The sequence below is a fragment of the Pseudomonas sp. GL_090 genome, from assembly GCF_057837765.1.
Window position 1 is genome coordinate 3,902,609 of sequence record NZ_CM174452.1, and the last position, 112,484, is coordinate 4,015,092.

At 60.0% G+C, this 112,484-nt stretch carries 105 protein-coding genes, 2 tRNA genes and 3 rRNA genes (2 of these 110 running past the window's edge); 35 read left to right on the forward strand and 75 right to left on the reverse strand.

From position 1 onward, the window contains the following. Window positions 1-559: the beginning of an OprD family porin gene (locus AC3ITA_RS17410; RefSeq protein WP_489278040.1), read on the reverse strand. It extends 767 nt beyond the left edge of the window; the window shows 559 of its 1,326 coding nt (coding positions 1-559); it begins with the start codon at window positions 557-559; the stop codon falls past the left edge of the window. Between the two features lie 355 nt (window positions 560-914). Here AC3ITA_RS17410 and AC3ITA_RS17415 point away from each other — a divergent pair, with 355 nt between their 5' ends. After that, window positions 915-1,535 (forward strand): glutathione S-transferase family protein, encoded by a 621-nt coding sequence (locus AC3ITA_RS17415; RefSeq protein ID WP_150674222.1) that lies wholly within the window; start codon window positions 915-917, stop codon window positions 1,533-1,535. Between the two features lie 210 nt (window positions 1,536-1,745). On the opposite strand, the gene AC3ITA_RS17420 is transcribed toward AC3ITA_RS17415, so the two are convergent. Beyond that, window positions 1,746-3,152 carry a purine-cytosine permease family protein gene (locus AC3ITA_RS17420; RefSeq protein WP_095942898.1) on the reverse strand — a complete coding sequence of 469 codons (1,407 nt, stop codon included), beginning with the start codon at window positions 3,150-3,152 and terminating at the stop codon, window positions 1,746-1,748. Window positions 3,153-3,474: 322 nt separating this feature from the next. Between AC3ITA_RS17420 and AC3ITA_RS17425 the strand changes: the two genes are divergently transcribed. The 4 genes from AC3ITA_RS17425 to AC3ITA_RS17440 all read left to right on the forward strand — a co-directional run bounded on the left by AC3ITA_RS17425 (window position 3,475) and on the right by AC3ITA_RS17440 (window position 7,566). Next, window positions 3,475-3,960: a flavin reductase family protein gene (locus AC3ITA_RS17425; protein WP_095942897.1), complete on the forward strand. Its 486-nt coding sequence runs from the start codon at window positions 3,475-3,477 to the stop codon at window positions 3,958-3,960. Window positions 3,961-4,059: 99 nt separating this feature from the next. Further along, a complete protein-coding gene (locus AC3ITA_RS17430) occupies window positions 4,060-5,103 on the forward strand; it encodes an LLM class flavin-dependent oxidoreductase (RefSeq protein ID WP_095942896.1) in 1,044 nt (347 codons plus the stop codon). Window positions 5,104-5,518: 415 nt separating this feature from the next. After that, window positions 5,519-6,196 carry a cysteine hydrolase family protein gene (locus AC3ITA_RS17435; protein WP_095942895.1) on the forward strand — a complete coding sequence of 226 codons (678 nt, stop codon included), beginning with the start codon at window positions 5,519-5,521 and terminating at the stop codon, window positions 6,194-6,196. Between the two features lie 5 nt (window positions 6,197-6,201). Further along, a complete protein-coding gene (locus tag AC3ITA_RS17440) occupies window positions 6,202-7,566 on the forward strand; it encodes a purine-cytosine permease family protein (RefSeq protein ID WP_489278042.1) in 1,365 nt (454 codons plus the stop codon). A gap of 183 nt (window positions 7,567-7,749) precedes the next feature. Here AC3ITA_RS17440 and AC3ITA_RS17445 read toward each other — a convergent pair whose 3' ends face one another. From AC3ITA_RS17445 to AC3ITA_RS17460, 4 genes are all read right to left on the reverse strand, one after another. Then, window positions 7,750-9,096: a glutamine synthetase family protein gene (locus AC3ITA_RS17445; RefSeq protein WP_095942893.1), complete on the reverse strand. Its 1,347-nt coding sequence runs from the start codon at window positions 9,094-9,096 to the stop codon at window positions 7,750-7,752. A 20-nt stretch (window positions 9,097-9,116) separates the two neighbouring features. Further along, window positions 9,117-9,671: a helix-turn-helix domain-containing protein gene (locus AC3ITA_RS17450; protein WP_095942892.1), complete on the reverse strand. Its 555-nt coding sequence runs from the start codon at window positions 9,669-9,671 to the stop codon at window positions 9,117-9,119. A gap of 25 nt (window positions 9,672-9,696) precedes the next feature. After that, complete coding sequence (locus AC3ITA_RS17455) at window positions 9,697-10,986, reverse strand: NAD(P)/FAD-dependent oxidoreductase (RefSeq protein WP_095942891.1); 1,290 nt, start codon at window positions 10,984-10,986, stop codon at window positions 9,697-9,699. 137 nt (window positions 10,987-11,123) lie between these two features. Beyond that, the gene (locus AC3ITA_RS17460; RefSeq protein ID WP_489278045.1) at window positions 11,124-12,326 is read right to left on the reverse strand and encodes an NAD(P)/FAD-dependent oxidoreductase; all 1,203 of its coding nucleotides are present in this window, start codon (window positions 12,324-12,326) and stop codon (window positions 11,124-11,126) included. 310 nt (window positions 12,327-12,636) lie between these two features. On the opposite strand from AC3ITA_RS17460, the gene AC3ITA_RS17465 reads away from it, so the two are divergent. After that, complete coding sequence (locus tag AC3ITA_RS17465) at window positions 12,637-13,197, forward strand: RrF2 family transcriptional regulator (protein WP_489278047.1); 561 nt, start codon at window positions 12,637-12,639, stop codon at window positions 13,195-13,197. A gap of 93 nt (window positions 13,198-13,290) precedes the next feature. Here AC3ITA_RS17465 and AC3ITA_RS17470 read toward each other — a convergent pair whose 3' ends face one another. Together AC3ITA_RS17470 and AC3ITA_RS17475 are read right to left on the reverse strand one after the other, a co-directional pair. Continuing rightward, on the reverse strand, window positions 13,291-13,626 hold the full coding sequence (locus AC3ITA_RS17470; RefSeq protein ID WP_095942888.1) for a hypothetical protein: 336 nt from the start codon (window positions 13,624-13,626) through the stop codon (window positions 13,291-13,293). Between the two features lie 97 nt (window positions 13,627-13,723). Next, the gene (locus AC3ITA_RS17475; protein WP_095942887.1) at window positions 13,724-13,909 is read right to left on the reverse strand and encodes a hypothetical protein; all 186 of its coding nucleotides are present in this window, start codon (window positions 13,907-13,909) and stop codon (window positions 13,724-13,726) included. A gap of 166 nt (window positions 13,910-14,075) precedes the next feature. Here AC3ITA_RS17475 and AC3ITA_RS17480 point away from each other — a divergent pair, with 166 nt between their 5' ends. Together AC3ITA_RS17480 and osmE are read left to right on the forward strand one after the other, a co-directional pair. Then, entirely contained in the window at window positions 14,076-14,315 is a 240-nt protein-coding gene (locus tag AC3ITA_RS17480; RefSeq protein ID WP_008021270.1) for a hypothetical protein, read from the forward strand. Between the two features lie 13 nt (window positions 14,316-14,328). Beyond that, a complete protein-coding gene (gene osmE, locus AC3ITA_RS17485; RefSeq protein ID WP_008053782.1) occupies window positions 14,329-14,679 on the forward strand; it encodes an osmotically-inducible lipoprotein OsmE in 351 nt (116 codons plus the stop codon). A 133-nt stretch (window positions 14,680-14,812) separates the two neighbouring features. Here the strand turns inward: osmE and AC3ITA_RS17490 are convergent, their stop codons facing one another. From AC3ITA_RS17490 to AC3ITA_RS17535, 10 genes are all read right to left on the reverse strand, one after another. Further along, a complete protein-coding gene (locus tag AC3ITA_RS17490) occupies window positions 14,813-15,013 on the reverse strand; it encodes an SPOR domain-containing protein (RefSeq protein ID WP_414928138.1) in 201 nt (66 codons plus the stop codon). Between the two features lie 117 nt (window positions 15,014-15,130). After that, complete coding sequence (locus tag AC3ITA_RS17495; RefSeq protein WP_414928139.1) at window positions 15,131-15,829, reverse strand: alpha/beta hydrolase; 699 nt, start codon at window positions 15,827-15,829, stop codon at window positions 15,131-15,133. 42 nt (window positions 15,830-15,871) lie between these two features. Next, window positions 15,872-16,645, reverse strand: a complete 774-nt coding sequence (locus AC3ITA_RS17500) for a 1,6-dihydroxycyclohexa-2,4-diene-1-carboxylate dehydrogenase (protein WP_095942884.1) — start codon at window positions 16,643-16,645, stop codon at window positions 15,872-15,874. A gap of 156 nt (window positions 16,646-16,801) precedes the next feature. Further along, window positions 16,802-17,815, reverse strand: a complete 1,014-nt coding sequence (gene benC, locus AC3ITA_RS17505) for a benzoate 1,2-dioxygenase electron transfer component BenC (protein WP_150674212.1) — start codon at window positions 17,813-17,815, stop codon at window positions 16,802-16,804. Between the two features lie 10 nt (window positions 17,816-17,825). Beyond that, window positions 17,826-18,314: a benzoate 1,2-dioxygenase small subunit gene (benB, locus tag AC3ITA_RS17510; RefSeq protein WP_095942882.1), complete on the reverse strand. Its 489-nt coding sequence runs from the start codon at window positions 18,312-18,314 to the stop codon at window positions 17,826-17,828. Continuing rightward, window positions 18,311-19,675 (reverse strand): benzoate 1,2-dioxygenase large subunit, encoded by a 1,365-nt coding sequence (gene benA / locus AC3ITA_RS17515; RefSeq protein WP_150674210.1) that lies wholly within the window; start codon window positions 19,673-19,675, stop codon window positions 18,311-18,313. Before benA ends, benB begins: the two co-directional genes overlap by 4 nt. Window positions 19,676-19,922: 247 nt before the next feature. Then, window positions 19,923-20,882 carry an AraC family transcriptional regulator gene (locus tag AC3ITA_RS17520; protein ID WP_095942880.1) on the reverse strand — a complete coding sequence of 320 codons (960 nt, stop codon included), beginning with the start codon at window positions 20,880-20,882 and terminating at the stop codon, window positions 19,923-19,925. A gap of 168 nt (window positions 20,883-21,050) precedes the next feature. Further along, entirely contained in the window at window positions 21,051-21,980 is a 930-nt protein-coding gene (gene catA, locus AC3ITA_RS17525) for a catechol 1,2-dioxygenase (protein WP_095942879.1), read from the reverse strand. Between the two features lie 55 nt (window positions 21,981-22,035). Continuing rightward, window positions 22,036-22,326 (reverse strand): muconolactone Delta-isomerase, encoded by a 291-nt coding sequence (gene catC, locus AC3ITA_RS17530; protein ID WP_034150962.1) that lies wholly within the window; start codon window positions 22,324-22,326, stop codon window positions 22,036-22,038. A gap of 10 nt (window positions 22,327-22,336) precedes the next feature. After that, window positions 22,337-23,476: a muconate cycloisomerase family protein gene (locus tag AC3ITA_RS17535; RefSeq protein ID WP_489278052.1), complete on the reverse strand. Its 1,140-nt coding sequence runs from the start codon at window positions 23,474-23,476 to the stop codon at window positions 22,337-22,339. 127 nt (window positions 23,477-23,603) lie between these two features. Here AC3ITA_RS17535 and AC3ITA_RS17540 point away from each other — a divergent pair, with 127 nt between their 5' ends. Continuing rightward, window positions 23,604-24,491, forward strand: coding sequence for a LysR family transcriptional regulator (locus AC3ITA_RS17540; protein ID WP_489278054.1), 888 nt, complete (start codon window positions 23,604-23,606; stop codon window positions 24,489-24,491). Between the two features lie 8 nt (window positions 24,492-24,499). On the opposite strand, the gene AC3ITA_RS17545 is transcribed toward AC3ITA_RS17540, so the two are convergent. Beyond that, window positions 24,500-24,739 (reverse strand): DUF1652 domain-containing protein, encoded by a 240-nt coding sequence (locus AC3ITA_RS17545; protein WP_056723537.1) that lies wholly within the window; start codon window positions 24,737-24,739, stop codon window positions 24,500-24,502. Between the two features lie 119 nt (window positions 24,740-24,858). Next, on the reverse strand, window positions 24,859-25,758 hold the full coding sequence (locus AC3ITA_RS17550) for a polysaccharide deacetylase family protein (protein ID WP_489278056.1): 900 nt from the start codon (window positions 25,756-25,758) through the stop codon (window positions 24,859-24,861). Between the two features lie 128 nt (window positions 25,759-25,886). Here AC3ITA_RS17550 and AC3ITA_RS17555 point away from each other — a divergent pair, with 128 nt between their 5' ends. Beyond that, window positions 25,887-26,567, forward strand: a complete 681-nt coding sequence (locus tag AC3ITA_RS17555) for an SOS response-associated peptidase family protein (RefSeq protein ID WP_095942876.1) — start codon at window positions 25,887-25,889, stop codon at window positions 26,565-26,567. Window positions 26,568-26,788: 221 nt separating this feature from the next. Here the strand turns inward: AC3ITA_RS17555 and AC3ITA_RS17560 are convergent, their stop codons facing one another. The 3 genes from AC3ITA_RS17560 to AC3ITA_RS17570 all read right to left on the reverse strand — a co-directional run bounded on the left by AC3ITA_RS17560 (window position 26,789) and on the right by AC3ITA_RS17570 (window position 28,009). Continuing rightward, window positions 26,789-26,935: a hypothetical protein gene (locus AC3ITA_RS17560; RefSeq protein ID WP_191628440.1), complete on the reverse strand. Its 147-nt coding sequence runs from the start codon at window positions 26,933-26,935 to the stop codon at window positions 26,789-26,791. A gap of 64 nt (window positions 26,936-26,999) precedes the next feature. After that, a complete protein-coding gene (locus AC3ITA_RS17565; RefSeq protein ID WP_162130365.1) occupies window positions 27,000-27,311 on the reverse strand; it encodes an AzlD domain-containing protein in 312 nt (103 codons plus the stop codon). Beyond that, the gene (locus tag AC3ITA_RS17570; RefSeq protein ID WP_095942875.1) at window positions 27,311-28,009 is read right to left on the reverse strand and encodes an AzlC family ABC transporter permease; all 699 of its coding nucleotides are present in this window, start codon (window positions 28,007-28,009) and stop codon (window positions 27,311-27,313) included. The genes AC3ITA_RS17565 and AC3ITA_RS17570 overlap by 1 nt, the downstream gene beginning before the upstream one ends. A gap of 167 nt (window positions 28,010-28,176) precedes the next feature. On the opposite strand from AC3ITA_RS17570, the gene AC3ITA_RS17575 reads away from it, so the two are divergent. The 3 genes from AC3ITA_RS17575 to AC3ITA_RS17585 all read left to right on the forward strand — a co-directional run bounded on the left by AC3ITA_RS17575 (window position 28,177) and on the right by AC3ITA_RS17585 (window position 30,696). Further along, the gene (locus tag AC3ITA_RS17575) at window positions 28,177-29,112 is read left to right on the forward strand and encodes a sensor domain-containing diguanylate cyclase (protein WP_095942874.1); all 936 of its coding nucleotides are present in this window, start codon (window positions 28,177-28,179) and stop codon (window positions 29,110-29,112) included. Between the two features lie 285 nt (window positions 29,113-29,397). Continuing rightward, complete coding sequence (gene dapA / locus AC3ITA_RS17580; RefSeq protein ID WP_095942873.1) at window positions 29,398-30,273, forward strand: 4-hydroxy-tetrahydrodipicolinate synthase; 876 nt, start codon at window positions 29,398-29,400, stop codon at window positions 30,271-30,273. A gap of 60 nt (window positions 30,274-30,333) precedes the next feature. Continuing rightward, window positions 30,334-30,696, forward strand: coding sequence for a DUF2784 domain-containing protein (locus AC3ITA_RS17585; RefSeq protein ID WP_095942872.1), 363 nt, complete (start codon window positions 30,334-30,336; stop codon window positions 30,694-30,696). Window positions 30,697-30,740: 44 nt separating this feature from the next. Here the strand turns inward: AC3ITA_RS17585 and AC3ITA_RS17590 are convergent, their stop codons facing one another. Both AC3ITA_RS17590 and AC3ITA_RS17595 read right to left on the reverse strand, forming a co-directional pair. Then, the gene (locus AC3ITA_RS17590; RefSeq protein WP_095942871.1) at window positions 30,741-32,285 is read right to left on the reverse strand and encodes a sensor domain-containing diguanylate cyclase; all 1,545 of its coding nucleotides are present in this window, start codon (window positions 32,283-32,285) and stop codon (window positions 30,741-30,743) included. Between the two features lie 84 nt (window positions 32,286-32,369). Then, window positions 32,370-32,942 (reverse strand): DUF3087 domain-containing protein, encoded by a 573-nt coding sequence (locus tag AC3ITA_RS17595; protein ID WP_095942870.1) that lies wholly within the window; start codon window positions 32,940-32,942, stop codon window positions 32,370-32,372. A 171-nt stretch (window positions 32,943-33,113) separates the two neighbouring features. Here AC3ITA_RS17595 and ppnN point away from each other — a divergent pair, with 171 nt between their 5' ends. After that, window positions 33,114-34,487, forward strand: a complete 1,374-nt coding sequence (ppnN, locus tag AC3ITA_RS17600) for a nucleotide 5'-monophosphate nucleosidase PpnN (protein ID WP_095942869.1) — start codon at window positions 33,114-33,116, stop codon at window positions 34,485-34,487. A gap of 1,407 nt (window positions 34,488-35,894) precedes the next feature. On the opposite strand, the gene AC3ITA_RS17605 is transcribed toward ppnN, so the two are convergent. The 14 genes from AC3ITA_RS17605 to AC3ITA_RS17670 all read right to left on the reverse strand — a co-directional run bounded on the left by AC3ITA_RS17605 (window position 35,895) and on the right by AC3ITA_RS17670 (window position 47,378). Continuing rightward, on the reverse strand, window positions 35,895-36,434 hold the full coding sequence (locus tag AC3ITA_RS17605; protein WP_095942868.1) for a type II secretion system protein: 540 nt from the start codon (window positions 36,432-36,434) through the stop codon (window positions 35,895-35,897). Continuing rightward, window positions 36,409-36,783, reverse strand: a complete 375-nt coding sequence (locus AC3ITA_RS17610) for a type II secretion system protein (RefSeq protein WP_489278061.1) — start codon at window positions 36,781-36,783, stop codon at window positions 36,409-36,411. The genes AC3ITA_RS17605 and AC3ITA_RS17610 overlap by 26 nt, the downstream gene beginning before the upstream one ends. A 4-nt stretch (window positions 36,784-36,787) precedes the next feature. Continuing rightward, a complete protein-coding gene (locus tag AC3ITA_RS17615) occupies window positions 36,788-37,261 on the reverse strand; it encodes a type II secretion system protein (RefSeq protein WP_095942866.1) in 474 nt (157 codons plus the stop codon). Between the two features lie 2 nt (window positions 37,262-37,263). Continuing rightward, window positions 37,264-39,090, reverse strand: coding sequence for a secretin N-terminal domain-containing protein (locus AC3ITA_RS17620; protein ID WP_095942865.1), 1,827 nt, complete (start codon window positions 39,088-39,090; stop codon window positions 37,264-37,266). Then, window positions 39,087-39,605, reverse strand: coding sequence for a hypothetical protein (locus AC3ITA_RS17625; RefSeq protein WP_489278063.1), 519 nt, complete (start codon window positions 39,603-39,605; stop codon window positions 39,087-39,089). The genes AC3ITA_RS17620 and AC3ITA_RS17625 overlap by 4 nt, the downstream gene beginning before the upstream one ends. Then, window positions 39,605-40,153 carry a type IV pilus inner membrane component PilO gene (locus AC3ITA_RS17630; RefSeq protein WP_095942863.1) on the reverse strand — a complete coding sequence of 183 codons (549 nt, stop codon included), beginning with the start codon at window positions 40,151-40,153 and terminating at the stop codon, window positions 39,605-39,607. The genes AC3ITA_RS17625 and AC3ITA_RS17630 overlap by 1 nt, the downstream gene beginning before the upstream one ends. Next, window positions 40,140-40,685, reverse strand: a complete 546-nt coding sequence (locus AC3ITA_RS17635) for a PilN domain-containing protein (protein ID WP_095942862.1) — start codon at window positions 40,683-40,685, stop codon at window positions 40,140-40,142. Before AC3ITA_RS17635 ends, AC3ITA_RS17630 begins: the two co-directional genes overlap by 14 nt. 1 nt (window position 40,686) lies before the next feature. Continuing rightward, window positions 40,687-41,490: a hypothetical protein gene (locus tag AC3ITA_RS17640; protein WP_095942861.1), complete on the reverse strand. Its 804-nt coding sequence runs from the start codon at window positions 41,488-41,490 to the stop codon at window positions 40,687-40,689. Further along, window positions 41,471-43,177: a GspE/PulE family protein gene (locus tag AC3ITA_RS17645; protein ID WP_095942860.1), complete on the reverse strand. Its 1,707-nt coding sequence runs from the start codon at window positions 43,175-43,177 to the stop codon at window positions 41,471-41,473. Before AC3ITA_RS17645 ends, AC3ITA_RS17640 begins: the two co-directional genes overlap by 20 nt. Before the next feature lie 84 nt (window positions 43,178-43,261). Then, complete coding sequence (locus AC3ITA_RS17650; protein WP_489278067.1) at window positions 43,262-43,795, reverse strand: response regulator; 534 nt, start codon at window positions 43,793-43,795, stop codon at window positions 43,262-43,264. Window positions 43,796-44,159: 364 nt separating this feature from the next. Continuing rightward, window positions 44,160-45,707 carry a cytochrome c/ABC transporter substrate-binding protein gene (locus AC3ITA_RS17655; protein WP_489278068.1) on the reverse strand — a complete coding sequence of 516 codons (1,548 nt, stop codon included), beginning with the start codon at window positions 45,705-45,707 and terminating at the stop codon, window positions 44,160-44,162. Next, the gene (locus AC3ITA_RS17660) at window positions 45,704-45,916 is read right to left on the reverse strand and encodes a thioredoxin domain-containing protein (protein ID WP_224790055.1); all 213 of its coding nucleotides are present in this window, start codon (window positions 45,914-45,916) and stop codon (window positions 45,704-45,706) included. Before AC3ITA_RS17660 ends, AC3ITA_RS17655 begins: the two co-directional genes overlap by 4 nt. After that, window positions 45,913-46,569: an SCO family protein gene (locus tag AC3ITA_RS17665; RefSeq protein ID WP_150674202.1), complete on the reverse strand. Its 657-nt coding sequence runs from the start codon at window positions 46,567-46,569 to the stop codon at window positions 45,913-45,915. The genes AC3ITA_RS17660 and AC3ITA_RS17665 overlap by 4 nt, the downstream gene beginning before the upstream one ends. Window positions 46,570-46,769: 200 nt before the next feature. Next, window positions 46,770-47,378 carry a lytic transglycosylase domain-containing protein gene (locus tag AC3ITA_RS17670; protein WP_095942856.1) on the reverse strand — a complete coding sequence of 203 codons (609 nt, stop codon included), beginning with the start codon at window positions 47,376-47,378 and terminating at the stop codon, window positions 46,770-46,772. Window positions 47,379-47,572: 194 nt separating this feature from the next. Here AC3ITA_RS17670 and gspG point away from each other — a divergent pair, with 194 nt between their 5' ends. The 3 genes from gspG (at window position 47,573) to AC3ITA_RS17685 (ending at window position 49,957) form a co-directional block, all read left to right on the forward strand. After that, complete coding sequence (gspG, locus tag AC3ITA_RS17675; RefSeq protein WP_095942855.1) at window positions 47,573-48,007, forward strand: type II secretion system major pseudopilin GspG; 435 nt, start codon at window positions 47,573-47,575, stop codon at window positions 48,005-48,007. A 14-nt stretch (window positions 48,008-48,021) separates the two neighbouring features. After that, entirely contained in the window at window positions 48,022-49,209 is a 1,188-nt protein-coding gene (locus tag AC3ITA_RS17680) for a type II secretion system F family protein (RefSeq protein WP_095942945.1), read from the forward strand. Window positions 49,210-49,363: 154 nt separating this feature from the next. Next, window positions 49,364-49,957 carry a hypothetical protein gene (locus AC3ITA_RS17685; protein ID WP_489278071.1) on the forward strand — a complete coding sequence of 198 codons (594 nt, stop codon included), beginning with the start codon at window positions 49,364-49,366 and terminating at the stop codon, window positions 49,955-49,957. A 152-nt stretch (window positions 49,958-50,109) separates the two neighbouring features. Here AC3ITA_RS17685 and AC3ITA_RS17690 read toward each other — a convergent pair whose 3' ends face one another. Further along, window positions 50,110-51,006, reverse strand: a complete 897-nt coding sequence (locus AC3ITA_RS17690; protein ID WP_095942853.1) for a LysR family transcriptional regulator — start codon at window positions 51,004-51,006, stop codon at window positions 50,110-50,112. Between the two features lie 159 nt (window positions 51,007-51,165). Here AC3ITA_RS17690 and AC3ITA_RS17695 point away from each other — a divergent pair, with 159 nt between their 5' ends. Next, window positions 51,166-52,185 (forward strand): alpha/beta hydrolase, encoded by a 1,020-nt coding sequence (locus tag AC3ITA_RS17695; protein WP_489278072.1) that lies wholly within the window; start codon window positions 51,166-51,168, stop codon window positions 52,183-52,185. 126 nt (window positions 52,186-52,311) lie between these two features. Next, complete coding sequence (locus tag AC3ITA_RS17700) at window positions 52,312-53,739, forward strand: mechanosensitive ion channel domain-containing protein (protein WP_489278074.1); 1,428 nt, start codon at window positions 52,312-52,314, stop codon at window positions 53,737-53,739. A 123-nt stretch (window positions 53,740-53,862) separates the two neighbouring features. Here the strand turns inward: AC3ITA_RS17700 and ycaC are convergent, their stop codons facing one another. From ycaC to AC3ITA_RS17735, 7 genes are all read right to left on the reverse strand, one after another. Then, window positions 53,863-54,489, reverse strand: coding sequence for an isochorismate family cysteine hydrolase YcaC (gene ycaC, locus AC3ITA_RS17705; protein ID WP_095942850.1), 627 nt, complete (start codon window positions 54,487-54,489; stop codon window positions 53,863-53,865). 70 nt (window positions 54,490-54,559) lie between these two features. Beyond that, window positions 54,560-56,398, reverse strand: a complete 1,839-nt coding sequence (locus AC3ITA_RS17710; RefSeq protein WP_489278076.1) for an amidohydrolase — start codon at window positions 56,396-56,398, stop codon at window positions 54,560-54,562. Further along, entirely contained in the window at window positions 56,398-57,006 is a 609-nt protein-coding gene (locus tag AC3ITA_RS17715; protein WP_489278078.1) for an antibiotic biosynthesis monooxygenase, read from the reverse strand. The genes AC3ITA_RS17710 and AC3ITA_RS17715 overlap by 1 nt, the downstream gene beginning before the upstream one ends. Then, complete coding sequence (locus AC3ITA_RS17720; RefSeq protein ID WP_150674299.1) at window positions 56,999-57,415, reverse strand: DoxX family protein; 417 nt, start codon at window positions 57,413-57,415, stop codon at window positions 56,999-57,001. Before AC3ITA_RS17720 ends, AC3ITA_RS17715 begins: the two co-directional genes overlap by 8 nt. Window positions 57,416-57,664: 249 nt before the next feature. Then, window positions 57,665-58,024, reverse strand: coding sequence for a DUF6124 family protein (locus AC3ITA_RS17725; protein WP_489278080.1), 360 nt, complete (start codon window positions 58,022-58,024; stop codon window positions 57,665-57,667). A gap of 960 nt (window positions 58,025-58,984) precedes the next feature. Further along, a complete protein-coding gene (locus AC3ITA_RS17730; protein WP_414928152.1) occupies window positions 58,985-59,905 on the reverse strand; it encodes a LysR family transcriptional regulator in 921 nt (306 codons plus the stop codon). 47 nt (window positions 59,906-59,952) lie between these two features. Next, window positions 59,953-60,942: an MBL fold metallo-hydrolase gene (locus AC3ITA_RS17735; protein ID WP_489278082.1), complete on the reverse strand. Its 990-nt coding sequence runs from the start codon at window positions 60,940-60,942 to the stop codon at window positions 59,953-59,955. Between the two features lie 263 nt (window positions 60,943-61,205). On the opposite strand from AC3ITA_RS17735, the gene AC3ITA_RS17740 reads away from it, so the two are divergent. After that, window positions 61,206-61,649 (forward strand): helix-turn-helix domain-containing protein, encoded by a 444-nt coding sequence (locus tag AC3ITA_RS17740; protein ID WP_150674297.1) that lies wholly within the window; start codon window positions 61,206-61,208, stop codon window positions 61,647-61,649. Between the two features lie 34 nt (window positions 61,650-61,683). On the opposite strand, the gene AC3ITA_RS17745 is transcribed toward AC3ITA_RS17740, so the two are convergent. Both AC3ITA_RS17745 and AC3ITA_RS17750 read right to left on the reverse strand, forming a co-directional pair. Continuing rightward, window positions 61,684-62,508 carry an alpha/beta fold hydrolase gene (locus AC3ITA_RS17745; protein ID WP_095942841.1) on the reverse strand — a complete coding sequence of 275 codons (825 nt, stop codon included), beginning with the start codon at window positions 62,506-62,508 and terminating at the stop codon, window positions 61,684-61,686. Window positions 62,509-62,543: 35 nt separating this feature from the next. After that, window positions 62,544-63,119 (reverse strand): flavodoxin family protein, encoded by a 576-nt coding sequence (locus tag AC3ITA_RS17750; protein ID WP_095942840.1) that lies wholly within the window; start codon window positions 63,117-63,119, stop codon window positions 62,544-62,546. A gap of 365 nt (window positions 63,120-63,484) precedes the next feature. Between AC3ITA_RS17750 and AC3ITA_RS17755 the strand changes: the two genes are divergently transcribed. Beyond that, window positions 63,485-66,289, forward strand: coding sequence for an ATP-binding protein (locus AC3ITA_RS17755; RefSeq protein ID WP_489278085.1), 2,805 nt, complete (start codon window positions 63,485-63,487; stop codon window positions 66,287-66,289). Here AC3ITA_RS17755 and AC3ITA_RS17760 read toward each other — a convergent pair. Further along, window positions 66,254-67,738, reverse strand: a complete 1,485-nt coding sequence (locus AC3ITA_RS17760) for an ATP-binding protein (RefSeq protein WP_489278087.1) — start codon at window positions 67,736-67,738, stop codon at window positions 66,254-66,256. The two genes, AC3ITA_RS17755 and AC3ITA_RS17760, sit on opposite strands and share 36 nt — an antisense overlap. Before the next feature lie 162 nt (window positions 67,739-67,900). Then, on the reverse strand, window positions 67,901-68,851 hold the full coding sequence (locus AC3ITA_RS17765; protein WP_489278088.1) for a GlxA family transcriptional regulator: 951 nt from the start codon (window positions 68,849-68,851) through the stop codon (window positions 67,901-67,903). A gap of 345 nt (window positions 68,852-69,196) precedes the next feature. On the opposite strand from AC3ITA_RS17765, the gene AC3ITA_RS17770 reads away from it, so the two are divergent. After that, a complete protein-coding gene (locus AC3ITA_RS17770; protein WP_414874467.1) occupies window positions 69,197-69,919 on the forward strand; it encodes a pirin family protein in 723 nt (240 codons plus the stop codon). Between the two features lie 99 nt (window positions 69,920-70,018). On the opposite strand, the gene AC3ITA_RS17775 is transcribed toward AC3ITA_RS17770, so the two are convergent. Further along, a complete protein-coding gene (locus tag AC3ITA_RS17775) occupies window positions 70,019-70,894 on the reverse strand; it encodes a LysR family transcriptional regulator (RefSeq protein ID WP_056723452.1) in 876 nt (291 codons plus the stop codon). A 112-nt stretch (window positions 70,895-71,006) separates the two neighbouring features. Here AC3ITA_RS17775 and AC3ITA_RS17780 point away from each other — a divergent pair, with 112 nt between their 5' ends. Then, window positions 71,007-72,233, forward strand: coding sequence for a YbfB/YjiJ family MFS transporter (locus tag AC3ITA_RS17780; RefSeq protein ID WP_095942834.1), 1,227 nt, complete (start codon window positions 71,007-71,009; stop codon window positions 72,231-72,233). 11 nt (window positions 72,234-72,244) lie between these two features. On the opposite strand, the gene AC3ITA_RS17785 is transcribed toward AC3ITA_RS17780, so the two are convergent. Further along, window positions 72,245-73,288 (reverse strand): AraC family transcriptional regulator, encoded by a 1,044-nt coding sequence (locus tag AC3ITA_RS17785; RefSeq protein ID WP_414928155.1) that lies wholly within the window; start codon window positions 73,286-73,288, stop codon window positions 72,245-72,247. A 163-nt stretch (window positions 73,289-73,451) separates the two neighbouring features. Here AC3ITA_RS17785 and AC3ITA_RS17790 point away from each other — a divergent pair, with 163 nt between their 5' ends. The 5 genes from AC3ITA_RS17790 (at window position 73,452) to AC3ITA_RS17810 (ending at window position 76,822) form a co-directional block, all read left to right on the forward strand. Next, entirely contained in the window at window positions 73,452-74,303 is an 852-nt protein-coding gene (locus AC3ITA_RS17790) for a 3-hydroxybutyryl-CoA dehydrogenase (RefSeq protein WP_489278091.1), read from the forward strand. Further along, entirely contained in the window at window positions 74,290-74,949 is a 660-nt protein-coding gene (locus tag AC3ITA_RS17795; RefSeq protein WP_095942831.1) for a TetR/AcrR family transcriptional regulator, read from the forward strand. Before AC3ITA_RS17790 ends, AC3ITA_RS17795 begins: the two co-directional genes overlap by 14 nt. Before the next feature lie 89 nt (window positions 74,950-75,038). Then, a complete protein-coding gene (locus AC3ITA_RS17800) occupies window positions 75,039-75,452 on the forward strand; it encodes a VOC family protein (protein ID WP_150674293.1) in 414 nt (137 codons plus the stop codon). 138 nt (window positions 75,453-75,590) lie between these two features. Then, a complete protein-coding gene (locus AC3ITA_RS17805) occupies window positions 75,591-76,019 on the forward strand; it encodes a hypothetical protein (RefSeq protein ID WP_095942829.1) in 429 nt (142 codons plus the stop codon). A gap of 50 nt (window positions 76,020-76,069) precedes the next feature. Next, window positions 76,070-76,822: a bestrophin-like domain gene (locus tag AC3ITA_RS17810; protein WP_224790058.1), complete on the forward strand. Its 753-nt coding sequence runs from the start codon at window positions 76,070-76,072 to the stop codon at window positions 76,820-76,822. 67 nt (window positions 76,823-76,889) lie between these two features. Here the strand turns inward: AC3ITA_RS17810 and rrf are convergent. The 7 genes from rrf to ptrR all read right to left on the reverse strand — a co-directional run bounded on the left by rrf (window position 76,890) and on the right by ptrR (window position 85,948). Next, window positions 76,890-77,005 (reverse strand): 5S ribosomal RNA (gene rrf, locus AC3ITA_RS17815). Between the two features lie 170 nt (window positions 77,006-77,175). Beyond that, window positions 77,176-80,069: ribosomal RNA gene (locus AC3ITA_RS17820) — 23S ribosomal RNA — on the reverse strand. 241 nt (window positions 80,070-80,310) lie between these two features. Further along, window positions 80,311-80,386, reverse strand: a tRNA-Ala gene (locus AC3ITA_RS17825). A gap of 9 nt (window positions 80,387-80,395) precedes the next feature. Further along, a tRNA-Ile gene (locus AC3ITA_RS17830) sits at window positions 80,396-80,472 on the reverse strand. Window positions 80,473-80,594: 122 nt separating this feature from the next. Continuing rightward, a 16S ribosomal RNA gene (locus tag AC3ITA_RS17835) occupies window positions 80,595-82,131 on the reverse strand. Together the 16S, 23S and 5S rRNA genes with 2 tRNA genes alongside form the textbook arrangement of a ribosomal RNA operon. 656 nt (window positions 82,132-82,787) lie before the next feature. Further along, the gene (locus tag AC3ITA_RS17840; protein WP_150674236.1) at window positions 82,788-84,992 is read right to left on the reverse strand and encodes an OsmC domain/YcaO domain-containing protein; all 2,205 of its coding nucleotides are present in this window, start codon (window positions 84,990-84,992) and stop codon (window positions 82,788-82,790) included. A 77-nt stretch (window positions 84,993-85,069) separates the two neighbouring features. After that, window positions 85,070-85,948, reverse strand: a complete 879-nt coding sequence (ptrR, locus tag AC3ITA_RS17845; RefSeq protein WP_008047600.1) for a putrescine utilization regulator PtrR — start codon at window positions 85,946-85,948, stop codon at window positions 85,070-85,072. A gap of 100 nt (window positions 85,949-86,048) precedes the next feature. Between ptrR and AC3ITA_RS17850 the strand changes: the two genes are divergently transcribed. The 3 genes from AC3ITA_RS17850 to AC3ITA_RS17860 all read left to right on the forward strand — a co-directional run bounded on the left by AC3ITA_RS17850 (window position 86,049) and on the right by AC3ITA_RS17860 (window position 89,912). After that, window positions 86,049-87,440 carry an aldehyde dehydrogenase family protein gene (locus AC3ITA_RS17850; RefSeq protein WP_489278092.1) on the forward strand — a complete coding sequence of 464 codons (1,392 nt, stop codon included), beginning with the start codon at window positions 86,049-86,051 and terminating at the stop codon, window positions 87,438-87,440. Between the two features lie 832 nt (window positions 87,441-88,272). Next, a complete protein-coding gene (locus tag AC3ITA_RS17855; RefSeq protein WP_489278094.1) occupies window positions 88,273-89,412 on the forward strand; it encodes an acyltransferase family protein in 1,140 nt (379 codons plus the stop codon). Window positions 89,413-89,705: 293 nt separating this feature from the next. Further along, window positions 89,706-89,912 carry a hypothetical protein gene (locus AC3ITA_RS17860; RefSeq protein WP_414928703.1) on the forward strand — a complete coding sequence of 69 codons (207 nt, stop codon included), beginning with the start codon at window positions 89,706-89,708 and terminating at the stop codon, window positions 89,910-89,912. Here AC3ITA_RS17860 and AC3ITA_RS17865 read toward each other — a convergent pair. Continuing rightward, window positions 89,899-90,189, reverse strand: coding sequence for a hypothetical protein (locus AC3ITA_RS17865; protein ID WP_224790056.1), 291 nt, complete (start codon window positions 90,187-90,189; stop codon window positions 89,899-89,901). The genes AC3ITA_RS17860 and AC3ITA_RS17865 overlap by 14 nt on opposite strands. A gap of 122 nt (window positions 90,190-90,311) precedes the next feature. Between AC3ITA_RS17865 and AC3ITA_RS17870 the strand changes: the two genes are divergently transcribed. Continuing rightward, the gene (locus tag AC3ITA_RS17870; protein ID WP_095945788.1) at window positions 90,312-90,653 is read left to right on the forward strand and encodes a hypothetical protein; all 342 of its coding nucleotides are present in this window, start codon (window positions 90,312-90,314) and stop codon (window positions 90,651-90,653) included. A 67-nt stretch (window positions 90,654-90,720) separates the two neighbouring features. On the opposite strand, the gene AC3ITA_RS17875 is transcribed toward AC3ITA_RS17870, so the two are convergent. The 10 genes from AC3ITA_RS17875 to AC3ITA_RS17920 form a co-directional block, all read right to left on the reverse strand. Then, on the reverse strand, window positions 90,721-91,002 hold the full coding sequence (locus tag AC3ITA_RS17875) for an excalibur calcium-binding domain-containing protein (RefSeq protein WP_095945789.1): 282 nt from the start codon (window positions 91,000-91,002) through the stop codon (window positions 90,721-90,723). A gap of 279 nt (window positions 91,003-91,281) precedes the next feature. After that, window positions 91,282-93,135: a polyurethane esterase gene (locus AC3ITA_RS17880; protein ID WP_489278098.1), complete on the reverse strand. Its 1,854-nt coding sequence runs from the start codon at window positions 93,133-93,135 to the stop codon at window positions 91,282-91,284. Between the two features lie 105 nt (window positions 93,136-93,240). Further along, complete coding sequence (locus AC3ITA_RS17885) at window positions 93,241-94,938, reverse strand: polyurethane esterase (RefSeq protein ID WP_489278100.1); 1,698 nt, start codon at window positions 94,936-94,938, stop codon at window positions 93,241-93,243. Window positions 94,939-94,961: 23 nt separating this feature from the next. Beyond that, a complete protein-coding gene (gene eprS, locus AC3ITA_RS17890; protein WP_489278102.1) occupies window positions 94,962-97,943 on the reverse strand; it encodes an autotransporter serine peptidase EprS in 2,982 nt (993 codons plus the stop codon). 41 nt (window positions 97,944-97,984) lie between these two features. After that, a complete protein-coding gene (locus AC3ITA_RS17895; protein WP_489278104.1) occupies window positions 97,985-99,352 on the reverse strand; it encodes a TolC family outer membrane protein in 1,368 nt (455 codons plus the stop codon). A gap of 2 nt (window positions 99,353-99,354) precedes the next feature. After that, window positions 99,355-100,689: an HlyD family type I secretion periplasmic adaptor subunit gene (locus tag AC3ITA_RS17900; RefSeq protein ID WP_371918296.1), complete on the reverse strand. Its 1,335-nt coding sequence runs from the start codon at window positions 100,687-100,689 to the stop codon at window positions 99,355-99,357. A gap of 11 nt (window positions 100,690-100,700) precedes the next feature. Further along, window positions 100,701-102,476 carry a type I secretion system permease/ATPase gene (locus AC3ITA_RS17905; RefSeq protein ID WP_489278105.1) on the reverse strand — a complete coding sequence of 592 codons (1,776 nt, stop codon included), beginning with the start codon at window positions 102,474-102,476 and terminating at the stop codon, window positions 100,701-100,703. Window positions 102,477-102,587: 111 nt separating this feature from the next. Continuing rightward, complete coding sequence (locus AC3ITA_RS17910; RefSeq protein ID WP_489278107.1) at window positions 102,588-102,992, reverse strand: AprI/Inh family metalloprotease inhibitor; 405 nt, start codon at window positions 102,990-102,992, stop codon at window positions 102,588-102,590. Between the two features lie 86 nt (window positions 102,993-103,078). Further along, window positions 103,079-104,536 (reverse strand): serralysin family metalloprotease, encoded by a 1,458-nt coding sequence (locus AC3ITA_RS17915; protein WP_095945797.1) that lies wholly within the window; start codon window positions 104,534-104,536, stop codon window positions 103,079-103,081. Window positions 104,537-105,164: 628 nt separating this feature from the next. Then, complete coding sequence (locus tag AC3ITA_RS17920; RefSeq protein ID WP_489278110.1) at window positions 105,165-106,055, reverse strand: LysR family transcriptional regulator; 891 nt, start codon at window positions 106,053-106,055, stop codon at window positions 105,165-105,167. Window positions 106,056-106,172: 117 nt separating this feature from the next. Between AC3ITA_RS17920 and AC3ITA_RS17925 the strand changes: the two genes are divergently transcribed. The 3 genes from AC3ITA_RS17925 (at window position 106,173) to AC3ITA_RS17935 (ending at window position 108,261) form a co-directional block, all read left to right on the forward strand. Beyond that, the gene (locus tag AC3ITA_RS17925) at window positions 106,173-106,592 is read left to right on the forward strand and encodes a nuclear transport factor 2 family protein (RefSeq protein ID WP_095945799.1); all 420 of its coding nucleotides are present in this window, start codon (window positions 106,173-106,175) and stop codon (window positions 106,590-106,592) included. A gap of 3 nt (window positions 106,593-106,595) precedes the next feature. Next, window positions 106,596-107,639 carry an SDR family oxidoreductase gene (locus AC3ITA_RS17930; protein ID WP_489278112.1) on the forward strand — a complete coding sequence of 348 codons (1,044 nt, stop codon included), beginning with the start codon at window positions 106,596-106,598 and terminating at the stop codon, window positions 107,637-107,639. Between the two features lie 79 nt (window positions 107,640-107,718). Continuing rightward, a complete protein-coding gene (locus tag AC3ITA_RS17935; RefSeq protein ID WP_489278113.1) occupies window positions 107,719-108,261 on the forward strand; it encodes a histidine phosphatase family protein in 543 nt (180 codons plus the stop codon). Between the two features lie 102 nt (window positions 108,262-108,363). On the opposite strand, the gene AC3ITA_RS17940 is transcribed toward AC3ITA_RS17935, so the two are convergent. The 4 genes from AC3ITA_RS17940 to thrC all read right to left on the reverse strand — a co-directional run. Beyond that, a complete protein-coding gene (locus AC3ITA_RS17940) occupies window positions 108,364-109,776 on the reverse strand; it encodes an aldehyde dehydrogenase family protein (RefSeq protein ID WP_095945806.1) in 1,413 nt (470 codons plus the stop codon). Between the two features lie 5 nt (window positions 109,777-109,781). Next, a complete protein-coding gene (locus AC3ITA_RS17945; protein ID WP_489278114.1) occupies window positions 109,782-110,831 on the reverse strand; it encodes a homoserine dehydrogenase in 1,050 nt (349 codons plus the stop codon). Between the two features lie 449 nt (window positions 110,832-111,280). Next, window positions 111,281-111,718 carry an Lrp/AsnC family transcriptional regulator gene (locus AC3ITA_RS17950; protein WP_008003746.1) on the reverse strand — a complete coding sequence of 146 codons (438 nt, stop codon included), beginning with the start codon at window positions 111,716-111,718 and terminating at the stop codon, window positions 111,281-111,283. 22 nt (window positions 111,719-111,740) lie between these two features. Continuing rightward, on the reverse strand, window positions 111,741-112,484 hold the 3' portion of the coding sequence (gene thrC / locus AC3ITA_RS17955) for a threonine synthase (protein ID WP_095945809.1). 636 nt of this gene lie beyond the right edge of the window; the window shows 744 of its 1,380 coding nt (coding positions 637-1,380); its start codon lies off the right edge, out of view; the stop codon is at window positions 111,741-111,743.

The window sequence follows — 112,484 nt, forward strand, 5'->3', positions numbered from 1 at the left end:
GGTCCGTCGAGGCCCGCCCTACCGCGTGCTCGAGCACACCACCGGTCAACGTCAGGCCATCGATGTCGTTCGAGGTGACCTGCGCGCCGGTAAACGATTGCGGCAACACACGGGCATCGTTCGCCAGAAGGATCGGCAATTTCGGCAGCAAGGTGCCGTAGCGAAATTCCGTCCTGGCCAGGCGCATCTTCGCCGTAGGGCCGAAGCTGCTCCAGGCGGGGATCGCGCCGTCGCCGTCGGAAGGAATCATGCCGCTACCGACGTGGCGCCCCGCGCCGCTGTCCAGCGTGATGCCGAGCAGCGCCTGGGCATCGAGCCCGAACCCCACCGCGCCCTGGGTAAATCCGGATTCATAGCGCAACACGAAACCCTGGGCCGCCTCTTCGGTTTTCGAAGGGGCCGCGCCTCCATCGCGATTGTCGCTGTTGAAGTACAGGGTGCGCATCGAGAGACTGGCCTTGCTGTCTTCGAGAAAACCATGGGCTGCGGTGTCAGCCGCCTGTGCGCACACCGAACCGGCGGCCAGCAGGACTGCGGTGGGAATCGCTCGTTTGAACATAGGGTGCTCCTGGGTGTTTCTTATCGTTATTTGAAGGTTTCACCGCCAGCCAGGACCCGATTGCCGCCCACGCAGCAACGCTCAACACGGGCGCGAAAACAGGCGCGCTCGATGAGTGGCATGAGCATCGGACGTTCGAGGTGAAGGTTGGCTGACTGGCTTGTGAAACTCTTAAAACATTTCGAGAGGCTATTATCAAACGCGGTGAAAGTAGTTTTCGTGCAGGGATAAGGCTTGTCGCGCAGGGGTATGGACGATCACTGTTTTTGCATATCGGTGCGGCGGATTTTCATCATACTGAGATCATCGGCAGCGTTCGTCGGCTGCCTGTTTGTCCCGACAAGAGCAATGGCCCATGAACAATCAAATCGAACTGTACGGCGCCAACACCGGCAACAGCCTGCGGGCAGCGATTGCCCTGGAAGAGTCAGGCATCGCCTACACCGCACGCAGGCTCGACCTGTATGCACAGGAGCATCGTGGGCCGGCCTTCCTGGAGCTTAACCCGGCCGGGAAAGTCCCGACCCTGATCGATCACGGTACGACACCGGCGCTGGTCATCAACCAGTCCAATGCCATCATCCAGTACGCCGACTCCATTGCCCCCGGAAAGCTTGCACCGGCGCAGCCAGGACCTGCACGCACCCGGGTGATCGACCGCTATTTCTTTTTCGTGACCGATGTCATCGCCCCCAGCCATGCCGCGTTTTTTCTGCACCAGGCGGGGCAGGACAAGGCGGCGGCGATCATCGATCTGCGGGTGATCGAGCAACTGACCTACGCGGAAAGTTTTTTGACGGGCGAATTCATGGCCGGTGCGCAGTTCTCCATGGCCGACATTTCGGCGTTCACCATCGTCACTGCGTTTCGTGACCGGCTGGACTGGAAGCAACTTCCACAGCTATCGCGCTGGTTCGACACCATCGAAGCCAGGCCGGCGGTACAACGCGGCCTGAATGCGTTCAAGCAATCCTGAGCGGTCAGCGAAAACAAAAATGCCCGGCACATCGCCTTCACTGTAGGAGCGAGCTCGCTCGCGATGGTCGTTAACGATTACGCGTATTTACTGGCTAAACGCGGCGCTCTTGAGTCCATCGCGAGCAAGCTCGCTCCTACAGAATCCTTAACCGAACAGCATTATGGCAACGCGCCGGGCATTTTCAGACGAACATGAAAGGTTTTTGCCTCAGTCGGTGTAGCCGAGCGCTGCCGAACGACTTTCCTGCGACTGATTGCGTGTAGCCAGGCAGTAATACAACGGGCACGTCACCACCAGCCCTACCAGCCACGACAGGTCCGCGCCCTCCACCAGATTGGCGTACGGCCCGACGTACAACGACGTGTTGGCAAATGGCAGCTGCATGATGATGCCGATGAAGTAGGCAACGATCGCGTGCAGGTTGAAACGACCGTAGATACCGCCGTCAGCACGGAAGATCGAGGCGATGTCATAGCGTCGACGCTTGATCAGGTAGAAGTCGATCAGGTTGATCGAGGCCCACGGCACCAACACCAGCAACAGCGCCAGGATCAGGCCGATGAACTGCGAAATGAAGTTCGCCGAGGCACCCAGCGCCACCACGCAGCAGCCCGCCAGCACGATGCTCGACAACACCATGCGCACCTTGATGCTCGGCGTCCACTGGCTGGCGAAGGTCTGGATCGAGGTGATGATCGACAGCACCGCGCCATACAGATTCAAGGCGTTGTGGCTGATGATGTTGAGCAGGAACAACACCATCAGGATCGGCCCCAGCCAGCCGGTGGACTGTTTGACCGCCGCCATCGCCTCGGTGCCTTCCGGGGTTGCCAGTACCGCCACGGCACCGAAGGTGAACGACAGGATCGTGCCCAGGGTCGCCCCCAGGTAGGTGGCGAAGAATGGCCGGGTGATACCGATATCCGCTGGCAGGTAGCGCGAGTAGTCCGACACGTACGGCGAGAAGCTGATCTGCCAGATGATGCCCAGCGACACCGTGGCCAACCAGCCGGACAGGTTGAATCCGCCGCGCGTGAAGAAGTCCGCCGGCAGGTCATGGGCGAAGATATAGAGGAAACCGGCGAGCAAGGCACTGCCCATCACCCAGGTGCCGATGCGGTTCAGGGTATGGATGAAGCGATAACCGATCACCCCGATGGCCGTGGCGCTGAGGGCACCGATGAGGATGCTGGCCGGCACCGGGACCGACGGCGCAATGCCGACAATCGACTTACCCGCCAACACGATGTTGGAGATGAAGAAGCCGATATAGATCAACGCCGCGAAGAACACGATCAGCAGCGCGCCGTAGCGGCCGAACTGACCACGACTCTGCACCATCTGCGGGATGCCCATGCACGGCCCCTGAGCCGATGCCAACGCAATCACCAGACCGCCGACCATATGCCCGAGGGCAATCGCCAGCAAGCCCCAGAACAGATTGAGGTGGAACACCTGGACCACCATGGCGCCGGTGACGATGGGCAGTGGCGCGATGTTGGTGCTGAACCACAGGGTGAAAAGATCGCGGGCCTTCCCGTGGCGCTCTGCGAGTGGAACGTAGTCGACCGTATGGTTCTCGATCAACGGATCTTGCCGGGACATCTGGGACATGTGCATGAACTCGAGTTTGTCTGTTCTTATCTTTGTATGAAGTCAAACCGGGGGGACTCTCTGGCCGCCCTCAGATGCCGACCATATTATGGTATTCCAAACTTTAAACAAGACTGATCCGGTCTTTGAACAAGCATCTGAGCCGGCATCCTGCCCGATTCACGCCAGCACTTTCCAGCTGAAAGCCTCGTAATCATTGAGTTTCCGACGAAAACCATACGTTTATCGGTTCACCTAAAAAGACCTTGCAATAGATGTATTACGGTATACCATCAGACCTACAAACACATAAAAATGCGTCACACCATCCGAGGACCGTCCAATGATCGATGCCGCCATCTACAAACAAGTCATGGGTTCGTTCCCTTCCGGAGTGACCGTGATCACCACCCTCGATGACGACGGGCAAATCGTCGGCCTGACTGCCAGCGCCTTCAGCTCGCTGTCGATGGACCCGGCCCTGGTGCTGTTCTGCCCCAACTACAGCTCCGATTCCTACCCGGTGTTGATCAAGAACAAACGTTTTGCCATCCACGTGCTGTCTGGCGGCCAGCAAAACGAAGCCTATGCCTTCGCGCGCAAAGGCAAGGACAAGGCCCTGGGGATCGAGTGGACGCTCAGCGAATTGGGCAACCCAATTCTGGCCAACGCCACGGCGGTCATCGAATGTGAGTTGTGGCGCGAGTATGAAGGCGGTGACCACGCGATCATGGTAGGTGCGGTGAAGAACCTGATCGTGCCCAACCAGAATGCCGGCCCGCTGGTGTATTGCCACGGCAAGATGGGCGCCCTGCCCGTTCTGGCCTGATTTGACATTTCAGTTGCAGCTATCCAGTATTATGGTATACCAACAATCATCAATGCCCTGCGCCGACGGGCCAATAACAAAAGATCCGAGGTAAGCGTCATGAAGTTTTCCCTGTTCGTACACATGGAGCGTTGGGACGAAAGCGTCAGCCACCGCCAGTTGTTCGAAGACCTGACCGAACTGACCCTGATGGCCGAGGCCGGTGGTTTCAGCACCGTGTGGATCGGCGAGCACCACGCCATGGAGTACACCATCTCGCCAAGCCCGATGCCGCTGCTGGCTTATCTGGCGGGCAAGACCACCACCATTCACCTCGGCGCCGGCACCATCATCGCGCCGTTCTGGCATCCGCTGCGGGTGGCCGGTGAATGCGCGTTGCTCGACGTGATCAGCAATGGACGCATGGAGGTCGGCCTGGCCCGTGGCGCCTACCAGATCGAGTTCGACCGCATGGCCGGCGGCATGCCTGCCTCCTCCGGCGGCCAGGCGTTGCGGGAAATGGTTCCGGTGGTGCGGGCATTGTGGAACGGCGACTACGCCCATGACGGCGACATCTGGAAATTCCCCACCTCCACCAGCGTGCCCAAGCCGATCCAGCAGCCCAACCCACCGATGTGGATCGCCGCCCGTGACCCTGACTCGCATAACTTCGCCGTGGCCAATGGCTGCAACGTCATGGTCACGCCGCTGATGAAAGGCGACGAAGAAGTCCTCGACCTGAAGAACAAATTCCAGGCCGCGCTCGACAACAACCCTGGCGTACCGCGCCCGCAATTGATGGTGCTGCGTCACACCCACGTGCACACCGCCGACGATCCGCAGGGCTGGGAAGTCGGGGCCAAGGCGATCTCGAAGTTCTACCGCACCTTCGATGCCTGGTTCGGCAACAAGACCACTCCGGTTAACGGTTTCCTCGCGCCGAGCCCGGAAGAGAAGTTCGCCGGTCGCCCTGAGTTCGAACTGGAAAGCCTGCACACGACCGCCATGATCGGCACCCCGGAAGAAATCATTCCGCGCATCAAGTACTACCAGGAACTGGGGGTCGACGAATTCAGCTTCTGGTGCGATAACAGCCTGCCCCACGCGGAGAAGAAAAAATCCCTGGATCTGTTCATCAAGCACGTGGTGCCAGCGTTCCGCTGATTGCGGCGCCCTGCGACATCAACTGTAGGAGCGAGCCTGCTCGCGATGGACGCCAACGATAACGCGCGCCATCTGAATGACTGCGTTGCCCCGAAGTTTTTCGCGAGCAAGCTCGCTCCTACAGGCATCATTTGTCCTGTGGGAGCAGGCGTTCCCACAAGGGTCGATTTCAATGATGACTGGTCGTCTCCCACCACTCGCCCTTCCCTGCTGCGCCGCGCGGGCTTACCTGCGCGGCGGATGGACCGCTTCGCACCTGCATTTCAAGCGCCTGCGCGCCAGCGTTGCGGCCAAGCAGAACGGCTTCTGGCAAATAGTTCACTGAGCCCACCCGAACAGCCAATCACGCACCTCGCGTCTCGCCATTGCATGGCGCGTACGGTGCATCGTGTTTCGCCTTGATCAGGTTTGCCCAATGAACAATAACAACGCGCTGTTGATCATCGACATGCAGCAGGAGGACGCCTTCGTCCTGGAAAACCTCGACAGAGTGGTCGCCCATACCGCCGCCCTGCTCGATACCGTCCGCCGTCAGCGGATGCCTGTCTTCTATACCCGCCACATCAATCAGGCCGACGGCAGCGACCTGCCCTACGGCGAACCCCTGGCCGCCGACGGTGGCCCCGGCACTTACCGCGCCGGCACCCGACAAGTGGAAATCATCGAGTCGCTGACGCCGCAGCCCGGTGAATTGATCATCGACAAGGGCCGTTACAGTGCCTTTCACCGCACCGACCTCGATGCACGACTCAAGGCAATGGAGGTCGACACGCTGATCGTCTGCGGTGTGCTGACCGACGTCTGCGTGCTGACCAGTGTGTTCGATGCCTTCGCCCTCGGTTATCGCGTGCGCCTGGTCAGCGATGCCTGCACCACGACCACCGAGGCCGGGCATTACTCGGCCCTGCTGATCATGGCCAACTGGGTCTACGCGCTGGAAATCCTCACCACGACCGAGTGCCAGCGCGCCCTGCAACAACAAGATCACATCAGCCTGATTCCCGAGCGCCCAGACCTGTTCGCCCACCAGCCCCATGAGCTGCAAAGCACCATCGCCCGTCTGCAATCCCGTCTCGTCCGGACTCAGGAGTGATCGCCATGCAAGTCGAAAAAAGAAGCATCGATTTCATCCCCGAGCCTGAACGCCACGGCAAGCCGGGTTCGCTGTTCTATATCTGGTTCGGCGCCAACATGAACATCACCACCATTGCCTCCGGCGTGTTGCCGGTGGTGATGGGGCTCAACCTGTTCTGGAGTGCGCTGGCGATCATCATCGGCTCGTTGCTGGGGGCGATCTTCATGGCCTCCCACTCGGCCCAGGGACCGAAGCTGGGCATTCCGCAAATGATCCAGAGCCGGGCGCAATTCGGCGTGTTGGGGGCGGTGCTGCCGCTGCTGTTCGTGATGCTGATCTACCTGGGCTTCTTCGTCAGCAACACCTTGCTCGCGGCCCAGGCGCTGGAGTCGGTCAGCCCGCTGTCGATGTCCGGCAATATCTACCTGATCGGCGCGCTGTGCTTCGTCGTCGCGCTCTATGGCTATCGGTTGATCCACCGCTTGCAGAAGCTGCTGTCGATTCTGTCGCTGGTGGTGTTCGTGGCGGCCACGGTGCTCGCCTTGCAGTTGCCGATCCCGGCCGAACAATGGCTGCCAACCGGCTTCTCGCTGTCGAAGTTCCTGGTGGCGGTGAGCATTGCCGTGACCTGGCAACTGTCCTACGCGCCTTACGTCGCCGACTACTCACGCTACCTGCCGAGCAGCACGCCGACTGCCCAGGTGTTCTGGTACAGCTACGCCGGCACGGTCAGCGGCGGCGCGTGGATGATGATTCTCGGGGCGATCCTGAGCGTCGGCATCGGCGACTTTTCCAGCAACGTCGGTGGGCATGTCGCCGGTCTGTTCGGCGCTGGCGCGGTGCTGCTGTTCGCCTTCATCGTCTACGGTCAGGTGTCGATCAACGTGTTCAACCTGTACGGCGCGTTCATGTCGACCATCACCGTGATCGAGCCTTTCGCCCGACTCAAGGTGACCCCGCGAGTACGCGGTGTGTTCATGCTGCTGATCAGCCTGGTGGCCACGGCCCTGTGCACCATCAGTCAGGACGATTTCATCAACTTCTTCCTCAACTTCATCTTCTTCATGAGCTATTTCCTGATCCCGTGGACGGCGATCAATCTGGTGGACTACTACTGCCTGCGCAAAGGCCAGTACCGGATTGACGACATCTTCGACCTGAACGGGATCTACGGACGCATCAACTGGATCGCCTGCGGCAGTTTCCTGCTGGCGATTGCCCTGGAAATTCCGTTCATGAACACCACGCTGTACGTCGGCCCGGTGGCCACGGCGCTGGACGGAGTGGATCTGGCGTGGGTCGTCGGGTTGCTGGTGCCGGCGTTGAGTTATTACTGGCTGATGAAGCTCGGCAAGCGAGCGCCGATGATGGAGTCAGCGGCCGACTAAATTTCAGACAAAAAAAATCCCAGGCAGCTGATGGACGCCTGGGATTTAAAAATGCATAAACCGTGGTGGTGAACGCGGCGCGGATATTACGGAATATTTCGGCCTGTAACAAGATATTTTTATTCACTATCCAGTTACTAATCCTTCTAACCCCTTCAATATCCACATATTTTCTAAGGAAGACTAGAGAAACCAGCGATACTCCCGCGCGCTGATGTCATGCAGAAATGCCAGATGATCCTGACGTTTGTTTTCGCAGTAGACGTCCACAAACTCCGCCCCCAAGCCTTCGCGCAGCGATGCATGATTTTGCATGGACTGCACCGCTTCGAGCATTTCCAGCGGAAAATCGATGCCACTGCCGCGGTCTTCGTTGAGCGGTGCAATCGGCTCGCGCTCCCCTTCAAGACCCTGTTCCAGCCCTACCAGAATCGCCGCCAACGCCAAATAAGGGTTGGCATCGGCGCCCGCCAGGCGATGTTCGATGCGCAGGTTCTTGATGTCCGACTCTGGAATACGCAAGCAGGCATCGCGATCCTCGAAGCCCCAACTGGCGCGGGACGCGACGTTCACCGTGCCGCTCAAACGGCGCATGGCGTTGTGGTTCGGGGCAAAGATCGGCATGCAGTGCGGCAATACATCCAGGCAACCGGCCACGGCATGACGCAACGCCCGCTGCCCGTTCGCCGCCAACAGGTTGTTGCCGGCCTGGTCATACAGGCTGACGTGCACGTGCATACCGCTGCCCGGGTGCTGCAGGTAGGGTTTGGCCATGAAGCTGGCGCGGTAGTTGTGCTTGAGCGCCACGCCTCGGGTGCTGCGACAGAACAGGGCCGCCCAGTCGGCGGCGCGCAGGCCGTCATCGCAATGGCCGAAGTTAATTTCGAACTGGCCCGGGCCGAGCTCGGCGGTGATCACCGTGGCATCGACGCCTTGCTCACGCGCGGTCTCGACCATTTCATCGAGCACCGGGGCGAATCGCGACAAGCGTTCGATGTGCATGTTCGGCTGATCATCCGCATCGCCGCTCAGCTCGTCACGGGGAAATTGCGGCAAGCCGTCCTTCAGGCGGCTGTCGAACAGGTAGAACTCCAACTCGAAGGCCACCACCGGGAAAATGCCCTTGTGCTTGAGCCGGTCCAGCACCCGCGCCAGCACTTCGCGGGGTTCGAATTCGATGGGTTTTTGTGTGCCGTCGGAGGTAATCAGCATCTGGCCCAAGGGCTGCTTTTCCCAGGTCACGAGCTTCAAGGTGCCAGGCACCAAACGGCGCAGCGCATCCGGGTCACCATCGTTGAAGCAGTAATCGCCGATCTTGAACAGCCCGCCCTGGGTGCCGAGCAGCACGCAGTTCTGCGGCAACTTCAGTGCACTGCCGGCAGCGACTTTTTCCAGCATCTCGATCGGGTAGCGCTTGCCGTAGAAATGCCCCGGAATGTCCAGGGAGATCAGGTCGACGTATCGCACTTCGGGGTTGCAGTGGCGGAAGTTGCGAACCTCGGCCAGCAGTTCAGAGCACACAGCATCCATCGTTTTGTTCCTTGTTGTTATCAGGTGTAAACCCAAAGCACGCGGGTCAGTTGGTCGGACAGGTTGCCGTAGCGGCAGTGCGCATGGCTGGCCAGTTGAAAGCTGTCGCCGGGATGCAGGGTCACCGGTTCCTTATCGTCGAGCCACAGGGTCAGCTCCCCTTCCAGGACATAACCGCCCTGCTCGGAACTGTCCTTCATGTGCCGGTCGCCACTGCTGGCACCGGGCTCCAGCTGGCTTTCGAGCATCGAGAACGATGCGCGCATCTTTGGCGAAACGAGGATGTCGGTGATGCCGTCGGCGTAGTACAGCGTGCGGCGCTCGTCGGGGCGGGTGACCCAGGACAAGGCCATGGGTTTGGGCAGGCTGTAGAAATAGGTGGTCGGCACCCCCAGGGTTTCGCTGATGGCAGTCAAGTCCGCCACCGTCGGGCGCGACAGGCCGCGCTCGACCTGGGACAGAAAACCCACGGAGCGCCCGATTTTGTCCGCCAGTTCCTTCAGGGTGTACTTCTTGTGCTTGCGCAGGTCCTGGATCAGGATCGCCAGCGCCGAGATTTCTTCTTGCATGTCCATCTAGAGGCTTCCAGAAAGTGTCGCTTCAAATGCTGTCGCGCAGTCGATACCAGGCCTTGCCGATGGCTTCCAGCGGCGCGGCCAGGTATTTGCCGCCGGGAAAACTGCCGTTGTTCAGTCCCTGGTACAGGGACAACTCGTCGGGCTGACCGAGTACCGCGTCGGACACCGCCCGCGCCGCGGCCAGTGTCGGCAGCACACCATGCCCGGAATACCCCTGCATCCAGTACAGATCGCCACGGCGGCCGATATCCGGCGTGCGCTTGAGGGTCAGGTCGATGTGGCCGCCCCAGGCGAACTCCAGATCGACGCCGGTGAGTTGCGGGAACACCCGTTCCAGGAACGGCCGGGTCGCGGCGGCGATATCCTTCGGCATCCCGCCCAGGTAAGTGCAACCGCCGCCGAACAGCAGGCGGTTGTCCGGGGTGCGGCGGAAATAGTCGAGCACGAACTGGTTGTCGGTCACGCACACGTTACTCGGCAGCAACGCGGTGGCTTGCTCCTTCGTCAGCGGTGCAGTCGCGACCTGATAGGTCCCGACCGGCAATACGCAACTGGCCAGTTGCGGGTCGAGTCGGTCGAGGTAAGCGTTGCACGCCAGCACCAGCACGTCGGCGCGAATACGACCGCCCTCGGTGGTCACCACAAACCCGTCGCCCTCCTCGCCATAGCTCAGCGCCTTGCTTAGCTCATGGATGCGGCCACCGGCACGCTCGATCGCATCGGCCAGGCCCAGGGCCAGTTTCAGCGGATTCAGATGCCCGCCCTCGGGATCGAACAGGCCGGCCTGATAGCGCTCGCTGGCAACCCACCGCGGCAAATCACTGCGCTCGATAAATTGCAGTTTGTCATGGCCCCACTTGTGGCTGGCCTCGTGTTGCCATTCGGTCAGCAGGCCTACCCGACGGGGCATCACCGAGGTCCAGAGATGGCCGGCGCGGTAGTCGCAATCGAACTCATGCCGGCCGGGCAAGTCACGCAGCTCGCGCGCGGCCCAGCGCATGCCGTCCCACAGGCGCCGAGCCCGCTCGTAACCCAGCGCCGCTTCCAGCGGTGGCATGTCGCACGACCAGCCGAGAATCGCCTGCCCGCCATTACGCCCGGACGCGGCCCAGGCCACCCGGCTGGCTTCGAGCAAGGTCACGCGCTTGCCGGCCAGCGCCAGGCGTAAAGCCGTGTGCAATCCACTGAAACCGGCCCCGATGATCAGCACTTCGGTGTCTTGCTCACCTTCCAGTGCGGCTCGATCGACCAGACGATCGGCGCAGGTATGGGCGTAGTAACTGGCGACATGCCGGGTGGATTGCTGAAACATACGGCCTCGTGAAATTTTGTATTTTTAATTTCATGAAAAAATACACGGTAAATTTCACACAAGCAATCAACGCGTAAAAAATCCCGCTCAGGCCAACCCGAGCGGGATTTTTTATTCAGACGTGATGTTCGAATCAATCAGGCCACAGGAATCATCGGATCCGCCGAAGCCAGCGCCGAGGCGCGATCAGCCGCCGGTGGGTAGATCCACTGGGTGTTGATCTGGGTCTTCAATACCTTGGCTTCGTGCTTGACCAACTTGACCTGACGGTCCCAACCCTCGGTGTACACCGCGCCCCAGGCACCCAGATCGAGGCAGGTCACGTACTTCGGCTGGCTGTAGGGCGTCGGGTTCACACCGAGAAGCTGCGCGGCGACGTTGTTGCCGGCATGGCGGCCGAGCGAAATAGCGTGCTGACAGGTCATCAAGGCGTAGTTGCCGATCTCGTCACTGGCCGCATAGGCAACGTCGCCGGTGGCGAAGATGTCGTCCTGACCAATGACTTTCAGGTGTGCATCGACATGCAGACGGCCCAGGTGATCGCGTTCGGCCGGAATCTGCTCGGTCAGGGAGCTGGCGCGGACGCCGGTGGTCCAGACCACGGTATTTGCGTCGATGCGAGCACCATCGGACAGGGTCACGCCGCTGGCATCGACCGACACCACCGAGGCTTTCAAGTGCCATTGCACGCCGGTTGCCAGGCTGGCCTCGACGATTGATTCGGCAATTTCCTCACCCATCGAGCCACCAACTTTATCGCCGCGGTCGACGATGAGCACATTGATGTCGGCACGGTCGCCGAGGATGGCCCGCAGGCGGCTCGGCATTTCAGTCGCCGTTTCGATCCCGGTGAAACCGCCACCGGCCACCACCACCGTGTTGCGCGCCTTGCTTTCGGGCTGATTGGCCAGTGCCTTGAGGTGGTTTTCCAGACGCACGGCCTGTTCGATCTGATCGACGTCGAACGCATGCTCAGCCACGCCCGGCGTGTTCGGCGAAGCCAGGCGGCTGCCGGTGGCCAGAACGAGTTTGTCGTAGCTGCAAACTTGTTGGGCACCCGCCGCATCGACATAGCCGACCCGTTTCTGTTCGACGTTGATGGTCTGTGCCGCGCCCTTGATGAACCTGACCCCTACGGCATCGAACAGCTCGCCAATCGGCGCGGCCAGTTGGTGGGCGTTCGGCTCATAGAAGCGTGGGCGCACACGCAGCTCGGCCTGGGGAGCCAGCACGGTCACTTCAACGTCGTTGTGGCCGTGAATGTCGAACAGGCGCGTGGCACTCAAAGCGGTCCACATGCCACCGAAACCTGCGCCGATTACCAGAATGTGCTGCTTCATCTTTAACTCCAGGGGGATAGCCAAGTGTTGAAAATCGTTGAGGGGTTCAAGGACCGACGCCGGGTTGTACCTGGATAAGCGCCTGCCACTGCGACCGAGAAACTACGACTGTATTGATCCAAGTTAAATCCTGCAACAGGTTTTTATCGAGGGCGGCCATCGAAAACCGTGACCCATGAGCCGAATACCCTGTATTCAGCGAGTCACAGGAGCGTTTTCGGTCATGAAAAAAAGATTGGGCGAGGAGGGATTCGTTGCCTTGCTTGCTTTCTGCTGCTAGAATTTGCGACTAATTCAGTCGGAGATTTGCATGTCTCTTTACAGCGCGGGTGTCGAATACGGCATTCACTGCCTGCTTTTTCTGGTGGGTAACGGCGGCGACTCACGCGAAGCGAGCGTGCGCGACCTTGCCGATCTGCAAGGCGTCCCCCAGGACTATCTGGCGAAAATCTTCACCAAGCTGGCCAAGGCCAATCTGGTGGTCGCCACTGAAGGCATGCGCGGTGGCTTCAAGCTGGCCCGGCCGGCTGACGAAATCACCTTGCTGGATATCGTCAACGCCATCGACGGTCGCAAGTCGATTTTCGACTGTCGGGAGATCCGTGGTCGTTGCGCAGTGTTTGACGGCGCCCCGCCTGAATGGGCATTGGAGGGGCTGTGCGCCATCCATGGCGCGATGATGGTTGCGCAAAAACGCATGGAAGAGGCCCTCGCCCAACAAACCATCCTCGACATCGCCAGGAAATTCGGACGCAAGGCCCCGCCAGAGTTCGGCGTCAAAGTGGAAAGCTGGATGACCGAGCGCCGAGAACGCAAAAGTGCCGTCCAGACCGGTGAGCAAATCATCCCGACGACCAACCTTTCGGACTGATCTACACAAAAAAAACCGGATGCACGCCAGGCATCCGGCTTTTTCTCAATGGAGTCGAAAAACGGTCGGTGACCGATTTTCACCCTCTCGCGCTTACAAACAGTCGCGCACGATTTTGCGCAGGTCGCCGGACTTGGCCCAGGGCGGCCCCTGATACAGCGAAACCCGGCTGCCGTCCTTGTACTTCACGATATCCACCACTTCGTCGGCCGTGATTACGCTGGGCGCGGTGATGCGGTATCCGTTGGATATCGAAATCTGGGTCGTATTCGATACTTCCTTTTGCCAGGCAGGCAACACGCACGCCGCATACTCTTTTGGCGCCTTCTCGCTGTGCTTACTGACATTCGGCTCGCCCGGTACCAGCGACGCCGGCAACGAACACCCGCCCAGCAATGCCAACACGACTCCCCCCATCAACATCCGCATGCTGTTTCCTTAAGTTAGAAAAAAGAGAATGTAGCTCGCCGTCGTCCCTACAGCCATCCCCAACGATTCGGCGTGTCATTGATATCGCTTGTCAGGGTTAGTTCCTTGAATTCAGATAATCCATCCATCTTTCGTAGGCTTCATGCTGGCGTTGTGTGACTTGCTCCCATTGCGGCCCGCTGAGTTGACGGGCCGATACCAGTTGCATCATCTCGTTGGTCGCCGCCTCCAGGTCAGCGATCAACTCGTGGGCCCGAGCCCTGAAATCATCGGTTGCGGTCATTTGACGTCGCCCCCCGTAGGAAAAACCGGCTCTAGAGTAGGACAGCTTATTTCCTCGTTCGCTGTAGTTTTCCCGACCAAAGGAAACCCCACCGATTCAGACGAACACAACATCCTGTGCGGTAAAGAGGTCTAAAATTTCGGTGTGCAGAGTTCAGGAGGTCATCATGTGGCTTAACGAATCGGAACAGGAACTTCGGCGTGATCTGCAAGGGCTTGCGTCAGATTTGCGCTGGTCGGCCGTGGAGCTTCTGCGAATAGAGCAGCAATTGCGCCTGCTCGGGAGCGAAGCCGACGCGCAAGCCGTTCAAAGATTGTGTTCTTTGTTTCAGGGCGATGAAGAAAAACTGTCCGGCTACGCCGAGGAAGTGAAAGCCAAGGTCATTAGCCGCAACAAGGCTCAATAGCGGGAGCGCTGCCATGAACAGGCCTCTATTCACGCTGGTCGTCGCACTGACCGCGTTGGCAGGCTGCAGCACCAACTCGATCTACCAGGACCAGCCGCTGGTCGCGAAAGTCGACACCGGCATGACCCAGGAGCAAGTCCGGCAAATCGGCGGCCAGCCCCTGGCGGTCACCGACCGGACTGTCGAACCCGGCACGTGCTTTGACTACAAGCTGAGTCAGTCCGGCCATCAACAGGCGTTCAATGTCAGCTTTGACGACCGCGGCATGGTCGACCACAAAAGCTTCATGACCTGCGCGGAATGGAGCCACACACAACAAAAGGCCCGGGAACCCTCCCGCCCCAGCGGAGGCGGTGGCTACTAGCGCCCTTAAGGACTTTGCAGGAGCGAGCTTGCTCCGGGCGGCGTTCCGACGATGGACTCAAACGCGCCGGGTTTAGCCAGGAAGCACGCGTTATCGTTAGCGACCATCGCGAGCAAGCTCGCTCCTACAGGCTTCATTTTGCTTGATGGCTGCCCGCAGTCCTGCCGACACGTGCCTTGTAGCCGGGCAGCGAAGCGGCAAATGCCAGTGCTTCTTCCCGACTGTCAAACGATCCCAGCCGGTCACCTCGTGTGCACACCCGCCAGGGGCCATTGTTCACGCAGAGTACGTCATAACCGTTCATGTGCATTTTGTTCAGCATCGGAACACTCATAGTCACCTCCTCCTGGGCAGTGATATCAGGTTGACTTGCGTACCTTACACCCACCCTTGTCCAAAATACCGACCAGACGTCGCCATGAAAATTCCCCATTCCGGTTGCACTTGAACCCTAGCCCTTGGCCAACGCCGTCGCTGCCCTGTCGATCAAGGCCGCTACTTCAGCGGGCATCGAGGCCAATGATGCGTGACTGGCATGCAAGGTCAGTATCTCCCGGGCGTTCAGCCGCGCAGCCATCCACTCCTGGTTTTGCGGCGCGATCATTCGGTCGTCAGACGAAATCTGGTACCACGATGGCTTTTTCTTCCAGGCCACCGTGCCAATGGTGTCACCGAAGGTGCTCGCCAGCGGCGCTTTCTGGGTGATGCCCATGACCAACCCTTCGGTCGCCGGCAGATCCTGGCAAAAGCTCTCGTGATAGAGCTCTGGCTTGACCCACAGGTAACCGTCGCTGTCGGGAGCCAGGTTGGCCGCCGCCGCCGGAAAATGCCGCTGCGTGATGCTGTCGGGGCTTTCACCGGCGTCCGGGGCGAACGCGGCGATGTATACCAGCCCAACCACATTCGGCAAATCACCCGCTTCGGTGATCACCGCGCCGCCATAGGAATGCCCCACCAGCAGCACCGGACCGGGCACCTGGGCGACCATCTTGCGCGTGCGCTCGGCATCTTCGGCCAAGGACGTCAGCGGCAACTCGACGGCACGAATGTGCGTGTCACCCCGGCTGAGCAATTTGACGATGACTTTGTTCCAGTGGGCGGCACCGCCCCAGAAACCATGGACCAGCACGATCGTGGGTTTGTCACTCATCACCATGTCTCCGTTTGCCGATGGGGTTGTTCGCCGTTCGCCTCAGCCCTGATCGCCACCGCCCACGGGCATGACCATGCCGGTGATATAGGACGCATCGTCGCTGGCCAGAAACAGAATAGCCCCCGCCTGCTCATCCAGGGTGCCGTAGCGTTTCATCAAACTGCTGTCGAGGGTCTGGTCGACGATCTGCTGGTACCAGAGCTTTTCCTGCTCACTCTGCTCGGCACCGTTGCGGGGTATGCGTCGCGGCGGTGCTTCGGTGCCGCCAGGCGCCGTGGCATTGACCCGCACGCCGCGACCGGCGGTTTCGAATGCCAGACAAGCGGTCAAGGCATTGACCCCCCCCTTGGCCGCACCGTAGGGCACGCGGTTGAGGCTACGGGTGGCGATGGAGGATACGTTGACGATCGCACCACTGCCCTGCTCCAGCATGAACGGCAACGCGGCATGGCAACACCACAAGGTCGGGAACAGCGAACGGCGAACCTCGGCCTCGATCTGTGACGCTTCATAATGTTCGAACGGCTTGGCCCAGATCGTCCCGCCGACGTTATTGACCAGCACATCGAGGCGTCCGAAGCGCTCGACCGCGGTTTGCATCACCCGACTGCACTCCTCGTATTGCTCAAGGTCGGCGGTCAGGGCCAGTACCTGGGTGGTTGGCGCCAGCTGTTGCTGGACTTCGAACACCAGGTCGGAGCGATCCACCAGGATCAGCTTCGCCCCTTCGGCGGCCATCCGCTCGGCCACCCGCCGCCCGATACCTTGGGCAGCGCCGGTGATCAGGGCGACTTTTTCGTGAAATTTGTTCATGTGTACCTCATGAAGAAGGTTGCAGTTCAACTGTGGGAGCGAGCCTGCTCGCGAAGAGGTCCTTCCAGTCGACACAGTGGGTGACTGCCGGACCGCTTTCGCGAGCAGGCTCGCTCCTACATTGGATCTTTGCCAATCAGGGAGTTGGTGCAGGACTCAAGCCGCGCTGGCGGCGAATTTCTCGAAGTAAAAGTTCGCAGGTTTGATGCCTTGTTCGCGAATGAACTGGCTGACCGCCTCGACCATCGGCGGCGGGCCGCACAGGTAGACGTCGACGTCGCCATCGTTCAAATGCTTCGGCTCGATGTGCTGGGTCACATAACCCTTGAGCGGGTGCTGGCTCTCAGGGCTGGCGACGCAAGCGCTGAAGGTGAAGTTAGGGATGCGCGCGGCAAAGGTTTCGAGGCGGTCGATTTCCACCAGGTCGAAATCGTGGGTCACGCCGTAGATCAGATGCAGCGGGTGATCGCTGCCCTGCTCGGCGATCTTCTCCAGCATCGCGGTGAACGGCGCCAACCCCGTGCCACCGGCCAGCAGCAACAGCGGCCGACGGATGTCCCGCAGGTAGAAGCTGCCCAAGGGACCAGCCAGGCTCATGCAGTCGCCGGCCTTGGCCATGCCGGTCAGGAAGCTGCTCATCAGGCCGCCGGGCACGTTGCGGATCAGGAAACTGACCTCACCGTCGCGCTGCAACGAGCTGAACGAATAGGCACGGGTCTGCTCGCTGCCGGGAATCCCCAGGTTCACGTACTGCCCCGGCAGGAACGCCAGCTTGCTCAGGGCTTCGCCCTTGATCGACAGCGCGATGGTGCTGTCGGACAACTGGCGCACGGCGCTGATGGTCGCGTCGTAGCTGGCCTGACGGGTGCGGCAGACCTCGGAGGACGTCGGTACTCGCACCACGCAATCGCTCTGGGCGCGCATCTGGCAGGTCAGGACAAAACCCTGCGCGGCCTCTTCAGGGCTGAGGGCGTCTTCGATGTACTCCTCGCCCAGATCGTAGGTGCCGGCCTCGGCAAAACACTTGCAGGTGCCGCAAGCGCCGTCGCGGCAGTCCAGCGGGATGTTGATGCCCTGGCGGTACGCGGCATCAGCCACGGTTTCGCCCACGTTGGCGTCGATGAACCGGGTGACGCCGTCTTCGAAATTGAACGCGATGGAATGGGTCATGACGGCCGCCTCACAAGTGGTAAACATCGATGACCTGGCGAACGTAGTCGTTCTTCAGGATCACTTTCTTGGCCTTGATCAACGGGTTTTCACCGCGCATGTCGAGGGTGTAGAAGCTACTGCCGAAATAGCTGTCGACGGTCTTGTAGCGAAAACTCAGGGTGTGCCAGTTGAAGCGCACCTTGCACAGTCCGTCGGCCTGTTCGAGCAGCTCGATGTTGCTGATGTTGTGGGAGGTGCGGGTGTCCGGCACGCTGGCGCTGGAGCGCTCGGTCTTGATGCGGAAGATGCGGTCTTCAAGACCCGTGCGGTTGCCGTACCAGATCAGCGAGATTTCCCGCTGCGGGTCCTCGGTCAACTCGTCGTTGTCGTCCCAGGACGGCATCCAGTACGTCGCGTCGGGAGCGTACATTTCCAGCCATTCGTCCCACTGGCGGTCATCGAGGTAGCGCGCTTCGCGATAGAGGAAATCGCGCACCGCTTCATAGGAAATGCTCATAACACGTCCTCCACGGCGATCAGCTTCGACTGCTCGGCCGCCAGGGCCTTGAGCATGGTCTGCTGCCAGTACTTGTGCTGCAGCACGAACAGGCCCTCATCTTCGGTGCGCACACCGCTGAGCAGCGGATGCAGGTCGATCTCTTTGGCGGCGTCGTCGGCACCTTCAATCCAGTGCTCGGCACCACGGGACATGTCGTTCCAGGTGGTGACGCTGCCCTGGTAGCTGGTCTGGCAGGAGCGGAACTCTTCCAGATCGTCGGGCGTTGCCATGCCGCTGACGTTGAAGAAATCCTCGTACTGGCGAATCCGGCTGGAACGGGCATGGTCGCTCTCGCCTTTGGGGGCGATGCAGTAGATGGTGATTTCCGTGCGGTTGACCGAAATCGGCCGGGCGATGCGGATCTGCGAGCTGAACTGGTCCATCAGGTACACGTTCGGGTACAGGCACAGGTTGCGCGAGTTCTCGATCATCCAGTCGGCGCGGGCCTTGCCGAAGTCTTGCGCCAGTTCGTCGCGGCGCTCGTACAGCGGACGGTCCTCGGGGTTGGCCCAACGGGTCCAGAGCAGCATGTGGCCCTTGTCGAAGGAATAGAAACCACCGCCCTGCTTGGCCCAGCTGCCGGCGCTCATGGTCGGATTGGTGTCACCGGCTTCGCGCTGCTTGCGCTGGTTCTGGGTGGCCGCGTAGTTCCAGTGCACGGAGCTGACGTGGTAGCCGTCGGCGCCGTTCTCGGCGGTGAGCTTCCAGTTGCCTTCGTAAATGTAGCTGGAGGAGCCGCGCAGTACTTCCAGGCCATCAGGCGACTGGTCGACGATCATGTCGATGATCTTCGCCGATTCGCCCAGGTGCTCGACCAGTGGCAGTACATCGGCTTTCAGGCTGCCGAACAGGAAGCCGCGATAGGACTCGAAACGCGCAACACGGGTCAGGTCGTGGGAGCCTTCGCAGTTGAAGCTCGCCGGGTAGCCGGCGTTGGCCGGGTCCTTGACCTTGAGCAGCTTGCCGGAGTTGTTGAAAGTCCAGCCGTGGAACGGACAGGTGTAGGAGCTCTTGTTGCCGGACTTGTGCCGGCACAGGGTCGCGCCGCGATGGCTGCAGGCATTGATGAAGGCGTTGAGTACACCGTCCTTGTTGCGCGCGATGAAGACCGACTGGCGCCCCATGGTGGTGGTGTAGAAATCGTTGACGTTGGGGATCTGGCTTTCGTGGGCCAGATACAGCCAGTTGCCCTCGAAGATGTGTTCCATCTCCAGATCGAACAACCGGGGGTCGGTGAACATCTCGCGTTTGCAGCGATAGAGGCCCTGCTCGGGATCATCTTCAAGCAGGGAATGCAGGTATTCGGGTCGCAGGGTCATGGCCGCCGCCTCCATTGTTATTGTTCAGGCAGGGGTCATGCTAGGACGGGGGGGCAGGCTGGAATATCCGCGGGGTGCAAACCTTTATCCGTTTTGTGCAGGGGTTTGGCGTTGTGTCAGGCGCCATCAATGTTGAATGTGCCGACCTCTTCGCGAGCAGGCTCGCTCCCACAGGGGTGAAGCAATCCAATGTGGGAGCGAGCTTGCTCGCGATGGCGCCAGACCAGACAACATCAAACTTGAAGGTTCAGTGCCGACGCTTGAGGGTATCGGACGGCAGTTCGCCGAACTGCTTGCGGTAGCTGTCGGAGAACCGCCCCAGGTGCAGGAAGCCGTAATCCATCGCCACTTCGGTGACGTTGCGCACGTTGCAGGTCGGGTCGCTGAGGCAGGCGTTGATGCGTTCCAGGCGTTTCTGGCGCAGGTAGTTTTTCGGCGTAAGGCCGGCATTGCGCTCGAACAGTCCGTACAACGAACGCAGGCTCATGTGCGCCTGGCGCGCCAGTGCTTCGCTGTCGATGTCCTGCTTGAGGTTATTGGCGATGTAATCGGCAATCGCCTCGAACGTGGCTGTCTGCGAGCCCAGTTCGAGGCGGCAGACGTTGGTTTTCATCAGGCTGAGCATCTTGCTGACGATAATCTGCGTGTAATGCTCCTGCACCCTGGGGATCTGCTCGGTGGATTCGGCTTCCTGGCAGATCATCGCCAGCAGGTTGACGAAACCTTCCAGTTCATTGAGCTGATAACGGTTTTCGAGGAACCGCACGCCCTGCCCCGGATAGCGCCAGCGCTGCTCATCGCAGACCGATTCAAACAAGCGGGTCGGGACTTTGAGGATGAATTTTTCGCAATCGGCGGAGTACGTCAGGTCCACCGGATCGTCGGGGTTGATTAGCAGCAATTCGCCGGGAGCGAAGTAATGTTCCTGGCCGTGGCCGCGCCACAGGCAATTGCCGCGCAGCAGCACTTGCAGGTGATAGATGCTGTCCAGCGCACCGGACGTCACGCGCACACTGGCACCGTAGCTGATGCGGCACAGGTCGAGGCTGGCGAACTTGCGATGATCGAGACTGGCCAGCGGGCTGCCGGCACGGGGCATGAGAATGCAGTGGTTACCGACGTGCTGATTGACGTAGCCCGACACCGCGTAAGGGTCGGCATGGTCGAACACTCTGCTGCGCTGACTCAACAGTTGCGCTGGCATCATCAGGTCACTCTCGTTGTTGTTATAGGTTGCGTCGTTTCATTCTAGATCCGAAACCCTTGTAGGAGCGAGCCTGCTCGCGATGGACTCAAGGACGCCACGGGGCATCAGGTACCCAGCGTCATCGTTGACGTCCATCGCGAGCAGGCTCGCTCCTACAGGGGGCGGTGATCAGTCCTCGAGTGCGCGGACCCGCTCGTGGCGCTGTTGCTCTTGCGGCTGGGCCGACGACTGCAGGGTGAAATCGAACTCGATTTCGGCAAAACGACCGCTGACACCATGGGCCGCCGCGCGCTGTTGATCGTCGCTGAAGGTGATTTTGGCGATCAGCTCGTCACGGGTGGCGTAGGCGAAATCGTCGTGCAGGTACTTTTCGCCATCGAGGTTGATCTGGGTGGTCAGGTGGCGATGATCCGGCGCGGAAATGAAGAAGTGCACGTGCGCCGGGCGCTGGCCATGACGCCCCAGTTGATCAAGCAGTTGCTGGGTCGGACCGTCCGGTGGGCAGCCGTAGCCCGAGGGCACAATGCTACGGAAACGGTAGCGGCCTTCGGCGTCGGTAACGATGCGGCGACGCAGGTTGAATTCCGACTGCGTGGTATCGAAGTACGAGTAAGTGCCGCCGGTGTTGGCGTGCCAGACGTCCACCACAGCGCCGGCCAGGGGCTCGCCAGCGGTGTTGAACACACGGCCTTGCATGAACAGAGTCACACCCGGATCGACGCCATCGTCCAGACGCGCTTCGCCTTCCGACAGCGGCGCACCCGCCACGTACAGCGGGCCTTCGATGGTGCGCGGGGTGCCGCCGGACTTGCCGGCCTGCTCGTCTTCGGCGTCCATCAGCAGGTCGAGGTAATGCTCCAGACCGAGACCGGCCACCACCAGCCCGGCTTCCTGGCGAGCGCCCAGCACGTTGAGGTAGTTGACGGCTTTCCAGAACTCTTCCGGGGTCACGGCCAGGTCTTCGATGATGTTCACCGAATCACGCAGGATGCGGTACACCAGCGCCTTGGTCCGTGGGTCGCCAGCGTCGTTGAGCAGGCCGCTGGCCTCTTCGAGAAATTTCTGGACTTCGGCAGTGTGGGAAATCTTGACGTTCATTTTGAAGGGTTCCTCATCTTGTAATTATTAGCGTAGCGCGCTGAACAGGCTGGGCTCAGCGGTCGTCGTCACGGATGGAAGAAGGATGCCGGCACATCGCGTCGATCTCGATGGCCATGTACGGAAACAGTGGCAATTGCATCAACAGGTCGTGCAGTTCCTGAACGCTGTCGACATCGAACACGCTGTAGTTGGCGTAGTGCCCGGCGATGCGCCACAGGTGGCGCCACTTGCCTTGATCTTGCAGGCGCAGCGCCAGGGCCTTCTCGTCAGCCTTCAATTTGGCCGCCGCTTCGGGATTCATGTCGACCGGCAGGTTCACGGTCATTTTTACGTGGAACAGCATAATGCTCTCCTCAGGCTTGATGAATGGTCTTGTCGCGGCGGAAGAACGCCAGGCGCTCTTCATCCAGGCTCAGGCCCAAGCCCGGTGTTTTCGGCACGTGCAGTTCAAAATCGCGATACACCAGCGGTTCGCTGAGAATGTCTTCGGTCAGCAATAGCGGGCCGAACAGCTCGGTGTCCCACGCCAGTTTGTTCAGGGTGACGAAGGCATGGGCCGAAGCCATGGTGCCCAGGCCACCTTCAAGCATGGTGCCGCCGTACAGGGCGATGCCGGCCGCTTCAGCGATGGAGGCGGTGCGCAATACAGCGCGTGGGCCGCCGTTCTTGGCGATCTTCAGGGCGAACACCGAAGCCGCGCCTTCGCGGGCCAGGTTGAACGCATCTTCCACGCATTCGATGGATTCGTCGGCCATGATCGGCGCCGGGCTCATGGCGTTGAGGCGGGCCATGCCGGCGCGGTTGTTGCGCGAGATCGGCTGTTCGATCAGGTCGATGCCATTGGTGCCGAGAATCCGGCAGGCGCGTAGTGCCACCGCTTCGTCCCAGGCCTGATTGACGTCGACCCGAACGCTGGCGCGGTCACCCAGGGCTTTTTTGATCGCAATCACGTGGGCCAGGTCGCGGTTGACCTCCCCGGCGCCGATCTTCAGTTTGAAGATGCGGTGACGGCGCAGGTCGAGCATTTTTTCCGCTTCGGCGATGTCCTTCTCGGTGTCGCCGCTGGCCAGGGTCCAGGCCACCGGCAGCGCATCGCGAACACGACCGCCGAGCAATTCGCTGACCGGCAGGCCAAGGCGTTTGCCCAAGGCATCGAGCAGTGCGGTTTCGATACCGGATTTGGCGAAGGTGTTGCCGCGAATGCTGCGTTCCAGGCGCAACATGGCAGCGTTGACGTTGTTGCTGTCCTGGCCGATCAACAGTGGTGCGAAGTGCGTGTCGATGTTGGTCTTGATGCTGTCCGGGCTTTCGTTGCCGTAGGCCAGGCCACCGATGGTGGTGGATTCGCCGATGCCTTCGATGCCGTCGGCGCAACGCACGCGGATGATCACCAGGGTCTGGTTCTGCATGGTGTGCATCGCCAGCTTGTGCGGGCGGATGGTCGGCAGATCGACGATGATCGTCTCGATCGACTCAATGGCTGTTGCAAGCATTTCGATACCCGTCAGGTTCTTGAAGTTCTGGAATCGATTCTCGTACGGCTTTTTTCCTGAAGCCAATATAGAATTGGTCTGACTTGATACCTTAAAGGTATGCAACCGATCCGCGTCTGGAGGCTCCATGGAACTGCGTCACCTGCGTTATTTCCAGGTATTGGCTCAAACCCTCAACTTCACCCGCGCCGCCGAGCTGCTGCACATCGCCCAGCCGCCCTTGAGCCGGCAGATCCAGCAACTGGAGGACGAACTGGGGGTGATGCTGCTCGAACGCGGGCGACCGCTGAAGTTGACTGACGCCGGGCGATTTTTCCATGAGCACTCCACCGCCCTGCTCGAACAACTGAACAAGGTCTGCGACAACACCCGGCGTATCGGGTTGGGTGAGAAAACCTGGCTGGGTATCGGCTTTGCGCCTTCAACCTTGTATGGTGTGCTGCCGGAACTGATCCGGCGGTTACGCAGTGGCGAGCCGTTGGAGCTGGAGCTGGGGCTTTCGGAAATGACCACCCTGCAACAGGTGCAGGCGCTCAAGGCCGGGCGCATCGACATCGGTTTCGGCCGAATCCGTATCGACGACCCGGCCATCATCCAGACCGTGCTCACCGAAGACCGCCTGGTCGCCGCCCTGCCCGCCGGGCATCCGTTGCTCGCAGGTCCCATCAGCCTGCGGGATCTGGCCGGGGAACCCTTTGTGCTATACCCCGGCAATCCACGGCCGAGTTACGCCGACCATGTGATTGCCCTGTTCGAGTCTTACGGCGTGAGCATCCACGTCGCGCAATGGACCAACGAACTGCAAACGGCGATCGGGCTGGTGGGGGCAGGCATCGGGATCACGCTGGTACCGGCCTCGGTGCAGTTGCTGCACCGCGACGACATCGGCTTCACCCCGCTGCTGGAAGACAACGCCACCTCGCCGATCATTCTCAGCCGACGGGTGGGCGATGTGTCGCCGGGGTTGAACCATTGTTTGCGGATGATTGATGAGCTGTTGCCGCCGGCAGCGTAAGACGACGATCAGCCGGCAAACGCCCGGCGCCCTGCCTTCATCTCGGTACGCAACTCGCCGACAAAGTCAGAGATGGCGCGCACGCTGGTCAGCTCCGCCGTCGAAACACCGCTGATCAACAGCTCCACTCGCTTGGTGACGGGGTCGCAGACTTCGATGCGCAGCAGTCCGAGATTCTCCGTGCACTCGCACGACAGCGGCTCAAAACCGGACTCCACGATGTTGCAAAGCACTGAAATCGGAAGCATGGCCGGTCCCTCGGGCGACAGTTAGCTGGATTGGATCCGTTTCAGCATAGTTACACTTTGCCGATTTTGCGCCAGTAAATTGCCGTCAATTTTGTTATACCCCTCGCATTTCCGGCCATTCAGTGGGAATTACCACCCCAGATCCAGTTCCAGAACCCCGGTAATTCGACCGGCTGCGAATCGTCGCGCACGGTTCGCGCCATGGCCGCCCGCTGTAGCGCAGCCTGATCGTCGTAAAACGGCTTGTCGGCGGTTTTCACCCCGGTCTGTCGGGCACTGTCGAGCAAAATCTGCAGGTACTCACGGGTATGCCGGGCGGTATAGCGGTTGAGGTCGTGGAAGGTCACCACCACCGGAATCACGCCATCGACCACCGGCAATTCACCACGGGCAATGCGTTCGCGAACTTCGGACATCGAACGCAGCATGTGCGACCGGCGCCGGGGGCTGGCGTTGAAGCCCCAGATCTTGCCGTCATTGGCGCTCAAGTCGGTGAGCAACACGTGCAGGCCATGCTGCCGATAAGCGGCGAAGGTGCGTTTGTCGTAGTTCCAGAATGGCGGGCGCAACAGGGTTGGCGGGGCGCCGGTAATCGCGGCGATGTCGGTGCTGCCATCGGTGAGGGCCTGCTCCAACACTGGCGGGTCGAGGGAGCGATGATTGGTGTGCCAGGGTGTCGCCGTGTGAAAGCCCAGGACATGACCTTCGGCATGTTCACGGCGCATGATGTCCCGGCCCAACTCGCTGCCTCCGGCTCGCGGAGCGCGGGTTTGCACGAAGAACACGGCCTTGATGTCCGGTTGCAGCGGGTTTTGCGCCAGGCTCTCCAGTACCGTCACGGTCGGATTCCACCAGCTCGATGCACTGGGACCGTCATCGAACGTCAGCAGAAAGCGGATGGGGGGTTGTGCCTGCAAACGCTGCTCGGTCCGCGGAGTCATTTCAATCGGTGCGGCGATACAACCCAGCAGCCCCACTGCCAGGGCGCACACCGTCAAACACTTGAACAATGGTTTCATCTTTTGCCTTGGGCCAGACCATCACGGTCGGTTGGATAGAGTACACAGGGTTTGGTTCCGGTGCTTGCCAGGCCCGTTTCGTCGCCACCAACTAAACTGAAAAAAATGCTCAACCAGAGTGTCAGGCCATGTGCGGACGACTGTCGCAATACCGTGGAATCCACGACTTCGTAGCGGTGCTGAGCATCCCCGACGCGCTGATCAATCACGTCGGCAACGAACCCCTGGGGCACTATAACGCCGCCCCCACCACGCAACTCGCCCTGCTGCACCTGGAAAACGAGCGGCTGCACGCCGACGCCGTGCGCTGGGGTTGGCGACCGCACTGGGCGACGGATCGCACGGAGCCGGTCAATGCCCGGGTCGAGAAAGTCGCCCACGGCCCGTACTTCCGGGCGATCTGGCCCCATCGCGCGATCTGCCCGATTGATAACTGGTTCGAATGGGTCGACACCGGTGAGGCCAACAAACAACCGTGGTTGATCCGGCGACGGAACCGGGCACCTATTTACTGCGCGGCCATCGGCCAGTACCCCATCGGCGGAGCGCCTCACAGGGAGCACGACGGTTTCGTCATCCTGACGGCCGACAGCGCAGGCGGCCTGCTTGACGTGCATGACCGCCGGCCGGTGGTGTTTTCGCCCGAACTGGCGCGGGAATGGCTGGACCCGGCCACGCCCAAGGAGCGGGCCGAGGAAATGGCGCTATCCCAGGGCGAGGTCAGTGATGTATTCGAGTGGTACAAGGTCGACAGGGCCGTTGGTAATGTCAGGAACCAGGGCGCCGCGCTGATCAAGGAAGTTCCATGAACCTGTCAATCACGACAAAGCCCCGCGCAATGGCGCAATGCTGATTCTTTTTTGTAGGAGCGAGCTTGCTCGCGATGGACTCAGGAGCGCCGCGTTTAGCCAGTAAACACGCGTTATCGTTAACGACCATCGCGAGCAAGCTCGCTCCTACAGAGGATCTCATTCGCTTAACTGAACAGCATTACGCGCAATGGCGGGGCTCTGTTGTATTCCCGTACGACTCAGAACTTGCGGTCAGGCTCTGACAGTTCCTTACCGTCGTCAGGATGTTTCCAGTCCGGTACCGAACGTTTCTGCTCGTCAATCTCTTCCTCCGTGGGTTCGTCCTCGTCGTCTTCCAGGTCCGGTTGCTTGGGTTCATTGGCCATGTTCACCTCTCTTCCTGAAGGGATCGGTCATCAACTTAAGCTTAGATCAGTTCCCCTGCCCCGCTCAAAGCCACCAGCGCAACAAAAAGAAGAAGCCCATGCTCAACAGCATGCTGAGCAACGTATTGCGCGTGTAGAGCACCAGAGCGACCGCCACCAGCGAGCTGATCAGGTAGGGATTGTCCCAGTGCAGATTCAGCTGTTTTTCCGGCATGAACACAATCGGCCCGCAGATGGCGGTCAACATGCCCGGTACGGCAAACCCCAGGAACTGCCGGGCGTTGCTGCTCAAGCGTAGCGGCAGTCGCGGTTCCAGGAAAACATAGCGATTGAGGAACACCAACACGCCCATTCCGATAATCACTGCCCAGACCATCATGTGCGGCCACCGTAGAATTTATTGCAGACAAAACCGGCGGTCATGCCCGCCAGCCCCGACAGCACCAGCGCCGAACCCCATTGCCAGTAGCTGAACAACACCGAGCAGAACAGCGACACCGCCACGCACACCACGGTCGGCAGGTTGCGCACCACCGGGGTGATCAGGGCAATGAAGGTCGCCGCGATGGAGAAATCCAGGCCCAGGTGCTCAAGGCCGGGAATACTGCTGCCCAGCACAATGCCCGCCAGGGTGAACAGGTTCCAGGCGATGTAGAACGTCAGGCCCACGCCCAGGGCGTACCAGCGGTTGAATTGCTGTTTGTCGTGCTGGCAGGTCAAGGCGAACAGCTCATCGGTGAGCAAGAACCCCAGGCCCGCGCGCCAGCGTCCCGGCAAGGGCGAAATCACCGAGCGCATGCTCATCCCGTAGAGCAAATGCTGGGAGGTCAGCAGCAGCGTGGTCAGCAGGATCGAAAAAATCCCGGCACCGCCCTTGAGCATGCCGATGGCCACCAGTTGCGCCGCGCCGGCAAACACAATGCTCGACAGGCCCTGGCCTTGCAGGGGCGTGAGGTTGGCTTCGATGGCCATGGAACCGGCCAGCAAGCCCCAGGGCGCGGTGGCCAGGGACAACGGCATGATCGCCGCTGCACCGCGCAAAAAGGCACTGCGCGGCATGATTGAATTGGGCATGACGTTCTACAGACAGGGAAAGACCCCAGACTGTGCCAGCAGTCGCGGCCGAAGGCTTGAACAATCTTGCTCACTGATACGCGGCGTACCATTCATCGGCTGCCCGCTTGATTCGCCAAAGTGCTAACAACATGATGGCGCTGCATTTTCATCGAGGCAGGCCCTTCATGAGTTCAGTGGAAACCGACAGCGACGTTTATAAAACCCTGCTTGAGTCGACCCGGGCGATTCCCTGGCGCATCGATTGGAAAACCATGACGTTCAGCTACATCGGACCACAGATCGAAGAACTGCTGGGCTGGAAGCAGGACAGTTGGGCGTCGGTCAACGACTGGATCGAGCGCATGCACCCGGATGACCGCGACTACGTGATGGACTTCTGCGTCTCGCAATCGCGCGCCGGTATCGATCACGAGGCCGACTATCGCGCACTCACCGAAAGCGGAGAGTACGTCTGGATCCGCGATGTGGTGCATGTGGTGCGCAAGGACGGCGAAGTCGAGGCGCTGGTGGGTTTCATGTTCGATATCAGCGAGCGCAAGAAAACCGAAGAGCACCTGATCCGCCTGCAAAAACAGCTTGAAGAGTATTCCTTCCAGGACGGCCTGACCGGCATCGCCAACCGGCGCATGTTCGACACCGTGCTGGAACGGGAGTGGAACAATGCCCAGCGCACCGCCTTGCCGTTGTCGGTGATGGTGCTGGATATCGATTACTTCAAGCAGTACAACGACCATTACGGCCATATCAAGGGTGACGAATGCCTGCGCCGCGTCGCGCAAACCTTGTCCCTGGCGGCGAATCGGCCACGGGATTTCATCGCGCGGATCGGCGGTGAAGAGTTTGTCTGGTTGCTGCCGGAAACCGATGCCGAGTCCGCGCGGCTGGTGGCGCACAAATGCCTGCACCTGATTCGCCAGCAGCAGATTCCCCATGAATTCTCGAACGTGTCGAGGCTGCTGAGTATCAGCCTCGGCGTCGGCACCACCCTGGCATCGATGCATGCCACGGCCCTGGAATTCGTCGAACAGGTCGATCATCTGCTCTACCAGGCCAAGCACAATGGCCGGATGCGCGCCGAGTTCGCTGATTTTCGTGATTGACAAACGGCGCTCCGGCTTTTAAAACTGGGCGCCTCACTCAGGGTATAAGCAAGTATGTCCGCAACTTTCAATCTCGACTCTTCCGTCATTGGCTTGATTGCCAAGGCGCAAGGTTGCGTTGCGCACGCCCTCAAATCGAAGAAACAGTCGCTCATGTGACCGGGGCGCGCTGTCCCGTCAGATGAGCTGACAGGACATTGAGCGCGACGGACCACCCTCCCCTTGCTTACTCTCCTTCCATGCCCCTGACGGTGACGAAATCGGTCAACCATCAGGAGAAAGTGCATGTCAGCGTTTCAAGGTATCTGGGTTCCACTGGTCACACCCTTCCACAACGGCGCCATCGATTTCGTCGGTTTGCGCCGGCTGGTCAGCCATCTGCTGGAAAAAGGTGTCGACGGCCTCATCGTTTGCGGTACCACCGGCGAACCGGCGGCGATGGGCAAACATGAGCAACTGGCGGTGCTCGATACCGTGCTGGAGCTAGTGCCGGCGCAACAGGTGGTCATGGGCCTGGCCGGCAACAACCTGACCGAGTTGTTGCAGTTCCAGAGCGAGATCCTCAAGCGCCCGGTGGCTGGCCTGCTGGTGCCGGCGCCGTATTACATCCGCCCTTCCCAGGCCGGCCTCGAGGCGTTTTTCCGCACGGTCGCCGATGCCTCCAGCGCTCCGCTGATTCTCTACGACATCCCTTATCGCACCGGCGTGACCTTCGAGCAGGCGACCCTGCTCAACATCGTCGCCCACGAGCGGATTGTCGCCATCAAGGATTGCGGCGGTAATTTTTCCAACACCCTCGCTTTGCTCAACAGCGGCCTTGTCGACGTGCTGTGCGGCGAAGACAACCAGATCTTCAATGCCCTGTGCCTGGGCGCCAAAGGCGCGATTGCCGCGTCGGCGCATGTCCATCCCGAACTGTTCGTGCAGTTGCACCGGCAGATCCGCGACAACCGACTGGCTGAGGGCCGCGCCACGTTTTTCCGTTTGCTGCCGCTGATCGACAGCCTGTTCCTGGAACCCAACCCGGCCCCGGTGAAAACCGCGCTGGCCCTGGAAGGTTTGATCGGTGACGAGCTGCGCGCGCCCATGCAACGCAGCAGTGAATCGATGACCGAGCATTTGAAAGACGTGCTCGGTGCATTGGGCCGCGACAATCGATAGAGCGCCTGCCTGCGGCCCGAGTACCATGGAGCGATTCGTTCAGCCTTCAGGGGCACCGACATGCTGTACCGAATCGCCGCCGATGGGCTGATGCTGTTCCACTTGCTGTTCATTGTGTTCGTGTTGTTCGGCGGGTTGCTGGTGCTCAAATGGCGCCACCTGATCTGGTGGCATCCGCCGGCCGCCGTCTGGGGTGTGGCAGTGGAGTTGTTCCACCTGCCCTGCCCGCTGACCGACTGGGAGAACCGCATGCGCCATGGAGCCGGGCAAACCGGCTATGGCGGTGGATTCATCGAGCATTACATTTGGCCGGTAATTTACCCGGCGGGCCTGACGCCCGGCATTCAGTTGGGATTGGGCGTCGTGGTGTTGCTGATCAACGCGCTGATCTATCTTCGATTGATCAAGCAATGGGCCACCTGAATCTTCAACCAGTCTGACGGACCGGTTTGTCTGACTCCGGCCCCTCAGTTGGCAATCACGCTCATGTTCCGCCCACTGGCCTTGGCCACGTACAGCGCCTTGTCTGCCGCACCAATCAGGTCGTCGGGGCGGATCTGGGAAGCGGCGGTGCTGGCACACACACCGACGCTGACGGTCACGGTGCCTTCCGGGCTGTCACTGTGGGCAATGTCGGCCTGCAGTACCGCGCGGCGGATTTTCTCCGCCACCAGAAATGCCCCCACGTAGTCGGTGCCGGGCAGCACCACGGCAAACTCTTCGCCACCATAGCGGGCGGCCAGGTCACCGGGGCGCTTGATGTTGTCGGTGATGATCGCACTGACCTTGCGCAGACACTCATCACCGGCCAGGTGGCCGTAGCGGTCGTTAAAGGGTTTGAAATGATCGACATCAATCATCAGCAGCGCCAACTCGGACTGGCTGCGTCGGGCTCGGCCCATTTCGGCATCGATGAAAGCGTCGAGCTGACGCCGGTTGGCCAGCCCCGTCAGCGCGTCCTTGAGGGCCAGGCCTTCGAGGTTGCGATTGACCTCCAGGAGCTTGTCCTGGGTGTCCAGCAACTCGACCTGCACCAGGTTCTGCTGCTTCATCAGCTTGATAAGCCGAAACCCCAGTACCCCGAGAAAACCCAGCAACAGCATGACGATGCCGGTGCTGAGCAGTGTCTCCTTGCGCCAGCTGTCGAGCACTTCATCCTTGTTCAACGCGGTAAAAACGATCAGCGGATAACCCTCGACCCGGCGATACCCTATCACCCGCTCGACACCGTCGATGATCGACCTGATCGTGGCCGTACCCGCGTCGCCTTTGGGCAACAACTGAGTGAACAACGGGCTCTTGGCGAGGCTGGTGCCGATGTCCGCCTCCTTGAAGGGTCGGCGAATGACAACGGTGGCATTGTCGGCGATCAGGTTGATCACGCCGTTACTGCCCATGTCGATGCTGTCGTAGAGCTGCAGGAAATGACTGAGGTAAATCGACGCCAGCGCCACCCCGGCGAAGCTGCCGTCGGGATGATTGACCCGACGCGAAACCGTCACGATCCATTCGCCGCTCGAACGGCTCTTGATCGACGGCCCAATGTGCGGCCCACGGCTGGGGTTATCGCGATGGAAGATGAAGTATTCGCGGTCGGAATTGTTGACGCCGGTCTGGCCGGCGCCATTGGAATTGGCGATCCACTGCCCTTTTTCGTCGAAAACAAATACACCATGGAGCTGGCTCAGCTCACTGCGCTGGGCGCTGAGCAAAAGCGGCAGCCGGGATTTATCCACGCCGTCGTGCTCCAGACGATCGACCAGGGTGAACAGCAGCGTATCGGCTTGCTTGATCGAGGCCTGCGCTTGCGATGCCAGGGTCTGCGCAAGGTTGGACATCGCCACTTCCTTGTCCCGCAGGTGGTACTGGCGTGAGCTCCAGGCTTCCCAGATCACGATGACCACCATCGACAGGCACACCGCCACCAGCAGGATCACCGCCGAGCGGACCTTGAGCCGGGGCACGGCTGGCCGGAGCATTTCAATATGATCGTGGATCGACGGTTGTCCCATGGTGCTCCCTGATTGTTGGTGACAGGGCGAACTTTCCTGATCGCCGCTTTTGCTCACAATGCCTGATCCAGGCTCGCAATGATGTTAGCCCCTGACCTGCTTTACCGCCTCCAGCCATGCAGGATCCAGCCGCGTCTGTTCGATATCGATGCCCAGCGCTTGCATTCGCTCCTCGTGCCGGTCCATTTCGCGGATCAATTGGCCGTGGTCGCTGGAGTTGCCGTCGAGCTGATGCATCTGGTTCAACCCCAAATGGTAGAAACGCAACAGCTTCATCGCAACCGGATCGCCCTTTGCTTCGGCCGCCGTTACATGATGCATGACATTGGTGACGCTCATCAGGCTGCGCTTGAGTTGCCAACTGTAGACCGCGGGCTTCATCCATTCCTGTTGCCAGAATACCTTGCGCATCAGCACCGCCATCACCAGTACCGCAACGAACACACCACCGACGTTGAAACGCAGGTTGTCGCCCAAAGGCTCGCCGAACAGCGCCACCGCGGCCGTTGAGAAAGCCATCGCCAGCGCCAGAAAGATCAGGGCAATGATGACCGTGCTGCGCCGTGTCTGTTGCCGGTAGGTGTCGGCGTTCATCGGCTGGATTTCGAACATTGCGTCGGGTTTCCTTGGGTCCGGGACAAAAAGACAGCGAGCCATTATCGCCTCTGCGCGGGATTTAGCTATGCTGGGGCTCCATTTCATCTTTTCATCGTCAAGCCGGGGACATGGCAAGACCGCGCAGTTCGTGCCATCTTCTTTCATGAATACACATTATTCGGATGCCATTCGTAGTTGCTGTGTGAATGACATCGTTTTAAGGATCATTGAATGACCCAACGCCAAGTTATCGACGCCTCCGTCAGTCCCAAAGGCAGCCTGGAAACGCTCTCGCAACGGGAAGTCCAGCAATTGAGCGAAGCCGGTTCCGGCAGCACCTACAACATCTTCCGCCAATGCGCCCTGGCCATCCTCAACACCGGCGCCCATGTCGACAACGCCAAGACCATCCTTGAAGCCTACAAGGATTTTGAAATCCGCATTCACCAGCAGGACCGAGGCGTGCGCCTGGAACTGCTGAACGCCCCGGCCGACGCCTTCGTCGACGGCGAAATGATCGCCAGCACCCGGGAAATGCTGTTCAGCGCCCTGCGCGACATCGTCTACACCGAAAACGAACTCGACAGCCAACGCATCGATTTGAGCAGCTCCCAGGGCATCAGCGATTACGTCTTCCACCTGCTGCGCAATGCCCGCACCCTGCGCCCCGGCGTCGAGCCGAAGATCGTGGTGTGCTGGGGCGGACACTCGATCAACACCGAAGAATACAAATACACCAAGAAAGTCGGCCACGAACTGGGCCTGCGCAGCCTGGACATCTGCACCGGTTGCGGCCCCGGCGTGATGAAAGGCCCGATGAAAGGCGCGACCATCGCCCACGCCAAGCAACGCATCCACGGCGGTCGCTACCTGGGCCTGACCGAACCCGGGATCATCGCCGCCGAAGCGCCGAACCCGATCGTCAATGAACTGGTGATCCTGCCGGACATCGAAAAACGCCTGGAAGCCTTCGTCCGCGTCGGCCACGGCATCATCATCTTCCCGGGCGGCGCCGGTACGGCCGAAGAGTTCCTGTACCTGCTGGGCATCCTGATGCACCCGGGCAATAAAGGCCTGCCCTTGCCGGTCATCCTCACCGGGCCGAAACATGCCGCGCCGTACCTGGAACAACTGGACGCATTCGTCGGTGCAACCCTGGGCGACGCCGCCAGGCAGCACTACCAGATCATCATCGATGACCCGGCCGAAGTGGCACGGCAGATGACCCAGGGCCTCAAAGCGGTCAAACAGTTCCGCCGCGAGCGCAACGATGCGTTTCACTTCAACTGGCTGCTGAAAATCGATGAAGGCTTCCAGCGCCCGTTCGACCCGACCCACGAAAACATGGCCAACCTGAAGCTGAGCCTCGACCTGCCCGCCCACGAACTGGCGGCCAACCTGCGCCGCGCGTTCTCCGGCATCGTCGCCGGCAACGTCAAGGACAAGGGCATCCGCCTGATCGAAGAACACGGGCCGTACCAGATCCGTGGCGACGCGGCGATCATGCAACCGCTGGACCTGCTGCTCAAAGCCTTCGTCGCCCAGCACCGCATGAAACTGCCGGGTGGCGCGGCGTATGTGCCGTGTTATCGGGTGGTGGCGTAAGACTGAGCCATGGCTATCGTGAGCAAGCGCTCACACATTGGGTTCCCGGTTTTACTCGGGACTTGTGGCCACTGAAGATCCCTGTGGGAGCTTGCTCGCGATGACTGCTTGGCAGGCGATATGGATTTTTGAGGGTGTACATATCCATTTCTGCGGTAACGGCCGCTATTGGTTCCGCCCTTACGGCGGGTCACTTTCGAAAAGCGCGAAAGTAACCAAAGCGCTCTGCCCCTGACATTCGGTGCCTCGCCGTGGCTCGGCATGCCCTCGCTCCGGTCCTGCTCCGTGGGCCCGCCGCCATCGGCCATCCATGGCCGGCGGCGGCTAACCCGGCATCCATGCCGGGTTGCCCACTGCGCAGAACCTGCGCTCGGCCTCACGAGGGAGCGTACACCGCAACAGCGTCCGAGGCGGCCTACCGGCCGGCCTGTTTGCTGGGTGCGTTCGTCTGTGATGTATCTTATCGACCGGAAGGCCACCATCGCGGGCAAGCCCGCTCCCACAGGTATCGAGTGCATCTGCAAGATTTCGGTCGACTGGCAGGCCGCTATCGCGAGCAGGCTCGCTCCTACAGTTGATCCAGGTATGCCTGCAAGAGATTGGTCGGCTGACAGGCCGTCATCGCGGGCAAGCCCGCTCCCACAGGTATCGAGTGCATCTGCAAGATTTCGGTCGGCTGGCAGGCCGCTATCGCGAGCAGGCTCGCTCCTACAGTTGATCCGGGTATGCCTGCAAGAGATTGGTCGGCTGACAGGCCGTCATCGCGGGCAAGCCCGCTCCCACAGGTATCGAGTGCATCTGCAAGATTTCGGTCGGCTGGCAGGCCGCTATCGCGAGCAGGCTCGCTCCTACAGTTGATCCGGGTATGCCTGCAAGAGATTGGTCGGCTGGCAGGCCGTCATCGCGGGCAAGCCCGCTCCCACAGGTATCGAGTGCATCTGCAAGATTTCGGTCGGCTGGCAGGCCGCTATCGCGAGCAGGCTCGCTCCTACAGTTGATCCGGGTATGCCTGCAAGAGATTGGTCGGCTGGCAGGCCGTCATCGCGGGCAAGCCCGCACAGGTATCGAGTGCATCTGCAAGATTTCGGTCGGCTGGCAGGCCGCTATCGCGAGCAGGCTCGCTCCTACAGTTGATCCGGGTATGCCTGCAAGAGATTGGTCGGCTGACAGGCCGTCATCGCGAGCAAGCCCGCACAGGTATCGAGTGCATCTGCAAGATTTCGGTCGGCTGGCAGGCCGCTATCGCGAGCAGGCTCGCTCCTACAGTTGATCCGGGTATGCCTGCAAGAGATTGGTCGGCTGACAGGCCGTCATCGCGAGCAAGCTCGCTCCCACAGGTATCGAGTGCATCTGCAAGATTTCGGTCGACTGGCAGGCCGCCTTCGAAAGCAAACTCACTCCCAAGGTTCAAGGCTGCAATGCCTGGGGCGCGGTGGACGGGTCTTTCGGCGGCCCGCCGGTATCTTCGAGGGAGACTTTCTCGGCCACGAACTGCCAGTCCTTATAGCTGGCCATGCCCTTGAAGTCCGCCCACTGGCTGGGAAAGTTATCTTGCTTGAGCGGCTTCTGCTCGGACGGGCAGTACACACCGCTGATCCGCCCATCGAAATCGCGCATCAGCTCCCACTCGCCCCCCGTCATCGGCTCCGGGTACAACTGCCGCAGATGGTGCCTGGCCGTCGGGAAACGCTCGTCCTGCAACAGGTCCTTGAGTTCTTTCGGGTACTGGGCCATACCGGGCGAACTGTGGTAATAGCTGCGCAACGCCTGGGCATATTGCGTACCGACCCAGAGCAACTGGTTTTCGCGATCGCGGCGCGAAGCGGTGGCCCACAACTCGCCGGCACTGGCCAAGCCCATGCCTATCACGACGATCAGAAACAGCACACCCAGGTAGGTAAAGCCGTCCTGGCTGGAAGGTTTACCACTCGGAATACAGGCTGCCATCACGCGCCCTCCCGCCGGCCCCACTCTTGATATCGGCCACCCCGCCCGCCACGCCATCCGGTGGCGCGACTATGATCCAGGTATCCTTGCGCTCGGAAATCGGGTCCAGCGGCTGGTTACGCAAGTAGCGCAGTTCGACCAGTTGTTCGATGGAATCGGGATAACGCCCGGTGTCCCCGTAATAGTGATCCAGTGCCTCGCGCATGGACGACAGGCTCTGGTGCAAGGTGGTCTCCCTGGAAGACTCCAGGCTGCTGAAGTAGCGTGGCAAGGCGATTGTCATCAGGGTCGCGATGATCGCCATGACCACCATCAGTTCAATCAGGGTAAAACCCTTGTGCCGACGCATAGGCTCACCACTCTCGGTAGGCGATACCGTTGAGACCCTTGCCCCGGGCCTTGGAGTAAACGTCAAAGACGTCCTGGCCCTCGCGCGGGTTCTCAGCCGAACTGTCATAGGAACGCAGGCCCCAGCCGCCTTCGTCGTCACGCTTGACGGTTGCCAGCGGGTCATGGGGGATGCGTCGCAGGAAGTAGAACTTGGCGCCCTTGGGGCTGCGCACGTCACGCACCCCCTCCACCAGCACTTGCAGGTTCGGCGGGTAGCCGCTGCTGTCGAGCGACTTCTCGATGTAGCCCGCGTCGAAGGCCTGTTTGTAAGCGTCGATGGCATCGCGGATCTGGTACAGCGCAGTCCGCAGGTCCTGCTCTTTGCCCCGGCGCACCACGGTCTCGGTCAGCGGTGCGGCCATGCCGGCCAGCAGGCCGACCAGGGCGAGCGTCACCACGACTTCGACCAGGGTAAAACCGCGTTGCGAGACGTTCATGATCAAGGCTTCCCAACGGTAACGGTGGTGGCGATCGGGGCGTTCATGGGGTTGGTCTGAACCGCCGTGTTCATCGAACGGTCCGGTGCCTGGATGTGCATGCTGGTTTCGGTACCGGTCTGGAATTCCATGTCCGACGGGCTCTGGTACGGCAGGTTGCGCACGATCCGAGGGGTGATCGACAGCACCAGTTCGGATTTGATGACGTCGTCCCTGTTGCTGCCGAACAGGCGACCCAGGCCGGGAATGTCGCCAAGGCCGGGAATCTTGTTGCCGGTAGCGCCGTGGTCGTCGCGCACGAGCCCTGCGAGAATCTGGGTTTCGCCGTCATGCAGACGCAAGGTGGTCTGGGCGTTGCGGGTATCGACCTGGACCGGAATGGTGCCCTGAGCGGTCGGCGTCAGCGGCGTGGCGTTACTGACTTCCAGCGCGATCTTGATCGCCACTTCGTTGTTCAGGTGCACGATGGGCTGCACTTCGAGCTTCAGACCGACGTCGAGGTAGGTCACGCTTTCGGTGATCACCGGGCCCTGGGTCGAAGGCACCGAGGTGGCGCTGATGATCGGCACGCGCTGACCGATGTGGATGCGCGCCTGTTCGCGGTTGCTGACCCGAATCACGGGGCTGGCCAGGGTATTGATGTCCTTGTCCTGGGCATTGATCTTGGCCTGGGGCGATGGCGAGATTGTGATGCGGCCGGAGTTGATGCCCTTGAGCTGATCGAGAAGCGTCACCGCCGACCCGTCGCTATTGACCACGCCGAAGGTGTTGGGCCATTGCAGGCCAAGGTCGAGGATGCGTTGGCGGGCGACTTCCATCACTTCCACTTCCAGCACCACTTCCGGATTGGACTGATCCTGCGATTGCAGGAGTTTTTCCGCCATGCGCACCGCGTCACCGGTATCGCGCATGGTCAGGGTGTTGAGACGTTCATCGACGAACACGTCACGGGTCTTGAGCATGGTCTTGATCATGTTCAGCGCCGTGTTGGCATCGATGCTGGTCAGGTAGAAGGTGCGCATCACCAGCTCCTGGTAATCCTTGATCTTCTGCGGCGAGTCCGGGTAGATCAGCACAGTGTTTTCATTCACCACTTTCTGATGCAGCTGGTTCTGTTGCAGCAGCAGTTCCACGGCGTCTTCGATACGCACGTCACGTACGAAGATCGTGGCTTTCATGTCCGGGCGCAGGTCCTTGTCGAAGATGAAGTTCAGGCCGGCGACCTGGGACAGCACCTCGAAAATGGTCTTGAGGTTGGCATCGCGAAACTCCAGGGTCACCGGCCGGTCAAGGCGCGTACGCAGTTGCGGGTACTGCACCACGTTGCGGCTCTGCACCAGGCGAATGCTGTCTTGCAGTTCCAGGGCGCCGTCGTTCTTCGGGTCCAGTTCGAGAATCTGTTTGACCTGGCGGTCGGCACCGTAGATGTCACCGCGACGCAGGTCGCTACGGGCCAGTTCGAGTTTCTCATCCATGCTGCGCAGGTAGTCCAGCTGGCGCAGGGAATCCTGGGCACGACGGTTGTTCGGTTCGATGTTCAAGACCCGGCTGTAAGTCATGCGGGCCCCGGCGAAATTACGTTGGGCCCGGTCCATGTCGGCCTGGGAGAGCAACGACGTCACGGCGAGGGCCCGTCCGCTGTTGAGAGCCATGTGCAGTTCGGTATCGCGAGGGTTTTCTCGCAATCCCTCTTCGATGCGCGCCAGACCGGCTTCGTACTGGCCCGATTCGATCAGGGCCGAAGCTTCATCTCTGGCAACCTGCGCCGAACTGCATGCGGCCAGCCCTGCGCACAGAAAAAGGCTCATCAGCAAACGGGATTTGTTCATTCCGTACTCCCCACAGACAAGGTCTGCGCCAAACGCAAAGGCAGGTAGACCAGGCTCAGTTCCTTATCGGAAATCCGCTCGATCCGCCAGGTTTCGTCGATGACATCCCCTTTGCGCACGACGTATATTTTTTCGCCGCTCTGCAGGAACACCTGCAGATCGGATCGATCATGCAGCCTGCCGACAAACTGGAAGGGCAACGGTGGCGCAGTGGGGACTTGCACCACCGGCGTAACGACTACCGGTTGTTCAGTGACGGTGCCGGGGGCCGGCTCCGCTTTCCAGCTGCGGGCGGCGAACAGGTCGCCTGCCGGGCTCAGGTCCTTGATCGGCGCCAGCGCAGCGGTGCTCGATGCAGCCGTCGATGCGCCAGGGGTCTTGCCCTTGGCTGGCATCGCCACGGTGGCCACCGCAGGGTCGCTGTCATCGGTCTGACCGAAGAATGCGGGGAGCCAGGCGAACGCTGCCGCTACACCGAAGAACGCCACCCAACCCACCACTCGCTTGGTATTCATCATGACCTCGACAGGTAAAGGGTCATGCGAATCCGCCCGGTCAGGTCGGTTTCGGCGATATTCTTGCGCGAAAGCTCCACATCCTCGAGTACCACCGCCGGCAACTGGCCGAGCAAGGCGTGCAGGAATCGCCGCAGTTGCGGATAGCTGCCACGTACCGGCAGCAGAATCTGATAACGGGCCAGGTGGGTCTTGGGGTCCACGCCCAGGGAATATTCACCCCGGGACAAGGTGATGTGTTCCTGGGCGGCCATGGCGTAGATCTTGTCGATGGCCACGGTGGCCTGGGGCTGGGACGGCAACTTACTGCGGAAATCGTCGAGCTGGCGCTGGGGCACCACCGGCGCGGCCACTGTGCCGTCTTCGACCCTGGCCAGGTACTCGGTGGCTTCGCGGGTCTGCTGGCTGAGGTTTTGCAGCGACTCCCAGTCCGGCAGCAACCCCACCAGGCCATAGCTCAGCGCCAGCACCAGCATGGTCATCCCTGCCAGACCCGGAACGCCCAGGCCTTGCAGGTATTCGTGGACGATCAATTTATGGATTTGCATCGCCGATCTCCCACGTAGCCGACAGGCTGAACTGCACCGGGTGTTCCGGCACGTTGGCGACAATTTCGTGGCTCAGCAGTGATACGTCGGACAGCTCGTCGCTGGCTTCGAGGCGGCGGTGGAAATCGAGCATGGCTTCCAGGTCCAGCGCCTCGGCGCTGATCCGCAGCTGGCCCTTGCGGGCGTCCGGGGTCAGGGTCAGCAGGGCAATGTTGTCTCGCGGCATGGCTTCGAGGGTGGCGAACAGACGCTCCCAAGGGCGGCGCAACTGTTGGGAGACCTTGCGCATTTCCGCCAGGTTCTGCGCCTGCTCGCGGATTTGCGCCGGGGTCAGGCTGAGCTTGCTGCCGGTATCGCCGGTGAGCACCCGCTGAGTAGTCTGCAGGTGGCCTTGCTGTTGTTCGGCCTCGTTGCTCAAGTGCTGTTGCACCAGCAGGCAGGTCAGTGTCAGCACCACGCCAGCGGCCAGCAGGCTCCAGCCCAGAGGGCCTGCACGGCGTCGCGGCTGAAAGTCGAGCATCAGGGGGCGCATGTCAGGCCACCGCCCGAGACATGAGGTACAGGCAATCGCGTACGGCTGTCCGGTCTTCTTCGAGGGTGCGCAACTGCACACCAGGCACGTCGGGTGGCGAATCGATGCGCGCCGGTGCATGCAGGTAGACATTCAACGGCCGTTCGCTGGTGGACGCCTGCAACTGGTGTTCACGACCGATCAGCGCGGTCAGCGCGGCATCGCTGTCGCTGCTGCCCACCGAGCGCACCGAAGTCCAGCGCCCTTCCCGGGCCAGCAGCAACACGCTGCGTACCGGTTCGGCGACCACGAACAGGAAGTCCCCGGCCTCAAAGCTTTTATCGAAATGGTTGAACGCCGTCATCAGGTACGGCTGCACCGAACGCAGGCGCAAACCGCGAGCGCTGACCAAGGCGCGCAGGCGTTCGAGCAAGTCCTGTGGCAGCGCGGTGGCGATGCGGTCGTAACCGGCGGGTTCGGCCGAGAGCACCAGGCTCCAGGGCTGCGTCGAGGCACCGTAGAGGTCTTCGAAACACAGTTGGGCGAAGCCCTGTAATTCGGCCGGGCTGCTGATCTGCTCACTCCAGGGCACCAGGCAATAGCGGCTGAAGTGCCCGGAAATCACCACGGTCAGTTCCGCCCTGGCAACGCTGTGATCGGCCAGCAAATGGTCGAGGGTATCGAGGGCCACCGCCCAGGCCTGGAAGCCTTCGTCGATGTAGCCGACGCTGCCCAGCCATTGGGTTGCAGCGCCTTGCCGTTGCCCCAGGCCAACACCGCTGGCGCCGAGCACGGCGACAAATTGCTCACGAGATAAAAGTGACACGATTGATCTCCTCGAGCGTCGTCCGGCCTTGCTCCACCATCTCCAGCGCCGACTCGCGCAACAGGCGCAAGCCACGTTTGCAGGCGTGCGCCTTGATTTTCGAAATGGGTTGGCGCTCGACGATCATTTGCCGCAATTCGTCGTCCAGGTGCAGCAGTTCGGCAATCGCACTACGCCCGCGATAACCGGTGCCCCGGCAATGCCCGCAACCCTTGCCGTGGACGAACTGGTAGTGAGCGACCTTTTGCCGATCCAGCCCCGAGACCTCCAGCTCTTCTTGCGTCGGGCTGTAAGGGCTGCTGCAACTGGTACAGACCAGTCGGATCAAACGCTGGGCCAGCACGGCATTGAGTGCCGAGACCAGGCTGTAGGGATCGATTTCCATCTGGGTGAAACGGCCGATCACGTCGAACACGTTGTTGGCGTGGATGGTGGTGAACACCAGGTGGCCGGTGAGCGCCGATTGCACGGCGATCTGTGCGGTGTCCGGGTCGCGGATTTCACCGACCATGATCTTGTCCGGGTCATGGCGCAGGATCGAGCGCAGGCCCCGGGCGAAGGTCAGGCCTTTCTTCTCGTTGACGGGGATTTGCAACACGCCCGGCAACTGGTACTCCACCGGGTCTTCAATGGTGATGATCTTGTCCACGCCATGGTTGATCTCGGTGATCATCGCGTACAGGGTGGTGGTCTTGCCGCTACCGGTCGGCCCGGTCACCAGCACCATGCCGTAGGGTTCGGCAGCCAGCCGGCGCAACTGGCGCAGGGTTTCTTCTTCAAAGCCCAGGGCCTGCAACTGCACGCCGCAGACCTTGTCCGCCAGGTCCTGTTTGTCGAGCACCCGCAGCACCGCGTCTTCCCCGAAAATACTCGGCATGATCGACACCCGGAAGTCGATCTGCCGGCCGCTGATGCCGATCTTGAAGCGGCCATCCTGGGGCACGCGTTTTTCGCCGATGTCCAGTTCGGCCATGACCTTGACCCGGGAAATCACCTGCTCGGCGAACTCGCTGCCCTGGATCTTGCTGATGTTGTTGAGCACACCGTCGATCCGGTATTTGATCACCAGGCCGCTGCCGGTGGTGCCGAGGTGGATGTCGCTGGCGTGCATTTTCAGCGCATCGTACAGGGTCGAGTTGACCAGTTTGACCACGACGCTGGAGTCTTCGCTGATGCTGGTCAGGGACAGGCTTTGCAGATTATCGATTTCGGCGCCGGCGTCGCTCTGGGCGTTGAGCGACTCCACCGCATGGAAACTTTCTTCGTGACGCGCCAGGTAGGCCTTCAGGTCATCGGCATGCACCAGGTACAGCGGCGCGCCTTGCAGGCATTCATCGATCCAGGCCAGGCGCGCACTGTCGAAGGGGTCGGCGAACACACCGATGACCGCATCGTTATGACGCAGCAGGATGAATTCGCGCTTGAGGCATTGGGCCAGGGTCACCCGGTCGAACACCGGGGTGGCATTGAACAGGCTGTCGGTGTCGAGCACCGGGTAGTGCAGGGTTACGCCGAGGCTTTGAATGAAAGGCATGGGAGCCAGATCGCACAGTCCCCCCAGGGCGTCCAGCATCCGCTCGCCGGAACGGGTGGCCAGGGCTCGGGCCTGGGCCAGTTGTTCACTGCTGAAACGAGTCGGTGCACATTCCGGTTGCGCCGGTTCTACGGCAAGGGATAGACGGTCCATGGCTTGCTCTCCAACGCCCGGGGCTTTGGGCCCTGTCGACGCGGCGAGCCATTTCGGCGGGAGCCGGAACGGCTTGTCGCGCCACTACTCCCCGGTGAGCAATTGTTCGTCGTCTGGCGCCATGGAGGCCGATGTACTTTTTCGGCGATCTGCCAGCACCCAGCTACCGTCGTACAACTGCAGCGGGAAACTCTCGGTCCTGCTCTGGCGTCGTTCGACAAAGCCTTCAGAAGTGCTCACCCCCGCTTTGGGTTCGCGCTTTACCCCTAGAAGATCAAGCACTGCACGGGCCAATTCCGCCAAAGGAAACGGCTTGAACAGGATATGGCTGACGCCCAGTTGCCGGGCCCGCTCGCAAACCTCTGCGGTTGGATGCCCTGTGATCAGCACGAAATGACACTTCCTGTTCTGGCGGACGACATCGAGCAGCTGAAAGCCTTCCATATCGGGCAAACGGTAATCGAACACCATCACATCGGGCGCGAAATCGCCAGCTTCAGCGATTCCCTGCGCACCGTCGTGGGCAATCCGGACTTCCAGTGCTTGCGCCTGCAGGTAACCCTGGAGGTTCTCCGCCAGCAACTGTTCGTCATCAACAACCAGTACTTTGTTTAACAAGGTGGACTCCTTGAAACCGCAGGTCCGGGTATTGAACCTGACGGAGTACGCGCCCTGACAGGACTAACGCACACTTCATGCCAGGCTGGGTGCCAGTAAATTTAGGTCTTCATGTCCTTGAATTTAAAAAACAATGCCTTTTCGTACCGCAATTCCATCCCCCAAAAACGGGGAAAGCGACCGGATTGGCACTGGATTTTTCCCCCCACTGTTGGGGAAACCCCCTATTGATCGTCAATCCGTTCGATTCGATTGCGCGAGCGCAATGGCGCCGACGCCCTCATGGCGATTAAGCGTACCCCTGCGGTTTCGACAGTGGAAGCGTCGGTACCGGACGGTATCGAGTTTCATGATCGGCCTCCGGTCAGGGTTTTGCGGCAATGGGTTTATAGGGTGCAACCAGATAGAAACGCTGGTCCGGCAGATCCACCGTGACGATATGGGCACCGCTCAAGCCCAGACGCCGGCCCGGACCAAAGCTCATCAGCGGCGTCAGCCCGGTATCGAAGTCATGCAGGCCCTCCAGGGCCCTGACCAGTTTCTCGCGACTGGCATCGCGCCCGGCCTGCTTCATGCCTTCGCTGAGCAGCATCATCGAACTGAACGCCCCCACTTGCAGCACCGCGTGCTGACCGCCGAGACCCTGATGTTCGCGCAACTGGGTCAAGGCCAGACGCCCGGCCAGGGTCCAGTCGCTGGGCACGAACGGAAAGGCCAGGAACACCCGCCGGGAAAATCCGCTGGGAACCTGCATCAGATTGCCTGCCACCTGGTTCGAGGCGGCGAACAGGTAAGGCACCTGTCCCGCCGTTTGCAAGCGCTCGGCCAGTCGACTGAAGCCGCTGCTGCTGCCCAGGTAGAACACCGAGCGCGACCCCAAGGGAAAGTCATCCCCCGCCGGGTCATAGGCTTGCAAGCGCACCTTTTGCCAGGCGTGCCCCTGCAAGTACCTGCCAAGTTCCTGCGCGGCCAGCCGTTGCCCGGGTTCGTCCGGGTAGGCGATCAGCGTCGGCCCCTGAAGCACCCGCAGGCTGGCACTGGCGTAGTCGGCCAGGGCGATCAATTGCTCTCGAAGGCCCGGCAACGGCTCGAATATCTGCGGGCTGGCGTGGGGCGTGCCCTGCAGGGACAGCGGCCCGATCAGGGGAATGCCGGCCTGTTCCAGACGCACGGCGAAGTTCACGTCCAATGCCGGTGCCAGCGGTGCGATCAGGGCAAACACCTGCTCTTCATCGATCAACCGGTCCAGCGCCTTTTCGGCACTGGCGCGATCGACGCCGGGGTCAAGGATGGTCAGGCGCAACTGCCGGCCATGAATTCCGCCCGCCTCGTTGATGCGCGCCACGCAGCCGTTGAGCACCGCCGCCACCGTGACGCCCTCCTCGCCCAATGGCCCGGAACCCGGCAACAACGTGCCCAGGTGCAGACTGTCGGGGGCCAGTCCCGGAACGCGGTCTTCGGCCAGGTGCTTGAGGTACGCCGTGAGGTTGCGTTGATCGGTCATCGACAACACGAACCGTGGCATCGTCGAATCGAGCCGATTGTTGCCCGGATCGCGCCCCTCCTGTACCGCCCGCGCCAGGGTGCTTTCGCTGTAGGCCGGATAACTGCGGCCGTTGACGTGCTGCTGGCCATGGCTGCTGGCCAGGCGCGACCAGCGCAGGTCCGGCGGTCGCACCTCGCCTTCCACGCGTCCGAGGCCATCTTCGCCATGACAACCGGCGCACGGCAGGCGGGTGGCCGGCAGCATGCCCGCTGCGCCGACCCGGACCATGACCGGTTCGCCGCTGGCCGACACGCCTTCGTGGTACAGCCGTTTACCGGCACTTTCGCTGAGGCTCAGCGGCAGTGCCTGGGCGGTGAGCACGATGCCGCCGAAGAGCAGCAGGCCAAGGACCAGGGCAGTATTCATGGCCGTGGCTCAGCGGCCGGCCACGGGCATTGCCAACCCCATACAAGGTCCATTTGCACCTTGTCGTCGGTAAGAAAAAACCAGTGGGGCCCATTGATGCCCTGTTTCAAGGTGCAAGCCTTGAGTACCGCCGCAGGGTTGCGCAGCGGATCACTGGTAAGGGAGATAAAGGTGCTGCCGTTCCGGTGGAACCCATCGATGGCGCTCATGGCTGATGCTCCATGGCGATGGCGGTGTGCTTGGCGTGGGCGTTGCGTTCACCCCTGAGCCTCTCGACGGCCCGGGCCAGCTCCGTCGGGTCGGTGAGGCCGTAGTAGCGGGTCCAGATACGGTTGTTGCCGTCCCCCACCAGAATCAGCGGCGAGTGGTTCTCGAAGCCACCGCTGTAGGCGCCCAGTCCCTTGAGGGTGGCATCGACCGACTGTGGCGAACCGGTCAGCCAGCTCCAGCCCGGCCCTTTCTGGAAGGTGCGGGCGTAGTCGTTCAGGCGTTGGGGATCATCACGCTGCGGGTCGATGCTGATCGACACCAGTTGCACCTCGGTGCCGACCCGTGCGCCCAACTGTTTTTGCACCCGGCCCATGATCGAGGACACCACCGGGCAGACCGTGGTGCAGTTGGTGTAGATGAAACCCATGACCACGATCTTGTTGCCCACCAGGTCTTTTTCCAGGCTGACGACCTTGCCGTTCTGGTCCAGCAGGGCCACATCGGCAAACCTGATCCGGGCAGTCTCCGGGCTGGCGGTGTTGGTCGTCATGTCGTGCCCGGTGTGCTCGTCCATCGAGTGAGCCAGCGCCTGGTCGATACCGAAGGCCAACAGGCAGAACGTCAGCAGGCCGCGATGCGCGAATCGGTCCATGTCAGTTTCCTCTTGGTGGTGTATCGCCACTTCTCGACAAATCGACCGGAGCAATCCGCATGCCACAATAAAATACGTTATTAATCAGCTTGTTATAGTCACGACTGGATAGATCGGGGGGATATTCCCCACCCAGTCCCCCCACTTTTTCGCCGGGGCCACCATTCCCCACTATTGGGGAAAATTCCCCGGGCTTTCGATCACAGCGGCGAATCCGCGGGCAGCCCCTGCAAACGCCGATACTGGTTCAGCACGCTGGGCACATAACGCTGGGTTTCGGCGAACGGCGGGACCACGTTGCCCCGGCTGAGCACCGCTTGCGGGCCGGCGTTATAGGCCGCCACGGCGAGGCGGATATCGTTGTCGAACATCGTCATCAGGCGCTTGAGATAGCGGGCGCCGCCCTGGATGTTGGCCTTGGGGTCGTAAACATTGGTCACACCCATTTCGCGGGCGGTGGCGGGCATCAACTGCATCAGCCCGCGAGCGCCCTTGGGTGAGGTGGCGCGGGCGTTGTAGCGCGATTCGGTCTTGATCACTGCGTGAATCAGCGCCGCCGGCAGTTCGTTGGCCGTGGCCGCCGCCGCCACCAGCTCGGCATAGGGTTGCGCGGCGATCATCTGCGGTTGCTGATCGAGGCTGACCACCGCCGCATCGGGCTCACGAATCACCCGTTCATAGTGGCGTCCGGGGCGGTGGACATTGGACAGAACGTAGCTGCCATTGGCGTCCACGGAAACAAAAACATCGGCCTGTGCGGCGCCTGCCAGCACAAGAAGACCCAGCAATCCGGTGGTGAGTGTTTTCATTGTTATACCTCCCCTTCCGGCCCCGAAAATTGGGGGTATTGCCCCAATGGCCAGTCGTGCACCAGCCATACGCAAGCACTGTGCCGTAAGCGAAAAGGCCCGTAGTACGGGGGAGTCGCCAGGATCAGCAATCGTGAGCATGGCAATTGCATGGAGTTATCTGGCTACTCTGCTGCCGACTGTGTGAGGTCATCATGAATCAGCGACTGCGTTATGCCAGGCGAACCCAAAGCGGGTTCACCTTGCTCGAACTGTTGGTGGTGCTGGTGGTACTGGGGTTGTTGGCCGGCCTCGTGGCGCCGAAGTATTTCGCCCAACTTGGCCGTTCCGAAGTGAAAGTGGCCAAGGCGCAAATAGAAGGCTTGAGCAAAGCCCTGGACCTTTACCGCCTGGAGGTCGGCCATTACCCATCGACCGAACAGGGTTTGCAGGCACTGGTCACCGCCCCCGCCGACGAACCGCGCTGGACCGGCCCGTACCTGCAGAAAAAGCTCCCGCAAGACCCCTGGGGCCGCAACTACAGCTATCGCTATCCCGGTGAAAACAGCGAGTACGACCTGTTGTCCATGGGCAAGGACGGGCAGCCCGGTGGCGAAGGCGAGAACGCCGAAGTCACCAACTGGAACTGACGGGAATGGCGACCATGCGCTTTCATCTCAAGGCCGTCGGCAAAGCCGGTGTGGTCTCGATGACCGTCGAGGCACCGGGGCACAGCGAAGCCAGGCGCATCGCCGAGGACCAGGGCCTGCGGGTGGTCAGCCTGCACGCCGAGCGACATTGGCGCGCGTTGCGCCTGCACAGGCGCGAGACGTTCAACCTGGTGTTGTTCAGCCAGGAACTGACCACCTTGCTCAATGCCGGCCTGCCGTTGATCGATGCGCTGGAAAGCCTGGCGGAAAAGGAAAACGCGCCACAGGCCCGCAAAACTTTGAATGAACTGGTCCGCCTGCTGTACGAGGGCAAATCGTTTTCCCAGGCCCTGAGCCAGCTGGCGGCGGTTTTCCCGCCGCTGTATGTAGCGCTCGTGCAGTCCAGCGAGAAGACTGGCGCCGTGGGCGATGCCCTGGGCCGCTATGTGAGCTATCGCCAGCGCATGGACGAGGTTCGCCAGAAGATCATCAGCGCTTCGATCTACCCCTTGCTGTTGCTGGTGGTGGGCGGTGGCGTGGTTTTGTTTTTGATGGGGTATGTCGTACCGCGCTTCAGCCTGGTGTTTGAAGGGCTGGGGTCGAACCTGCCATGGATGTCGCAGATCCTGATGAGCAGCGGCATGTTCCTGCACACTCACCAGGGTGAATTCTTCGGTGGCTTGCTGGCCATCATCGTCGCCCTCACCCTGCTCCAGCGCCAACCGGCCTTTCGTCGGGGGCTGGACCGCCTGATCGAAAAACTCCCCGCGGTGCACCAGCGCATCTTCATGTATGAGCTGGCGCGCTTCTACCGTTCGCTGGGGATTCTGCTGCAAGGCGGCATCCCCCTGGTCACCGCCATGGGCATGGTCCGTGGCCTGCTCAGCGTCGCCTCCCGCACGCGCCTGGACCAGGCCTGCGACCGGGTGCGCGAGGGGCAATCACTCTCTGCCGCGCTGGAACTCAATCACCTGGTGACCCCAGTGTCCCTGCGCCTGCTGCGCGCCGGCGAACAGTCCGGCAACCTCGGGCAGATGATGGAGCGCAGCGCCGACTTCTACGACGAAGAAATCAGCCGCTGGATCGAATGGTTCGTACGGCTGTTCGAACCCTTGCTCATGACCTTCATCGGCCTGTTGATCGGGGTGATCGTGATCCTGATGTACATCCCGATTTTCGAGTTGGCCTCGAGCATTCACTGACCCTCTGAAACAGGGCCTGCTATACGTCGCTTTTTCAACGTTCCAGCCGAATAAATCGGTTCGCTGAACTGTTCATCAAGTTCCTGCGGGGAAAAAAGCAGCACATTGCAATATTCATCAACGTTCCAATCTGAATAAAAAGACGGAGAACGACATGCTCATCAATAAGCTTTTACTGGCAGTAGCTATTGGCGCGGTTCTGTCGGCGTCTACCGTGTTGATTCCGGACAGCCTGTCCGGAGTTTCCAGTGCTCAGGCCAAGGATGGGGGTAGTGGCGGCGGTGGTGGTGGAAGTGGTGGTGGCGGCGGCAGTGGAGGCGGCGGCGGTGGTAGCGGTGGTGGCGGCGGCAGTGGTGGCGGCAGTGGAGGCGGCAGCGGTGGTGGTGGCGGTGGTGGTGGCGGTAGTCACGGTGGAAGCGGCAGTGGTGGCAACAGCGGCAGCGGCCACAGTGGCGACCATGGCAGCAACAGTGGCCACGGCAGTGCCAACAGCGGTTCGAGCCACTCCGGATCGACCTCGTCCTCAGGACGCAGCGGCACCCATGATGAACCCGGGGATGACCATGGCGTCCATGCCAATGGTGAGCCTGGCGATGACCGTGGCGTTCATGCCAATGGCGAGCCCGGCGATGACCGTGGCGTCCATGCCAATGGCGAGCCCGGCGATGACCGTGGCGTCCATGCCAATGGTGAGCCTGGCGATGACCGTGGCGTTCATGCCGAGCCCGGTGATGACAAAAGGAGCTGATTTACACTGACTCCCACACAACACAAAACCCTGTGGGAGCGAGCTTGCTCGCGATGGCGGAGTGTCAGGCAACAGAAATATTGCATGACCGAATGTCATCGCGAGCAAGCTCGCTCCCACAGTGGTCAATGTACGTCAGACAATCCACCGCTCTACAACCCACCCTCAGACTGATCCAGTTCCTCGCGCAAGAACTCAACCAGCGCCTGCACCGGCCGCGAACTCTGCCGGTGTTGCGGATAGACCGCCGATAACGTCAACGGCTCCGGCCGCAAATCCTCCAGCACCTCCACCAGCCGTCCATCCTTGAGTGCCGAGCCGACAATGAACGTCGGCAAATACGTAATCCCCAACCCGGCGATCGCCGCGTCCTTGAGCACCTCGCCGTTGTTGACCCGCATCCGCCCGGTGACGTTGGCAGTCAGCGGCTTGCCCTGCCCCGCAAACCGCCATTGCACCTGGCGACCATGGCCGTACGGCAGGCAGTCGTGACCGTGCAAGTCTTCAGGCTTGAGCGGTGTGCCACGCTCGGTCAGGTACGCGGGGCTTGCGCAGTACACCCGTTCAATGGAGGCAATGCGGCGGGCGATCAGTGTCGAGTCTTCCAGTGTGCCGATGCGCAGCGCCAGGTCGTAGCCCTCACCGAGCAAATCCACGGGACGATCGCTCAAATCCATCTCCACCGTCACGTCGCGATAGCGCTGCAAAAACACCGGCAACAGGCAGCCCAGATGCGCCAGTGCGAACGACAGCGGCGCACTCACGCGAATGGTCCCCCGTGGTTCGGTGGTCTGGCCGGCAATGCCCTGCTCCACCTGCTCGACTTCGCTGAGCAGGCGCAAGGCTGACTCGTAATAGCTCTGCCCCAGCGGCGTGACGTCCAGGCGCCGGGTCGAGCGATTGAGCAAGCGCACGCCCAGACGCTCTTCGAGTTGCATCAAGCGGCGGCTGACAAACTGCTTGGACAGCCCCAGTTGATCGGCGGCCGCCGTGAAGCTGCCGGAGTCCATGACCTGGCAAAAAATACGCATATCTTCGAAGGGGTTCATTGTCACTTCCCGGTTGACAGTCAAACACTTTATAGCCGCTTTTTCCCTTCCAGGCATCCTATTAATCTGTGTTCAGGGTGTTGCTCAAGCCTGAACCACAGAGCTGGCAGCGACCTCATCCCAAGACGCTCAACGCCATCGGTTAAAAAGGATTTACCCATGAACCTCGTCCAGAAAACCCTGACTGCATCCCTCCTCGCCCTTTCCGTCGGCAACGCTTTTGCTGCTGGCAGCCCGGGTGTCGAACACAACACCCAGGCCTTCCTCGAAGCCCTCGCCGCCGGCGGTGGCAAACCGCTGGAACAACTGAGCCCGAAAGACGCCCGTGGGGTGCTGACCGGTGCCCAGGCGTCGGTGAAGGTTGACCTGTCCGGCGTGGAAGTCAGCGACAAGGCAATCAAGATTGACGGTCAGGCGATCAACCTCAAAGTGGTGCGCCCGGCCAAGGTCAAAGGTGAACTGCCGGTGTTCATGTTCTTCCACGGTGGCGGTTGGGTGCTGGGGGATTTCCCGACTCACCAGCGCCTGATTCGTGACCTGGTGGTAGGTTCCGGCGCGGTCGCGGTGTACGTCGACTACACGCCGTCGCCGGAAGCGCATTACCCGACCGCGATCAACCAGGCCTACGCCGCAACCCGTTGGGTGGCCGAACATGGCCATGAGATCGGCGTCGACGGCAAGCGCCTGGCCGTGGCCGGCAACAGCGTCGGCGGCAACATGGCGGCGGTCGTGGCCTTGATGGCCAAGGAACAAAAAACCCCGGCCCTGCGTTTTCAACTGCTGATGTGGCCGGTGACCAACGCCCGGTTCGATAGCGCGTCGTACCAGCAATTTGCCGAAGGCCACTTCCTGACGCAAAGCATGATGAAGTGGTTCTGGGACAACTACACCACCGACGCCGGCGAACGTGCGCAGATTCATGCCTCGCCGCTCAACGCCAGCACCGAGCAGCTCAAAGGCCTGCCGGCCGCCCTGGTGCAGACCGCCGAGTTCGACGTGCTGCGCGACGAAGGCGAAGGTTATGCCCGCCACCTCGATGCGGCGGGTGTGCCGGTGACTTCGGTACGCTACAACGGCATGATCCACGACTTCGGCCTGCTCAATCCGCTGAGCCGGATTCCTGAAGTCAAGTCGGCGGTGCGCCAGGCTGCGCTGGAGCTCAAGACTCATTTGCAGTGAGTCCATGCCCTTCACCACACACTGGTGAAGGGCTTTTCTGTGGGAGCGAGCTTGCTCCCACAAAAAGCTCCCTTGCCACAAAAACACTCTCCACCTGCGCGACCTCATTTCTACCGGAGCATGCCCATGTCCTTTCTCTTCGGTCACCTGCTCTCCCTGAGCACCCTGCTGCTGGCCATCGACGCCCTGCTCTGGCACCTCGCGCCATTCAAGCATCGCGTCAGCCGGGTCGGCGTGCGCCTGGCGCTGTTTGTGCTGTTCAGCGCAGTGCTCATCAACGCCGGCGTCAGCCCGTTGCAGGCGCCGTTGTTTGCCGATGATCCCGTGGCGCAACTGGGGGCCACGGCACTGGGGATTCTCTGGTGGCTGTACACCGCGCGGGTGCTCACCGAAGTGATCGGTCTGGCCCTGATGCGGCGCATCGGCCACAGCGGCCGGCTGTTGCAGGATGTCATCGGCGCACTGGTGTTCCTGATTGCCGTGGTGGCCGCCGCCGGCTACGTGCTGGAGTTGCCGGTGAAAGGCTTGCTGGCGACCTCCGGTGTCGTCGCCATCGTGGTGGGCCTGGCATTGCAGAGCACCTTGAGCGACGTGTTCTCCGGCATCGTGCTCAACACCACCAAGCCGTACCAGGTCGATGACCGGGTTTCCATCGACGGCATTGAAGGCAAGGTGCTGGACATCGACTGGCGTGCCACCCACCTGCTGACCAGCGCCGGCAGCACGGCGGTGGTGCCCAACTCGGTGGCGGCCAAGGCAAAGATCGTCAACCTCAGCCGCCCGTTCAATGTGCACGGCGTGTCGATCAGCATTCTGGTGCCCAACCACATCCGCCCGCGCCGGGTACTCGATGCGCTGGACCGCACCCTTCAGGGCAGCAGCAGCCTGCTGCTCGATCCACCGCCGAAAGCCGTGCTCAAGGAGGCCGGCGAAACCATGTCCGAATACGTGGCCAGTGGCTTCATCGCCGAATTGGGCAAAAAGGGCGAAGTGCGCAATCAACTGTTCGACCTGGCCCATCGGCACCTCGAAGCGGCAGGCATTTCCCGGCAACCCGATGGCGTGATCGAGCCGTCGACCCGTGCACGGGCCTTGCTCGATGAAGTGAAAATCTTCCGCTCCCTGAACGCAGAGGAACGTGATCGACTGGCCCAGAACATGGTGGCGCAGCAATACGCGGCCGGTGAGGTGGTGCTGGATCTGGATGAAGTGCCGGACAGCCTGTTCGTCATCGCCACCGGCGTGGTCAGCGCCACTGTCCCCGACGGCGGCACGCAGATCGAAGCCGGGCGCATGGGGCCGAGTGAAGTCATGGGCGAACAAAGCATCCTCGCCGACACGCCGTCCCAGGCACGGTTCACCGCCATGACCTCAAGCATCATCTACCGTCTCGACAAATCCCTGACCCGCAGTTGCATGGTGCAACGACGGGAAGTCGACCGGGCGTTGAACAAGCTGCAGGCGGTGCGCCAGCAGAACAGCCGCATGGCGTTGATGGCCAAGCCGGTGGCGGTCAGGAAAGGTGGGTTTTTGAGTTGGTTGCAAAAGCGTTGATCAACGGTTCACACAACACCTTGTAGGAGCGAGCTTGCTCGCGATAGCGGTGGATCAGCCAGCATCGATATTGAATGGCAGACCGCAATCGCGAGCAGGCTCGCTCCTACAAGTGCAGCGTACTTACTTGGCCGTGAACTTTGTGTAGCTGTTGATCAGGTTGCGATAGTTCGGCAAGCGCTCGGACAGCAGGTTGGCCAGGCCTTCCATGTCGTTGCGCCAGTCACCTTGCAGCTCGCAGGCCACGGAGAACCAGTTCAGCAGGTGCGCACCGGCGGCCGACATGCGTGCCCAGGCCGCTTGTTGCACGGTGGTGTTGAAGGTGCCGGAAGCGTCGGTCACTACAAACACTTCAAAGCCTTCGGCAATGGCCGACAGGGTCGGGAACGCCACACACACGTCGGTTACCACACCGGCGATGATCAGTTGCTTGCGACCGGTGGCCTTGATCGCCTTGACGAAGTCTTCGTTGTCCCAGGCGTTGATTTGGCCCGGGCGTGCAATGAACGGCGCGTCCGGGAACTGCGCCTTGAGCTCCGGCACAATCGGACCGTTCGGACCGCTGTCGAAACTGGTGGTGAGGATGGTCGGCAGTTTGAAGAACTTGGCGATGTCGCCCAGCGCCAGCACGTTGTTCTTGAACTCGTTGGGCGAGAAATCCTGTACCAGCGAAATCAGACCGGTCTGGTGGTCGACCAGCAAAACCACGGCATCGTCTTTGTTCAGGCGTTTGTACGGAACGTTGCTCATTGGAAACTCCTTGATGGATGGTTGTCGCAGTCAGCGCCGACCGGTTGGGCCGGCGCTTTTTTTGAATTCGTCAGAAGGCAAAACACGAGCAGCCAAAGGCGCCCCAGAAACCGGCGAAATCGCTGACCGGCGCGTTCGACAGACGCGCCCGTTCATGACTGTGGGAATGCACCGCACACGGACCGCTGCAATGGTGAACCTGGGCCTGCATTGGCGAGGTCGGACGCCAGTGGCCCGGCACCTTCACCACCGGCGACCAGTCCGGCAGTACCGGCACACTGGCCGGCCCGAGCTTCTCGAAGTCACCGGCGCCGTACACCACCTTGCCGCCGACCACGGTCAACACCGATTCGATCCACTTGATGGCCTCTTCATCGACGCTGAAAAAATCCGCGCTGAGGGCCGCGACGTCGGCCAGTTGCCCGACCTTGATCTGGCCCTTCTTGCCTTGCTCCGACGAGAACCAGGCGCTGCCGTGGGTGAACAGTTCCAGCGCCGTCAGGCGTGAAAGGCCTTCGGCGTGCAACTCCATGCCGCCGACGGTGCGACCGCTGACCATCCAGTACAACGAGGTCCACGGGTTGTAGCTCGACACCCGCGTCGCGTCGGTACCGGCGCCCACCGGTACGCCCTCGGCCAGCATGCGTTTGATCGGTGGCGTGGCTTCGGCCGCTTTCGCGCCGTAACGCTCGACGAAATATTCCCCCTGGAACGCCATGCGATCCTGGATCGCAATGCCGCCACCCAGCGCCCTCACCCGCTCGATGTTCTGCGGGGTGATGGTTTCGGCGTGGTCGAAAAACCATGGCAGGCCATTGAACGGAATGTCGCGGTTGACCTTCTCGAATACATCGAGCATGCGGCTGATGGATTCGTTGTAGGTGGCGTGCAAACGGAACGGCCAGCGTTGCTCGACCAGATGGCGCACCACCGGTTCCAGCTCGGCTTCCATGGTTTGCGGCAGGTCCGGGCGCGGCTCGAGGAAGTCTTCGAAGTCCGCCGCCGAGAACACCAGCATTTCCCCGGCGCCGTTGTGCCGCAGGAAATCGTCGCCCTGGTGCAGCTTCACGCTGCCGGTCCAGTTCTTGAAGTCGGTCAACTCTTCCTTGGGCTTCTGGGTGAACAGGTTGTAGGCGATGCGCACGGTCAGTTGCTCGTCCTTCGCCAACTGCTCGATCACCTGGTAATCGTCCGGGTAATTCTGGAAACCGCCGCCGGCATCGATGGCGCTGGTCAGGCCCAGGCGATTGAGTTCACGCATGAACTGACGGGTCGAGTTGACCTGATACTCCAGCGGCAGCTTCGGCCCCTTGGCCAGGGTCGAATACAGAATCATCGCGTTGGGCCGCGCCACCAGCATGCCGGTCGGCTCGCCGTTGGCGTCACGCACGATCTCGCCACCCGGCGGGTTCGGCGTGTCGCGGGTGTAGCCGGCGACACGCAACGCGGCACGGTTGAGCAAGGCGCGGTCGTACAGGTGCAGCACGAACACCGGCGTGTCCGGTGCCGCCTGATTGAGCTCCGCCAGGGTCGGCATGCGCTTTTCGGCAAACTGGAATTCGTTCCAGCCACCGACCACCCGCACCCACTGCGGCGTCGGCGTGCGGTCAGCCTGATCCTTGAGCATGCGCAAGGCATCGGCCAGGGACGGCACGCCTTCCCAGCGCAGTTCCAGGTTGTAGTTCAAGCCGCCACGGATCAGGTGCAAGTGCGAGTCGTTGAGCCCGGGGATCACGCAGCGGCCCTTGAGGTCGATCACTTGGGTGCCGGAACCCCGCAGGGCCATGGCTTCGGCATCGCTGCCGACCACCACAAAACGCCCGTCGCTGATCGCCACGGCGCTGGCGAGCGGTTTTTCGCGGTCAACGGTATGGAATTGACCATTGAACAGAATCAGATCGGCGTTCATCACGGTTCCTCGTGCAATGTTGAGGGAGACAGCCAGGGCGCGAACAGACGCGTCGCCATGGGCATGAAGATGTAAACCACCGACAACACGATGGTCAGGGTGATCAGGAAGGTGGCCACCACGTAATTGGAGAGCAAGGCGTTGAGCTGTAGCAGCGGCCCCCAGAGCAGCGGCACCAGCAAGGTGTGCGGCAGGATTACCAGCAGCGTCACCACGGCCTGCTTCCAGCGCGGCGGTGGCGTACCGGCCTCGACCTGGGGCGAGAACCAGAACTCGTTGACCGGATTGACTTCGGTCTGGTCGCCATCGGCGAGCATCGGCGCGGCTTCGTTGACCAGTTGTTGGCGCTGCGGTGAGTCGAGCCAGTTCTGCATCGCCTCGGTCGAGCAAAAGCGCAGCACGCAGGTGTAGGTGTCCAGGCCGGCATTCTTGCCACGTACCACATCCACGCCCAAGTGCCCGACGTTCTGCGCGGCCACCTTGACGATGTTGCGCAGCCAGGCTTCATAAGGCACTTCGAAACCGGCCTTGACCCGGTGCTTGACGATCAGGGTCACCACCTCATCAGGCCCGGGACTTGCCGGCTCACGGCGATTGGATTCAGACATAACGCAAGGCTCCGGCGAAACGGACATTGAGCGCCAGCCGTCCCGGCCCGGCGATGAAAATGCTGGTGAACACGATCAGCAACAGCCAGCCGAACTGGCCCTCGAAGAGCGTCCACTGCGGATGCACGACCAACATCGACACCCACAGCAGAAACAGAATAGGAAAACACGCCAGACGCGCCAGCAACCCGGCGACGATCAGCAGCGGGCACACCACCTCGGCGAAAATCGCCAGCAGCAGCGTCAGGTTCGCGCCCAGCTGGAAAGGGTCTTCGATGTTTTGCAGCTCGGCGCTGTAGTGCAGCAGCTTGGGCAAACCATGCACCCACAACAGGAACAAACTGCCGCTGACCCGCAGGAACAGCAGCCCCCAGTCTTGCGCCCGATCATCGCGTCGCGAAGCGTCCATGGCCTACCCGCACAAATGAAAAACCACCGGCGTCGATGCGCCGGGACTGGATTCGATAGTGCCGGGACGGGGGGAGGAAAAATTGAATGTACGTGCTCTGTTTGCGGGAAGACCGAGAGTGGCCAATCGGCATGGAACCCTGTGGGAGCTTGCTCGCGATTGCGGTGGGTCAGTCGACTCCATGCTGAATGTGATGCAGCCATCGCGAGCAAGCTCCCACAGGGTTACTCGTTGCTTGCGGTTACTCGGTTAGCCTTGCGGATCGAGATTATCCAGCGCCCGATTCACCGCCAACTCGCCCAACATGATGATCTGCGCAATGCCCAGCAGCGCATTGCGATGAGGACTTTGCAGAAACCCCGCAAGGTCACTGGCCATGATACTGGCCGAGGCCAGGGATTCGCAGGCGTGGGCCAGTAGCGTTTCGGTATTGATGTCGGGGGCGATGACAAACATCGTGCTGGGTTTGTGCGATGGAGCCGGGTCTTTTGCGGGGTTCAGGTAGTGATCCAGCGCGCGGTCGGCGGCTTCGTGGAGCTTTCTGGAGTCGAGCGAGTCGTAGAGGGAAACGTCGTCGGATTGCGGGGGATTGGGGGTTGGTTTGCACATGGTCAAGCTCCTTGATCAATGGAGCCGCCACAGGTCGCTGCTAAACGAATTGGGTGGCGGCTGTACGCGGGTTAGCAGACCAGGGATCAAGGAACCCGGCGCACCGAAGTGCCCCACGCACAGCCACCAAATTGCAGACCGAAATGATCTTGAGGTGACACTGGCGAGCCTTGAAATTTACCGAGCTGCTAAACCCGATCGCTGCATAGACAGCGACACGGAGAACGTTAGAGATCATGACCAAGACTCACAAGCCGGCGGATTCTGGCGTAGTTGTAGGCAACGACGCAAGGCGGTGTGGCTTTCAGGAATAGAGGCTGACGGCTTTTAAACAGCGCTGTCGGAACACTGCGTATTCCCTATGGGAGCGAGCTTGCTCGCGATGGCGGCATTACATCCGGCATTGGCGTTGACTGGTCCACCGCTATCGCGAGCAGGCTCGCTCCTACAGTGGATCAGCGTATGTCTGTGAGAGATTGGTCGGCTGGCCCGCCGCCTTCGCGTTCAAGCCCGCTCCTACAGTGGGTCAGCGTATGTCTGTGAGAGATTGGTCGGCTGGCAGGCCGCCATCGCGAGCAAGCTCGCTCCTACAGAAGAGCAAAGACAGAGCGCGTACACCGCGCCGCTTCTCACCACTCATCAGGCCGAGCGTTAGCTCGCCTGCAGCTCTTGATCTTGATCCACCCGCCCCCTCGGAAGGCTGAGCGGAGGTGTTCATCCGGGGATTGGCGCGCAGCGCCGTTCGACGCAGTCGAACTCATTGCATGTAGGTCGAAGCGAAGCCGACCGGAGGGCAATGCCCCCGGATGAATACCGCAGCGAAGGAACGCCGAGCCTCAGCGAGGGGCCGTACGTAAGGGGCGAGACCTTTTGGTTCCTTTTGGGGCGTTTGCCAAAAGGGACTCGCCGTAAGGGCGAAACCGCCAGCCGCCGTTACCGCAGAAACGGATATGTACTCAGTCAGGAGGGAATATCCAAAGCCACAGACATGAACTCACCGATCCGCGACCGCAACCACCGCTCCGCCGGATCATTGTCATGCACCCCACTCCAGGCCATCGACAACTGCGCCGCCTCAATCTCGAACGGCGGATCCTCGGCCCGCAACCCACACCCCTCAACCAACGCACACGCCGCATAATCGGGCACGGTGGCAATCATCTCGGTCCCGGCGAGCAACGCCCGCAACCCACTGAACTGCGGCACCCCCAGCACCACACGACGACTACGCCCGACCTTCGCCAGATCCAGGTCGATATTGCCGCTCAAGTCCCCCGAGAACGACACCATCGCATGGGGCCGCTCGCAGTACTCATCCAGGGTCAGCGTCCCCGGCCGGGTGTCGCCGCGCAGCACTTTGCAGGGAATATCGCGCAGCTTCTTGCGCTTGGCATTGGCCGGCAGATCCGTGGTGTAACTCACGCCCACCGAGATCTCTCCCGACGCCAGCAGCGCCGGCATCAACAGATAATTGGCCCGCCGCACGACCACGACAATCCCCGGCGCCTCTTCCTGCAATTGACGCAGCAATGGCGGAAACAAACCGAACTCGGCATCGTCCGACAGCCCGACGCGGAACACATCGCAACTGGTCGCCGGATCGAACTCCTTGGCCCGGCTGACCGCGCCGGAAATGGTATCCATGGCCGGTTGCAGTTCCTTGAGAATCGCCAGCGCCCGCGCCGTCGGTTCCATGCCGCGACCGTTGCGCAGCAACAAGGGGTCGTCGAACAGATCCCGCAGACGCCCCAGCGCGGCGCTCACCGCCGGTTGGCCCATGAACAGTTTTTCCGCGACACGGGTCAGGTTCTTTTCGAACATCAAGGCTTCGAAAATCACCAGCAGGTTCATGTCGACGCGACGCAGATCGTTACGGTTCATTGGCACGGGTTCCTTGTGTGTTCGGCCAGGCGCGAATGCCGTCGACTTTACTCGATCAACGGCACGTTTGCCGCTCGTTTGTACGGCCCGTACTCCACCGGCACCCACTGGAAATGCTTGTCTTCGGCGGTGATATGACCGATGCCGGGGAATGGCAGGTGCGCCGCCGTCACCCAGGTCTTGCTGGCGGCAGCGGCACTGAACACCTGGTTGCGGCTTTTGATCGCATGCTGGCTGTCGACGTCGAAACCGATCGACACCTCAGGATGCAAGAACTGCACGGCGAGGTTGTGCACCAGGTCGCCCATGAACAGGATGCTTTGCCCTTGAGACGTGAAACGGTACGTGGTGCTCCCCGGCGTGTGCCCGGCTTCCAGTTGCGCCTCGACCACACCCGGCAGCGGTGACTGGCCGGGGGTGAAGGTCTTGAAACGGCCAGCGGCAACGTAAGGCGCGGTGGAGTCCTGGGCGACCTTGAAGAAGCCCTTGGCCGCTTCCGGTGCCTTGGCCAATGCCTGCGGATCGAGCCAGTAGTCAGCCTCGGCCTTGACGGCATACACCGTGGCGTTGGCGAACACCGGTTGCTGTTGGCCGTCCACCAGACCGCAGACGTGATCCAGGTGCAGGTGGGTGATCAGGATGGCGTCCACCTGTTCCGGTTTGTAGCCGGCCGCTTGCAGGTTGGCCGGCAGTTGGCCGGCGGTAGGACCGATGCACTGCCCTGCCCCGGTGTCGATCAGGACAAGCTGTTTACCAGTGTTGACCAGAAAGGCGTTGAAGGCGGTCTGTACCCCCGGGGTTTCAATCGAACGACGGGCCAGCAGAGCGCGGATCTGGCCCTGGCTCATGCCCTGCAATAGCTTGGGCGACAGATCGTTGTAGCCGTCGAACAGCGCCGTCACCTCGTAATCCCCCAGCGCCAGGCGGAAGTAACCGGGTACTTGTGTACCAACCTGCGCGGGCGCCTGAGCCTGTGCACCGGCGCAGATCAGAACCAGGCCGATGGCGCCGAGCGTTCCCTGCATTGTCCGTTTCATCTGTTTACCTTTTTCAGGCCAAGCGGCGGTCCGTTATAGCCCGCTCCATTGTGCGCATCTTGTGCCAATCGCCATTGCCGGCACTTGCAACGATGTGCTGTGTTCACACCCTCGGGCATGGAATTAACAACGTTTAACTCGTCAGCCATAGCGGGCGCCTCCAACAATGAAGCCCTCAGCGCAGAACAGTTTTTTTCCAGAGTAACGGTGCTGATCGCTCGAACCGGGCGCCAGCGCTTTTCCTCCCCGACCGGACAATGGCCATGGCTTACCCACAGCAAACCACCGCCCGCGCACCTGCCAGCGAACCTCGCAAGACCCACACCGGCGGCCTCAGCCCGCAACGCGAAAAACTGGTTAAACAACTGATCCTCGAACGTCTGGGCGACAGCCTGGAGGTCACTGAACTGGCACAGGCCTGCGCCCTCTCGCGCAGTCATTTCTCCCGTGCATTCAAGTGCAGCACCGGCCTCTCGCCACAGGACTGGATTCGCCAGCAGCGCATTGCCCTGGCCAAGCAATTGATCCAGTACACCGGCCTGAGCCTCACGCAGATCAGCCTCGAATGCGGCTTCTGCGATCAGGCGCACTTCTGCCACATCTTCACCCGCAGCGAAGGCATCAATCCGTTTGCCTGGCGCTGCCAGGTGGTGCATGGCCTTAAAAGCAAAAGATCGCAGCCTTCGGGCATGCACGCTAGCGTGTAGGCGCTGGCGAAGCCTGCGATCCTTCAGTCACACATCAACCCTTGAGGAACGCCAACAGGTCAGCGTTGAGCTGATCCTTATGCGTGTCCGTCAAACCGTGAGGGGCGCCCGGGTAAATCTTCAGGGTCGAGCCCTTCACCAGTCTGGCGGAGGAGACGCCCGCCGCTTCGTACGGCACGACCTGATCCGCGTCGCCATGCACCACCAGGGTCGGCACGTCGAACTTCTTCAAGTCTTCAGTGAAGTCGGTTTCCGAGAATGCCTTGATGCAGTCATAGGCGCTCTTGTGGCCGGCCATCATGCCCTGCATCCAGAACCAGTCGATCATGCCCTGGGACGGTTTCGCGCCGGGTTTGTTGAAGCCGAAGAACGGTCCGCCGGCGAGGTCGATGTACAGCTGCGAACGGTCGGCCAGCGAGGCCTGGCGGATGCCGTCGAACACTTCCAGCGGCAGGCCGCCGGGATTGGCTTCGGTCTTGAGCATCAGTGGCGGCACCGCGGAAATCAGTCCGGCCTTGGCCACGCGGCCGGTGCCGTGGCGACCGATGTAGCGCGCCACTTCGCCACCACCGGTGGAGAAGCCGAACAGCACGGCGTTTTGCAGATCGAGCAGCTCGATCAACTGCGCCAGATCGTCGGCGTAATGGTCCATGTCATTGCCCGACCACGGCTGACTGGAGCGCCCATGACCGCGTCGGTCGTGGGCGATGACCCGGTAGCCCTTGGAAGCCAGGAAAATCATCTGCGACTCCCAGCTGTCAGCGTTCAGCGGCCAGCCATGACTGAAGACAACCGGCTGACCGGTGCCCCAGTCCTTGTAGTAGATCTCGACGCCGTCGCGGGTAGTGAAGGTGCTCATGGGTGATGCCTCCTTAACGAGGGTTGGGGGGTGAATCAAACCGGTGACGGCTTCATGCGGTCCGCCAGGCGCGCCACCCGCTCGCCCAGGTGCGCGGCGGTGCAGCGATCCTCGGGCGGCGGGGCATCGTCGGGGGATTGCTCGACATTCGATTGGGCCATGGCGCCCAGCGAGCTGCCCAGGCGATTGAGCTGGCCGTTGAACGCGCCGATGCTGGAACGTGCCGGCAGCAGATCGAGGCCGACCCAGATCATCGAGTGCTGGGCGGCGAACACCGCGATCTGCAGCAAGGTGTTGAGCTTGTCGCCGCACAGGCTGCCGGAATTGGTGAAGCCCGCCGCGAGCTTGTCGCGCCAGGGTTGGGTCAGGTAGAACGCCGACGTGGCCTCCATGAACGCCTTGAAGGCCGCCGAGGCACTGCCCATGTAGGTCGGCGCGCCGAAGATGATGGCGTCGGCGCGGTGCAGCCGCGCCCAGTGCTCGTCCACTTCCTCGACCGGGATCAACCGGCAGGTGCTGCCCAGGTGCCGTTCCACGCCCGCGGCCACGGCTTCGGCCATGACCCGGGTATGCCCGTAGCCACTGTGATAGACCACCACCACGTTGCTCATTCAGGTGTCCTAGTGATGAGTTGATCTCCCTTGTAGGAGCGAGCCTGCTCGCGATGGTGTGTCAGCCACATTGGTGTCGACTGATACTCCATCGCGAGCAGGCTCGCTCCTACAGGACCAGAGTTTTGGCGTAGACCGGACGCACGACGAGTTAAACGTTGTTAATTTTCCTTGGCGCGCAAAAAGCCCCGGCAAGTCCTGCCCATCTGTCGCAGCCAATGTTTTCGGGACCGACAGCCGCTGCCTGATACGCTAGAGTCATTGCCTGCCCCTTCAGTCACTCAGGTGGCGCATTGCGCTCCGTAAAAAACCTGAGGAATATGCTCGAAAACCGCGTACTAGACGGATGCAGCAGGAGCGACTCGTTGACCCTTTCCCCCGAACAGGCTGTGCATTTCGGCCCCTACCGGGTCTACCCCGGACAACGCCTGGTGATGGAGGCCGACCAGCCTTTGCGCCTGGGGCGGCGTGCCATGGACATCCTGTTGATCCTGCTCGAGCACGCCGGCAACGTGGTCAGCAAGCAGCAACTGATCGCCCGGGTCTGGCCCAACAGCGTGGTCGAAGACATCAACCTGCGGGTGCACATGGCCGCGTTGCGCAAGGCGCTCGGCGACGGTCAGGCCGGCCAGCGCTACATCGTCACCGTGGCCCAGCGCGGGTACAGCTTCGTCGCACCGCACTCACTGGAGCAGGCCGAGCAACCGCCAGCGGCCGTGATTTGCGCACCGAACCGGCATAACCTGCCTGTGCGCCACACGCGCATGATCGGCCGGCAGACGCTGGTCGACAATCTGGTGGTGCAACTGCCACACCAGCGCTTCATCACCCTCGTCGGTCCCGGCGGCATCGGCAAGACCACCGTGGCCTTGCGGGTCGCCGAACAAATGATCGGTCGCTACCGGGACGGCATTCGCCTGCTGGACCTGGCCCCGATCAACTGCCCGCTGATGATCGACGGCCACCTGGCGACATTGCTCGAACTGGCCCTGCACGATGACGCCCCCCTGAGCGGTCTTGCCGACTGTCTGCGCGACAGGCAAATGCTGTTGGTCATCGACAACTGCGAACACCTGGTCGACGCCATCGCCCTGCTCTGCGAAAACATTCTGCGCAGTGCACCGCACGTGCACATCCTGGCCACCAGCCGCGAGAGCCTGCGGGCCGAAGGGGAATTCGTTCAGCGTCTGGAGTCGCTCGACTGCCCGCCGCCCATCGCCGTCCTCGACCGCGCCCAGGCCATGACCTTTTCCGCCCTGCAACTGTTTGTCGAGCGGGCCATGGCCAGTCATGACAGTTTTGAACTGACGGATGATGAACTGCCACTGTTGATCGACATCTGCCACCGACTGGACGGCATTCCACTGGCCATCGAACTGGCAGCGGCGCAAGTGGGCAACTTCGGATTGCCCGGCCTGCTGGCGCAGTTGCAAAGCAGCTTCCGGGTGTTGACCCAGCCCTGCCAGACGCCGCTGGCACGCCATCAGACGTTGCGCGCGACACTGGACTGGAGCTTCGAACTGCTTAACGCCTGCGAAAAGACCTGCCTGCGCCGACTCAGTGTGTTTCGCGGCAGCTTCACCCTGGAGTCGGCAGCGGCGGTGATCGTCGGCGAACACATCGAACCCCGCGAAGTGTTCGGCTCGATCACCCAACTGGTCGCCAAGTCCCTGCTGAACGTGGAGGTGGGCGACGAGGATGTTTACTACAGCCTGCTCGACACCACCCGCGGCTATGCCCTGGAAAAACTTGCGCAAACCACCGACCTGCCCGGCACTCGGGAGCGCCATGCCGAGCGTTGCCTGACGCTGATGCAACAGGCGCAGGACGACTGGGAGAGAAGCTCGACCGGCCTGTGGCTCGAACGTTATGGCCGGGCCCTGGAGGACATCCGCGCGACCCTCGATTGGGGTTTGCACGCGCAAGGGCCGCAGGCGCTGGCTGTACGTCTGGCCGCGACGTCTACGCCCCTGTGGCAGGAGTTGTCACTGCTCAAGGAACACGGCGGTTATGTGCGCAAGGCGCTGGCCTTGCTCGAGCAGTCGGCCGAGCCTTGCCCGCGCTTGCAGATGGCCCTCAAGCTGGCTCTGGGCAATGCCTGTTACCACGCTCATGGCGCCAGCACCGAAACCATTGGTGCTTTTGTCAGCGCCAGAACCCTGGCCAGCCGACTCAACGATGTGGCCGGTCAGTTGCGGGCGATTTCCGGACACCTGGCGGTCAATCTCAGCGGCGGCCAATACCAGATGGCCCTGGAACAGAGCCGGCAATTCGATCAACTGGGGCTGCATGACGACGCCCTGATGTCCCTGAGCATGCATCGATTGCGGGTGCTCGCCCTGCACTTCAGCGGCGACCAGCGACAGGCCGGGGAGCATGCCGAACAGGTGCTGCAACGCATGGCCCACAGCGGTCATCTCAACCGGTTCACCCATGGCTTCGGCGTGCAATACGACCAGAGCGTCGCGGCGTTGACCATCCACGCACGCATCCTCTGGCTGCAAGGCCAACCGGAACAGGCCTGGCGCGCAGCCCGACAGGCGCTGGACATCGCGCTGCAGATCAACCACGGCACGTCGATCTGCTACACCCTGGCGCTCGCCGGCTGCCTGATCGCCCACTACAACGGCGACACCCGCAGCGCCCGCGAGCTCCTGCGCCTGCTGCTGCAACAGACGCAGAAACACTCGGTCCTGCTGTTCCATGGCTGGGCACAACACTACGCGCGGGTGATCGGCGGCACCGATGTTCGGCCATCCAGCCGCAAGCGTGTCGGTTTGATCAAGGACATCATGGTCACGCTGGATTCGACCTGTGTCGACGATGAACTGCTCGAACGTGCGCAAAGCGGTGTTTCGGACTGGAGCACGGCAGAAATTCTGCGGGCCAGGGCCAGGACGTTGCTGGCAACCGATTGCCCGCTCAACGCCGCGACGGCCGAAACCGTGCTGCTCAAGGCACTCAACGTGGCAAAGGCCCAGGGTGCGCTGGCCTGGGAGCTGCGTAGCGCCACGTCACTGGCGCAGTTGTGGCAGCGTCAGGGCCACAGCCAAAGGGCGTATGACCTGCTGGCACCGGTCTACCAGCGCTACACCGAAGGTTTCGCCACGCCCGACTTGATGACCGTTCGCCGGCTACTCGACGAGTTGCAATGCCACCTGCCCGCCTGAAGGCCAGCACGTCTGAGTGACGTAACCGGCATAACGAATTTCGAGGGCGCGCAACTCACCACTGAGCTCGAGTTTTTCCAGTGCGTAAGTGCGGGTGGTGTTGAGGAAGCGGTAGCGGGTCACACCGCCGCCCTGTTCCTGGGACAGCAGTGACTTGAGTGTGAGGTTGTCCAGCACCTCGATCAGCGCGGCGACCGGCAACGCGTCGCAGCTGATCACGCCGATCGCGGTGTCCTGGGTGAAGGCCATCTTGAACACCGCCAGTTGCTGCAACACGGATTGTTCCAGCGGACTCAGGCGTTCATAGCTCCAGTCCAGCGCAGCCTTGAGCGTCTGGTGCCGGGGCACGGCCGTGCGGCGGCCCTGGGACAGCAGCTGAAAACAGTTATCGAGTTGCGCTTGCAACCCCACCAGCGCCAGCGCATCGATTTGCGCCGCCGCCAATTCAATCGCCAGCGGCAGGCCGTCGAGGCGCCGGCAGATTTCCCGTACGGTCTTGAGGTCTTGCTCGCGCAGGGTGAAGCCTTGCTGACGAGCCCGGGCACGGCTGACGAACAACTGCACCGCCGAATAGCCCATGACCTCGGCGACACTGCGCAGCGCTGAAGCCGGCGGCACCGCCAGCGGTGGCAGGCGCAATACGGTTTCACCCGCCGCCTTGAGGGGCTCGCGGCTGGTGGCGAGGATCGACAATCGCGGCAGCGAAGCCAGCAGCGTTTCGATCAACGTCCGGCAGCGTTCGAGCAGGTGTTCGCAATTGTCCAGGACCACCAAGGCATGCCGCTGCGCCAGCGCCTCCAGCGTGGTGCCGACCTCCAGCCCAAGGGTTCGGGTGAGGTGATCGGTCACTTGCGCCGGGTCATCGATTGCCGCCAGGTCCACCAGCCACACGCCGTGCCGATAGTGCTGCAACAACAGCTCGGCCACGCGCAACGCCACGGTGGTCTTGCCGATCCCGCAAGGCCCGACCAGGGTCATGAATCGCCGCACCGGCAGCTGCCGCACCAGGCTGCCGACAATTGCATCGCGCCCGGTGATCGGAGTGAGCCGCGCCGGCAGGTTGTGCAGGGGCTTTTTTACGGTCTCGCTCGGGAACGCTACAGGCTGCGGCAAATGCTGTACCGGGGCGACAAAACTGTAGCCGCGCTGGGGAATGTTGACGATGTAGCACTGTCCGTTCTGCCCGTCGCCCAGGGCTCGGCGCAGGGCGGCAATGTGTACCCGCAGGTTGATTTCTTCGACCACTGAGCGCGGCCAGACCTGTGCAATCAACTCTTCCTTGCTGACCACCGAACCGGCGTGCTCGACCAGCACCTGCAACACGTCAAGGGCGCGGCCGCCCAGGCGCAGCGGTCGATCGCCCTCCAGCACCAGTCGCTGACTGAGGTGCAAAGCGTAGGGTCCGAATTGCAACACCGCTTCGCTGTTTATATCTCTGAGGCTGTTCATGCGCTGTCACCCGCTGGAAGCCTGGCTCGGTACGTGAGTCCATCCCAGGCTCCGCACCTTCCTTGCAATGAGTTCACCGGTATCTTGGCAGGCCTCGGTAACGGTACAACTGCCATGGGGGGAGCGTCACGGCCATTGCGGTGCGCATGACGGACACGCGCGTTAGCTGAACTGCTCGCGGTATTGGGTCGGGGTCAGGCCAAGCTTTTCACTGAACAGAAAACGCATGTGCCGCACGCTGCCGAAGCCGCTTTTGAAGGCCACGGTCTTGAGCGGCAATTCGGTGGTCTCCAGCAGGTTCCTGGCACAATCGATGCGTGCGCTTTGCAGAAATTCCATCGGCGTCATGCTCACTTCCCGGGCGAACACCCTGGCGAAATGGCGCGGGCTCATGTTGGCCAGACCGGCCATGCGCTCGATGCTGTAGGTTTCATCGAGATGTTCGAGCACATGGTTCTGCACCCGGGTAATCGCCGTTTCGTGGGGGGCCACCGCCGCCATCAACGGGCTGAACTGCGCCTGCCCGCCCTGGCGTTTCATCACCACCAGCAACACTTTAGCCACGTCCTGGGCGACTTTTTTGCCGTGGTCCTGGGCCACCACTGACAAGGCCAGGTCGATCCCGGCGGTGACGCCACCGGACGTGATCAGGTTGCGGTCCTGGACGAAGATCCGGTCGGTCTCGACGTTCGCCTTCGGAAAGCCCTTGATCAGCCGCTCGGTGTAGTGCCAGTGGGTGGTGACACGATAGCCGTCGAGCAAGCCCGCATGCCCCAGCACGAACGCCCCGGTGCAGATCGAGCCATAAGCGGCGGACCGGCTGACGTTGTGCCTGAGCCAGTCGAGCAATGGCGGATGCCGTTCGTTGTAGGCACCGGGACCACCGGGCACCAATAGCAAATCAAAACCCTCGCAAGCCTGATCGATGTGCAGGTCGGCGTGCACGCTCACCCCGTTGGACGCCCGCAGTGCGCCGGGCTCGGTGCCGATGGTCGACAGCACATAGTGATCGTCGGGTTTCAGATAGCGATTGGCGATGGAAAACACTTCCATGGGCCCGGCCATGTCGAGCAGGAGAAAGTCGGGAAACAGCACCATTGCCACGGTTTTCATGGGTTGGAATTCACTGGGATCAAATAAGGTCGGTCCGCCAAACACCGGGCCCTTGTGGGAGCGAGCCTGCTCGCGAATGCGGTGTATCAGCCAACGTTGATAGCGACTGACACGACGCCTTCGCGAGCAGATCCGCTCCCACAGGGTCTGCGCCCGGCATCAGGGAGTGCTGTGCATTATGGCCAAGTACGACGTAGAGGTTGGAAAATAATAGCTGATTCGCTCTCATAAACTGTCAACCTGACCGAGACAGTATTTCAGTTTCTACCTACTTATTGCATCAATCAGTAACCATTAACCTTCTCCTCACTCGGACGAATTCACGTCCCCACAGGAGATTTCATCATGCTGACTCTTCGCAAAGCCTCGGATCGTGGCCTGGCCAATCACGGCTGGTTGAAGTCCTTCCATACCTTTTCCTTCGCCAGCTATCGCAACCCGAAAGAGCAGGGTTTTTCCGACCTGTTGGTGATCAATGACGACCGCGTCGCTGCCGGCAAGGGCTTTGGCCAGCACCCGCACCGCGACATGGAGATTTTCTCCTATGTGCTTGAAGGTGCCCTGGAACACAAGGACACCCTGGGCACCGGTTCGGTGATCCGCCCCGGCGACGTGCAACTGATGAGCGCAGGCAGCGGCGTGGCCCACAGTGAGTTCAACCACTCCAGCACCCGGCCGGTGCACTTTCTGCAGATCTGGATCGTGCCCGACGTCAGCGGCGCCAAACCGCGTTATCAGCAAGAGCATTTCAGCACCCAGAAGAAACGCGGCCGCCTGCAACTGATCATCTCGCCGGACGGCGCCAAGGGTTCGCTCAAGGTGCGTCAGGATGCACGGGTGTATGCCGGCCTGATCGACGGCAAGGAAAGCGCCACCCTGGAACTCGCCGCCAACCGCTACGCCTATGTGCACGTGGCCCGGGGCAGCGTCGAACTCAACGGTGTGTTGTTGCAGGAAGGCGACGGTGTGCGGGTTCGTGATGAACAGGCGCTGACCTTGAGCAACGGCGTGGATGCTGAAGTATTGGTCTTCGACTTGCGCCCACAGGAACTGCCGCAAATGCCATGACAAAACCCTGTAGGAGCGAGCCTGCTCGCGATGCGCTGGGTCATTCAACAGTGATGTCGTCTGACACTCCGCCATCGCGAGCAGGCTCGCTCCTACTGGTTATTCACCAGTCCCGGCGAACCCCGCGACAATCTCATCGATCACCGCCCGGACCCTGGCCGTATGCCGCAGGTCCGCGTGGGTCACCAGCCAGATGTCATAAGGCATTGGCCGCGAGCGCTCCGGCCACAACCTGACCAGCCCCTCCTTCTCCCCGATGTACACCGGAATCTCTCCGACCCCGATCCCCGCCGCAATCGACCGACGCACCAGCAGGCTGGAACTGAGGCTCGCGACAATCCGCCCGCGCGCCACCGGTTCCGAGACCAGCGTCAGGTCTTTGTTGCCCTGCAAATATGGTTGATACACCACCAGATCATGCCCGGCGAACGCCGAACCCGGCTCCGGCACGCCGTGGGCATCGACATAGGCTTGCGAGGCAAATAACCCCACCGGCCAGCGAGCAATACGTCGGGCGATCAGGTCAGGGTTTTCCGGCCGGGTGTTGCGTACGGCGATGTCCGCTTCGCGTTTTGCCAGGCTGAGGATCTGCGTGGTGGCGTCCAGTTGTACCCGTACATCCGGGTGTTGCCGATGCAGACGGGCAATCGCCGGGATCAGGAAATCAATCGCCAGAGAATCGGTGGTACTGACGCGAACCGTGCCGGTCAAGCGATCGTCCAGGCCCTGGATTTGGCGTTCCAGTTCCAGCGCCGAATGCTCCATTTTCTCCACGGCCTTGAGTGCCGCTTCGCCGACAGCCGTCAGCGCATAACCTTCGGAGGTGCGCAGGAACAAGGTCGCACTCAATGACTTTTCCAGTGCCGTGATGCGCCGACCGACAGTAGCCTGGTCGACCCCCAATACCCGCGCCGCCCCGCGCAACGTGGATTCGCGGCAAACCGCGAGAAATACCCGGGCGTCATCCCAATTCATAACGCTCTCCTGATGATGCAATTACGCATCAGCATAGCGCGTAATCGCTGCATTAATGCTTCGAAAAACCTCGATATGCTAAAGGCCTGAGTGACCTTACAGGACAATGCACATGCACAGTTCATCGCCTCCCCTTACCCCGGCGCCCGGTACGATCTGGCTGCCGATCTTCGCCGGCCTCTGCGCCAGCCTGGTCAGCATCGGCCTGGCGCGTTTCGCCTACACGCCGCTGATTCCCTCGCTGATCCAGGCCCACTGGTTTTGCGCCAGTGACGTGGTGTACCTCGGCGCCGCCAATCTGGTGGGTTACCTGATCGGTGCACTGATCGGCCATCCGCTGGCACGCCGGACCTCGAAAAAGACTGCCCTGCGCCTGATGATGCTCGCGGTGACCCTGGCGTTTTTCGCCTGTGGCTTTCCGTTGTCGGTGGGCTGGTTCTTTGGCTGGCGCCTGCTGTCGGGGATTGCCGGTGGCGCGATCATGGTGTTGGTGGCGGCCACCGTATTGCCCCAGGTCCCGGCGGCCCGCAAAGGTCTGGCCAGCGGCGCGATATTCCTGGGTATCGGCCTGGGCATCGCCGGATCGGGGACAATCGTGCCGCCGCTGCTGAGCCTCGGCTTGCAGCAAACCTGGTTCGGCCTGGGCTTGCTGGCCCTGATCCTTACGGCTGCCAGTTGGTTTGGCTGGCCGACCACTGCGCACCCAGGCACCGTAGCGCCGTCGAATGCATCGTCGTCCACCCCCACCGACCCGAACGTTTACCTGCTGTTCGCCCAATACGCGTTCATGGCGGCCGGGCTGGTGCCGGCCATGGTGTTCCTGGTGGATTACGTCGCCCGCGGACTCAATGCCGGGGCACATGTCGGCGCGCTGATCTGGGTGATGTATGGGCTGGGCGCGATTGTCGGGCCGGTGAGCTACGGTTTTCTGGCCGACCAACTGGGCGCGAAAACGGGGATCCGTATCGTGCTGGTGCTGCAAGCGTTGGCGGTCGGCCTTTTATCGATCAGCAGTTCGTTCGCGGCGCTGGCTTTACTGGCGGTGATCCTCGGCTCCTTCCCGCCAGGCATCGTGCCGCTGGCGTTGGCGCGGGTGCATGAACTGATCCCCGGGCATCATCAGCAACAGGTTGCCTGGAGTCGCGCCACCGTGTCGTTCGCGACTTTCCAGGCGCTCTCGGGGTTCGCTTATTCGGCGCTGTTCAATGCCAGTGGCGGCCATCATGCCTTGATGTTCGTGATTGCCGCCGGGGCGATCGTTGTAGCGCTGTTACTGGAACTGGGCAGTCGATTGCTCAATCGCTCGACCGAATCTTTAACGCTCAATACAGGTGTATGAAAGTTGATGGCTCAGGGCTCCTGAAGGGTGGCGACCTCTGCGCCCTGCTCCCCCTGATAACGGGCCCGATAGCGCCCCGGGCTTTCCCCGGTCCACTTCTTGAATGCCCGATGGAAGGCGCTGGGTTCCTGGAAACCCAATTGCTCGGCGATATCGCTGATGCTCGCATCGCTCTGACGCAGTTGCTCAAAGGCCACGCCCCGGCGTACTTCGTCCTTGATCTCCTGATAGGAACAGCCTTCACGCTCCAGTTTGCGGCGGAAGGTGCTGGGGCTCAGGTGCTGTTCCAGAGCAAAGGACTGCAACGTCGGCCACTCACTGTAATGACTGCCGCGCAAACGCTGGTGAACCTGGGCTGCGAGGCCATGCTGGTTACGGAAGCGGATCACCAGCCATTGCGGCGCGGTACGCAAAAACACTTTCAGCGAAGCCAGGTCCTGAACGACGGGCAGACGCAGGTAGTGGCTGGCAAATTCGATTTCGGTGCGCTCGGCACCAAAGGTCAGGTTGGGACCCCAGAGCAGGCGGTCGTCACCCAGCGGCAGGCGCGAATGGCGGAAGTCCGCACGGTCAATGGGAATGCGCCGCCCGCCCAGCCAGCACAGCAGGCTGATCATCAACACCAGGAAGGTTTCTTCACCAAACCGGCTGGCATCGTCGTCCGTCGAACGGGTTTCCAGGCTGATGACCGCACGCTTGCCACGCACGGCCAACGAGCCGCGAAAGTCGCGCAGGAACAAGCCGAAGTTGGCCAGGCACTGACGCATGGCCTTGTGCAGATCGGGTTCCTGAATCAAGGCGCGACAAATCAGGGCGAAACTGCCCGGCGGCATGCCATGGGAGTCGAGCCCGAAGAATTCATCGTCGAGTTCGCGGATCTGAATCAGCCACAACGCCGCAAACGCGTTGGCCGGCACCCGCGCCGTGGGTTGGTGCATGACCGCCGGATCAATGCCCGCCTGTTCGAGCACGGCCGTCACGCGCTGCGGGTCATCCCTCAGCCCATGGATCATTGCCTGCACGAAATAGGCGGCAACCGAGTCCTTTTCCCGCATTGGTTCGCTTCTCTCTCATCACCCGAATGGCAAAAAACATCAGTGCCGTTGAACAGTTTTGGCATAGGACAACCGCCCTGCCGGCTCTAGACTCGCGGCAATAGTACGCCTTCGGCTGCAGTCGCGGCCAAGGTATCGCAGGGTTTGATCGAAGGATGGGAAGATGAATCTGCAAAACATCGGGGTGATCGGTGCGGGCACCATGGGCAACGGCATCGCACAAGTCTGTGCCATGGCCGGTTTCAACGTGACCTTGCTCGACATATCCGAAAGCGCGTTGCAAAAAGCCGTCGCAACGGTCGGTAAAAACCTGGACCGGCAGATCGCCAAACAAACCCTGACGCCAGAGCAGAAACAGGCCACCCTGGACAGAATCCGAATCAGCACCGATTACAGTGTCCTGGGTGACGCGCAATTGGTCATCGAAGCGGCCACTGAAAATCTCGACCTGAAATTGCGTGTGCTGCAACAGATCGCCGCGCAGGTCAGCAGCGAATGCGTCATTGCCTCCAATACCTCGTCGCTGTCGATCACCCAACTCGCCGCCAGTGTCAGCCAGCCTGAGCGTTTCATCGGCCTGCACTTCTTCAATCCGGTGCCGGTGATGGGCCTGATCGAAGTTATCCGCGGCCTGCAAACCAGTGACGCGACCCACCAACTGGCGCTGGACATGGCGACCACCCTCGGCAAAACCGCGATTACCGCGGGCAACCGTCCGGGTTTCGTCGTCAACCGGATCCTGGTGCCGATGATCAACGAAGCGATCCTGGTGTTCCAGGAAGGGCTGGCCAGCGCCGAAGACATCGACGCCGGCATGCGCCTGGGCTGCAACCAGCCTATCGGCCCGCTGGCCCTGGCGGACCTGATTGGCCTGGACACCCTGCTGTCGATCCTCGAAGCCTTCTATGACGGTTTCAATGACAGCAAATATCGCCCGGCGCCGTTGCTCAAGGAAATGGTCGCCGCCGGTTACCTGGGACGCAAAACGGGGCGCGGCTTCCATGCCTATGCCTGAGCGTTGCTCGCGCTTTGCCGAGTACCGGGACAAAGTCCTGGAGCTGTTTGCCTGCAAGGGGTTCGGCCAGGTCGGCATGCGTGAGCTCGCGACGTGCCTGGGGCTCTCCCCGGGCTCGCTGTATCACCATTACCCCAGCAAACAGCATCTGCTGCTCGACTTGATCGAGGAGTTCTACGAGGAGCTGCTGGCCACCCTGGGGCGTATCCAGCAAAAAGCTCCGGGCAAGCGCGACAAACTCAACAGCCTGATCCGCGCCCATCTGAATCTGCATCGGGAGATGCCCTGGCATTTCCGCCTGGTGGAGCGCGACAGCGGTTGCCTGAACGAAGAGCAACAGGCTCGGGTCCGGCAATTGCGCGAGCAATACGAACGCACGTTGCTGAGGATGCTGGGCGCGAAGTCGCGCTTCAGCGAGCAGGGCCTGCTGGCCGCCGGGCATGCCATTGGCGCCCTGCTCAACAGCGCTCCCAGCTGGCTGACGCCACATGTGCTGGACGAGCAGGAACGTGATGAGCTGTTGGAGAGCATGGTCAGTGGCGCCATTGAGCGTGTGCTGGCGCCACGGCGTGTGCCGGAGGCGATAAGCATCGCGCGTCCTATCGAAAAAACATCTAAAGAAACACAAGCTTCGACAAAGATTTAGCGCTTTGCTTGTCGGCTCGACACAATCGGAATTCGCCGAAAAAACCGGCGTCCAAACCGTTGTATGTACTCGAGCCACTGGAGCCGACCATGAAAATCAATCCCTACCTTATCTTCAACGGCGACTGCAAAGACGCCTTCACGTTCTATGCGCAGTGCCTGCAAGGCCAGCTCGAAGCCATGCTGACCTTCGGTGAAACCCCTGCAGGTGAGCATTTCCCCAAGGATCTGCACAACCTGATCATCCATACCCGCCTGATCGTGGGCGATCAGGCGATCATGGGGTCGGACACCACACCGGATCGCCCCGTGGATAAAATGAGTGCCTGTTCGATTTCACTCAACGTCGACAGCATTGCCGAGGCCGAGCGGGTCTTCAATGCGCTGGCGGGCGGTGGCTCTGTGCAAATGCCACTGGAGACCACGTTCTGGGCGGCGCGCTTCGGCATGCTGGTCGACCGTTTTGGTGTGTCGTGGATGGTCAACTGCGAAAAGGATCAGTGAAAGGCCTTGGTCGATCGGCAGTCTTCAAGGCACAAAAAAGCCCAACCTGAAAAGGTTGGGCGTTCTGGCAACTCCCGGCCTGTCTGCTACCGTCAACTAGCCACATGGATAGCAGCGAACCAGAGGAGAGAACCCACTATGCCGGCCCACGACCTGTCCTGGCCCACCCGTTTCAAATACTTGCTACTGGCCGGTGGACTGATCACCAGCCTGCTGACTCTCAATGGCTGCGCCACTGTCGATGCACAGACCACCGCCTACGTCGGCGTAGAACATCCGGCACCGACATCGCCGGACGAGGTTGTCGTGCTGCGCTCGGAGCCTCCTCGTCCGCATGTGCGCCTGGGTGAGGTGTTGATTGACGCCAGCATCGACCCTGCCCCGCCGATTACTGAAGTCGAACAGAAGCTGCGGGTAGAATCCGCCAAACTCGGTGGCGACGCCGTGGTGGTCGTCTATGACCACATTCAGGCGGTGGGTGCCTATGCCAGCGGACCGCTGTGGGCTCGCGACGTGACGACCATCGAGGGACGCAAACTCAAGGGCATCGTGATCAAGTACCAGTAGATATCTCCCCCCACGGAAGACAGCGTCAACGGAGGTTGAATTTGAATGACGTGGTGATCGCCCTCATCGTTTTCGCCTGTCTGTCCGCCAGCGCACTGCTGGGCTCGTACGTAAGGGAGCGATTACCGAGCCATCACCTGAGCGACGACTCCGTGACCGTGGTGAAACTGGCCACCGGTCTCATCGCAACGATGTCGGCGCTGGTCCTCGGCCTGCTTGTCTCCTCTGCCAAGGGCACATTCGATACGGCCAATGCCGAACTGGAGGGCGTGGCGGCGAAAGTGGTTCAATTCGACCGTTTAATGGCCCGCTATGGCACCGATACCCAAGACATCCGCACCGAGCTCAAGCACAACTACGCCGAAGTCACGAAAGTACTCGCCTCTCGCGATCGCCGTCAGATTGCAACACTCGATAGCCCCGAAGTCATCCATCGTTCTGAAGGTCTGCAGCGCCAGGTCGGATCACTGTCGCCGGGCAACGATGATCAGCGCTCACTCAAGGCTGAGGCATTGCAAGACATGGACACGGTTTTTGCCACCCGCTGGCTGACTCTGCTGCAATCCAATCAATCGATCCCGCCGGTGATGCTGGTGATCCTGGTGACGTGGCTGGCGATCATTTTTGGCTCGTTCGGCCTGTTTGCACCATGCAACGGCACCATTGTCGTCGTATTACTGATGTGTGCCCTGTCGACGGGGGCAACCATCTTGCTGGTAGAGGAACTCAATCGTCCGCTTGATGGTTTTATCTGTGTTTCGCTGGAACCCTTGGAGCACACGCTGAAGCGGTTGGGGCTGTAATTTCGCTTTCCCGCGGACAAAAACAAAACCCCTACCTGCATACGCAGATAGGGGTTTCGGAATTTAATCTTGACGATGACCTACTCTCACATGGGGAAACCCCACACTACCATCGGCGATGCATCGTTTCACTGCTGAGTTCGGGATGGGATCAGGTGGTTCCAACGCTCTATGGTCGTCAAGAAATTCGGGTACCGAATCGTGGCCGGTTGGCCGCGCTTCAGCAAATTGGGTAGGTGATAGCTTCGGTGTTTTGTGAGCATCTCGAACTTTCGGTTCGTTTCGTCTTCACACACCGCAATCTGGTCTCTTTCGTTTCTTCAACTAGGAGCATCAAATTGCTTGGGTGTTATATGGTCAAGCCTCACGGGCAATTAGTATTGGTTAGCTCAACGCCTCACAGCGCTTACACACCCAACCTATCAACGTCGTAGTCTTCGACGGCCCTTCAGGGGACTCAAGGTCCCAGTGAGATCTCATCTTGAGGCAAGTTTCCCGCTTAGATGCTTTCAGCGGTTATCTTTTCCGAACATAGCTACCCGGCAATGCCACTGGCGTGACAACCGGAACACCAGAGGTTCGTCCACTCCGGTCCTCTCGTACTAGGAGCAGCCCCTCTCAAATCTCAAACGTCCACGGCAGATAGGGACCGAACTGTCTCACGACGTTCTAAACCCAGCTCGCGTACCACTTTAAATGGCGAACAGCCATACCCTTGGGACCGGCTTCAGCCCCAGGATGTGATGAGCCGACATCGAGGTGCCAAACACCGCCGTCGATATGAACTCTTGGGCGGTATCAGCCTGTTATCCCCGGAGTACCTTTTATCCGTTGAGCGATGGCCCTTCCATACAGAACCACCGGATCACTAAGACCTACTTTCGTACCTGCTCGACGTGTCTGTCTCGCAGTCAAGCGCGCTTTTGCCTTTATACTCTACGACCGATTTCCGACCGGTCTGAGCGCACCTTCGTACTCCTCCGTTACTCTTTAGGAGGAGACCGCCCCAGTCAAACTACCCACCATACACTGTCCTCGATCCGGATAACGGACCTGAGTTAGAACCTCAAAGTTGCCAGGGTGGTATTTCAAGGTTGGCTCCACGCGAACTGGCGTCCACGCTTCAAAGCCTCCCACCTATCCTACACAAGCAAATTCAAAGTCCAGTGCAAAGCTATAGTAAAGGTTCACGGGGTCTTTCCGTCTAGCCGCGGATACACTGCATCTTCACAGCGATTTCAATTTCACTGAGTCTCGGGTGGAGACAGCGCCGCCATCGTTACGCCATTCGTGCAGGTCGGAACTTACCCGACAAGGAATTTCGCTACCTTAGGACCGTTATAGTTACGGCCGCCGTTTACCGGGGCTTCGATCAAGAGCTTCGCGTTAGCTAACCCCATCAATTAACCTTCCGGCACCGGGCAGGCGTCACACCCTATACGTCCACTTTCGTGTTTGCAGAGTGCTGTGTTTTTAATAAACAGTCGCAGCGGCCTGGTATCTTCGACCGGCGTGGGCTTACGGAGCAAGTCCTTCACCCTCACCGGCGCACCTTCTCCCGAAGTTACGGTGCCATTTTGCCTAGTTCCTTCACCCGAGTTCTCTCAAGCGCCTTGGTATTCTCTACCCAACCACCTGTGTCGGTTTGGGGTACGGTTCCTGGTTACCTGAAGCTTAGAAGCTTTTCTTGGAAGCATGGCATCAACCACTTCGTGTTCCAAAGGAACACTCGTCATCAGCTCTCGGCCTTAAGATCCCGGATTTACCTAAGATCTCAGCCTACCACCTTAAACTTGGACAACCAACGCCAAGCTGGCCTAGCCTTCTCCGTCCCTCCATCGCAATAACCAGAAGTACAGGAATATTAACCTGTTTTCCATCGACTACGCTTTTCAGCCTCGCCTTAGGGACCGACTAACCCTGCGTCGATTAACGTTGCGCAGGAAACCTTGGTCTTTCGGCGTGGGTGTTTTTCACACCCATTGTCGTTACTCATGTCAGCATTCGCACTTCTGATACCTCCAGCAAGCTTCTCAACTCACCTTCACAGGCTTACAGAACGCTCCTCTACCGCATCATCCGAAGATGATACCCGTAGCTTCGGTGTATGGTTTGAGCCCCGTTACATCTTCCGCGCAGGCCGACTCGACTAGTGAGCTATTACGCTTTCTTTAAAGGGTGGCTGCTTCTAAGCCAACCTCCTAGCTGTCTAAGCCTTCCCACATCGTTTCCCACTTAACCATAACTTTGGGACCTTAGCTGACGGTCTGGGTTGTTTCCCTTTTCACGACGGACGTTAGCACCCGCCGTGTGTCTCCCATGCTCGGCACTTGTAGGTATTCGGAGTTTGCATCGGTTTGGTAAGTCGGGATGACCCCCTAGCCGAAACAGTGCTCTACCCCCTACAGTGATACATGAGGCGCTACCTAAATAGCTTTCGAGGAGAACCAGCTATCTCCGAGCTTGATTAGCCTTTCACTCCGATCCACAGGTCATCCGCTAACTTTTCAACGGTAGTCGGTTCGGTCCTCCAGTCAGTGTTACCTAACCTTCAACCTGCCCATGGATAGATCGCCCGGTTTCGGGTCTATTCCCAGCGACTAGACGCCCTATTAAGACTCGCTTTCGCTACGCCTCCCCTATTCGGTTAAGCTCGCCACTGAAAATAAGTCGCTGACCCATTATACAAAAGGTACGCAGTCACCCAACAAAGTGGGCTCCCACTGCTTGTACGCATACGGTTTCAGGATCTATTTCACTCCCCTCTCCGGGGTTCTTTTCGCCTTTCCCTCACGGTACTAGTTCACTATCGGTCAGTCAGTAGTATTTAGCCTTGGAGGATGGTCCCCCCATATTCAGACAAAGTTTCTCGTGCTCCGTCCTACTCGATTTCATGACCAAGAGATTTTCGCGTACAGGGCTATCACCCACTATGGCCGCACTTTCCAGAGCGTTCCGCTAATCTCAAAGCCACTTAAGGGCTGGTCCCCGTTCGCTCGCCACTACTAAGGGAATCTCGGTTGATTTCTTTTCCTCAGGGTACTTAGATGTTTCAGTTCCCCTGGTTCGCCTCTTGCACCTATGTATTCAGTACAAGATAACCATCTTATGATGGCTGGGTTCCCCCATTCAGACATCTCCGGATCAAAGTCTGTTTGCCGACTCCCCGAAGCTTTTCGCAGGCTACCACGTCTTTCATCGCCTCTGACTGCCAAGGCATCCACCGTATGCGCTTCTTCACTTGACCATATAACCCCAAGCAATCTGGTTATACTATGAAGACGACATTCGCCGAAAATTCGATTGAGCTCCTAAGAGCAACTCACAAATTTTACCTTAGCCTGATCCGTTACCAGTGAAAGTAACGTTCAGTCTATCTTTCTATCACATACCCAAATTTTTAAAGAACGATCTAATCAAAAGACTAGAAATCAATATTCACGCTGGAATATTCATTTCTAAACTCTCAAACGCTTCGAAGCAGTTAATGGTGGAACCAAACGGGATCGAACCGTTGACCTCCTGCGTGCAAGGCAGGCGCTCTCCCAGCTGAGCTATGGCCCCATACAAAATTGGTGGGTCTGGGCAGATTCGAACTGCCGACCTCACCCTTATCAGGGGTGCGCTCTAACCAACTGAGCTACAGACCCAATTTCGAGCGCGTAACTGTTAGCTTGGAGCTATCAGCTTGGAGCTTAAAGCTGCTTCTATCGTCTTCTTCAATGAATCAAGCAATTCGTGTGGGAACTTATGGAGCAGCTGAGTCGTCGATTAAGGAGGTGATCCAGCCGCAGGTTCCCCTACGGCTACCTTGTTACGACTTCACCCCAGTCATGAATCACACCGTGGTAACCGTCCTCCCGAAGGTTAGACTAGCTACTTCTGGTGCAACCCACTCCCATGGTGTGACGGGCGGTGTGTACAAGGCCCGGGAACGTATTCACCGCGACATTCTGATTCGCGATTACTAGCGATTCCGACTTCACGCAGTCGAGTTGCAGACTGCGATCCGGACTACGATCGGTTTTGTGGGATTAGCTCCACCTCGCGGCTTGGCAACCCTCTGTACCGACCATTGTAGCACGTGTGTAGCCCAGGCCGTAAGGGCCATGATGACTTGACGTCATCCCCACCTTCCTCCGGTTTGTCACCGGCAGTCTCCTTAGAGTGCCCACCATGACGTGCTGGTAACTAAGGACAAGGGTTGCGCTCGTTACGGGACTTAACCCAACATCTCACGACACGAGCTGACGACAGCCATGCAGCACCTGTCTCAATGTTCCCGAAGGCACCAATCCATCTCTGGAAAGTTCATTGGATGTCAAGGCCTGGTAAGGTTCTTCGCGTTGCTTCGAATTAAACCACATGCTCCACCGCTTGTGCGGGCCCCCGTCAATTCATTTGAGTTTTAACCTTGCGGCCGTACTCCCCAGGCGGTCAACTTAATGCGTTAGCTGCGCCACTAAGAGCTCAAGGCTCCCAACGGCTAGTTGACATCGTTTACGGCGTGGACTACCAGGGTATCTAATCCTGTTTGCTCCCCACGCTTTCGCACCTCAGTGTCAGTATCAGTCCAGGTGGTCGCCTTCGCCACTGGTGTTCCTTCCTATATCTACGCATTTCACCGCTACACAGGAAATTCCACCACCCTCTACCATACTCTAGCTTGTCAGTTTTGAATGCAGTTCCCAGGTTGAGCCCGGGGCTTTCACATCCAACTTAACAAACCACCTACGCGCGCTTTACGCCCAGTAATTCCGATTAACGCTTGCACCCTCTGTATTACCGCGGCTGCTGGCACAGAGTTAGCCGGTGCTTATTCTGTCGGTAACGTCAAAACACTAACGTATTAGGTTAATGCCCTTCCTCCCAACTTAAAGTGCTTTACAATCCGAAGACCTTCTTCACACACGCGGCATGGCTGGATCAGGCTTTCGCCCATTGTCCAATATTCCCCACTGCTGCCTCCCGTAGGAGTCTGGACCGTGTCTCAGTTCCAGTGTGACTGATCATCCTCTCAGACCAGTTACGGATCGTCGCCTTGGTGAGCCATTACCTCACCAACTAGCTAATCCGACCTAGGCTCATCTGATAGCGCAAGGCCCGAAGGTCCCCTGCTTTCTCCCGTAGGACGTATGCGGTATTAGCGTTCCTTTCGAAACGTTGTCCCCCACTACCAGGCAGATTCCTAGGCATTACTCACCCGTCCGCCGCTGAATTCAGGAGCAAGCTCCTGTCATCCGCTCGACTTGCATGTGTTAGGCCTGCCGCCAGCGTTCAATCTGAGCCATGATCAAACTCTTCAGTTCAAACATCTTTGGGTTTTGAGAAAACCCTAAACTTGGCTCAGCAATCGTTGGTTACATCTTTGATTTCTCGCGGAGTAACTTGTGATGCTGATAATCTGTTGACTAGCAGTCTGACTCCACAAGCACCCACACGAATTGCTTGATTCAGTTGTTAAAGAGCGGTTGGTTAAGATCTTTCGTCTCAACCGAGGCGCGCATTCTACAGCAGCCTCATTTGCTGTCAAGTGATTATTTTCTGAAGTTTTCCAAGTTTCCTTTTCAACTTCAACCACTTGCGCTTCAGATCTCTCGTCAGCGGGAGGCGAATTCTACAGCGTTACACGCTGCTGTCAACACCTCTTTTTCAACTCCCTTTCGGCTTCAATGAACTGAAGCAACCCGCTGCCGAAAACTGCGTAACTCATTGTTTACCAAGGAATTTTCCGTTTCGACTGCGCCGGAAGTGGGGCGAATTATAGACACTTGTAATCTGCCGTCAAGCATTGATTCAGGCTTTCTATCAACAAGCTGCAAAAAGCAGCAAAGCGCCCCAATGGACGCCTGTATAGAAGGACCAGAACGCCCCTCTATATAGAAGAGCTTCCTCATAGGCAGCCACAGCCCATGTCATAGCCAAAAAACAAAAAAGCACCCAAGGTGCTTTTTTGTTATCGCTATCAGCTGGACAAGGCCGCCACCCTCGCCCGCGCCGTGTGCAGCTTTTTATAGCTGTCGATCAGGCGAAGGTGTCTGTCGAGACCTTCCAGTTTCATGCTCGTCGGCGTCAGACCGTAGAAACGTACGCTGCCATCCACGGACCCTATCGCCGCGTCCATCCGCTCGTTACCGAACATCCGGCGGAAGTTGACCTCGTAGTCGCTCAGTTCCAGATCATCGTCCAGCTGCATTTCCAGCACGACGTTCACGGCTTGATAAAACAAACCGCGTTCGACGGTGTTGTCGTTGTATTGCAAGAAGGCTTCCACCAGATCCTTGGCCTGGTCAAACTTCTGCAAGGCGAGATAAATCAGCAGCCTCAGCTCCAGGATCGTCAACTTGCCCCAGGGCGTGTTGTCGTCGAACTCGATGCCGATCAAGGTGGTGATGTCGGTGTAATCATCCAGCTCGCTGTTTTCCAGACCCTTGGCCAGCGTTCTCAGGCCGACCTTGCTCAGGCTGTGCAGGTTCAGGATATCGGCGCGGAACTGCAGCGCTTTGTTGGTGTTATCCCAGATCAAATCTTCTACCGGATAAATTTCCGAGTAATCCGGCACCAGAATGCGGCAGGCCTTGGCGCCGATGTGCTCATAGACCGCCATGTACACTTCTTTGCCCATGTCTTCGAGAATGCCGAACAAGGTCGCGGCCTCTTCGGCATTGGAGTTTTCTCCGTGACCGGAGAAATCCCACTCAACGAATTCGAAATCCGGCTTGGCACTGAAGAAGCGCCACGAGACCACACCGCTGGAATCGATAAAGTGCTCGACGAAATTGTTCGGTTCAGTCACCGCCTGACCTTCGAAGGTCGGCTGAGGCAGATCGTTCAGGCCTTCGAAACTGCGGCCTTGCAGCAGTTCCGTCAGGCTGCGCTCCAGCGCCACTTCCAGGCTTGGGTGCGCGCCGAACGAGGCAAACACGCCACCGGTACGCGGGTTCATCAAGGTCACGCACATCACCGGGAACTCCCCGCCCAGCGATGCATCCTTGACCAGCACCGGGAAGCCCTGCTCTTCCAGGGCCTGGATACCCGCCAGAATGCCCGGGTATTTCGCCAGCACTTGCTGCGGCACATCCGGCAGGGCCATTTCGCCTTCGAGGATTTCGCGCTTGACCGCGCGCTCGAAGATCTCCGACAGGCACTGCACCTGGGCTTCGGCCAGCGTGTTGCCAGCGCTCATGCCATTGCTCAGGAACAGGTTTTCGATCAGGTTGGACGGGAAGTACACCACCTCATTGTCCGACTGGCGCACAAACGGCAGTGAGCAAATGCCCCGTTGGGTGTTGCCAGAGTTAGTGTCGTACAGATGCGAGCCACGCAACTCGCCATCCCGGTCGTAAACCTTCAGGCAGTACTCGTCGAGGATTTCACTCGGCAGTTCGTCCTTCGGGCCCGGCTTGAACCAGCGCTCGTCCGGGTAATGCACAAACGCAGCGTTGGCGATGTCCTCGCCCCAGAACTGATCGTTGTAGAAGAAGTTGCAGTTGAGCCGCTCGATAAACTCGCCCAGAGCCGATGCCAGCGCACCCTCCTTGGTCGCGCCCTTGCCGTTGGTAAAACACATCGGCGAGTGCGCATCGCGGATGTGCAGCGACCACACATTGGGCACGATATTGCGCCACGAAGCGATTTCAATCTTCATGCCCAGGTCGGCCAGAATGCCCGACATGTTGGCGATGGTTTGTTCCAGCGGCAGGTCCTTGCCCACAATGCAGGTGCCCGCTTCGCCAGTCGAGTGCGGCATCAGCAACGCCTGGGCATCGGCGTCGAGGTTTTCGACCTCTTCAATCACGAACTCAGGCCCGGTTTGCACCACCTTCTTTACCGTGCAACGGTCGATGGAGCGCAAGATCCCCTGACGATCCTTGGCGGAGATGTCCGCCGGCAATTCGACCTGAATCTTGAAAATCTGGTTGTAGCGGTTTTCCGGATCAACAATGTTGTTCTGCGACAGGCGGATATTTTCGGTGGGGATATTGCGGGTTTCGCAATACAACTTCACGAAGTACGCCGCGCACAATGCCGACGAAGCCAGGAAGTAATCGAACGGCCCCGGTGCCGAGCCATCGCCCTTGTAGCGAATGGGTTGATCGGCAATCACCGTGAAGTCGTCGAACTTGGCCTCAAGTCGAAGGTTGTCGAGAAAGTTGACCTTGATTTCCATGCGTGCTTACCAGAATAACGAGCTATACAATTTGGCCGCCATTATCCGGTTTTTCAGCACAGACCGTTAACTTTCCACTATTTTTCGACCAACACCACCCCGCGCTCCTCAAGCAAGCGCACAAACATAGTCAGGCTCTGCGACACCGTCCCCCTGCGCCACACCAGCCAGGTGCGTAAATAGCGGAACGACTCCGACAACGGCCAGACGCTGACCGTCGTGCAACCAGGCATGCTTTCGAGCATGCTGCGGGGCATCAGCGCCAGACCGGCACCGGCGCTGACGCAGGCCAGCATGCCGTGATAGGACTCCATTTCGAAAATCTTGCCGGGCACCGCCGCGCCATTGGCGAACCAGCTTTCGAAGTGGTGGCGATAAGAGCAGTTGGAGCGGAAGGCATAGATGTTTTCGCCATTCACATCCTTGGCCCGATGAATCGGCTCATGGTTGAGCGGTGCGATCAGGACCATTTCCTCTTCGAAAGCCGGCACGCCCTCCAGCGCCGGATGCAGCACCGGACCATCGACAAATGCAGCGGCCAGTCGCCCCGACAGCACGCCATCGATCATGGTCCCGGAGGGGCCGGTGGACAGGTCCAGTTCGACCTTGGCGTGCTTCTGGTTATAGGCGGCCAATAGCTCTGGAATACGTACCGCCGCAGTACTTTCCAGCGAGCCCAGGGCGAAGGCCCCCTGCGGTTCTTCACCCGCCACTGTCGCGCGCGCCTCCTGAACCAGGTCGAGAATACGACGAGCGTAATCCAGAAAACTCCATCCGGCCGGCGACAGGCGCAGGCGACTCTTCTCGCGGATAAACAGGTCCACACCCAGATCCAACTCAAGCTGCTTGATTCTGGTGGTGAGATTCGATGGCACCCGGTGGATATGCTGGGCAGCCACGCTGATGCTGCCGTGCTCGGCGACAGCCTTGAAAATTTCGAGCTGAACCAGATCCAAGTCATTCTCCAAACGTGAACGTTACGCTCAGTATTATTCAGTTTCCAGAAAACATACAGCCCCATACCCTGAGCACATTCCTACCTCGCAGGACGGTGCCATGACCCACGTACCCAGCCTTACCCATGCCATTTCGATCAACCCGACCACGGGCGAGCAGATCGGCCATTACCCTTTCGAATCCGATTCGGTATTACAGGCCGCGCTGACGCGGGCCGCTGCCGGGTTTCGCGCCTGGCGCAGCAAACCGGTTGAACTGCGCGCGCAGCTTTTGATCAACCTCGGCCAGGCCTTGCGCAACAATGCAGAGGCCATGGCGAACATGATCACCCTGGAAATGGGCAAGCCGATTGCTCAGGCCCGCGGCGAAATTGAAAAATGCGCGCAGCTCTGCGAGTGGTACGCCGAACACGGCCCTGCCATGCTGAACCCGGAGCCAACCCAGGTGGAAGGCGGCAAGGCACACATTGAATATCGCCCCCTCGGCCCGATCCTCGCCGTGATGCCGTGGAACTTCCCCATCTGGCAAGTCCTGCGCGGCGCGGTCCCGACATTGCTCGCCGGTAATACCTTTGTGCTCAAGCACGCGCCAAACGTCATGGGCAGCGCCTACCTGCTGCTGGACGCTTTCAAGCAAGCGGACTTCCCTGAAGGAGTTTTCGAGGTCATCAACGTCACCCCGGAAGGTGTATCCAGGGCGATCGCCGATCCACGCATCGCGGCCGTCACCCTCACCGGTAGCGTGCGTGCGGGCATGGCCATCGGTGCTCAGGCCGGAGCCGCACTGAAGAAATGTGTATTGGAGCTGGGTGGCTCCGACCCCTTTATCGTGCTCGACGACGCGGACCTCGATGAGGCCGTGAAAGCTGCCGTGATCGGACGTTATCAAAACACCGGGCAAGTCTGCGCCGCTGCCAAACGCCTGATTATCGAGCAAGGCGTTGTCGAGGAGTTTACCCGTAAGTTCGTCGAAGCCACCCAACAACTGGTCGTCGGTGATCCGCGGGCTACCACCACCTATATCGGCCCGATGGCTCGCTTCGATCTGCGCGACGAACTGGATCAACAGGTGCGAGCCACACTGGAAGAAGGCGCGACCTTGCTGCTGGGTGGAAACAAGACGGAAGGTCCTGGCAACTACTATGAGCCCACCGTACTCGGCGACGTGACCGATCAGATGACTTCATTCAAGCAGGAATTGTTTGGCCCTGTGGCCTCAATCATCACAGCCCGAGACGCCGCCCATGCGCTGGAGCTGGCCAATGACAGCGAGTTCGGCCTCACCGCCACCCTCTACACACGCAATGCCGAACTCGCCCGGCAGATGGCAGGCGAACTTGAAACCGGCGGCGTGTTCATAAACGGCTATAGCGCCAGCGATCCGCGTGTCAGTTTTGGTGGCGTGAAGAAGAGCGGCTTTGGCCGGGAGCTCTCGCACTTCGGGGTACGCGAATTCTGTAATGCACAGACGGTTTGGCTGGATCGGCGTTAAGGGAGCGTAGTGCTCCGAACTGGCTCAACTTGCCGACTGTTTCTCTGGAGCTCAGAAGTAAAGAACCCGGCTCGGTGGCCGGGTTCTGTTTTCATTCTTGAATGGGAAGGTCAGCTCGCAGTTCCTGCATGGTGAGCAATCCCAGCTTTCTGGGATTGCCACACATCCAGCAGGAACATACCTTCCCATGGTTTGCAAAAAGACCTGCGTTTTTCTCGCTGGTTGACCAGCATTCATACGCCTTTTGCTTTAAATAGAAGCGAGCCTTTATGCGGCGCGTATCGTGTCGTCGTTGAGCTCTAGACATGGTTTTCTCCTAAGCCGAATGCGACGAAGCCCCGGCAGATTTCTCTGGCGAGGCTTTGTTCGGCTCATTCCTAAATACATAGAAATGACAGGATTAAATTAATTTCGCTCTTCCACTCATTGATGTCAACAGGCATTCCACCTCCACGTCGAAAACCCTGAATTATCCGGGACAGTCCGCAGCCTTTTGCTCGCTTCCGATCAGAGGGATCACTTGTTTCAAGAGAATCAGAAACTGCTTATGGAGAAGCGAGAGCGGTCGAATCAATAGTCCGCACGAAGGTTTGGCGCGCCGCCCGTTATCACTCCTTGGCACCGGCGCGATGATTCCCGCAATGCGGCGAGCATGCACTGGGGCAAAGTCGACGACCTGCAACGGGTTCTTAGCCAGCAAATCAATTCTGCGCGACAAACTATACGACGAAATGTATCCAAAATTACACATTTCCGTGCAATCGGATAGAATCCGCGCTTTCAGTTACCAGCACACCAGATGCACGGAAGCTTTCCACCTCAAGGACAGATGATGAAAACATCAATCCCAGCACTTACATCGCTGAGATTCTTCGCAGCTGCGATGATCGTGATACAGCACTCAGCCAGTTATTTCCATATTTGGGAAGATTTCACGAAGACTTTCACCCTCATCCAGGGCGTAACGTTTTTCTTCGTTTTATCTGGATTCATCCTGACTTACGCCCACAGCAACCTTTCAGGCGTAGGAAATTCCATTAAATTTATTTGGGCCCGGATCTCTCGGATTTGGCCGGCCCACATTTTCACAATGGGGTTGCTGTACTACTTGTGGGCATATCCATACGCCACCGGGCTTGTTGTCACTGCTGAGCAGACCTTGTTCAGCGCCACGCTGACACAAGCGTGGAGCCAACTACCATCTAACTTCTTCGCGTTCAACGGAGTTGCCTGGACGCTGTCAGTCGAAATGTTTTTTTACGCATTGTTCCCATTGCTGATTCTCAACTTTTCAAAGACTTGGCATATCAAGCTTGCGATATCGTTTGCCATGGCAATGGCGGCGGTCTTCATCGCGATATCCACGAACGCCCCGGCCTACGCTTCCGGTGACGAGGTAACCACAGCCTCTTGGGTTTATATCTGGCCGCCTGCCCGATTGTTTGAATTCGTCCTCGGCATGGTCGCGGGCAAGGCGTTCCTGGTGTATGGGCACAAGGTAAAGGAGTCAGGGTTTAAATCGGTTGGATTGGTGGCACTTTTGGTGATTCTCGCTGGCTCCTACTATATGCCTGCAATCGGCTGGAGCCTCGACCGACAAGGCTTGATTGGCCCGGCTTTAAAAGGGTGGATAACGGTTAGTAGTTCGTCCGTGTTCTATGCCGTCGGCCTGTTCCTGCTGGCATCGAGCACCGGAATGGTTACGTCGATCTTGAGCTGGCGACCGCTCGTTCTGCTGGGGGAAATCAGTTTTTCCATTTACCTGATTCACCAACTGATTATTCGTTCGCTGATGATCAACCCCACTTGGACAGCGGGAATTGACCCTGTTGTGGTCATGATCGGCTACTGGACAGTCACCATTGTCGCGTCTTATTTGCTGTGGGTCCTGATCGAGAAACCCTCCCAACGCACCATGCTGAGGCTGATAAAGCGTAGACCGGCGACCAAAGCAGAGCTACAAAAAGCGTAAAATAAGGCCCCCGCAACCGCTGCGGCCTTTTCGTTTCATCCAACGAAATGCTTCGTGCCCGGGCCAAACCCGATCACGCCACTGCAAATCTATTTCCCAAGCAGTGTGAGATACGCCTCAAGCTGAGGCGATCTCGCACAATGAGGGCAGACCAGCCCGGAAGAGCTGTTCAATGCGCTTCCAGTCGGGTTGCCTTGTTGTCATAGTTATCTCTGTAACTTAAAATAATGGCGGATTGCCGGCATCGTTAAGGTTCACCCGTTACCACCGATTTGATCTTACAGGGACGAACAATGCATAAGTACACATTGAGCTATGAGCACATCAACACACCAAAAACCAAAACCGGCCAGGCGCCTGAGCGAATAGATGCCCATGAGTTGCTGCTGGAATTGCTGGGAGTGGGCGGTAAAGATGGCCCAATAATCTTCGGGACAAAGTCGCTGCAGGAATCGCTCGAGCTCATGAAATTCAAAAACGTCCGAGTTACCTGGTTGTAGGATGATCCGCCACGAAGAGCTTCCGAACCACGCCGCCAGTTGAAGTATCCCCCCGCTTCTTCGCCATCTCGACTGACTCAGCCGCGGTGGCGCCCATATCCATCGCGGTCATCGCGTGATCCGAGCCGCTACCAATGACGTACGGCCTTTCGAGCCAGATTGGCGTTTTGCAAAGGCCATCCGTCTCGCTGTACCCGGCATAGCAAAGTTTCTCGCCGTCGAACGCCCAGCCTGCAATGGCGCAGATCGCACCGGGCATGAGAAGCGTGCCGGTCATAACACAGATTGACCATGTCTATATCCTCGTAGCAGGCCGCGACACTTGCCACTCGGCGATCAACACCAGGAACGCGCCTACACTGAGATGTACAACGATTGAGAGGACATGGGGCTCCACTCATGCGCACTAGCACCCTTGTGATACTCATCATCAGCTATGCCGTGCTGATGGTGGTTTTTTTCAAGCTAAATGCTCGAAACAATCGACGCCGCAGAGAAAGTCTTTACGAAGCCTTTGAAACTACAATGCGCGAGCATGGGATCAAGTCATTCGAGATCATCAAGGAAAGTATTTATATCGGTAACAACTTTCGGTCATCAGAACTGCACCGGATATTGTTAGACGATTCCGGGCACTACTTTCTTTATTTCCAGGCCAGTGGAACACAGCCAGTTTTCATGCCGCTGACCGAAGAGCGAGCCTTACAAGCTGCACAGGGTGACATGGGAATTCAGGCATAGATCATCGCAACCGCTGATGCTGACCTGTACCAGAGACACATGCAGCCTGCCGATGAGCAGCGAGTAATCACCGACACCACTGCTTCTCACAAGGTATCCCGTCGTTGTCGCCATCCATTTCCATTCCTGGGCAATTTTGCAGAAAGTTTGTGGCCTCTGCGCACGAGGTCATCTGCGAGCAATATTTGCGCCCATCGCATTTGACTGGAGCCGAAACAGGCTTTGGCGCAGTCACGAGCGTAGCGGTGATTTGGGGACTCGATAGCCGAGCTTCAGCCCAGGACTGTAATTGAGGGGAAAACTTCCAAGCCAACAGACCAACAACAAGCACAACCAAAATCAGTTTCATCTTGATCCATCCATGATGAGAGACCGTTTGTGTTCACACGTTGCCTGCTTTCAGCGTAACCCAATAATTCACATACAGCCTGCCAGAGTAGCTGCAAACTGCTACGCGGGACGGAAGGAAGAAGAAAGGCCGGGATCGCAATGTCCCTCTCCTCTGCCCACTCGGTGTGGGCAGTTTTCCATATCGTTCATCGCGGGCAAGCCTGCTCCCACAAGGTTGACGCATATCCTGTGGGAGCAGGCTTGCTCGCGATGAGGCCCTGCAGAAGCCGTATCACACTCAGGCGATAACGATCCCGCCGCTGGACAGACTGTCCAGCCCCACGCCAACCAGCGTCACCGAGTCATTGCCAAACGTCAGCACGGTATCCTGCCCCACCACCGAGGCATGGGTCCGGAAGTCGTCGTTCGGCGTCACGTCCTGAACCCCGAGAAACACCAGTTTGTCATTCGCCTGATACCCAACCACCCGGTCCTGGCCGAACGCGCCGCTGAACAGGAACGTATCGATCCCGCCCCCTGACTCCAGCAGGTCGTTGCCTGCCCCGCCGACAAACACGTCGTTGCCCTTGCCACCGATCAGATGATCGCTGCCGTCCAGGCCAAACAACCAATCACCAACAGCCTGTGCCTTTAGCGTATCGGCCCCTGCACCGCCCTTCACCGTTGAGGCGTACTGTGTCAGTTGATTGCCGATCGCGAGGCCATTGGCGGTCACGCTGTAGGTCACGTCATCCTTGAACAGTCCCCACAGGAAACCCGGCTCTTCGGTCACGATGCTACCGATGTCGCGGGTGATGCTGATGCCGCCATTGGCGTCGCGGATGTACAGGTGGCCGGCGCCGTCATTGGCAAAATCGAAATTCTTCACCGACTGCTGCAAATCGAACACGTTATTGCCCTTGCCGCCCAGCAGGATGTTGTAGCCACCGCTGTCTCGAAAGGTGTCGTTGCCGTCACCGCCGTCCAGATAGTCATTGCCCTTGCCACCCTGAATCAGGTCGCTGCCGTCACTGCCAATGATGAAGGTACTGCCTTTGTGGGTTTCAGCATTGCGGTTCAGGTCCTGGACCCAGGTGTTGGCGCGTGCCGGGTCCGAAAGATTGGCAACGATGATCGTCGAGTCTTTACTGGTGAGGTCGTAGAACTTCGACTCCAGCACCCGGGTCATGCCGTCGCCGTAAGCGGTGGGCAGGTGCGAAATCCAGGTCGGGATGTTGAGGATGGAAAATGGCAGCAGGTTCCACGCCGTCGACGCGTAGTGGTCGTTGAAGCTGACGATGTTGTTGGTCGCCGAGTCTTGATGGGCATCGTGTACGCCGACCGACGCCAGGTTGAACGATGAACCGTCGAGCGCACGGAACACCGGATCGTTTTCATAGCCGATATTCAGCACTTTATCGGTGGCGCTTTGGGTCGGTGAGGCATAAGCGACGTAGTTCGAGTCCTTGAAGAAACCGCCCCATTTATCGTTGCTCAAGTCCGCCAGGCTGTTGACTGCCAGCCCGCCGAGGCTGTGCCCGCTGACCAGTACGTCCTTGCCTGACAGGCCATTGGCGCTGGCGAACGCAGCAACGTCGCCGAACAGTTTTGCGAAGGCCTCGCCTGCGTAGTTTTTCGCATAATCCTGGGGACCCAATGCCGCCAGCAGGTCATTGATCACATCGCCGATGGAGTCGCTGATCTGGCTTTCCCGAGGGCCGCTGGTGCCGCGAAAGGCGATGCCGATTTCCGTGAGATGACCCTGTGCATCGTACTTGCCGAGGATCTCTACCTGAGCGCTGGTGTACCCGGCCTTTTCACCAAAGAAGGTTCCGCGCGCATCCGTCTTGCCGTCATAGCCCAGCTGCGTGGCGGTGATGGGTGTCCAGCCGGCCTTCTGCACCGCATCCAGCGCGGCTTTTTCGGAATCGGGGTTCCAGGGAATGCCGGGAATCACGCCTTGGGAATCGGTGCCGCCAATCAGCGCCGTGACCAGGGTTGCCGGCAAACCTGCGCCGAATCCGTTGTGCTGGTAACCGGTGGCAAAGCCGTTGTCGAGGTTGTGATAGGAATACAGCGTGATTGCCATCGCGTCGGTAAACAACGCTTTGGCGTCTGCTGTGCCGAGGTTTTTGTAGTCGTATACACCCATGGGTATTGCCTCTCTCTCTTTGTTGGAATTGTCAGAGATAGCTCACGACCGGGACGCCTCGATCACGAGGCGTCCCGGAGCATCCAGTGCAGTTGTTTGAACCCGTTACGCAAACACGAACCCGGAAGCCGAAAGGGTATCCAGCCCGACGCCTACCAGGGTCACGGAAAAGTCGCCGACCTTAAGCAGCGTGTCTTGACCGGCCTGTGACGCATGCTGCCGGTAGTCGTAGCCCTGCCCCGCGCCTTCCACGCCCATGAACACCAGTTTGTCGCTGCCCTGGTAGCCATTGATCGCATCGAACCCGAAGGCGCCGCTGAACAGGAACATGTTGCTGCCGCCACCGGAATGCAGCACATCGTTGCCGGCGCCGCCGACGAAGGTCACATGGCCCATGTCGCTGCGCAGCAAATCATCCCCCCCGTTACCGAACAGCCAGTCGCCCACGACACTGGCCACCAGCGTGTTGCCCAAAGCGTCACCGTTGAGCGAATGGCTGTAGTGGGTCAATTCGCTGTCATTGAGCAGACCATTGGCAGTCACGCTGTAGGTGACTTCCTTGCTCCCCCACCACGACCCGGCCTCCTTGCCCACCAGCGCGCCGATGTCCCGGGTCATGCTGATGCCGCCATACGCGTCGCGCACGAACAGCGTGCCGTCGCCGTCATTGGCGATGCTGAAGTTCTGCAACGGTTTCTGCAGCTCGAAGGTGTTGACGCCCTTGCCCCCCGACAAGATGTTGAAGCCGCCGTCATCACGGAAACGGTCGTTGCCGTCACGGCCTTCGATGAAGTCATTGCCGAGGCCGCCCTTGAGCAGGTCACCGCTGTCGGTACCGATGATGAACGTGCTGCCGGTGTGTGGTTCGCCACTGCGTCCGAGATCCTCGACCCAGGTCGAACCCCGTGACGACTGCGACAGGTTGGAAACGATCAGGGTCGAATCCTTGTCGGTCAACTCGTAGAAGCGCGAGTCGATCACCCGGTTCAATCCGTCGGCGTAGCCCAGCGAGCCATGGGCCGACCAGTTCAACGGATTGAGAATGCTGAATGGCACCAGGTTTTGCGCAGTGGACGCGTAGTGATCGTTGAAGTTGACGATGTTGTTGGTGGCCGACGCTTGGTGAGCGTCATGTTTGCCCAGCGAGCCGCTGCTGAAGGTGGTGCCGTCGAGTACCCGAAACACCGGATCGTTCTCGTAACCGATGTTCAGCACGTTATTGCCAGTGGAGCTCTGGGTTGGCGAAGCGAATGCTACGTAACTGGCATCCTTGTAGAAGCCACCCCAATTGTTCCCGCTCAACTCGGCGACGCTGTTGACCCCCAAGCCACCGAGGCTGTGACCGCTGACCAGCACGTCCTCGGCACCGAGGCCATGGGCGATGGCAAACGCAGCCACTTTACCGAGCAGCGTATCGAAGGCGTTTTTTGCGTAGTGGGTCGCGTAATCCACTGGGCCAACCGCCGCCAACAGGTTGTTTTTCATATCGCCGAACGTGTCGTTGTAGCCGAGCCCGCCGGTGCCACGAAAAGCAATGCCGATACCGATCAGATCTCCGGCGGCGTCGTACTTGCCGAGCACTTCGGCTTCGGCGCTGGTGAAACCGTCCTTCTCGCCAAAATACGTGCCCTGCGCCCCGACCTTGCCTTGATACCCCAGGGCATTGGCGCCGATCGGTGCCCAGCCGTTGGCCGGTAATGACTGGCCGGTAGGTGCGTAGGCATACAATGTCAGGGCAATGGCATCGCTGTACAACACCTTGCCCGCCTCGCTGCCGGCATTTTTGTAATCAAACAGTCCCATGTTGTGCTCTCTCTTCCTTCAAGTCAGAACTGCCAGGCCAGGGTCAGGCCCACACCATGGTCCTTTTCCTTTGAGCCAAGCAGTCCGTTGTAGTCCAGGCTCAACCGGGTATCGCGGCCCAGCGCCAGACCGGCCCGAGCGCCGACCAACGCAGCATTGCGATCCAGCGACACGCTCTGCACGGTGAAACCGCTGTTGCCATTGGCGAAAGCCAGGTGGCTTTCGGAACTTGTATTGCTCAGGTTGTGCTGCCAGCCAAGCGTTGCCGCCAGTTCCAGTTGTTTGTCCCCGGACAACGCAAAGGCCTTGCCGGCCCGCACGCCGAGCGTCGACAGCAGCACGTCGCGATTGTCCTCGCCGCCCTTCAGCGCGGCGGCATCGCCCTTCTCGGTGAAGCTGTCGCTGTGCAAGTGCACGTAGGCCAGATTGGCGAACGGCTCCAGCGCCAACGGTTGCAGATCGAGGCGATACGCCGCTTCGGTGAACAGCTGCGCGGTGGTCCCATCGCGTTTGGATTTCTGCTGGCCGCTGACCGCGCCCAATTGCAAGTCGCGTTTGACGTCGATGCGATGCCAGCTATAAGCGCCACCGACGCTCAGACGCAGGGCATCGATTTCATGCCCCAGATATGCACCCAGGTGATAGCTGTCGACCGAGGCCGACGAGTGCGTGCCATCGCCCATACTCAGCGAGCTGTCGCTATAGCCGGTCACAAAACCGAGCCGGGTATCTTCAGCGATCAAGCCGTCGACACCGGCCAGCAAACCGCCGATGGAGCTGGTGGAATCGGCATTGTCATGCCCACCGTCACTCTTGCCCCAGGCGCCGAGCACCTTGAGCCAGGCGTTGCTGCGATCATCGGTCGGTGCGCCGGTATCGAACAGATCGCGCTCACGCAGACGCTCGCCCACCGCATCGCGCAGGTAACGGCTGTCGTTGATCAGCAGCGTGCCGATCGCCGGGTGAATCTCGCCGGACAATTGCTGGAAGGCTTGTTGCGCGACGGCTGCGGTTGGCGACAGCAGCAAGGTTTCGTACAGCGGATTGCCCGCGCCCAAATGCTCGGCAGCCGCGCCGACGGCACGCTGGTTCGGCGTAAGGCCGACACTGGCGAACGACGCGGCACTGCGTTCCACCGCCAGTTGAATACCGTTCGCCGAATAGTCGAGGGTACCGCCGAGGAACACATAATTGGGCACCACCTCACCGAAGCGCCCTTCGATGCCATCAGCCGCCTGCAGGATGTTGTACTGGATGCCGAGCAGGGATTTCGCCTCGCTGGTGGTCAGCAGCGTCGGGCTGTTTTCCAGCGCCAAGCTGACGGTGGCGCCTTCAATCACTGCTTTACCGCCCGCAATGATCTGATCGCTGCGGGTTGGCGATAGCTCGACCGCATAGGTCGAACCGGGTTCGAAGGTCACGTCACCGGCCACATTCAAGATGCCGATGGAGTTGCCCGGCGCCACGGTACCGCCGCCGTTCGCGGTCAGCGCGCCGATCCGCCCGGAACCGCCGAGGGTGCCGCGGTCATTGACGGTAACGGCCGACGTCAGCGAACCGTTGACTGTCAGCAGACCGCCATTGACCGTGGTCGCGCCACGATAGGTGTTGTCACCGGTGAGAATCAGGCGACCGGCGCCGGATTTGATCAGGCTGCCCTGATAAAGCCGGTTGGCTGCCGCTGCATCACGGGCCATGCCGACCGCGTAGTCGGACTGCTCCTGCTGACCGGCACCCGCCGCAACGCCATGCTGCCAACCCTTGTCTTGCAGGGTTTGCTGCCAGGCGTTGTGTTCGGCGAGGTCTTCGCTTTGCCGCTGAATCAGCGCCTTGTCAGAGATGTCGTTGCTCCAGACATCGCTCTGCCCTGCCTCCAGGTTAGCGTCAAACGTTGCGAGCAATTGCCCTGGCCCGCGCATCGCCCTGCCCAGGTTGGCCACACCCCAGCCTATCTGCCCGCCCGGCGCATCAGTGACCGAGCCATCGAGCTGGGTGGCGGTGGTCAGCAACACTTCGAGTGCCTGCTGATTGTTCATATACGGGTAGCGTTCCATCACCAGTGCCAGCGCGCCAGTGGCATGCGGCGCCGCCATCGAGGTGCCGGACTTGATCGCGTAACCGCCGCCGGGAATGGTGCTGTCGATCTTCGCCCCCGGTGTGGTGATACACCAGTATTTGGCGATGCCGCACTGGTTGTACTTCTGCCGATTGCTTTGGTCCAGCCCCGACACCGCCAGCCAATGGCCCTCGAGATCCGGCTGAAAGTACGGCAGCGCCGAACGCACGCTGGCGTTCGGGTAGCCACTGTTACCAGCGCTGAACACGTTGATCACGCCACGGCGGGACACATCGGCAGCGGCATCGAGCCAGGTGCCTTTATTCCAGTGTTGGGCGTAGGCGTTGTGCAGATCGGCCAGTGTACGGTAGCTGACGTCAGGCGGCTGACTGCCCCAACTGTTGTTGATCGCCCGCACGCCAGCATCTGCCAGGGCGTTGTACACCGCGCTGAAGTAGCGCGGATCGGGGTTGGGGCCGAACAGGAAACTGTCGTTCCTGTTGGTGTTGCCGACATGGATTTGTGCGTTGTACGCCACGCCGTGCATGCCGAAACCGTCGCGGGAGGCGCCCATGGTGCCGACCACGTGGGTGCCATGGGAGTCGTTGTTGGCGTTGAATGAACCGTCGACGTTGAACGCTGAGCCATCAACATAAGTACCGCTGGCCATGACCGCGTGATATCGGTCAGTGGCGAATTCGGGATGGGTGGAATCGAAGCCGGAATCAAGGGCGCCGATCTTCACGTTTTTACCGGTGATACCCGCTGCGTAGGCTTGATCGGCTTGCATCCTGCCCAGACCCCAGTCGCGTTGAAACTCGGCGCTGCGCCAACTGGCGGGATCGCCGAGGGTGCCGGTATCCAGCCAGGCCGCGGCGGCCGGTTCCGAGCCCGCGCCAATCAATAGCAACAGCATGCCGACCGGGGCCGGTTTGATGCGTACGTCCATGTTGAACACTCACTTTTTTGTTTTGTGTAGGTTCTGCGGTGTTACCGAGTCCTCGGCCCCTGGCCAAACGCCTCGTCCACCCGAGCCAAATCCTGCTCGCTCAAGGTGCCCGCGTAGTAATGCAACCTGGTCCAGGCCATCAGGTAGTCGTAGCGGGTCTGGGCCAGGTCTCGGCGGGTGGTGAACAGTTGTTGTTCGGCGTTCAGCGCATCGAGGTTGACCCGCTCACCGCCCAGGATGCTTTGCTTGGTCGACACCACCAGCGCTTCAGCGGAAGTCAGGGCTTTTTGATAGGCCCGCAGCTTGCTCACCCCCGACAGACAGGCGCTGAACTGCCGACGTAGCTCGATCAGGGTTTCCCGGGTCTTGCCGTCCAACTCGTACTCGGCCTGCTCCATCGCACGGCTGGCCTGTCGGGTCGAAGCCGAGACCCCGCCGCCGGCATACAACGGCACATTGACTTCGATGCCGATGGTGTTGGTGTCGTAACGCTGGTTGTAGGTGTTGCCGCTTTCGGATTCGTTCTGGCGCACCGTGGCGTAGGCGCTGACCTTGGGCAGGTGCCCGGCGCGGTTGCGTTCGACTTCGTGGCGCGCCACCTCCAGCGCCTGACGCTGGGAGGCCAGGTTCGGGTTATTGGCCACCGCCATCTCGTGCCAGGTGTCGTAATTGGCCGGTTGCAGGGTGAAGGTCTGGAAGTTTTGCTCCAGCGGTGCCAGATCAGCGATGTCGATAGTGGGCACGCCGACGAGCGCACCCAGTTCGCGCAAGGACGCATCCTGTTCGTTACGCGCCTCGATTTCCTCGGCAGTTGCCAGTTCATAGCGCGACTCGGCTTCGAGTATGTCGGTACGCGTGCCTTCGCCCTGGCGAAACATCTGCTCGTTCTGCTGGAACTGTTGCTCGAAGGCTTTTTTCCTGGCCAGGGCAATGTCGATCTGGTCCTGGGCGAACAAGGCCTTGGTGTAGTTTTCCAGCACCCGCACCAGCAACTCCTGGCTTTTGCCGCGAAAGTTTTCATCGGCGAACAACGCCTGCGCCACGCCCTTGCGATAAGCGGCGTAGGCCTCGTAGTCGAGCAACGGTTGTTGCAAGGTCAGGCTTGAGCCGTAACTGCTGTAGTGGCGGTCATCGGTCTGGTTTTGCCGGTGCTCGTTCAAATAGGTGGCCTTGGAAGAGTTGCGGCCCTTGTTGTAGTTGTAACCCACTCTCGGCAACAGCCCGGCGCGGCCGATGGCGCGATTTTCCAGGCCGGCGTCGCGTTCCTTGATCGCGCCGAGGAATACCGGGTCGTTGCGCAACGCCTGTTCGTAAATCTCGAACGGCCCCATGGCCGCTACTGCCGGGTTGCCCGCCAGCAGCAGGAGTGTCGCCCCAAGTATGGAAAGCTTATTCATACAACCGAACATCCTTATTCCTCGGTCAACGCGGAGCCTGCCCGGTCGAGCAGCGGTTTGAACAAATAGTTGAGGAGTGAACGTTCACCGGTGCGCACAAACATTTCCGCCGGCATGCCGGGTTTGATCACCAGACCGTTGAGCTTTTCCATGGCCTGATCGCTGACGCTGCTGCGCAGCACGTAATACGGTGCGCCGGTTTTCTCGTCGAGCATCTGGTCCGCGGAGATCAGGCTGACTTCGCCTGGTACTCGCGGGGTGCGGCTCTGGTTGAACGCTGTGAACAGGATGTCCACCGGCAAGTGCGTGCCAACCTTGTCGACCAGGTTGATCGGCAAGTGCCCTTCCACTTCCAGGCGCGTGCCCTGGGGCACGATCTCCAGCAGAATTTCGCCCTGGCGCACCACCGCGCCGACCGTGTGAACCCCAAGATTGACCGCGACACCATCGGCCGTGGCGAGGATCTCGCTGTGTTGCAGGTCGAATCCGGCGGAGGTCAGTTGCTCCTCCAGGGTCACGCTTTTGAGCTGCGCATCGGCCAGTTGGGTGCGGACTTCCTTCTGATACTCCTCGATGTGTTGTTGCAACTTCAGGCGCGATTCGAGGATTCCCTGCTCCACACGACCGCTTTCACCGGTGTTTTCTGCCAATTGCTGTTGAACTTGCGACAGCTGCCGCTGGTACTCCATCAGCCGGTTGCGCGGGATGTAGCCGTTGTCCGCCAGGGGTTGAAGATTGCTCAGCTGTTGTTGCAGCGAGTTGGCCTGGGCGCTCAGGTCGGTACGGGCGCGGCGCATGCCGGCCAATTGCGCGCCAGCGCCGTCGATGCTGGCACGCAGGGCCGCTTGTTCGCGGGAGAAAGCATCGCGGCGGCTGCTGAACAACTGGCGCTGGCCTTCCAGCACCAACGCCAGGCGCGGATCGGGATCGTTGCTCAGCTCGGTGGGGAAACTCACTTGTTTCAGGTTGTCCCGCTCGCTCTGCCAACGCGCCAGGCTGGCCCAGGCCATGCGGTACTGCGCTTGCAGGGATTGCACGTCGGCGGCGACCTGGGTCCGGTCGAGCTGGAACAGCGGCTGGCCCTGTTTCACCACCTGACCTTCGCGCACCAGAATCTGACTAACGACGCCGCTGCTCATCGATTGCACCGCCTTGCGCTTGCCCGACACCACCACCGTGCCTTGCACCGCAATGCCCTGATCGAGCGGCGCCAGACTGGCCCAGGCGAAGAAACTGCCAGCGCCGACGATCGCCAGAATCCAGCCCAGCCGGGCAAAGTAACGTGCGTCGCGCTCAGGACGTTCCGCGAGGTAATCGTGTTCCATCGTGGCTTCATTTTGACTGTTCATGTGTGCGCGGCTCATACACCCGAGTTCCTTGTCGTGGGCTGATACTGCCGGCTCATGCTGAGCCCGCCCGGCGTCTGTGCAGCTTTTTCACGTTGCTGTTCCTGGGCGCCGGAAAGTGCCTTGAGTACCTCCTGGCTCGGGCCGAATGCCTGCAAGCGACCGTCATTGAGCACCAGCAGCTTGTCGGCCTGGGCCAGCGCGCAGGAGCGATGGGTGACCAGAATCACGCTGGTGCCCTGGGCCTTCATTTGTGCGATCGCACCGGCCAGGGCCGCTTCGCCCACGGTGTCGAGGTTGGAGTTCGGTTCATCCAGCACCACCAGGCTCGGTTGGCCATACAGCGCACGGGCCAGCGCCACGCGTTGTTTCTGCCCACCGGACAAACCGCTGCCGTCCTCGCCGAGTACGGTGTCGTAGCCCTGGGGCAAACGCAGGATCAGTTCATGGACGCCGGCCTGCTGCGCGGCTTCAACGACTTTATGTGCATCGGCTTCGCGGAACCGCGCGATGTTTTGCGCGATGCTGCCGCTGAACAATTCGATGTCCTGTGGCAGATACCCGATGTAGGGACCGAGGTCGTCGCGGTTCCAGCGATGGATATCCGCACCGTCGAGCCGCACCGTACCGCCGAGGGTCGGCCAGACACCGACCAGCACCCGGGCCAATGTCGACTTGCCGGAACCCGAAGCGCCGAGCACCCCCAGCACCTCCCCCGCAGCGAGGCTGAAATTGACCATATGCAGGGTCGCCGCACGTTGCCCCGGAGGACTTGCGCTGACTTGCTCGAAACTGATCTGGCCCTTCGGCGCCGGCAGCGCCATGGCTTCGTCACTCGGTGGAAACGCTTGCAACAAGGCATCGAGACGGCGGTAAGCGAGTTTGGCGCCGCTCCACTGTTTCCACACGGCGATCAACTGATCGATGGGGCTCAGGACGCGGCCCATCAGGATGGAACCTGCAATCATCATCCCGGCAGTCATGTCGCCCTTGATCACCAGCAAGGCGCCAAGGCCCAGTACCAGGGATTGCAGACACAGGCGCAGGGTTTTGCTCAAGGAGCTGATAACGGCACCCGTGTCACTGGCCTGGTTCTGCAGGCCGAGGAAAGCTGAATGCACCTGGAACCAGCGGTTGCGCAAAGCCCCCAGCATGCCCATGGCCTGGATGGTTTCGGCGTTATGCAGGTGACTGGTGGCCAGTTGGCTGGACTTCTGGGAAAAACCCGCCGCTTCGCCCAAGGGATTTTTGGTCATCGCCTCATTGAGCCAGGCCAGCCCGAGCAGCAGCACCGCACCCGCCGTGGCAAAGACCCCGAGCCAGACGTTGAACAGATAGATCACGAACAGGTAGACCGGAAACCAAGGCGCATCGAAGAAGGCAAACAACGCCGGGCCGGTGACAAACTGACGGATGTGCGTCAGGTCGCCCAATGCCTGCCCTGCGTTACCCTCGCCCTTGAAAAGATTACGTTCGAAAGCCGCCTGATAGACCCGCAGGTTGAAGCGCCGCTCCAACTGACTGCCAATACGGATGACGATAAAGCTGCGAATAACTTCCAGCAAACCGATAAAGGCAAAGAACCCGACAACCATCAGCGACAACATGGCCAATGTCGTTTCATTTTGCGAAGACAAGACCCGATCATAGACCTGAAGCATGTAAATAGAGGGCACTAACATCAGAATATTGATCAGTGCGGTGAAACTGGCGACGCTAATCAAAATACCCTTGTAATCACCAAGCGCTCGAACTAGCGGTGCAGCAGGAGTGGTCTTCGCCATCTTCATTAATCTTCCTTGAGTTGATTACTCACAGGCACAACCCATTACGCCATTCGTTAAACGAACAGACCCGCTTTTTAGATAGAGGCATTGGGCCGCCAACTTGACCTGATGCTTTTACTCTGGTGCTCGCTGCAGCGACACATTGAATCCAACAGGCAATGTCAGCTTATAAAACTCACTCTTCTGTCGACTGAAAAATGCTGTTTTCGAACCTTCATGGTTAGTCAACGCAATCCCGTCCGGCTCGGGAAACCAGCCGGAGGGAGCCTGCCCCAGCCAGCGCACCATACAATCGAGTTGCCCGCCCAGCGTATGGTCCAGTTTCAATTCAATCAGGCAACCATTTGACTTTCGGTCCTGCAACAACGCGGACGAGCCTTCCCGGACTTGCCATTTTCCGGCGAGTTCCGACGGGTCCGCTAATTTCAGGCTGTTTGCCATGGTTACATCTCCAAAAAACATCATCAACGTCGCCGAAAGCCATACGCTTTTTTTGCAGGTAAAGACGCGTTGCGTCATAGGACGTTTTACTCCCCACCGTAACTTTGTTCGCAGCGAGGACAGAGGGCGGCGCATGAAGCGCCGTCCTCCTTTCTCACGTCACATCACGCCGCGATGTCAGAGTACGCCGCCTGGCCCACGGTGCTGACCAGGAAGTCAGCCACGCCATGCCCGGAGAAGTCCACCGACAACAGGCTGTTACCGCCCGAATTGCTCAACACCGCATCGCCTGCCGCACCGGTGAATGCACTGACAAAATGCAGGCCTGCGCCGTTGGTGATGCCGGTCAGGTCGATTTTGTCCAGGCCGCTGACAAAATCGAGGATCTGGTCGACCGCACCGGGTTTCGAGTCGCTGCTGGCCGCGAACACGAAAGTGTCCGAGCCGACGCCGCCCCACAACTTGTCCGCACCACCAGCGCCGTAAAGAATGTCGTTGCCGGCACCGCCCTTCAGCTCGTTGGACAGGTTGTTGCCGATCAGCAGGTCGCTGCCCGAACCGCCGATAGCGTTCTCGACAGTGACGCCCTTGGCAATGGAGACGTTACCCACCATGCCGCCAACGTCGGAGAACGAGGCTTCATTGAGGTTGATCTTCTGGTTCTGGGTGAAACCGGAGAAATCCAGAGTATCCTTGCCGCCCGCGTCCCACACCGAGAACACCACTTTATCCGACGATGAAGACGCGCTGAGGAAATCGCGTCCGGCGTTGGAATTGAAGCCGTAGGTGGTGTCGCCGGTACGGAGCGTGGTGTTGGCGCCGTAGAGCTTCTGAATGGCTGCGATATCGTCCATCAGCGGGCCGGACGAATAGGCTTCGACGCCACCCTTGCTGAAGTTCTGACTGGTATTACTTTCACTCCAGTAGCTCATGACGCTGTAGCCGCGGGTGTCTTGCCCGTAGGACGCGTCGTTGTAGGTCGGCGCGCCTTCGCCGGCGTTGTAGTCGCCAGGGTGGGCCAGGCCCAGGGAGTGACCGATTTCGTGGGTCAGGGTTTGCCGGCCATAGTTATTCAGGTCCGGGGTCTTGTTGGGCGTGTAGCTGCTGTTGATCAGGTACCAGGAAGTTCCGTCATAACCGGCGCCCGTGCCAGGCAGGTAAGCAAACGCCGCTGCGCCATCCTGGCCGCCGCTGTAGTTACCGAAGGTCATGTGACCATCGCCGCCGGCAGTCTTGTCAGTGAAGGTGACATTGGCCACGTCCGCCCAGGATTGCATGGCGAGCACAGCCTGGGCTTTCTGTTGCGCGCTGAACTGACTGAACCCGGTAATCCCGTGCTTGTACAGGGTGCTCGACGAGGCCGAGGTCAGGAACGTATAGGTGAGTTCGATTTTGCCGCTGCCGTCCTTGTCCTGGTAGGCAGCACCGTCGCGCAGCAATTGGGTGGCGGCTTGGTCGACGGAGAACGAGGGTTTGCCATTGACCGTGAGGTTGCCACCTCGATCATATTGATGGCTGAAGCTATTGATCTGGTTGAAAGCCGAACTGGCTACAGCCAATGCTTGCAATGGCTGGAATGCCTGTTCGGCGGAATCAATAGCGTGGACTTTTACTTTCGACATAAACACACTTCCTTGTTTAGCTATGGAACAGTTTTTGTCAGATAGCGACAATCTCTGGCGAGATTGCCTTATCACTCGCCCATTGAAGGCGAAAGAAAACTGACACAATTCGAAATCAAACGTCTACTACTTTTTTGACGTCAAATTGTGTTGCCCAAGCAAATGCCCGAAAACAATAGGCGTGATGTAGGCTCTGTTATCTAAAAAATAGGCGGAGCGGAATAATTGTCTGACAATCGACAATTTAATTATTAAATAATGGTAAATTTATTTTGTAGACTACTTCGCACTTCTCACATTTATTCTAGATGTGCCCGCACACTCTTTTCATTGGATTAAACGTTTAGTGAGTTATCTCGGTGGTGTTCTATCCAACACCTTGCGAACCCCTCATTTCACCCTGGATGTGGCGGGTTTTGCGCACTGCCTTACACTGCATTACACCCAATGCGCACGAATGACTGTGCAACGGCTCCCATCAGGCAGATATGACCGGTACGGCTCATGTGCTCACCCTTTGAGTGGGTATTTGATAAGCGCTCCACGCTCATCGCAAAACCCAGTCTATTGCACGGAGACCCGTACGCAGTAGAGATCGTTATTGTTCCGATACTCACGGATCACCCCCTCAGAGGTAACCTTCGACATTTTCCATGGACAGGGCTTCGAGCAACACCTGCTCCAGGATGGCAAAAAAACCTTTGATGTGGGCCTGTTTTAATGCCTGAGGCCGGGTCACCAGATAGACTTCCATATCCGGAAGGTGGAGATCCGGGAACAACCCGATCAGATCCTTCGCCACTATACGGGGCAGTACGGCCACCCCCATGCCTCGCCTCACCGATTCGAGCTGCACGGCGAACGAGTTCACGCTGATCTGCGCGCGGTCCAGACCACCGGCTTTTGCCGCACGCATTTGCGGCAACATGTCCAGCGGGGGAAGCAAGGCAATATTGAGTGCAGTGGCCGGGGTCACCCCTGGAAACCGCTTCAGATAACCTGCATCAGCGAAGACGCCGTAGGCGAGCCGGCCTATGGGTCGATAAATCAGCGACGGCTCACCCAGATGAGCTGTACGTACAGCTATGTCTGCCACGCCGCGGACGATCTTGTGAAAGTCGGCGGTGACCATCAGCTCCACCGAGCAACGCGGGTGTACAGAAGTGAAACGACTCGCGGCTTCCAGCACACAAGACGAGAACCCCTCACCTGCACTGACCAGGACACTGCCAGACAGCTCTGTGTGTAGCTCGGATAAGACGCCAGCAGCGGTTTGACGCCTCAAGCCCGCTTCCGCCGCCTGGGCAACTTCCACGAGGGATTGACCCCGCGAGGTCAACCAGCATCCTTCAACGCCCCGCTCGACGAGCGGCTCGCCCAGTGCGACCTCAAGTTGGGTCAGGCGGCGGGACACGGTAGACGCCGCAATACCCAGCAACTGGCCAGCTTGAAGGAAGCTGCCACGCCGCGAGACTGCCAACAGCAGACGAAGATCGTCCCAATTTGCTTGCAATGCCATGCGTCCTTTCCTCCCTGGTCTGCATATGTGCAAATCCATTATGCAGTAGTCGCTGTTTTTCGGCAGAGGCCTCAAAGGTATATCTACAGGCCCTCGAAACGAATGGAATGGACTGTAATGACGACTGGCCCCAACGACTATGCGCAACGCGCCTCAAGCGCCTTCAATTGCCGTGATGTGGAGGCGATGCTTGCGTTGGTTAGCGAAGACTTCATCTACCTCGACGGCATGGGGATTCAAACCGGTCGCGACGCCATGCGCAAAAGAGAGACTGCGCTGTTCTACGCGTTCCCCGATGCCCAGGTGGCCTTCACCCCATTCATGGTCGCTGACGATCTTTTGGCGCTGACGGCCTTACTGACCGGCACCTTCGCCGCACCCCTGGTGCTGCCAGGCCGGGTGATTGCACCCCATGGACGCCATATTGCCGTGCACTACGCCGCACACTTCACCTTCAAAGACGGACTGGCCATCCGTGAAGAGGTCTACTTCGACAGTGCGGTGTTGATGCCGTTAGCCGAACAGGGTGAGGATTGAGCCATGCGTAGCGCATTTGTTACTGGAGCAACCGGCTTGCTGGGCAACAACCTGGTGCGTGAATTGGTCGCTCGTGGCTACACGGTCAAAGGCCTGGTCCGCTCAAGAGCCAAAGGTGAACAGCAGTTCAACGATCTGCCGGGGGTGGAGCTGGTCGTGGGCGACATGGCCGATGTCGACGCATTCGCGGCATCGCTGCAAGGTTGCGATACGGTGTTTCACACCGCGGCGTTCTTTCGCGACAACTACAAGGGTGGCAGCCACTGGAAAGAACTCGAAAAGATCAATGTCGCCGGTACACGGGACCTGATTCACCAGGCCTGGCGCGCCGGTATACGACGGTTCGTCCATACGTCTTCCATCGCCGTGCTCGACGGCGCACCTGGCGCGTCCATCGATGAGACATGCCTGCGGGCCGATGCCGACGCGGATGACTACTACCGCAGCAAGATCCTCGCCGACCGTGTCGTCCTGTCGTTCCTGGAAGCACATCCCGAGATGCATGCCTGCATGGTCCTGCCCGGCTGGATGTGGGGTCCTGCCGACATTGGCCCAACCTCCTCGGGACAATTGGTCAACGATGTCGTGAACGGCAAGTTGCCCGGGCTGATCCCTGGCAGCTTCTCCGTTGTCGATGCCCGTGATGTGGCATGGGCGCTGATTGCTGCCGCCAAACACGGCCGACGAGGTGAGCGCTATCTCGCGGCGGGCCGGCATATGACGATGGGTCAGCTGGTCCCTGTTCTAGGACGTATCGCTGGCGTCAAGACGCCCGTTCGACAACTACCGCTGCCCTTTCTATACACTTTGGCGGCTGTGCAGGAGATCTATGCGCGCCTGACCGGCAAGCCCATTCTGCTAAGCATGGCTACGTTGCGCCTGTTGATACGAGAGGAGGAGCGCACCTGCTTCAACCACCGAAAGAGCGAGCAGGAGCTTGGCCTGAGTTTCCGGGCGCTGGAGCTGACAATCACTGACACCGTGGCGTGGTACCGCGATCACGGCTGGTTTGAAAAGCACAGTGCTGGCACGCGAGGCGTACCTTGAGTTCCCGAGACCGCACTTCCTGGTCATTTACCACACGCCAGAACAAGGACGTAAATTTGTGAACAGGGAAATAATCCTGATGCGTCACGGCCAGCCAAAACTGGCCGCAACCGACAAAATCTCAGCGCTCGAGATGAAAGACTGGATCGAGCAATACAACCGATCCGAAATTACCCACCACCCGGTCCCGCCTGCCAGCATGCAACTCGCCGCAACCGCCACGGTGATTGTTTCAAGCAGCGCGCCTCGTGCGCTGACCTCCGTCCAGGCGCTCGGCCTGAAGCCTGCACTGGTCGCCGCACTTTTCTGCGAAGCACAACTGCCTTGTGGTCATTGGAAACGGCCAAGGCTATCGCCGTTTACCTGGGCATTTATCCTTCGAGTCTTATGGCTGTGCGGTTACTCACGCAACGTCGAATCCGCCGGCACTGCGAGGATGCGCGCCAGTGTGGCAGCCAAACGATTGCAGTCCCTTGCCAGCGATGGACCGGTTCTGCTGCTCGGTCATGGCATCATGAATCGAATGATCGCCAATCAACTGGTGGCCGACGGATGGGCTCGCCAAAAAGGTACCGGCAACCAGTATTGGAGTGCGACCGTGTTGCGGTACGGCGGTGTGTAAGAGGCGCCAACGGGTCGGCAGAGTTGCCTGTTAAATCGCGCATTGGGCCGGTGACCAAACCGACCCAATGCCATACGAGCTGATCCATTTGCCGCGAATCGACTAACCCAACGTGTTAAGGCACACCACCTTGGGTTGGGTCATTTCCTCGTAGGCAAACCGCACCCCTTCCCTGCCCAGGCTGCCGTACTTGGAACCGCCAAACGGCATCGCATCGAAGCGATAATCGGAAGAGTCGTTGATCATCACTCCCCCGGCTTCGATCCTCCGTGCGGCGCTCATCGCGGTTGCCAGATCATTGGTGAAGATCCCGGCATGCAGGCTGTATTCGGGTTCATTGGCCAACGCGATGGCTTCATCGAAGGTTTCGAAAAGCTGCAATACCACCACCGGAGCGAAGACCTCATTGCGCCAGAGTCGACTGGCGTGATCGACGTTTTCCAACACGGTGGCGGCGTAGCACGATCCTGCACGCCGATGGCCGCAGAGCAACGTGGCGCCCTCTTGCAAGGCCTCGTTCACCACTTGCTCGGCATTCTGCGCGGCTTGCGCCGTAATCATGGGGCCGATATCGGTGTCGGCCAGCAATGGATCGCCGACCACAAGCGCACGGGCCTGACTGACAAAACGCTCCCGGAACGCTTCATAAATCGACGCCTGAATCAGCAAGCGCTGAGTGCCTACGCAGTTCTGCCCCGCGGCCCAAAAGGCTCCGGACACGCAACTCTCGACAGCTGCCTCAAGGTCACAGTCGCCCATGACGATGACCGGCGCATTGCCGCCCAGGTCCATGGTCAGTTTCTTCAACCCGGCCGTGCGGGCGATCTGCTCTGCGGTGACGAAACCGCCGGTGAAGGAAATCATCCGCACCTCACGGGCGGCGACCAACGCCTTGCCCAGTTCCGCGCCGCCGGTGGCGACTGTGACCACTGATTCAGGCAAGCCTGCCGCGACCAGATAAGACACCAGTTTAATGGCCGACAATGGCGCAAGCTCGGAGGGTTTGAGAATCACCGCGTTACCGCCGGCAATGGCCGGGCCGAGTTTATGCGCCACCAGGTTCAACGGATCGTTGTACGGCGTGATCGCAACGATCAGACCCAGAGGCTCACGGGAAAACCAGCCCTGACGCGATTCGGAACCTTCATAAGCGTCGAAAGGCACCACCTCCCCGGCATTGCGCCTGGCCTCCTCGGCCGACAGCTTGAGGGTGTTGACGCAGCGTTTGACCTCCTTTTGCGCCTGTTTGAGGGTCTTTCCGGCCTCGTCGACAATCAGCCTGGCAAACACGCCGGCATCACGTTCGATGTCGATTGCGGCTTGCTCAAGAATGCGAGCCCGACGATGACGTGCCAACGCGGCGCACGCTCGTGCACCACTGCGTCCTGTCTCCAACAACTGCGGAACTTGCGAGGCACAGACATTCGTTACGCTGCCGATGACGGAACCGTCATAGGCGTTAAAGACTTCAATGGGCGGCTCTACGATATCCAGAACCAGGCGCGATAATTTCACAGGGTTTACTCCTGGTTGCGGGCAGTGGATTGATGGATGCTGATGATGTCCGAGAGCAACGCAAACGCTGTTTCCGTGCGCCCGGCTCCAGGCCCCGAAACCGTCACCGCACCAAGCAGTTCGGAAGTAAATGACACCGCGTTGGTCGCGCCACCGACACTGGCCAGCGGATGGTCGTTGTTCAACAGCCGCGGTTCGACACTGGCACTGATCGAGCCGTCGGCGTGGCGCATCGCCGACCCGATCAGCTTCCAGCGAGCACCGTCCTGCCGGGCTTTTTCGATATCGCCAAGGCTGAGGGACGAAATGCCGCTGCATGTGACGTCGCTGACCGTCAGCTTCGCGTCCAGCAGTTCATTCGCCAGGATCACCACCTTGAGGCGTACGTCATGACCCTCGACATCCGCCGTCGGGTCGGCTTCGGCATAACCCAGCGCCTGAGCCTTGGCAACGGCCTCGGCAAACCCCAGGCCGCCTTCCATGCTGGTGAGCACGAAGTTGGACGTGCCGTTTAGAATGCCTTCAAAACCGACAATGGAGCTGCCTGCCAGCGCCTGCCGGGCCAGTCGAATAACCGGCGTTCCGCTCATGACCGAGCCTTCGTATTCAAAGGCGACATGCTTGCGTCGAGCCAGTGCCTTGAGCTCGGCGCCGTGCAAGGCGATCGGGCCCTTGTTGGTGGTGACGACATGCTGGCCGCCCTCCAGCGCCCAACGACAGAACGTCGTCGCCGGTTCTCCGTCCACCGGGTTGGTGAAGGTGGCTTCAACAATAATGTCCGCACCGGAATCCTTGATCACCGCTTCATTGAGGGCTGTGACGTCGCCACCCGACAGTTGCGCCAATGCACCTTTGACTGCCGGCAATTGGGCGAGCGCATTGGCATCCAGCCCTTCGCGGCCAATCACCGAGCCGAGAAACAAGTCAGTCACACCGACGATTTTCAGGGTGAAACCCAGTTCTGTTTTCCACTGTTCGTTACGATCGGCAATCAGCTGAGCCAATGCCCGGTTAACACCACCAAAGCCAACCAGCGCCAATTTGTATTCAGTCATTTTGTTATGCCCTTGATCCGGGGGATGGGTTGTTGGGCACTAGGTTAGGGCTGGGCCCAAGGCAGTGAAATAGGCCAATTTGCTCTATTTTGTGGGCGTTTTGACCAGTGTCAGGACAGAGCTTCGGAATCGGGTAGGAGGCGGACCAATCTTGACCACCACATCCCCCCTGTAGGAGCGAGCTTGCTCGCGAAAAACCGGAGAACGCCGCGGGGTGTCAGGCTTTCAGCGTTATCGTTGACGACCATCGCGAGCAAGCTCGCTCCTACAGGTTTTGGGCCTATAGATAGGGCCTGTTCAACGCCTGTCAGTGTTACTCGATGAAAGCTACAACGCCTTGCGTCGTTGCCTACAGGTACGCCAGAGTCCGCCGGCTTGTGCGCCCTGGAAGCCATCGGGCGCACGCAAAAAAGCCAACACCGGTTGGCTTTTAGCGGTACGAAAAATGGCTACACGACAGACGACAGCACAAAGGAAGTCACGGTATTTTCCACTCCGGGCAACGCGGCAATTTCAGTCCAGACCTTGTGTACCCGCTGCGGGCTCGCAGCGCCCACCCGCAGCATCAGGTCGAACTCGCCGCTCATGACATCGCACTGGATGACTTCCGGAATGGCCCGCAACGCTTGCAGCACTTCCGCACCCCGCATCCGGTCGTAGCGGTAGACGAAAATCACCGCGTTGATGTTCGACGTGGCTTGTCGCCCCTCCCCCGTGCGTACCGTATATCCCTGTATGACCCCGTCGCGCTCGAGTCTTTCTATACGTTGGCGCACAGCATTGCGTGACAGATTGACCTTGGCCGCCAGTTCGGCGTGTGCAGCCCTGGCATTGAGCTGTAGTTCAGCGATGATGTGTTCATCGAGAGGGTCCAGAATTCGCTTCACTTGGCCTCCTGTTGTCGCGCCTTCACAGCGCGCCGAGCAGCTCATGGATGGTATCGAGGTCGTCCGGTTGAATCCGGTAAACCTGCGCCTGTCCTTGCATCGCGACCTCAGGGTGCAGCCCCGCCACACTGATGCCCAACTCGCCAAGCAGTGCCGCCGACTTGACCGGTGAGATTTCCCCCAGGGTCACCATGGGCGCCACCAGGCTTCGCCGATACAACCTGGCGGCCAGCACGCCAGTGGCCGTGTGCGGATCGATGGCGTATCCCGTGTCGCGATACAGCGAGGTGATTTCCGTCAGCGTCTGCTCATCACTGACCGCATAGGAGTCGATGATCATCCGCGCCTGCAACCAGAACTCGTTGGCGATGACCATCTCGCCGCTGGACTCGAACCCCTCCATCAGCGCACACACCGCCTGGTCGTCATGCCCGTAGAGCTCCCAAAGGAAGCGTTCCAGATTGGAAAAGATCGACAGGTCCATGGCAGGCGAAAGCGTCTTGTTGGCGCGTGACCTGCTGTAGTGGTTCTTCTGGAACAACTGATGCAACGCGTCGTTCTGGTTGGTCGCAACAATCATCTGGGTGATCGGCAGGCCCATTTTTTGCGCGATGTAGCCGGCATACACCTCGGCAAAACTCGCCGCCGGTACGCTGAAACCAATCGGTCGCTGGCCGCCTCCCAATTGCAACACGGCGTGGAAGTAGAACACCAGTTGCGCCAACACACTGACCCAGTTACTGGAGTTGAAACTGATCGCCTCGTG

Excerpts from the sequence above, each read along its gene's own strand:
- AC3ITA_RS17415 (WP_150674222.1), top strand. The coding sequence starts at position 915 with ATGAACAATCAAATCGAACTGTACGGCGCCAACACCGGCAACAGCCTG.
- AC3ITA_RS17420 (WP_095942898.1), bottom strand. The coding sequence starts at position 3,152 with ATGTCCCAGATGTCCCGGCAAGATCCGTTGATCGAGAACCATACGGTC.
- AC3ITA_RS17425 (WP_095942897.1), top strand. The coding sequence starts at position 3,475 with ATGATCGATGCCGCCATCTACAAACAAGTCATGGGTTCGTTCCCTTCC.
- AC3ITA_RS17430 (WP_095942896.1), top strand. The coding sequence starts at position 4,060 with ATGAAGTTTTCCCTGTTCGTACACATGGAGCGTTGGGACGAAAGCGTC.
- AC3ITA_RS17435 (WP_095942895.1), top strand. The coding sequence starts at position 5,519 with ATGAACAATAACAACGCGCTGTTGATCATCGACATGCAGCAGGAGGAC.
- AC3ITA_RS17440 (WP_489278042.1), top strand. The coding sequence starts at position 6,202 with ATGCAAGTCGAAAAAAGAAGCATCGATTTCATCCCCGAGCCTGAACGC.
- AC3ITA_RS17445 (WP_095942893.1), bottom strand. The coding sequence starts at position 9,096 with ATGGATGCTGTGTGCTCTGAACTGCTGGCCGAGGTTCGCAACTTCCGC.
- AC3ITA_RS17450 (WP_095942892.1), bottom strand. The coding sequence starts at position 9,671 with ATGGACATGCAAGAAGAAATCTCGGCGCTGGCGATCCTGATCCAGGAC.
- AC3ITA_RS17455 (WP_095942891.1), bottom strand. The coding sequence starts at position 10,986 with ATGTTTCAGCAATCCACCCGGCATGTCGCCAGTTACTACGCCCATACC.
- AC3ITA_RS17460 (WP_489278045.1), bottom strand. The coding sequence starts at position 12,326 with ATGAAGCAGCACATTCTGGTAATCGGCGCAGGTTTCGGTGGCATGTGG.
- AC3ITA_RS17465 (WP_489278047.1), top strand. The coding sequence starts at position 12,637 with ATGTCTCTTTACAGCGCGGGTGTCGAATACGGCATTCACTGCCTGCTT.
- AC3ITA_RS17470 (WP_095942888.1), bottom strand. The coding sequence starts at position 13,626 with ATGCGGATGTTGATGGGGGGAGTCGTGTTGGCATTGCTGGGCGGGTGT.
- AC3ITA_RS17475 (WP_095942887.1), bottom strand. The coding sequence starts at position 13,909 with ATGACCGCAACCGATGATTTCAGGGCTCGGGCCCACGAGTTGATCGCT.
- AC3ITA_RS17480 (WP_008021270.1), top strand. The coding sequence starts at position 14,076 with ATGTGGCTTAACGAATCGGAACAGGAACTTCGGCGTGATCTGCAAGGG.
- osmE (WP_008053782.1), top strand. The coding sequence starts at position 14,329 with ATGAACAGGCCTCTATTCACGCTGGTCGTCGCACTGACCGCGTTGGCA.
- AC3ITA_RS17490 (WP_414928138.1), bottom strand. The coding sequence starts at position 15,013 with ATGAGTGTTCCGATGCTGAACAAAATGCACATGAACGGTTATGACGTA.
- AC3ITA_RS17495 (WP_414928139.1), bottom strand. The coding sequence starts at position 15,829 with ATGAGTGACAAACCCACGATCGTGCTGGTCCATGGTTTCTGGGGCGGT.
- AC3ITA_RS17500 (WP_095942884.1), bottom strand. The coding sequence starts at position 16,645 with ATGAACAAATTTCACGAAAAAGTCGCCCTGATCACCGGCGCTGCCCAA.
- benC (WP_150674212.1), bottom strand. The coding sequence starts at position 17,815 with ATGACCCATTCCATCGCGTTCAATTTCGAAGACGGCGTCACCCGGTTC.
- benB (WP_095942882.1), bottom strand. The coding sequence starts at position 18,314 with ATGAGCATTTCCTATGAAGCGGTGCGCGATTTCCTCTATCGCGAAGCG.
- benA (WP_150674210.1), bottom strand. The coding sequence starts at position 19,675 with ATGACCCTGCGACCCGAATACCTGCATTCCCTGCTTGAAGATGATCCC.
- AC3ITA_RS17520 (WP_095942880.1), bottom strand. The coding sequence starts at position 20,882 with ATGATGCCAGCGCAACTGTTGAGTCAGCGCAGCAGAGTGTTCGACCAT.
- catA (WP_095942879.1), bottom strand. The coding sequence starts at position 21,980 with ATGAACGTCAAGATTTCCCACACTGCCGAAGTCCAGAAATTTCTCGAA.
- catC (WP_034150962.1), bottom strand. The coding sequence starts at position 22,326 with ATGCTGTTCCACGTAAAAATGACCGTGAACCTGCCGGTCGACATGAAT.
- AC3ITA_RS17535 (WP_489278052.1), bottom strand. The coding sequence starts at position 23,476 with ATGCTTGCAACAGCCATTGAGTCGATCGAGACGATCATCGTCGATCTG.
- AC3ITA_RS17540 (WP_489278054.1), top strand. The coding sequence starts at position 23,604 with ATGGAACTGCGTCACCTGCGTTATTTCCAGGTATTGGCTCAAACCCTC.
- AC3ITA_RS17545 (WP_056723537.1), bottom strand. The coding sequence starts at position 24,739 with ATGCTTCCGATTTCAGTGCTTTGCAACATCGTGGAGTCCGGTTTTGAG.
- AC3ITA_RS17550 (WP_489278056.1), bottom strand. The coding sequence starts at position 25,758 with ATGAAACCATTGTTCAAGTGTTTGACGGTGTGCGCCCTGGCAGTGGGG.
- AC3ITA_RS17555 (WP_095942876.1), top strand. The coding sequence starts at position 25,887 with ATGTGCGGACGACTGTCGCAATACCGTGGAATCCACGACTTCGTAGCG.
- AC3ITA_RS17560 (WP_191628440.1), bottom strand. The coding sequence starts at position 26,935 with ATGGCCAATGAACCCAAGCAACCGGACCTGGAAGACGACGAGGACGAA.
- AC3ITA_RS17565 (WP_162130365.1), bottom strand. The coding sequence starts at position 27,311 with ATGGTCTGGGCAGTGATTATCGGAATGGGCGTGTTGGTGTTCCTCAAT.
- AC3ITA_RS17570 (WP_095942875.1), bottom strand. The coding sequence starts at position 28,009 with ATGCCCAATTCAATCATGCCGCGCAGTGCCTTTTTGCGCGGTGCAGCG.
- AC3ITA_RS17575 (WP_095942874.1), top strand. The coding sequence starts at position 28,177 with ATGAGTTCAGTGGAAACCGACAGCGACGTTTATAAAACCCTGCTTGAG.
- dapA (WP_095942873.1), top strand. The coding sequence starts at position 29,398 with ATGTCAGCGTTTCAAGGTATCTGGGTTCCACTGGTCACACCCTTCCAC.
- AC3ITA_RS17585 (WP_095942872.1), top strand. The coding sequence starts at position 30,334 with ATGCTGTACCGAATCGCCGCCGATGGGCTGATGCTGTTCCACTTGCTG.
- AC3ITA_RS17590 (WP_095942871.1), bottom strand. The coding sequence starts at position 32,285 with ATGGGACAACCGTCGATCCACGATCATATTGAAATGCTCCGGCCAGCC.
- AC3ITA_RS17595 (WP_095942870.1), bottom strand. The coding sequence starts at position 32,942 with ATGGCTCGCTGTCTTTTTGTCCCGGACCCAAGGAAACCCGACGCAATG.
- ppnN (WP_095942869.1), top strand. The coding sequence starts at position 33,114 with ATGACCCAACGCCAAGTTATCGACGCCTCCGTCAGTCCCAAAGGCAGC.
- AC3ITA_RS17605 (WP_095942868.1), bottom strand. The coding sequence starts at position 36,434 with ATGGCAGCCTGTATTCCGAGTGGTAAACCTTCCAGCCAGGACGGCTTT.
- AC3ITA_RS17610 (WP_489278061.1), bottom strand. The coding sequence starts at position 36,783 with ATGCGTCGGCACAAGGGTTTTACCCTGATTGAACTGATGGTGGTCATG.
- AC3ITA_RS17615 (WP_095942866.1), bottom strand. The coding sequence starts at position 37,261 with ATGAACGTCTCGCAACGCGGTTTTACCCTGGTCGAAGTCGTGGTGACG.
- AC3ITA_RS17620 (WP_095942865.1), bottom strand. The coding sequence starts at position 39,090 with ATGAACAAATCCCGTTTGCTGATGAGCCTTTTTCTGTGCGCAGGGCTG.
- AC3ITA_RS17625 (WP_489278063.1), bottom strand. The coding sequence starts at position 39,605 with ATGAATACCAAGCGAGTGGTGGGTTGGGTGGCGTTCTTCGGTGTAGCG.
- AC3ITA_RS17630 (WP_095942863.1), bottom strand. The coding sequence starts at position 40,153 with ATGCAAATCCATAAATTGATCGTCCACGAATACCTGCAAGGCCTGGGC.
- AC3ITA_RS17635 (WP_095942862.1), bottom strand. The coding sequence starts at position 40,685 with ATGCGCCCCCTGATGCTCGACTTTCAGCCGCGACGCCGTGCAGGCCCT.
- AC3ITA_RS17645 (WP_095942860.1), bottom strand. The coding sequence starts at position 43,177 with ATGGACCGTCTATCCCTTGCCGTAGAACCGGCGCAACCGGAATGTGCA.
- AC3ITA_RS17655 (WP_489278068.1), bottom strand. The coding sequence starts at position 45,707 with ATGAATACTGCCCTGGTCCTTGGCCTGCTGCTCTTCGGCGGCATCGTG.
- AC3ITA_RS17660 (WP_224790055.1), bottom strand. The coding sequence starts at position 45,916 with ATGAGCGCCATCGATGGGTTCCACCGGAACGGCAGCACCTTTATCTCC.
- AC3ITA_RS17665 (WP_150674202.1), bottom strand. The coding sequence starts at position 46,569 with ATGGACCGATTCGCGCATCGCGGCCTGCTGACGTTCTGCCTGTTGGCC.
- AC3ITA_RS17670 (WP_095942856.1), bottom strand. The coding sequence starts at position 47,378 with ATGAAAACACTCACCACCGGATTGCTGGGTCTTCTTGTGCTGGCAGGC.
- gspG (WP_095942855.1), top strand. The coding sequence starts at position 47,573 with ATGAATCAGCGACTGCGTTATGCCAGGCGAACCCAAAGCGGGTTCACC.
- AC3ITA_RS17680 (WP_095942945.1), top strand. The coding sequence starts at position 48,022 with ATGCGCTTTCATCTCAAGGCCGTCGGCAAAGCCGGTGTGGTCTCGATG.
- AC3ITA_RS17685 (WP_489278071.1), top strand. The coding sequence starts at position 49,364 with ATGCTCATCAATAAGCTTTTACTGGCAGTAGCTATTGGCGCGGTTCTG.
- AC3ITA_RS17690 (WP_095942853.1), bottom strand. The coding sequence starts at position 51,006 with ATGAACCCCTTCGAAGATATGCGTATTTTTTGCCAGGTCATGGACTCC.
- AC3ITA_RS17695 (WP_489278072.1), top strand. The coding sequence starts at position 51,166 with ATGAACCTCGTCCAGAAAACCCTGACTGCATCCCTCCTCGCCCTTTCC.
- AC3ITA_RS17700 (WP_489278074.1), top strand. The coding sequence starts at position 52,312 with ATGTCCTTTCTCTTCGGTCACCTGCTCTCCCTGAGCACCCTGCTGCTG.
- ycaC (WP_095942850.1), bottom strand. The coding sequence starts at position 54,489 with ATGAGCAACGTTCCGTACAAACGCCTGAACAAAGACGATGCCGTGGTT.
- AC3ITA_RS17710 (WP_489278076.1), bottom strand. The coding sequence starts at position 56,398 with ATGAACGCCGATCTGATTCTGTTCAATGGTCAATTCCATACCGTTGAC.
- AC3ITA_RS17715 (WP_489278078.1), bottom strand. The coding sequence starts at position 57,006 with ATGTCTGAATCCAATCGCCGTGAGCCGGCAAGTCCCGGGCCTGATGAG.
- AC3ITA_RS17720 (WP_150674299.1), bottom strand. The coding sequence starts at position 57,415 with ATGGACGCTTCGCGACGCGATGATCGGGCGCAAGACTGGGGGCTGCTG.
- AC3ITA_RS17725 (WP_489278080.1), bottom strand. The coding sequence starts at position 58,024 with ATGTGCAAACCAACCCCCAATCCCCCGCAATCCGACGACGTTTCCCTC.
- AC3ITA_RS17730 (WP_414928152.1), bottom strand. The coding sequence starts at position 59,905 with ATGAACCGTAACGATCTGCGTCGCGTCGACATGAACCTGCTGGTGATT.
- AC3ITA_RS17735 (WP_489278082.1), bottom strand. The coding sequence starts at position 60,942 with ATGAAACGGACAATGCAGGGAACGCTCGGCGCCATCGGCCTGGTTCTG.
- AC3ITA_RS17740 (WP_150674297.1), top strand. The coding sequence starts at position 61,206 with ATGGCTTACCCACAGCAAACCACCGCCCGCGCACCTGCCAGCGAACCT.
- AC3ITA_RS17745 (WP_095942841.1), bottom strand. The coding sequence starts at position 62,508 with ATGAGCACCTTCACTACCCGCGACGGCGTCGAGATCTACTACAAGGAC.
- AC3ITA_RS17750 (WP_095942840.1), bottom strand. The coding sequence starts at position 63,119 with ATGAGCAACGTGGTGGTGGTCTATCACAGTGGCTACGGGCATACCCGG.
- AC3ITA_RS17760 (WP_489278087.1), bottom strand. The coding sequence starts at position 67,738 with ATGAACAGCCTCAGAGATATAAACAGCGAAGCGGTGTTGCAATTCGGA.
- AC3ITA_RS17765 (WP_489278088.1), bottom strand. The coding sequence starts at position 68,851 with ATGAAAACCGTGGCAATGGTGCTGTTTCCCGACTTTCTCCTGCTCGAC.
- AC3ITA_RS17770 (WP_414874467.1), top strand. The coding sequence starts at position 69,197 with ATGCTGACTCTTCGCAAAGCCTCGGATCGTGGCCTGGCCAATCACGGC.
- AC3ITA_RS17775 (WP_056723452.1), bottom strand. The coding sequence starts at position 70,894 with ATGAATTGGGATGACGCCCGGGTATTTCTCGCGGTTTGCCGCGAATCC.
- AC3ITA_RS17780 (WP_095942834.1), top strand. The coding sequence starts at position 71,007 with ATGCACAGTTCATCGCCTCCCCTTACCCCGGCGCCCGGTACGATCTGG.
- AC3ITA_RS17785 (WP_414928155.1), bottom strand. The coding sequence starts at position 73,288 with ATGCGGGAAAAGGACTCGGTTGCCGCCTATTTCGTGCAGGCAATGATC.
- AC3ITA_RS17790 (WP_489278091.1), top strand. The coding sequence starts at position 73,452 with ATGAATCTGCAAAACATCGGGGTGATCGGTGCGGGCACCATGGGCAAC.
- AC3ITA_RS17795 (WP_095942831.1), top strand. The coding sequence starts at position 74,290 with ATGCCTATGCCTGAGCGTTGCTCGCGCTTTGCCGAGTACCGGGACAAA.
- AC3ITA_RS17800 (WP_150674293.1), top strand. The coding sequence starts at position 75,039 with ATGAAAATCAATCCCTACCTTATCTTCAACGGCGACTGCAAAGACGCC.
- AC3ITA_RS17805 (WP_095942829.1), top strand. The coding sequence starts at position 75,591 with ATGCCGGCCCACGACCTGTCCTGGCCCACCCGTTTCAAATACTTGCTA.
- AC3ITA_RS17840 (WP_150674236.1), bottom strand. The coding sequence starts at position 84,992 with ATGGAAATCAAGGTCAACTTTCTCGACAACCTTCGACTTGAGGCCAAG.
- AC3ITA_RS17850 (WP_489278092.1), top strand. The coding sequence starts at position 86,049 with ATGACCCACGTACCCAGCCTTACCCATGCCATTTCGATCAACCCGACC.
- AC3ITA_RS17855 (WP_489278094.1), top strand. The coding sequence starts at position 88,273 with ATGAAAACATCAATCCCAGCACTTACATCGCTGAGATTCTTCGCAGCT.
- AC3ITA_RS17860 (WP_414928703.1), top strand. The coding sequence starts at position 89,706 with ATGCATAAGTACACATTGAGCTATGAGCACATCAACACACCAAAAACC.
- AC3ITA_RS17865 (WP_224790056.1), bottom strand. The coding sequence starts at position 90,189 with ATGACCGGCACGCTTCTCATGCCCGGTGCGATCTGCGCCATTGCAGGC.
- AC3ITA_RS17870 (WP_095945788.1), top strand. The coding sequence starts at position 90,312 with ATGCGCACTAGCACCCTTGTGATACTCATCATCAGCTATGCCGTGCTG.
- AC3ITA_RS17875 (WP_095945789.1), bottom strand. The coding sequence starts at position 91,002 with ATGAAACTGATTTTGGTTGTGCTTGTTGTTGGTCTGTTGGCTTGGAAG.
- AC3ITA_RS17880 (WP_489278098.1), bottom strand. The coding sequence starts at position 93,135 with ATGGGTGTATACGACTACAAAAACCTCGGCACAGCAGACGCCAAAGCG.
- AC3ITA_RS17885 (WP_489278100.1), bottom strand. The coding sequence starts at position 94,938 with ATGGGACTGTTTGATTACAAAAATGCCGGCAGCGAGGCGGGCAAGGTG.
- eprS (WP_489278102.1), bottom strand. The coding sequence starts at position 97,943 with ATGGACGTACGCATCAAACCGGCCCCGGTCGGCATGCTGTTGCTATTG.
- AC3ITA_RS17895 (WP_489278104.1), bottom strand. The coding sequence starts at position 99,352 with ATGTTCGGTTGTATGAATAAGCTTTCCATACTTGGGGCGACACTCCTG.
- AC3ITA_RS17900 (WP_371918296.1), bottom strand. The coding sequence starts at position 100,689 with ATGAACAGTCAAAATGAAGCCACGATGGAACACGATTACCTCGCGGAA.
- AC3ITA_RS17905 (WP_489278105.1), bottom strand. The coding sequence starts at position 102,476 with ATGAAGATGGCGAAGACCACTCCTGCTGCACCGCTAGTTCGAGCGCTT.
- AC3ITA_RS17910 (WP_489278107.1), bottom strand. The coding sequence starts at position 102,992 with ATGACGCAACGCGTCTTTACCTGCAAAAAAAGCGTATGGCTTTCGGCG.
- AC3ITA_RS17915 (WP_095945797.1), bottom strand. The coding sequence starts at position 104,536 with ATGTCGAAAGTAAAAGTCCACGCTATTGATTCCGCCGAACAGGCATTC.
- AC3ITA_RS17920 (WP_489278110.1), bottom strand. The coding sequence starts at position 106,055 with ATGGCATTGCAAGCAAATTGGGACGATCTTCGTCTGCTGTTGGCAGTC.
- AC3ITA_RS17925 (WP_095945799.1), top strand. The coding sequence starts at position 106,173 with ATGACGACTGGCCCCAACGACTATGCGCAACGCGCCTCAAGCGCCTTC.
- AC3ITA_RS17930 (WP_489278112.1), top strand. The coding sequence starts at position 106,596 with ATGCGTAGCGCATTTGTTACTGGAGCAACCGGCTTGCTGGGCAACAAC.
- AC3ITA_RS17935 (WP_489278113.1), top strand. The coding sequence starts at position 107,719 with ATGCGTCACGGCCAGCCAAAACTGGCCGCAACCGACAAAATCTCAGCG.
- AC3ITA_RS17945 (WP_489278114.1), bottom strand. The coding sequence starts at position 110,831 with ATGACTGAATACAAATTGGCGCTGGTTGGCTTTGGTGGTGTTAACCGG.